The sequence below is a fragment of the Halobacillus sp. BAB-2008 genome, assembly GCF_000328325.1.
Classification (GTDB): domain Bacteria; phylum Bacillota; class Bacilli; order Bacillales; family Halobacillaceae; genus Halobacillus.
Genome location: NZ_ANPF01000069.1, coordinates 1 through 84,644 on the forward strand (window position 1 = coordinate 1; position 84,644 = coordinate 84,644).

Genomic DNA, 84,644 nt, shown 5'->3' on the forward strand with positions numbered 1-84,644 from the left:
GGTGCATCTGAGCACCAGGGGGTTTTTATTCAAAATTGATATATATGTTTATATTTGGTTTCGAGATAACGGAGCAGGTAGTCCGGATTAAGTCCTTCTCCTGTGACTTCCGTCAAAATTTCCAGCGGTTTTTTCATTTTTCCATGCCGGTGGATCTTTTCCTTCAGCCATTCCTTAATTATTCGAAAATCGCCTTCCCGAACAGCTTTGTCAACGTCGATTTCTTCTCTCATTTGCGCATCGAATTGAGCAGCGTACATATACCCAAGTGCATAGGATGGGAAATAACCAAAATCACCGCCGGACCAGTGAATATCCTGAAGGACTCCTTCCGCATCTGTATCCGGTCTTACACCGAGGTACTCTTCCATTTTGTCATTCCAACGCGAAGGGAGATCTTTCGCATCCATATCACCGGCGATAAGGGCTTTTTCCAGCTCATAACGAATCATAATATGAAGGCAGTAAGTCAGTTCATCCGCTTCAATTCGGATAAGCGATGGTTTCACTTCGTTGACGGCAGCAAAGAACGAGTTAAGGGAAAGTTCGCGGAAATTATCCGGGGCATACGTTTGAAATAGCGGATAGTGATTCTCCCAGAACTGTTCACTGCGGGCGATGAAATTCTCCCAAAACAATGATTGAGATTCATGGATCCCCATGGACGTGCCTGTAGCAAGGGGTGTGAAAGATAGATCCTCAGATATATTTTGCTCATAAAGGGCGTGTCCGCCTTCATGGATTGTTCCGAAAACAGCCGTTCGGAAGTCGCTCTCATCGTACTTGGTCGTTACCCGTACGTCGTTCACGTTCAATCCGATGGCGAAAGGGTGAACGGTCTCATCCAAGCGTCCTGCATCAAAATCATAACCCATCCGCTTCAAAATTTCTTTACTGAACGCCGTTTGTTGATCTTTAGGAAAATGCCCTTTCAATACAGAAGGATCAGGTTGGGCCGGAGCTTCTTTCACACGACCGAGCAATTCTGTCAACGCTTTTCTTACCTTTGGAAATACTTGATCCAGCAGTTCCACTGTCACTCCGGGTTCATAATTGTTCAACAGCGCGTTATAACGATGTCCATCATAACCCCAATAGTCAGCGAAGGTACGATTGAATTCTACGAGCTTCTCTAAGTACGGGAGAAAACCTGCAAAGTCATTTTGTTCTTTTGCTTCGGACCACTTTGATTCTGCCTTTGACTGCAGGGTGACGTAAGCCCGATACTCATCTGCTGGAATTTTAGCTGTTTTATTATACGTTTCCTCCGCCTCTTCCAGGCATTTGATCACAACAGGGTCTGAAACATTCCCTTTAAGCTTATCGATGCAGTTCCGCATTGCTTCGGAGGTTTGAATTTCATGGACTTTCTGCGCAAGAACACCGAGGACTTCCGAGCGGTTATCCATCGCTTTTTTCGGTGCTTTTGTCCGCATATCCCATGCAATTAAACCAATCGCTTCCCCGTAGGAAGTTTGTTCCCTTAATAAATCCATGAACTCATTCACTGTTTCCTTCATCCCGCGACCTCTCCTTTATCGATTTCTTTTACCGAAATACTGATAATAGTCCGTCTTGATGAATCCGTTAAAAAGCTTCCGTCTCTTTGTAGCCGGCTTTCCATAAAGCTTTTCAAAACCTTCATGGGAAGTAAGGATGTACACGCTCCATGATGGATGATCACGCATGATCGAACCGAGATCCCGGTACATCTGTTCTACCTGCTCCTTCTCTCCCATCCGTTCTCCATAAGGAGGGTTGGAGACAATATACCCATCTTCCTGCTTAGGAGAGAGATCACTCATCTGCATTTGTTTCCACGTGATTAGATCACCCAGTCCTGCCTCCATTGCATTCTCTTTGGCGATATCTATCATCTTCGGATCGATATCGGAGCCTGTAATGGAAAGGGGTTGATCGTAGTTCGCCGCTTCTTCAGCTTCCTGAAAAGCATCATCCCATGCTTTCTGCGGGATAAAGTCCCATCCTTCAGAAGCGAATTCCCTGTTGAAGCCAGGTGCGATATTCTGCCCGATCAGCGCCGCTTCAATGGCAATCGTACCTGAACCACAGAAAGGATCTACAAAGGGTTTATCCGGGTGCCAGTTAGTAATTTGAACGAGAGCAGCAGCAAGGGTCTCTTTAAGGGGAGCTTCCCCCTGACCTGCTCGATAACCGCGTTTATGCAGCCCACTCCCGGAGGTGTCCAATGTGAGAAGAACCTCATCTTTATGAATAGCGACCTCCGTCCGGTAAAAGGCACCCGTTTCCTTCATCCAAGAAGAAACTCCATGCCTTTGTTTTAAACGGTCGACCATTGCTTTCTTAACGATCGATTGACAGTCCGGAACACTGTAGAGCTTGGACTTGACGGATTTACCTATGACAGGAAATTCTCCGTCTTCCGGTATGAATTGTTCCCATGGCAATGCTTTCGTCTGTTCGAACAAATCATCGAATGTAGTTGCTTTGAATCTCCCAACAAGAAGCTTGACACGATCAGCTGTACGAAGCCATAGGTTCGCACGTGGGATTGCGCTTACATCCGCTTCGAAAATAACGCGTCCGTTCTCCACCGTTACTTCGTCATATCCGAGATCCTTTACTTCTTTTGCTACAATTGCTTCCAAACCCATGGCTGCAGTTGCAATCAGTGTGATTTTCTTTTGCAAGTGATTACCTCCTTTAGTTATGTATAAACAGTAAAAAACCCTCCTAAAAAGCAGCGGCTTTTCAGAAGGGTGTATTGTCATCATAAAGCGACCTTTGAATACTCTGTAAGCCATGTTCTGTTCCATAGTACTGCAGACGGTGGTCAACCTCGTACTCCGGTGGCAATCATCTATCTGCCGTCTTACAACGACCTCTCCTTCCGTTTGATTCCTTCCAGAGAGTGCCCCTACCTATATTTGGGTTGCTCGCTCGCGGGGTTTACCTCGTTCCACCCGGCGTATTTCTACGACGGCTCCGTCACTGTGGCACTTTCAAGGTATTCCTTCCTTATCCGAAGACTTAGGAAGTTTCCCTGCCGTTAGTTCAAAAAGAACTACCTTGACTTATGGTTTCGTCAAGCACGAACACTACAGACATTTCAGCCTGTGCGAGCATGGACTTTCCTCTGCATGTAGGACATGCAGCGATTACCCGAGTATTCAAATGTTTGGTTGTGACGTACATAAGTGACGCACTTGACAAAGTATAGCAGATATTACTCTGTTTGTCATTGGTAATCTTGCATCAATCTGCGTATTTGTTGCCAAAAACCGCTTTTTCCAAATTGGAAACTCGTTTCAAAATATCATAGTTGACTTGGTGATTACCTGTATTGCTTTGTCTTTGGCGGGGCGCCTGTTCTCTTGATGAGAGCTTCTTCAAGCGTTCGTTTTCCTGTTGTAGACGCTCAATTTCCTGTTGAAATCGATCGTAATCCTGAATGATAAGGTCCAAATACTCATCGACCTCTTCCTGGTTGTACCCCCGCATGGAGGTCTTGAAATCTTTCTCCAGTATGGCCTTGCCTGTCAAGTGATATTCTTCTGAATTCATTATCATTTCACCTCTGTTCAGCACATTATATATATTTTTTCAAAAGGTTGGCCAAATGTCAATTTGACTTTATGGAAAGTTTCATTGATTCCAGTAATCCGGATCGCTCATACGCCTTTCCTCCACCGTTTCTTCAAGGTCCAGGGGAGTAATGTAAAGAATTTGATAATCTTTTGTTTCTTTATACTTTTCCGCCGTTTTAAGGAAATAATCAGGACTCCCCTTCGTATCTTCATCGTAAAGAACGAGGCAGCCGTCCGAGTGCTCAACCAGAAACTGGTCTCTGGCACGGAACTGATATGGTCCGTCATATCCTTTCTGGTAGAGGGGGCGGAAGAAGTCTGCCAGCATCGTCACTTCTTCATACACTTGCTGAAGATCTTCCGGCCAGCGCTCCTGCTGATTTTCGAACGGCGGGAGGATTCCAAGCCTAATATCATAGCCCTCCTCCTTCAAATCCAGAACAACCTCTGCTGTCCACAGTTCCACACCCATTTGACCGGAGTGGATCACCCACTCCAGCCCCTCTTCCATATAGGCTAACAATCGTTTACGTATCGTTTCTTTCACAAATTCAATTTTATGGTCGTTGGCTTTAAATATACCAATTTCCATCGGTTTGTATCCTGTGACGACGACAGTCTTCATTATGTACCCTCCTGCATCCGTGTAACCTTTCTCTATTTTAATACGGATATTGGGAAAAATAAAACAAGCCCCGGGTCCCGAGGCTTATTTTATTCTGTTATTCCATTTCAGGACCCATCATCATCGGCATTTGGTTCATCATCGGCATTTGGCCCTGACCCATCATTTGCTGCGGCATTTGGCCCTGACCCATCATCGGCATTTGATTCATCATCGGCATTTGGCCTTCCTGACCCATCATCTGCTGAGGCATCATCGGCATCTGCCCTTGACCGCCCATAGGCATCTGCCCCATATCCTGGTTCATATACTCCATCCAGTTATAGTCTGGAGATGACCCTTGCGGATAAGCGAACTCTTGAGTTTGGAAACTGTTCTGTTCGGATACCATATAAGGGAAGTAATGGAAGTTATTTAACAAATGATGATTTTGGACAAGCACGTGAGTCGGATGAATATAATCCTGATTTTCTACGAAGTGGTTATCTACCACACACTGTTGAACGGGACATACGATAGGTCGACGGTTGCACGCAGGTTGAGCAGCAGGACCGCAACCGCAGGAACCTTGCATTGAATGATGCATACAGCTTTCACTCCTTGTTCTGTTATTCCTTATCAGCGTATGTCATCATTCCTGAGAACGTACTGGGCGATATCACCATCTATTCCTATTTTATGCTGTGTCCCTTCCTTTTTCCATACAAAAAAAGGGTGCTCACACACCCTTTTGCATCATCATTCTCCGGTTAGATCGGTGGACTGGAACGAAAACGGCAGAATCTCGTCCATTGTAAACGTCTTCGTTTCGCCTCCTAGATTCGTCGTATAAATCGTAGTATCGGTTGTAAAGAATTCGCTCATTACTTGACGACAGGAACCGCATGGCGGTACCGGACGCTTTGTATCAGCGGCGACAGCCAGTGCCTGAAACCTGCTGTGACCTTCCGACACAGCTTTGAAAATGGCAACCCTTTCTGCACAGCAGCTGACAGGATATGCCGCATTCTCAATATTACAACCTGTGTAGACACTGCCGTCTTCTGTAATTAAAGCAGCACCTACAGGAAATTTCGAATAAGGAACATAGGCATGTTCTCTGATTTTTTTCGCTTCTTCGATCAACTGTGTATGATCCACGTTATCCCCTCCCTTAATATGGGAACGTAATTATATATAAATTTTCTGAATTTGTAAAGCGATTACAAAATAAGGGCTCAGCACATCGGCAGGTTAAATAGTTGACACCTGTGTCAGAAAAAAGTTTATACTTAGAATGCATCATATAAAACATAGATTTGGGAGGGAAAAACAAGGTGAAATCTATCCTTACTTACAAAAAGATTGTATGGGTGTTCATAGCGCTTCTCGTTTTCACGGGAATTTTCACTTATCTACAGCTTCCGAAAAGGGAAATTCCGGAGATCAACGTTAATGTAGCATCCATATCGACTGTATATCCCGGGGCAACACCGGAAGAAGTGGAAAGGACCATCACGAATCCTGTGGAAGAAGAACTTCTTTCCATTGAAGGTGTCGATGAAGTAACTTCCGCCTCCACTGCCGGCTTCGGTTCTATAACCGTGACCCTGGCCGGGGATGCGGATCGAAACACGGTAAATTCGAAAATCAATCAAGCTGTATCAGACGTTTCCAGAAGTTTTCCTGACGAAGTTCAAGACCCTTCTATTAATACGGACGTATCCGGATCAGCAGTGGCTTCTTATCATCTGCTCGCGGAAAATACAGAAACTCTTTACGGTCTCCGCGATCAACTGAATGATTGGGAGGAAGAGTTAACATCGATTAACGGTGTGGAATCCATTATGATTAAGGGCCTTCCGGATCAGAAGGTTTCCGTTTCTCTCGATAATGAGCAGCTCGAAGAGAATCAAATTCAACCGTTCAACGTTATTAGTACTATTCAGGAAGAAATCGGTCCTGCAGCCATTGGAACGGAAGAACAGGACAATGAAATCAAACAGCTCATTTTCAACAAATTTAAGAGTGTGGATGAGCTGAATGATCTTGGGGTCGGAACGAACGACCAGGGAGATTCCGTCACATTGTCAGATATAGGCACCGTATCAGTGGCAAATGAGGATGCGGATGATTTAATTACTTATGATGGTCAATCGGCACTTTCGGTTACGGTAATGGCCGATGAAGGAGTAAACATCTCCTCCGTTCAAGATCAAATTACTGAAAAGTTGGATACCTTGAAAGAAGAGCTTCCAAGCGAGATAACCGTCGATCGTTTTTATACACAAAGTACGATTATCGATGAAGTTTTTAATAACTTAATAACATCCCTTGCTATTTCATTCTTTGCAGTTATCGTCATCATGGTCTTGGGACTTCCATTGTCATCCGCCCTTTTGGTTGCTTTGGCCATCCCCATTTCCATTATCATCGGACTGATTCCACTGCCTTATGCAGGGGTGGACCTCAATCAAATATCCATAATTGGAATGATTATAGCCATTGGTATCCTTGTTGATGACGCCATTGTCGTTAACGATAACATTCAACGAAGATTCCAGCTTGGAGACGGGCCTTTGGAAGGAACTGTTAAGGGTGTACAGGAAGTAGGTAAATCGATCATCACCTCTACGTTGATGATTATTTTCAGCTTCTTCCCGTTAACGTTCATCTCTGGTTCCAACGGCGATTTCATACGTGCCCTTCCTTCTGTACTCATCTTTACCGTCATTGCTTCAACCTTTATCGCATTGACATTCATCCCAACTGTTCAATACGCAAGAAAACGGAACAGTAAGAAGAAGACGAAAGCGAAGACGGGACTGCTTGGCGGCCTGTTCAATGGAATGGAGAAAGTTTATGCAGACAAAATCCTTCCGAAAACAACGAAGAAACCATGGTTAACGACCATATCCGGTCTTGTCCTTTGTCTGCTGCTTGCTTTATTGGCTATCAAAATTCCATTTGAGTTCTTCCCGGCAGCCGACCGCCAGGAAGTTACCATTTCCATCGAGAATCAGCAGGGTACACCTCTCGAGGATACAAAAAATCAGCTGCAATCTATGGAAGAATACTTGGAAAGCAAGGATGAAAATATTACCGAAACGGCTGTTTATGCCGGATCCGGCCTTCCTAATATCTTTAATTCGGGTCTTCAGCGTTCTGGAGAAAATACCGGACAGCTGCTCGTTCGTATTGACAGAGAAAAAACGAGCGCATCCGATTTTATTAAGGAATGGGAAGAACCTTTAAGAGAAGAATTTCCAGATTCTGAAATATTCCTGGAAACGATTGTATCCGGACCACCTCCTTCTCCACCAGTTCAAGTGAAGATTCAAGGGCCGGAGCTTTCCCCACTTGTCGAGGAAGCGAAAAAAGCACGGGACCTGCTTTCGGATGTTGAAGGTGCAGAAATCGCGACCGTCAATGCTGGTGAAGGACAGTCCTTTATTGAATATAATCCGGATCGTGAATTACTCAAAGATAATAACATCACGATCGATCAAGTCACATCGCTCATCCAACTGGCAAATACCGGCGTGCCGCTTGGTACTTTCGACAATGGCGTGGAGCGTCTTCCAATAGAAGTGAAAATTGATGACGGAGTGGCGAACGGCGTCGACTTAAGTGCACTTTCCATTGCCGGAAACACGGCAGGCCAATCCGGACCTCCGGAAACTATATCTCTTGAAGACGCGATTTCTACCGAAGAGGTTGAACAAATCGGAGTAATTCCCCACCTTGACGGTACGAGGACGATTACCATTGAGGCCTATCCGGAGGAAGGTAAGGATCAAACGTTCTCTGCTGGAGCAGAAGACGTGATCGCAAAAATCAAAAACGAACTTCCGGAGAACTATTCCCTCGTTGAAACAGGTGAATCAGATGCTACAACAGACTTCTTCGTGGAAGTCGCTAAATTGTTTGTTATCGTCTTGTTCCTTATTTACTTGACGATTGCTATCCAGTTCAATTCCCTGTTGATGCCGCTGCTTATTACAGGAACGGTATTCTTGGCGATTACAGGTGCCATCGTAGGACTGTTTGTATCCGGTGAACCATTGAGCTTCCTTGCAGTTCTCGGTATTGTTTCTTTATCTGGAATCGTAGTAAGGAACTCGGTCATTCTGGTCGAATTCATCGAGCAGAACATTGAAAGGTATGGTTCTATAAGGGAAGCCGCCATCGAGGCAGGAAGGGCAAGAATACGCCCGATTGTTCTGACGTCCCTCACATCGATTGCTGCTCTTGTGCCAATTATCATTACAGGAGACGTATTGTTTAAACCACTCGCGATATCGATTGTCTCGGGTCTGTTGTTCTCGACCATACTAACCTTGTTGCTTGTTCCATCTTTCTATTTGATTATTGCAAAGGTCACGAAAAGAAAGACAGCAGAATAAAATGAAAAGAAGCTCCCGGACGGGAGCTTCTTTTACATATCAATCCATATCTGAAAGGAGCATATCCAGTACATAATGAGAAGACTGGTACAATTCTTTATACCTTTTCCTCTCGACATCCAAATAATAGCTGTGCAAAATAATCATTTCGACATTCTCGTGGGTGGATTTCACCTGATTAGGATGAACTGAGGAATTTCGGTTTTTCACGAATGCTTCCGCGGCCGCCATCCAATTGCTGGTAAGATCAAACAGAGGTGCGGTTTCTTTCTTAACCATTTGAAAAAATTCGTGGCTCCTTCGATCGACAGGACCTTCTGTGTTGAGGAACTTTTGGTGAAGTTGGTCGATCATCTCTTTCATTTCTTCTGTATACGTTCTTATTGACATAGGACTCACCTTTTTACATCTACTTTAGCACGGAAGATAATATAGAAGCAAAAATTTAACCGACCGTCCTTTGTTTCGCTTCTTTAACAGCTGAAAGAAGGTGTGCCCTTTGTAAAGCAGCGCCTGCACGCTGTCTGTTAACTGTCAACTGCATAACATCTTCCCTGACTTTCTCTATGTCCTTCCGATGGGAGACCGTCATCGAAAAGACGATTTCATCCGTCTTCATAGACAGCCGGCGCTCCAGCAAGGCGAACTTATCACGGATGTTGGACAGCTGCTGTTCGAATTCGACCGGTGTGACGACCTGACTTTTTTTCAAAAGAATCTCCTCCTCATTTCTGGTAATAACATTTTCGCCAGGGAATGCATAAGTCCTTCCCCGTTGACAAGACTAGAACTAAAGCTACAAAACAAGCCACTATCACAAGACCCTTCGACACAAAGGAGGTCATGACCATGGCGAAGAAAAAAGATCAAAAAGCAAAGAAACCGACACCTGCCAAAACGGGAAACCCGAAGCTTGAGGGGGAGAATCGTCCGTCCACCTAAGACGTCAGAGCTGCTGCTATGCTATAGCAGCAGCTTTTTTTCAACGATTCCCCCTTAAAACCTCAACCCTTGACGAATAAATTAGATGGGTTTCACGTTTGATGATTCCGGGTATAACATGCCGGTGCTCCCCAAAAAAGCTTGTCGGTTTTGTGAAAAAATGAAACTTTTTTGTTGTTCACACGTCTAACATATTTGAACCATTTTGATATATCCTTCGACCCTTATTTTTGTTATGATACTCTCATGGCTATAAGGAGGGATGGCGTTTGAATTATCCCAACGGGAAGCGCGCTATAAAGCATTCGCTCGCCCCAAAAGGTAAGACGAAGACAGATTTCAGCAACCGTGGGATGTCTTTGGAAGAGGATATTAATGTGACCAACGAGCACTACCTTGCGTCTCAGAAAGCCGTGGTCCATAAAAAACCGACACCGGTACAAATTGTAAATGTGGATTACCCGAAACGAAGCGCTGCCGTTATCAAAGAAGCATACTTTAAACAAGCTTCGACGACAGACTTCAATGGAGTTTATCGCGGGAAATACATCGATTTTGAAGCGAAAGAGACGAAAAACAAAACGTCCTTTCCCTTAAGTAACGTACACCAGCATCAGATCGATCATATGAAGGCGGTTCAACTTCACGGCGGCATCAGTTTTCTGATCGTCAAATTCACCCCTTTGGATGAGGTCTACCTCCTCCCTGCTCAAGATTTATTCGTTTATTGGGACGAGCAGTGGCAAGGAGGTCGCAAATCGATTCCCTACTCCTATATTAAACAAAAAGGAAGCTTGATTCCTTTCCGTTATCAGGCACGGGTCGACTATGCTTCTGTACTCGATAAGCTCTATTTTTGAAATGGAGGAAAGATAAATGTCCAACGACAGCCAATCGCGTTCAGCACGAAGAAAGCAAGCTCAAAGCACGAAAAAAGGAAAAAACAAGAAAACTGGAAAAGTAAAACGTATATTTATGATCCTCTTTACCATCGGCTTACTTCTGGCCCTCGGTGTAGGACTATTATTCAGCTACTACATCGTCACAGCACCGGAACTCGATGCATCGAAATTATCCGTTCCTTTCTCTTCGAAAGTGTACGATCAAAATGATGAACTGGTTGCTGACCTTGCCAGCGATGAAAAAAGAACGAAAATTACTTATGACGATATTCCACAAGTCATGGAGGATGCGGTTCTTGCGACAGAAGACGTTCGCTTTTATGACCATATGGGAATCGATTTCCGACGAATCGGAGGTGCCGTCATTGCGAACATAACCGGCGGCTTCGGAGCACAAGGTGCCAGTACTATAACCCAGCAGGTTGTCAAAGAGTCGTTCCTTTCCCAGGAGAAGACGCTTAAACGTAAAGTCCAAGAGCAGTACCTGGCAATAAAACTCGACCAGGAATACACAAAAGAAGAAATTCTTGAAATGTACCTGAACAAGATCTATTACGGGGACGGAGCCTACGGTGTCGCGGTAGCGGCCGAAACTTACTTCGGCAAAAAAGACTTGAGCGAACTCACGCTCCCGGAAGCCGCTCTGCTTGCAGGACTGCCTCAGCGTCCAAGCGGATATATGCCATACGATCATCCTGATTTGGCACAAAAACGAAAAAACACCGTTCTCAGCCTGATGGTCCAGCACGGAAAGATCACCGAAGCGGAAGCCGAAGAAGCGCGTAACGTGAAGGTGGAAGATATGCTTGTCGAACGCCAGACGGAAAAAGCAACACCTTACCAGGCGTTCATCGACCGCGTGGAGGAAGAAGTACGAGAGAAAATGGATGGTGCGGAAATCTATGAGGATGGATTGAAAATCTATACCACTCTTGATACCGACGCACAGGATAATGTCCAACAAATGCTGAGCAACGAAGGTCCAATCGCGTGGCCGGATGATGAACTTCAAACAAGCCTGGCAGTTACGGATACTAAGACCGGTGCGATCCGCGCCATCGGCGGGGGACGCAACTATCAGAAAGGCGGTTATAACTATGCAACAGATATCAATCGCCAGCCTGGGTCGACGTTCAAACCGATAACGGCTTACGGCCCTGCCATCGAATATGACAAGATCTCTACGTATCACCAAATTAAAGATGAGAAAACCGATTTCGGTAACTGGAGCCCAAACAACTTCGATAATCAATTCCGCGGATGGGTTTCTGCTCGTTATGCTTTAAGCAGGTCCTTAAATATTCCGGCTATTAAAACCCTTCAGGAAGTAGGCGTCGGCAAAGGGCAGGACTTTGCGGAAGGATTAGGCATCGACTTCGGTGAAGATGGAATGGCCTTAAACGATGCAATCGGCGGCGGTAATACCGGCGTCAATCCGGTTCAACTTGCCGGTGCGTATGCCGCATTTGGTAACGAAGGTGTGTATAATGAGCCGTTCACGGTAAGAAAAGTAGAAGTTCCCGGAGAAGGGACTATTGACCTTACTCCAGAGCCGGAATCAGCGATGAGCAGCTACACTGCTTATATGATTTCAGACATGTTGAAAACGACCATGACAGAAGGTTCAGGGCGTGCCGCCAATATTTCCGGGCTCCCTGTAGCTGGTAAAACAGGAACCACCAACTTTGGTGATGTGGCACCTGACTCCTGGTTCAGCGGCTATACGACGAATTATACGATATCGATCTGGACCGGATACGGAGAGGATAATTCACGCGGATTGTCCGATGCTTCGAAAGATATTCCGAAGCAAATCTTTAAACCACTGATGACCGAGTTGTCGCAAGGGGTGGAAACGAAAGACTTTAGTAAACCGGACACCGTTGTTTCCGTCGATGTAGAAGAAGGATCCAATCCTGCACGTCTTCCAAGTGCCTATACTCCGGAAAGCAGAATCGTGACCGAATTGTTCCACGTTGACAATCAGCCATCTAAAGTTAGTAAGACGTTCCAGAAACTGGATTCCGTTAAAGGATTAGCTGGTAAATTCAATGAAGAAACAGGAAGCATCGATCTGAGTTGGAAATATGGAGATGCAGATGGAGTCACCTTCCGGGTCGCAGCATCCATTGACGGCGGAGAGAGCAGAGAACTTACGACTACCGGTGATACAAGTCTGGAGATCACCAATGTCAATCAAGGTTCAAGCTACGAATTCTCCGTTACCGCCATCAGCAGCGATGAGGATGCTCAAAACAGCGATCCTGCTACCGTCCGTGTCGATACCCCTGGTTCCAATGAAGAACCGGAAGAGGAAGCAGAAGAAGAACAGGACGAGTCGCAGGAAGAGAACACCGAAGAACAGCCGGAAGATGAACAACAGCAGGAGAACGAACAGGAAAATCAAGATCAAACGGACGACAGTGGAAACGATCAAGGAAATGAAAACGAAAATGATTCAGGTAACAACGGCCAAGGTAACAACGGTCAAGGAAACGGCGGGCAAGGCGGAAATAATAACGGCTCAGACGAGCAGCAAACGCCTGAACCTCCTCAAGAGGAACCACCAGCTCAAGACCAACCGGCCGATCAGCCCGATCAACAGCCGCAGGAAGAACCTGCTGCCTAACAAAAAAACACCCTCATTCGAGGGTGTTTTTTTCATGTTGTGCTTTTTTACGCATACGCTTTTGACCTTCTCTGCATAAATCCAGCAGAGGACAGGCTTCACAGTTCGGGCGTTGTGCTTTGCAGTGATAACGCCCGAAGAAAATCATCCGGTGATGGGTATCGCTCCATTCCTCTCTCGGAATTTTACGCATTAACGTCTTTTCCACTTCCAACACAGAATCCTTCCATCTGCAGATTCCAAGCCTTTTTGACACCCTTTCCACATGGGTATCGACAGCGATCGCAGGTTCCCCGAATGCGACGGATGCGACAACGTTCGCCGTTTTCCTTCCTACTCCCGCCAGACTTTCCAGCTCTTTTTGAGTAGGCGGTACTTGACCGTCAAACTGGAGGATGAGTGTTTCGGATAATTTCTTGATGTTTTTCGCTTTATTCCGGAACAGTCCAATCCTTTTTATATCGTCCTGCAGTTCTTCCAGGGAAACATCAATATAATCTTCCGGTGTCTTGTATTTGGCAAACAACCCGGGGGTTACCTTGTTCACAAGGGCATCTGTGGCCTGTGCAGACAAAACGACAGCGACGAGCAGTTCAAACGGATTACTGTGATTCAGCTCACATTCCGCCTCCGGAAACATTTCTTCAAAGGTATCTAAACAGTAACGAATTTGTGTTTTATTCAGCATAACGGTTCTTAAGAGTCCTCCTCCAACCAGTTATAATACAACGATATATCCTTTTTCTTACTTTCCTGCGGACGCGTCTGTCTTGGCTGCTGGCCCTGTCTGAACTGCTTTCCCTGCTCCCTCGCCTGTTCGACAGTCCGAATTCCTTTCCTGTTCCACTCTCTTAGAATACGGTCAATATATTTGAAGTTCAATTTACTCATCAAAACAGCTTCCCGAAGCGCGGCTTTAATCAGTGCAGGTGATTGTTTTTCTTCATCCAGCCATATATTAATGGTTTCAATTTCAAATGGAGACAACGGCCTTCCAAACTCCTGTTCAAACAGCGGGAATATATTTTCATTGTAAGAAGCGGAACTACTCGTTTGGACTTCTCTCGTTACGGTGAAAAGTTTTTCAAACAGCGGTTCCATCGAGTAACTTTCATTCAAAACGTGATCGCTATGATTCTGTTCGATCGTCAGCATCCGTTTCTGGATAAGACTCCGCAATACTTTGGAACAGTCCTGAGCAGAAAGCGTGGAATGATCAGCTATTTCCTCGGGTGTAGGAAATCCGTTACCATCTGCACGGAAACGATGTATCTGCAACAAAATAACAAGTTCCGTTTCGCTTATGTTCAGCTTCTTATAATGCATCAACAAATGCTTGGGAACGACCATTTGGTTGTCCATGATGTTTTGGAAGCTTTGGTATTTAGCCAAACAAATCCCTCCGTTTTTTCGTATATACCTAAATGGAATGAAAAACACCGATCCGCCAGAGGCGAGGCATCGGTGCTTCTTCCACATTTCATGCAGTTCTTAAGGGTAAAGTCTGTTGAGCAGACGCGGAAATGGAATCGTTTCACGAACATGCTCGACGCCGGCGATCCAAGCAACTGTTCTTTCCAGACCCAATCCGAATCCGGAGTGTGGAACGCTGCCGTACTCCCGTAATTGAAGGTACCATTTATAAGCATCATCCGTTAAACCGTGCTCTTCGTACCGTTGTTTCATCAATTCGAGATCATCGATCCGCTGGGAACCTCCAATGATTTCCCCGTACCCTTCAGGAGCAATCAAGTCCGCACAGAGGACAACTTCCGGGCGTTCCGGATCAGGCTTCATGTAGAACGCCTTAATTTCAGCAGGGTAGTTGGTTATGAATACAGGTTTATCATAGCTTTCGGCGATGGCTGTTTCATGCGGAGCCCCGAAGTCTTCTCCCCACTCAATGTCATCGAATCCTTTGTCCTTCAAGAGCTGAACCGCATCATCATAACTGATGCGCGGGAAAGGTGCCTGAATTTGTTTGAGCTTTTCTGTGTCACGCCCAAGTGCTTCCAATTCAATGGCACAGTTTTTCAGCACAGACTGAACAACGTGGGATACGTACTGCTCCTGAACTTCCAGGCTTTCCCCGTGTTCCATAAATGCCATTTCCGGTTCGATCATCCAAAACTCAATTAAATGACGGCGTGTTTTCGACTTTTCAGCACGGAAAGTCGGCCCGAAACTGAATACTCGACCGAATGCCATCGCAGCAGCTTCCATGTACAACTGACCACTTTGAGAAAGATAGGCATCCTCTTCAAAGTACTTGGTGTGAAACAGTTCTGTAGAACCCTCTGCTGATGAACCCGTCAGGATCGGCGGGTCGATTTTGACATAACCGTTATCGTTGAAGAATTCATACGTTGCACGAATAATTTCATTACGAACGCTCATGACGGCATGCTGACGTTTGGAACGCAGCCATAGGTGCCTGTGATCCATCAAAAATTCCGTTCCATGTTCTTTCGGTGTTATGGGATAATCGACCGCCTCGTGAATGATTTCGAAGTCCGTTACCTGCATTTCATATCCGAGCGGTGAGCGGGTATCTTCGGCAATCACACCTGTTACGTAAAGGGACGTCTCTTGTGTTAGCGCTTTGGCCTCTTGGAACTTGTCTTCTCCAATATCTGCTTTGACGACAATACCCTGCATGAAGCCCGTTCCGTCACGAAGCTGCAGGAAGGCAATTTTACCACTTGACCGCTTGTTGCTGAGCCAGGCTCCAATCGTTACTTTCTCTCCTATATATTTTGCTGCTTCTTTAATAGTTGTCTTCAAAATAATACCTCCAACATTGCTTTATGATTGATGATTTTCTACGAACCGTTTGATTCGTTCCGCAGCTTTTTCCAGCTGGTCTAATGAAGTTGCGTAGGATAGTCGGACATTATCCGGACTTCCAAAGCCGGAACCCGGAACGAGTGCTACTTTCTCTTCATCAAGAAGAGCCTTCACCCATTCATCCACATTTCCGAAACCGCCTTGCTCTGCTGCCTGTTTCACGTTCGGGAACAAATAGAAAGCCCCTTGCGGCTTCACGCATGTCACTCCCGGAATTTCCACAAGCCGTTGATAAAGAACATCCAAACGTCCTTTAAATGCTTCTTTCATTTCTTCCACCTTCTCTTCAGAGCCCGTATACGCTGCCAGTGCTGCGTATTGAGCGATAGAAGTCGGATTGGATGTCGAGTGGGAAGCCAGGTTGGACATCGCTTTAATTATGTCTTTGTTTCCGGCGGCAAATCCGATTCGCCACCCTGTCATCGAATGAGACTTTGACACACCGTTGATAATGACGGTCCGGTCGTATAATGCGTCAGAAATCTGAGCGATGGACACATGTTGCTCATCCGTATAAATCAGCTTCTCATAGATTTCGTCGGAAATGATAAGGATATCGTTTTCCTCGCATACGCTGCCGAGAGCTTCCAGCTCGTCCTTGGAATACATCATCCCCGTCGGATTGCTCGGTGAGTTGATGATGACCGCTTTTGTCCGTGACGTTATAGAATTCTTGAGCTGTTCCGGAGTTAATTTAAAGTGGTTCTCCTCTTCTGCTGCCACGATCACCGGATTACCTTGTGCAAGCTTGATCTGCTCCGGATAGCTGACCCAGTACGGTGCAGGGACGATTACTTCATCGCCCTCATTCAGAAGAACTTGGAACAGTGTAAATAAGGCATGCTTCGCTCCTGTAGTTACAATAATCTGTTCGTTTGTATAGTTCAACCCTTGATCGCGTTTCAACTTGCTCGTAATACTGTTCTTCAATTCCGGAATTCCGCCAGCTGGAGTATATTTCGTCATACCTTCGTCCATCGCCCGTTTGGCAGCATCCAATATGTAGGACGGAGTATTGAAATCAGGCTCGCCTGCACCCAAACCGATTACATCGTGCCCTTCTGCTTTTAATGCTTTGGCTTTCGCTGTGATGGCCAGGGTGGTGGATGGCGTTAATGATTGAACACGTTCAGCTAATTGCATATTTTTCACTCCTATTATTGGGTTCGTTTAAAGGCGAAACGTTGATCGAAATTATCGCCGGATAATGTAAAATAGTCGAATACATAGCGGTTCTGCTCATCTATATACGTGAGCTGAAACACTGGTTCTTGTTCTTCATATCCATATTGAATATCTTTGAATTGGCATGATGCACACGATTGCTGCCACTGTTGTCTCATCGCTTCAGGAGATATTTGACCACTCATATCTTCCACCTTCAGCACCTTCTTTTCAGAAAGGTCGAGAAAAGCAAGTTGCTCTGTGCCATTCTCTGTACTTCCCTTTACGATATGGATAGGAATGTTACCGTTGTAGGTTGACACATTCTCCACATTTGCAAGGTCCGTCTCTGCTAATGCGAGAGCTTCCGCCTCTGTCTGACCAGCTTCTCTATCGTGACTGATGCTCGTGTACATCCATACAAGGAAGGAAACACCAAGAAGCAGAACCACCGCCAGAGCTGTCAGAGAAAACCACACCCACTTAGGTACGGTAAATCGTGAAGACTGCTGTCTCAGCATCGTCATCATCTAAAGCCAGTCCAAACATGAGATTATTTTCTTTTAATGTCCGATTCAAGGTATCGACGACTTTATATAGGTCGTCTGATTTCTGAATCCTGACGGTCGATAATGTTTCAATTTTTTTGTCCATCGTCAAACCTCCATGGTACTTTGTATTACCAGTATTGAATTTCCCGTCTTACATTATAACAGTTTCTATTGATTTGTTCTGCGCTTATTACAACCAATTTTCAATTTTATCAATGAGCTGACGTGTGGATTGATAACTTACCGGCACCTCCGGGAGCGAGTCCAGGAAGTGTTTTCCATATTTGGCCTCCATAAGGCGCTGGTCACAGATGAAGATGATTCCTCTGTCGCTGTCACTTCGAATTAAACGACCGAATCCCTGCTTGAATCGAATAATGGCGTTTGGCAGAGATTTCTCCATGAAGGAGTTTCTCCCTTCTTTCTTGAAACGGTCTTTCCGAACCGCCTGCACAGGCTGATCAGGCGGTTGGAATGGCAGCTTGACCATCATGACGCAAGATAAATCATCACCGGGGATGTCCACCCCTTCCCAGAAAGAACTCGTACCGAGCAGAATCGATTGATCGAACGCCTGGAAGTTTTTCTTAAGCCTGTCACGACTCCCACTCGAAATACCCTGAGCAAAAATCATGAATTCTTCGGGATCAATAAATTCTTTAAGCAGCAGGTAGGTCTTCTTCAACATATCGTAGGAGGTGAAGAGGACAAGCATCCTGCCTTTGGTCACCTGTGCGATAGAATACACGGCTTCACTGATTGCTTCAATGAACGATTCAGGATCGTCTTTTACACTTGGGAAATCGTTCGGTACCATTACTTGAACTTGGTTGCGGTAATCGTAAGGAGAAGGAATCTGGACTTCCATGGTTTCCTCTAAATCCAATCCAAGGGAACGCCTCATATAGTCAAAGGAATGATCGGTGGCGAGCGTCGCACTCGTTAAAATGACACTCTCTTTTTTATGGAACAATTTCCTTTGGAGTAACCCGGCTACGTCAAATGGCTCACTGAAAAGATAGATGGAGTTTGCCGCACCTTCCCCTTCAATTTCAATCCATTTCACTTCGTCTTGGTCCAAGTCGAAATAATGAATCAGCTCTAAACGGACCGTCCTGCACAATTCCAGCTGGGTTTGTATCCGAGTAATGACCACGGGAATGCCATTATCTTCTTTCAAGGAAAGAAGAGTGGCAAGTTTCTCTTCCATAGCTGACATTTGAACGACCATTTTCTGAACGGCAGCAAGAAAACGATGGGACATTTCTTTCGCTGTTGTAATAAAAGACGGCAATGCCGAAGGCTGCAGCAGAAACTGCATTCTTCCTACATCGCTTCTTCCCTTATCGGAGCGCTTCTCTTTTTTTACATTCTGGTGTATATATTTGGACAGCTGACTCAATTCTTCTTTGGCCTCATCTACAGCGTACTGGCCTTTACGCAAGTGTTGAGAAAAGCCGGTCGGAAGCTTCCACGGTCGGTACATGCCCTTTTGGAATATCTCCCCGCATTGACTCAAATGACGCTGCAGTTCTTTGTAATCCATCCGAACTCCGAAATAGCGGTTTGCCACCGACTCCAAGTGGTGGGCTTCATCGACGACAGCGCACGAATATTCCGGTAACACAGGGTCTTCCCTGACCATATCCATACAAAACAAAGCATGGTTCGTAATGATCAAATCCGCTTCCAAAGCCCTTTTCTGCGCCCATTGAAAGAAGGAATCATCTATGTAGCCCAATTGCACATTCTTCGATGACTGCTCAGCGGAAACTTTATGCCAAAACTGTCTTCCATTGGAAGGGAGTTGAATTTCATCTACATCACCAGTGCGCGTCCGTGTCAGCCATACGAGAATCATCCCTTTAGTAAGAGCAATATCATAGTTGTCCTGACTCGAATGCTCCAGTTCATAACGAAAATGAACGAGACTGATATAATGCCCTTTCCCTTTATAGAGAACGGCTTTCAGAGGCCTTGGAAACATCCGTTCAATTTTAGGGATTTCATCTTCAAGCAGCTGCTTTTGAAGGGAGGTCGTGTACGTTGTGATGACAACTCGTTTCTCTTCTTTTAAGGCATGAAAGGCAGAAGCAAGCAGATAAGCAACGGATTTTCCCGTCCCAGTCCCGGCTTCTATAATCGCGTGCCTCTTATTCTCCAGCGCACGATAAACGCGGTCGGTCATCTCCTTTTGACCAGCACGGTTTTCATAACCCTGAACGATGCTCTTCAATCCTTCATTCCCTTCGTAGACCTGGTTCTTCCAATTACGGAAATCCAGAAGGCGCGTTCCAGAAACATCGGTGCTCCGCTGCAGCTGTTTCCGGATGGGAATCCCGTGATGGATGTCGAATTCCCGACTAACAGTTCGTCCGTACCGCTTACCTTCCATATATTTTATTAAAAACGGCCGAAAATCACTTTTAAGCTTTGGTTCCACCTTTAAAAGGTGGTCGAGCGTCTTTTCAGGTAAACCCTCCATTTGCCCCAATAAATAGAGCAGTAAATCAGATGTTACCTGAGCATCGGATAGTGCTCTGTGAGGGCGGTCATGCCCTAATCCAAGACGTTCAGCCAGCTGACCCAATTTGAATGTCGGGGATGTGGGAAGCATAAGTCTGGCGAACTCCACCGTGTCGATGATCGGGTTATGTAGTGGCGGAAGTCCGCATCGTTTAAATTCGTCGTTAAGGAAGCCTAAATCGAACTCAATATTGTGCGCTACTATGTAGGCATGGTCAAAAAGAGGATGAATATCCTCTGCAATTTCTGAAAACAGCGGGGCTTCCAGGACATCCTCTTCCTTAATTCCTGTCAGGGAAGATACAAAAGGAGGGATCTCTCTTTCTGGATAAACAAGGGAGGAGAATTCCTCCAACGTTCTTCCCTCTTCCGTGACGACCACGACCCCTATCTCGATAATCCGGTCCCCTTTAGAAGCTGCGTTTCCTGTTGTTTCTAAATCTACGATTGCAAATGTAGTCATGTCATCCCCTACTTTCGTTCACAAAAAGCAAGGACCCTCACCTATCTTAATCGGCAAAGATCCCATGTTCTTCCTGGTATCTGTTCATAAAGGTATTGCCTGTAACGGTGGCTCTTCATCCACTACTTGTTGAATCTGGTTATCCGCATCCATTAACGCGATTTTCGGACGGAAGCTGCTTAGCTCCTCTTCCGAAAGCATCGCATAAGCTACGATAATTACAATATCATCTTTTTGAACAAGCCTTGCCGCCGCCCCGTTCAAACAAACCACACCCGATCCACGCTCTCCAGCAATTACATAGGTTTCCAATCTGGCTCCATTGTTATTATTCACCACCTGGACCTTTTCATGTGGCAAGATCCCGACGGCATCCAACAAATCATGGTCAATCGTAATACTGCCGACGTAATTTAAGTTCGCTTCCGTTACGCGGGCCCGATGTATTTTGGCTTTCATCATCGTTCGAAGCATGCTCTGTTCCCCCTGGTTCCTGTCCTTATCCCCGGTCCGGTCGAAAAACAATATTATCGATCAAACGTGCCTGGTCATAAAAGACTGCCGCCGCAAGTATAACCTGTCTGTTAACAGCCTTAACCGGCTCCAGTTCCGGATAGGACAATAATTCAATATAATCTATCTTACCACGAGTTCGTTTCTCAAGAAACTCCTGGACTGCATTCAGCACAGGAGCACTTTCCACCTCGCCGTTCAATATCATTTCTTTGCCTTTCAGGAGGGCTTGATAGATAGCTGGGGCTTCCTGCCTTTCCACTTCCGAAAGATTAACATTTCTGCTGCTTTTCGCAAGCCCATCTTTCTCCCGCACCGTTGGAACTGGAACCAATTGTATCGGGAAGTTAAAATCATGGACGAGTGCATCCACCACTGCATACTGCTGGGCGTCCTTCATTCCAAAATATGCTTTTGTAGGCCTTGCAATATGAAACAGCTTTGTAAGGACGGTCACCACTCCGTCAAAGTGCCCGGGACGGGATTTTCCACATAAGACATCCGTCCGTTTTGTCACTTCCATTCGAATGGAAGGTGTTTCGGGATACATGGTTTCCGGGGTTGGCATAAATAACAGATCGACACCGGCTTCTGCAGCCAGAGCTGCATCGCGCTCTTCATTCCGAGGATAACCGGCAAGGTCTTCCGCTTCATTAAATTGAAGTGGGTTTACGAAAATGCTCAACAGGACGATATCGTTTTCTTCCCTTGCCTTCTGCAAAAGACGTAGGTGTCCTTCATGCAGATAACCCATCGTCGGAACGAACCCGATGGTCTTCCCTTTCTTAACAAAACCTTCCACCTTCGACTGCACGTCACTGATTCGATTCAAAACATCCATACTGCTTCTCCTTAATCTTCCGGTAAGTCCGAAACATCCATCGTATATGTATGTTTCTCTTCTGGGAACGTTTTTTCTTTCACTTCCGTCACATAGGAATGGAGCGCTTCTCCAAGAATCTGATTGCTGTCCATATAGGACTTCACAAATTTAGGAAGGCGTGTCACTCCGTACTGGAGCAGGTCATGATAGACAAGGACCTGACCGTCACAATCCACCCCCGCCCCGATACCGATTGTAGGTATGGAGAGTTTAGCCGTGATGAACGCTGCAAGCTGCCGCGGCACGCACTCCAGTACAAGAGCCATTGCACCCGCTGATTCAATCTCCAAAGCTTCCTCGAGTATACGGGAAGCATCCTGTGAATTTTTCCCTTGGACTTTGTAGCCGCCGAGAACGTTGACCGACTGAGGAGTAAGCCCAATGTGCCCGACTACGGGGATTCCTGCTCGGATGAGAAGTTTCATCGCTTCCGACACTTCCCCGCTGCCTTCAAGCTTCAGCGCCTGTGCGCCCGACTCTTGATATAACCGTTTGGCATTTCTCAACGTATCTTCCTTAGAAATGTGGTAAGACATAAACGGCATATCGATTACTTTGAATGTATCTTTTGCACCACGGGCTACGGCCCTTCCGTGGTGGATCATATCATCCATCGTTACTGGAATTGTAGAATCATAGCCAAGGACGGTCATCCCCAAGCTGTCTCCGATTAAGATCATATCGGAACCGGCATCTTCCGCCATCTTAGCGGAAGGGTAGTCATAGCTTGTAACCATGGCGATCTTCTCCTGACTTTTCTTCATCTGCAGAAAATGACTTTTGTTAAGCATGATAACCTCCCTTTCCCCAATGAATTTCAGCGGAATAAAGTTTTTCTTCTTTTCCTTCCTTGTCTCTGGCCAGCAGAGCTCCATCCGGTTCTATGCCGACAAGGACTGCCTCCCACGTCCGCTTCATCGTAGAAATGGTCACATCCTGCCCGATCCGGTATCCATAATGCTCCCACTCTTTTTTGACACTGTCGAACCCAAACTTCAGGAACTCTTCGTATGACTGTTCCAACAAGTGCAGAATATGCTGGATGGTGGTTTGAATGTCCCATTCCTCTCCTGCTTCCACTCGTAGTGATGTCGCTTTATGATGAAGTTCTTCCGGTATTTCTTCCCTACTTTGGTTGACGTTCATCCCCATCCCGAGAACGATATACTGGATTGTATCCTGTTCCGCCTGCATCTCGGTTAGTATACCGGACACCTTCTTATGATTAATCAGAAGATCGTTCGGCCATTTGATTTTCGGCTCAAGACCGGATCGTTCGGCGACCATCTTAGCCAACACGGTTGCTGCAAGCAAAGTCAGCTGTGGTGCCTGTACAGGTGGGAGATCGGGTCTTAGAAGGATACTCATCCATATCCCCTTCCCTTTCGGAGAATACCAATTTCTAGCCATCCGTCCTTTTCCTTTCACCTGCTCATCCGCGATCACAACCGTACCATGAGGTTTTCCTTGTTTAGCCATTTGATGTATGACGTCCTGCGTGGACTCCACTTGATCATAATGATGCAGTTCATGACCAAGCCATTTGGTATCAAGTCCCCATTGGAGGGTATTGCCGCTGATCTTATCCGGCGACGAAACAATTTTATATCCCTTTTTCTGCACCGCTTCAATTTCGTATCCGTCATTCTTCAATTCGTTCATATGCTTCCAAACAGCAGTCCTTGAAATGGCCAGCTGCTCGGAAAGCTCCTGACCGGAAATGTAGCCCTCTTTTTGATCCAGCAGACGGATCAGTCGTTTACGGGTGGATTCCATGACACAGCCCACTCCTTTATCGCGTCGTATTCATTTTTCAATTTACCTGTAACAATCTCGTACTCCATCGCTTTCATCTTATCTGCAATCCACGGCCCTCTTTTTTTGTCCGGGAACATTGCAATTAGATCTTCCGCTTGAAAAGCTGCTTCCTTCAGCGTTTTAATTGGGAGTTCTTCATAAAGAGCATGGAGATCGGATAATACCTTTTGCTCCTGTGCCGTCCCCTCTGCCACTGCCAGTCTACTGAAAGATGGAAACAACTCGAAAGGAAGACGGTACACGAGCCAGGGGCGGATGGCGTTCTGCTCCTGATAAGTGCAAAAAGCCTCCGTCAATTGGTCTGCTTCCCGGCGGATCCGGTTAGAGAGTTTCCACTGCTTGACGAATGTTGCCGGCGTGCATTCTGGAGACCTCAAACATAGAAATGCCGCCAATTCCCCCCAGCTGACAAGCCTGCCTGAAGGGATAATAGTAGAAAGTTCCATACCCTGAAGGATTGGAAGCTCCTGCTTAAGGCTGGTACGCTCCAACAGCTGCAACGATTCTTTATAACCTTCTCCGGCGTACAGCTTTCTCATTTCTTCCGCAATTCGCTCAATGGATATGTGACGGAGCATCGATGCTTCTTTCTTCAATGCATCCTCTGTTTTCTTATCGAGCGTATACAAAAGCTGACTGTGAAAACGGGCAGCCCTCATCATCCGTAAAGGGTCCTCCCGAAAACGCTGGACAGGATCTCCAACAGCCTCAATCCGTTTAGCGTCTACAGCTTCTCTCCCGTTGAATGGATCTATAATTGTTCCATGCCGATCCATTGCCATCGCATTAATTGTGAAATCCCTGCGGGCAAGATCGTCGGAAATGGAGCGCACGAACGTCACTTCATCCGGATGCCGAAAATCGGAATAGGTTGCTTCTTTACGGTACGTTGTCACCTCATAAGATTCAGATCGGTAGCGGACAATGACCGTTCCGTGTTCGACGCCGACCGGTATCACTTTGTCGAAAATCTCCTGAATCCGTTCCGGTGGTTCTGATGATGCTATATCGATGTCCCCTACAGGACGACCACTCAAATAGTCCCTGACTGCGCCTCCAACGATATAGGCTTCTCCTCCAGCCGCTTCTATTTCAGCCAAAACCTCGAATGCCTCACGGAAAATAGAATTCCTACTCATCCTTCAACACCTGTTCATAGAGGTTTTCGTACTGTCTAAGTATCGTTTTCGTTGCAAACTTCTCTTGAGCCAGCCGCTTTGCTTCCTTTGACATGGATCGATGAAGCTCGCGGTCTTCCAGAATTCTGTTGGCGAAGTGCGCGATCTGCTCGATATTTCCAAGTTCCGTCACATAGCCGGCTTCACCATGGGTGATCACTTCCGGTATCCCCCCGACGTTGGTACCGATGCAAGGTACCCCGCACGCCATCGCTTCCAAAAGAACAAGCCCGAAACTTTCTTTTTCTGACAGGAGCAATTTAAGGTCGGAAATGGAAAGCAGGTCACTGACGTTATCCTGTTTTCCAAGGAAAAGGACCTGTTCTTCCAATTCATACTCTCTGACGAGCTGGTGACAGTCGGAATACTCGGGACCGTCCCCTACAAGAAGCAGTTTAGCCGGACGCTCCGCTGCCACTTCAGCAAAGGTGTGTATGACATCCTGTACACGTTTGACTTTTCTAAAGTTTGAGATGTGAATGAGAACGGACTCATCTTCTTTAATCCCATACTGTTCTCTCAAGCCGAAATTGTCTTTTCTATGATATTCCCGTTCATCTACGAAGTTATAGATGACGTCGATATTACGGTCTGTCTGAATCATTTCTTTCGTTTGCTCCACAAGGCTGTGGGAGACGGCTGTTACTCGATCGGACGCTTCAATACCAAATTTAATCATCTGTTTTAAAGCGGAATCAATACCGAGTACCGTAATATCCGTTCCATGCAGCGTGGTAATAATCTTAACATCCCGTTGACACATTTGTTTGGCTAAAATAGCACAAATGGCATGCGGCATGGCATAATGAACGTGAAGGATATCCAATTCTTCCCTGTTTATAACATCGGCCATTTTGGCAGCCAGCGCTAAATCATAGGGTGGATGTTGAAAAACGGGATAATTACTGACCTCCACCTCGTGGTAGTAAATATTGGGATACACCCTGTTCAGCCGGAAGGGGACCTGAGATGCGACAAAATGGATTTCATGGCCTTCTTCTGCCAGAAGTTTACCTAACTCTGTCGCAATTACCCCCGAGCCACCAACCGTGGGATAACATGTGATTCCTATTTTAGCCATTACCTGCTCACTCCTGTTTTCTGTTGTGTTCTATGATGCTTTTCCACTCAAAGTCTTCATGGTCGAGCGCACGGATCATAATGTCTGCCCCTGCCCGGTTCGTTGCTACGGGAATTTGGTGAACATCACAAAGACGTAGAAGAGCGCTTATATCCGGTTCATGCGGCTGAGCTGTCAAAGGGTCGCGGAAAAACAAAACCATATGCATGTCTTCATCCGCAATTTTCGCACCGATCTGCTGGTCGCCACCAAGGGGTCCGGACTGGAAACGTGTAATTTCAAGTCCTGTTTCACTATGGATCTGCATCCCGGTCGTCCCTGTCGCATAAAGATCATGTTTCTTTAAAACCTCTTTGTATCGGTCCGCAAACTCTATAATATCTTTCTTTTTCTTGTCGTGAGCGATCAACGCGATTTTCATCTGTCCTTCTCCCTCTCTTCAGTCAAGTAAATGCTCTAAACCGTACACAAGCATATCCAGGTCCATTACCTTTTCGGAGGCAAGTTTAACACCACTCATGAAAGATTCCCGATGTATGGAATCATGCTTGACGGTAAGCGTCTCTCCAAGCCCTCCAAAAGTCACCTCCTGATGCGCCACAAGGCCCGGCAGGCGCATACTATGTATCCTCATACCTTCAACATCTGCTCCTCTGGCACCAGGCAGCGTTTCCTTTTCTTCCGGATGTCCCTGTTTGTGAGCCTCTCTCACTTCTTTAATGAGCTCCGCCGTTTTCAATGCCGTCCCTGAAGGTGCATCAAGTTTTTGATCATGGTGCTTTTCGATAATTTCCACATCAGGGAAATATTTGGCCGCCCATTTAGAGAACTGCATCATCAAAACTGCTCCAATGGCAAAGTTTGGAGCGATGACCGCACCAATTTTATTCTTTTCTGCAAGCGCCGTAAGTTCGCGGAGCTCCTCTTCCGTGAAGCCTGTTGTTCCTACAACCGGACGTACACCGTTCTCCAGCGCCAGCTTCGTGTGCTTATACCCGTTTTCAGGCGTTGTCAGATCCACAAGTACGTCCGCATCTGTTTCTGCGAGGCAGACGGCCGCATCGGTGTAAATAAGCGCTTCCGATTCAGTCAGTCCTTTAATCTCTTTTACCCGCATGCCGTCATTCTTACGATCGATACAGGCAGCAAGGATGAGCGATTCCTCTTTTTCAATCATTTGCAAAGCTTCTTTCCCCATCTTGCCACGCGGTCCTGCAACGATTACTTTGATTTCATTCATGTCCAGAACTCCCTTCTTTTCTTGTCCATCTATCTTTGTCTCTCGTCTCGATTTTACTCATGGATCGTTCAAACGCTTCTGACAAATCCATATCTAGAGAGTTGGCGAAGCAAGTCAATACGAAAAGTACATCTCCAAGCTCTTCTTCCAGTGCTTTATCCGCTTCCGTCTCTTTTTTCGGCTTTTCTCCGTACCTGTGGTTAATCTCCCTCGCCATCTCTCCGACCTCTTCCGTTAATCGTGCCTGAAGAGCAAGCGGCGAAAAATAGCCCTCTTTGAATTGCGATATGTAACGGTCCACACGTTCCTGAATATCATTCGTCGTGTAATTGCCCATGAAACCCCTCTTTTCTAGTATAAACCCTCTCTAAATGTTAGCCAATAGGACGGCTTTTGACAAATCATATAGCTTTTCTACAAGACCATACACTATTGCCGGCTGTCGACACTATAACTATAATGGAAAATGGACAGATTTTATGGAGGTGGTCGTTTGAAAGTTTTCGGTTTGCGCTTGAAGAACATCCTGTTTATTTTGATCGGTTCCGCTGTTTTCTCATTTGGGCTGGTCCACTTTAATATTCAGAATCAGCTTGGAGAAGGTGGTTTCACAGGTATTACTCTGCTCCTTCTTTATCTGTTTAATTGGGACCCGGCCGTCATGAATATTGTGCTCAACATTCCAGTCCTTATCATTGGTTGGAAGAGCTTGGGGAGAGTCACGTTTTACTACTCTTTAATCGGTATCGTCGCTGTATCCGTCTTCATTAAAATTTCCCAATTGTATATGATCGATATCCCTTTATCGTCTGATATGACACTTGCGGCTTTATTTGCAGGGGTTTTCATAGGAATCGGGCTCGGAATCATCTTTCGATACGGGGGAACGACCGGAGGGGTGGATATCATTGCCCGCCTGATTAATAAATATTTCGGCTGGAGTATGGGACGGGCAATGTTCGCCTTCGACGCGGTCGTCATCCTTGTCTCGATCCTTACTTACCTGGACCATATCCGCGGCATGTACACTCTACTGGCCGTGTTCATAGGTGCCAGGGTCATTGATTTCATCCAGGAAGGTGCCTATGCTGCAAGAGGGACGACCATTATTTCCGAGAAAAGCGAGGAAATATCGAAACGTGTCATGGAAGAAATGGACAGAGGTGTAACGGTACTGGAAGGCCGGGGTTCATTCTCGGGCGCCAAGCGCGATGTCCTGTACTGCGTCATTGCCAAAAACGAAATCGTACGGTTGAAATCGATCATAGACCACATTGATCCGCACGCCTTCGTCGCAGTCAATCATGTACATGATGTCATGGGAGAAGGATTCACCTTGGATGAGAATAAAAATCCTATTGAATAAAAACACAAAAAACCCCCTCGGGATCCGAGGGGATTCGTTTTATTCTTCGTTCATACCTACGAACATGAAGACGAATCGCAGCAATTCAGCGAGTGCGACCAGTGCAGCAGCGACGTAAGTCATCGCAGCAGCATTCAATACTTTCTTCGTCTTCCGTTCTTCATCATTACGGATAATGCCGGTGGAAACGAGTTGACTCATCGCTCTATTTGATGCGTCAAATTCGACCGGCAGCGTGACCAATTGGAACAACACGGCAGCTGCGAAGAAGATGATCCCCACAACAGCAAGCTGCATCATACCAAGAAGAAAACCACCGATAATTAAGAAGATGGAGATGTTGGAACCGAAACTCGCCACAGGTACAAGCGCGCTTCTGAAACGCAGGAACGCGTAATCCTGAGCGTCCTGGATGGCATGCCCTACTTCGTGAGCGGCAACAGCAGCGCCTGCAGCGGAACGTCCATGAAAATTATCTGTGGACAGACGGATAACTTTCGAACGTGGATCATAATGGTCTGTCAGCTGGCCACGTACTTCTTCGACAGCGACATTATACAAACCGTTATCATCTAATATCTTTCGTGCGACTTCTGCTCCGGACATAGCGGATGATGTCGGTACTTTTGAGTATTTTTTGTACGTACTTTTAACTTTAGACTGGGCCCAGATCGGAATGATCAGAATCAGGGCGAAATAAATGAGAAAACTCATGGTTCACTCCTCCATCTTGGATGTATTAGCTTAGGTCAATTTTAGTCAAAATGTCGGACAAAATCAACTGTTTTGCCTTCTAAGGTTGTGTCTATTTTTTGAACGTGAGGGGTGTTTCCGAATGGCGACATAGGTTAAGGTGACAAGGATCGATCCGCCGACAACGCCAATCGCAAGCATGAACCCGTCTTCTTTGGGAGACTCTGCTTTTATATAGTTAAGCTCAGCCAACAGCTTCTCCCTTGCCGACATACTCCCACCTGTCATACTGCTCAAGCTGTTGGTAATGATGGAGACGGACTCCTGCCCCAGGATCTCTTCGTAATAAGGACGGTGCATTTCCCATTCATACGTAAGGACGGCTGCCGGAATATTCAGGTCTGAAGCACGATCTGCAAACGAATGAAGTTCTTCCATCATATCCATATCAGATCCGGACTTTTGGGAAGAGAGGGTTTCAAAAGCTTTAACGATCGTTTTCAATTCCTCAGCGGACCACCTTTTGTTAACGCGATCCAGGACTGTGGACCAAACGAACTGTTCTTCCATAGATCTTGTCTCCATATAGTTTTCCATATCAGCGAAACGGTTATACAAGAGCTCTTCCGCAAGCTCCTCTTTCCCGTCGTAGACTAACCGTTCATACTGCTCCACAAAACCGTCTAAAGAAACAGTAAGATCCACCGTTTTCTCTCCATGAACAGCTACCGGAAATAAAAAGATAAGGGAAGCGATTAATATTATGCTCCATGCCCGTCCCATCCAGCTCTCCCCTCCCACTGAAGTCTTAATTAAAACGTATGTGAGAGAAGAGCTTTTTAGACCGTTGGTTTATGCCTTTGCGTCAGTATGTATGCGAGTGTTATGCACAAAATGCTCAGCCAAAACGTAAAATAGCCAATTTCATTCATATGTTCGACAATTGCCGGATAAATCGGCATTTGTTCAAAAACATAATCAATGACGTCATTATGGAGTGTCCACACAGCGGCGAAAGCCAGGTGTCTGAGCTGAATTGCGTAATACGGGGCATACAGAACTCCCTGAACAGCCATAGCGCTGTGAGAAATGATCAACATATATCCCGTCCACGGCAGGGAACCATATTCCATCATCGTCAGTATATTCATGATGACAGCCCAGACGCCGTACTTCATTAAGGTAATAAGCGCAAGGGCCTCTATATACGGGACGTTTCGCCCGAAAAGATAAAACCCAAGAAAAATGGTAAAGAACATACTTGCTGTAGGACTGTCAGGAACGAAAAGCAGGAACTTAGGTTCTGTGATGGACAACTGTGGTTCGTACCAAATAAATCCATAAATCGTTCCGAATAAATTAACTACAAATAAAAGGATAAGAAAAGAACGACTCGTTAATACATAGGAAATAAGACTTCTCATGTTCGTGGTGCCTCCTTACATAGATGAAGCCGCGCTTATATAAGCGCGGCGAAAAGATGGGTTCTTTAGTTATGATTCTTCCTCTGCAGCCTCTTCAGAATCAGCGGATCCTTCTTCTTCAGAAGCGTCATCCGCACCTTCCTCCGACTCCGCTGCATCTTCTTCAGCAGATCCTTCTTCCTCCGATCCGCCGCCTTCACCGGAACCGGCAGAAACGACAAACTCAGCGAGCTGCTGCAGTTCTTCATCCGTGCCGCCGAAAATACCAGCAGGCATTTCGCCTTTACCGTTAACGGCGATGTCTTTCACCTGATCCACCGTCAGCTCCGCATCAATGAGGGAAGGGTAGTTCCCCTGCCCTTGAAGCGCGTCTCCGTGACAGCTCAGGCAGTTCGCTTCGTACACGGCATAGCCCGGATCTGATTTGTCAATCGTTGACTCGACTGCTTCTATATTAACACCATATTTCTCCGCACGCATCTCGTAATCGGCATGCGTAACAGATTCATATGTCAGCCAGAACGTAGCAATGAATCCGATGAGCATCAGCCCGACAGCGATCGGGCGTTTATGTGGACGACGTTCAGGTCCGCGGTCAAGAAATGGCGCGAGGAGCAGTGCTCCGAAAGCAAGACCGGGTATGACGATTGCTCCGATCACAATATAATCTCCGCCTGCGTACTGATACTTCAAGAATTGGTATAAAAACAGGAAATACCAGTCAGGCAGAGGAATATAACCAGCGTTGTTCGGGTCTGCCTGCTGCTCGAGCGGTGACGGGTGAGCAGCCGTCAATATCAAAAAGCCGATAAGGAAGACGGATCCGACGAGCCATTCCTTTAAAAGGAAGTTCGGCCAGAAAGCTTCCGTACGACCGGGATACTCGGAATAATCTTTAGGCAGGTTGGCTTTCTTCTCGGCAGTGACACGTGAATCACCGACAAACTTCATCCCTTTTCCCCTATGCACAGCTATCCCTCCTTTTTAATAAAAAACGTTTATAGTGGCCCTGAAATACCTTGTTTCCGGATTAAAATGAAGTGGAAGGCCATTAATCCGAATAAAGCTGCAGGAAGGAAGAATACGTGAATCGCGAAGAATCGTGTAAGCGTTTGGGCACCGACGATGTCCGGATCTCCCGCTAGCAGTGTGCGGATTTGATCTCCGATGAATGGTGTTGCTGCAGCGATTTCCAATCCAACCTGTGTTGCGAAGTACGCTTTGTTATCCCATGGAAGCAGATATCCGGTAAAGCCGAGGCCAAGCATGACGAAGAACAAGAGTACACCAATTACCCAGTTCAACTCACGCGGTTTTTTGTATGCTCCTTGGAAGAAAACCCGCAGCGTATGTAAAAACAGCATGACGATGACAAGGCTCGCACCCCAGTGGTGCATACCGCGGACAATCTGCCCGTATGCGACTTCACGCTGAAGATAGTATACGGATTTCCAGGCATTCTCGATATCGGGAACATAATACATCGTCAGGAACATTCCAGATAAAATTTGAATGACGGTAATGAAGAATGTCAGACCGCCGAAACAATAAACAAAAGCTGAAAAGTGATGGGCCGGGTTAACGTGTTCGGGTACTTCATGGTCGGCAATGTCTCTCCACAACGGGGTTACATCAACACGCTCGTCCACCCAATCATAAATTTTCTGCAGCATGATTATGAACCCCCTCTGTCTTTTGCTTCGCCCAAGTAGAGCATGCCCTCTTCCACTTTGTGTTCAAACATTGGGAGTGGAGCAGTTGGTGGTGTGCCGGGCACATTGACGCCATCCTTTGTATATCGTCCACCGTGGCACGGACAATAAAATTCTTTCGGATATTGTTCGTTGGAAGCCCAATCCACCGTACAGCCAAGGTGCGTACAAATTGGAGAAAGCGCTATTATTTCATCGTTTCCGTCTCTGTACACCCATGCGGTTTTTTGTACTTCTGATTCATACCAGGCGTCCACTTGGTCAATAGACCATTCGAAACGCTGCGGTTCATTCGTGATATCATCGACGGAAGCAACGGAGATGAAGTCGCCGCTTTCTTTCGTCTTCAGCACAGGATCGATGGCGAACCGCACCATCGGTGCCAGCATTCCTGCCGCCATGAAACCGCCTACACCTGTCAATGTATAGTTGAGAAACTGACGACGGGATACCCGTTTCTTATCACTCATTCCTTTCCCCCCTCTTTTCATCCATGCAACATGGATTTTCCACACCGTTTTACTGACATTTCCAATGATAGCGCAATCTTATAGCCCGGTCAATAAAATATCCAGTCTAGTCAAACTTTTCATAATTGCCAGTCATATTGGATTAATTCATTGATCTGACGGGCTTGTTCCTTAACAAAGGACTGCGTTTCTTTCGATTGGATGTCGCCCTCTTTCATTCCAGGAATCCAGAGCAGCTTTCCATTAAGCTTCGCCTCATATTTTCTCCATTTACTATCAAATGTAAACAGGAAAACATGTTGGAATGGCTGTGTATTAAAATGACTTATCCATTGATTCAGGCGCTCCCACTCGGTTTCATGGGTATTGCTTAAGTAATGATAGTCGGGAGCAAGAAAGATCCGCCCGTGGTATTCTTTCTCTATGAAGTTTGTAAACAGTTGGGTAAGCTCCCTGCGAAAAGCCTGCTCCGTCATCGATCCGTCCGAAGACGGGTCAAATGGAATCAATGGAATAAGGACGGTGTCGATGTACTGCTTTTCCGGTAAGTACTGTGTAGTATCTGCTTTTGTCCAGCGCATCATTCATTCCCTTTCCTAATACTATGTATCTTTTCCTCTATTTTACTATACATCCTGGAAAGCGCAAGCGCATTCATTTTTCAGAATCATATGGAAGTTCCGATCCAAGCAAAAAAGAGGGGCAGCCGGTGCAGCTCCCCCTCTTTCCTTCATATAAATGTATTTAAATCCTGCTTCACCTGTTCCAGTTTTACACACAATTCCTGAAAGGTTTCTCTCTCCCCTGCGATCAACGCCTGGTCAATGCGATGCTCAATACTTTTTCTGCGGTAGTTGAGCAGGCTCAAGGACAGCAGCTGTTCCGCTTCGTTCTTATCACGGTCGTTTAAATAGTAATCTTTCGGAAGGTACGGATTCTCTTCTAGAACCAGCGCATACTTAGAGCATTGCTGAGCATTCTCGAAATTCATTTGAATGTAGACAGGCTCTCCCTGATTCATCCTGAGGTCATGAAAAGATTTCTCGGCATCGTTCGTCATCACCTGACCTTTATAAAAACGGAAAGGCGGGTCCGACACACCTTGAGCACTGATCTCCATCCCACGGGGGCAAAACTTCACTTCCTGGACGAAATGGACACTGGATAAAAGAGACTCATGGTTCATCAAATAATTCAGAATCCAGACGCTTTCTCTCTTTTTCAATTGAAAGTGGTTCAAAAACCAGCGGACAAAATCTTTTTTCTCATCCACAGAAATCGGTGTTTGCATAGGCGCCCCTCCTGCGCTTTATTAATCCATCTTGTTATCGTTCCTTTAACCGCTCCACGAAATCTTCCATCTCTGTATCAGCAGGATCGTGCTTGAGGTATTCTTCCAATACGTTCTTTCCTTCTTCCATTTTCCCGTCTTCCACAAGAAAGTATCCATAAGCCTTCAAAAAGTCCGTGTCTTCTTTAAGGGAAGGATAGGCTTGGTTGTATTGTTCATAGGCATCTTCAAACCGTTCTTCCTCTTCATATGCTTGTGCCAATTCCCATAGATAGTTCGGGTCTTCTTCTCCGAGCGCAATCAATTCATTGATTAAATCAATAATATTTTCATAATCACCGTCGGCTTTATAGTTCTCGATTAAGAATAAAACCGCTTCTTTATATCCTGGGTCGAGAGCGACGGCCTCTCTCATCCATTTATAGCCCTCTTCCTTATTTCCCTGACGATGGGACAATGTGCCTGCCAAGTGGTAGAGTTCCTTGTTGAATTCATCCTTAGCCAGACCTTTTTTAGCCATTTCCAGTGCCTCAGCAGGCATTCCTTCTGCTTCGTAGGCTTGGGCGAGCAGCGGATAGACCGACTGGAAATAAGCGTCTTTTTCAATCAATTCTTCCCAGACGTGGATCGCAATGTCGTTTCGGTTCGCCTGAAAGGCTACAAACCCGTAGCGGAACATTACATCAGGGTTGTCTTCTTCCACCTGTTGGAAAAATTCCAGAGACTGTTCAAATTCACCGTTCGCTGCATAGGCTTCTGCCAATCTTGTGGCGACTTCAATGTCCCCTATGACAGGCTGATGATGCATGGCATTTTCGTAATAGGGGATACACTTGGAGTATTCACCGTTTGAAAAGGCCAATTCACCAAGAGCAAAATCAATGATTGCCGAGTTGGGTTCCACTTGTTTGGCAGCCAGAAGCTTCTGCTCGGCTACTTCAAATAGTCCCTGCGCCTGATAAAGATCCGCCAGCTGTACTAACGCTTGTAAATAGTCTTCATCCTCCGGGCCGAATTGATTCAGAATTTCTATTGCCTCATCGTCTTCCTCGAGGTCGATATGGATCTCCGCCATCATCACTTTCAGTTCTAGTTCTTTCGGATAGCGCTGAATGAGTTCATGAAGGACCAGTTTGGCCTCTTCAAGCATTCCCCACTGCATGTAAAGCTCTGCAATGGTGAAGCGTTCCTCCTCATCCGCTTCCGGCAGGTAGTTGGTCAGTGTCTTTATCGCGTCTTCCGTCTTATGCGCTTCCATTTGACGGATTGCTTTTTGTATTTCCTCCATGATGACATCCTTTCCATCTCAAAAAAAATGCTTGTGAATCTTCACTTTTATATGGGTACCGGGCGTGTGGGGTACAATGTTCTGCTGCACCTGCACCACACTTCCGTTCATAACTGTAACATCCGGAACAGAATCATGATATCGGAAATCATCGTCATCATCAAACGTTTGGACTGATTTCCTATAATAAAGATTGTAATCTGCGCTTGCTCCGGACAATAGATCCCCCCTGAGCGGGTAAATACCGCTGTCTCTAAGGTTTTGTACGGAAACTGCTTCTCCATCCGGGATATCTGTTAATTTAATCATACCATATTGTCTTGTAAGTGAAGACCACAATTCCTCATAGAAATTCGACGCATCTCGGCCTTCTTCGACCATTAATGATAGCGGCATCCGTCTGTAACTCTGCGCTTGCACAATCCATTCCCAACACACGTCAAGCAACTCTTCTCTCGACTTGATTCTGATACATAAAAAGGGGCTGCCTTTTCTTGAGAAAAAGCGGATGACCTCTGGACGCAAAAGCTTTACCGGAACGACCGGGAGCACCATGAAATTTACAGGAAGCTTCCTTAGTTTCTTTAAAAACTGTTCATATTGTACTTTGTAGTGACGTAAGCTAGTCACTAGGTGCTGTGTGAGTAAAAGCGTGCAGCCTCTTTTTATGTAAGATTCTGCGGTGGCATAAGGACTGCTGGACGTCTCGATTCGTTCTTCCCTGTCGATCTGTACACGGCCGGGGGTGATAAGAAAGTCCTTTACATCCAATTGTCGATAAGATAGGGGACCTGTACGGTTCTTTGTGAACTTCGCTTGATTCACTGACCACTCCTCTTGTTCAGGCGGACCTTTCGCCCTTTTTACGTATCCGCTAAACCAATAAGCTCCCATACGATTCAAACCTCCAACTAGGCTTTTTATATCGTATGAGAGCTATATCAAAACTATGAAGTTAATTTACTTAAGCGACTGATTTAAATGCTCAAAGAAATTCGGGTACGAAATATTGATGCAGTCTTTATCCTGAATAGTGACCGCCTGTTCACTTACAAGAGATGCGACAGCCCCCATCATTCCAATTCTGTGGTCCCCGTAAGAATGAATCACTCCCCCGGATAATTTCCCTTTTCCATGGATGATCAATCCGTCTTCCGTCGTCTCAACATCAGCCCCCAGAGTATTCAACGTATCAGCAACGGCTGATATTCTGTCCGTCTCCTTAAAGCGAAGCTCTTCTGCATCCTTAATGATGGTTGTACCCTCCGCCTGTGTAGCCGCGAGTGCAATAATCGGAATCTCGTCAATAACATTAGGGATAAGCTGTCCACCGAGTTCTATACCCTTCAGCGAACCTCCTTTGATGTAGACATCACCAACAGGCTCTTTACCGATATGCGTGTGGACATCCGCCCGAATGTCCGCCCCCATTTGCTGCATGGTTTGAACAATGCCGTTTCTAGTATTGTTTAAGCCTACATTCTTTATGACAAGATCACTGCCGGGCAGAAGGGCAGCTGCTACAATGAAGAATGCAGCAGAAGAGATGTCCCCGGGCACCTTAACATCAGCAGCTGTTGGCTGCTGGTTTCCAGTAATGCTGATTGTACGGCCATCCACCTCTACATCGACACCAAACTCCGGAAGCAGCATTTCCGTATGATTCCTTGTTTCGCCAATTTCCGTCACCGTAGTCTTCCCATCTGCAAGCATGCCGGCAAGCAGGAGGGCGGATTTAACCTGTGCACTCTTAACGGTGAGCTTATGATCATATCCTTGCAGGGACGTTCCATCAAAAGCAAGTGGGAGAAGGCCTCCCTTATTTCTTCCGCTGATCCTGGCTCCCATTTTGCGCAGAGGAACAGCGACACGATCCATCGGACGTTTGGAAAGAGACTCATCTCCAAACGCCGTCGTGAAGAACGAAAGTCCTGCAAGAACGCCGCTCATCAATCTTGCAGTTGTGCCGGAATTGCCAAAGTTGATCGGAACGACCGGCTCCTGCAACGCTGCGATTCCTTTTCCATGGATCGTCAAAGAATCATCGTCCTGCTCAATCTCTACTCCCATATCACGAAATGCCTGCACCGTGCGCAGACAGTCCTCCCCTGTCAGGAAATTAGTGATTTTCGATGTGCCCTCGGCGAGCGAAGCAAATATAACAGAACGGTGGGAAATGGACTTATCGCCGGGGACATTTAATTCTCCGATAATTTTCTTATCCGTCGGTTGTAATTGGATGTCAGACATTGATTTCCTCCTTCACTGCTGAATCATGACTTCATACTGCTTATCTAATATTTCTTTACTTTCAAGCTGCTCCCGGCTTGTAGCGAAACTTATCCGCAAAACACCGGTGATACCTTCTCTAATTTCAAGAATTTGAATGTTCTTGATGCTGATCGCATGCTGGGCAAGCAGACCGATCACATGATAGATAGCTCCAGGACGGTCATGGATATCGACATAGATATCGTAAAAGGACGGAATTGCTCCTTTTTCACGCACAGGCAGACCATCCCGAAACTGCTTAGCATCAAATAGATAGCGGTATGTTTCTTCTTTCTCTTCGTCTGCTAAGTAGTTCCGAACCTTTTTCATCTCCTGAATCCAATCGTCAAGCATCGCGAGCAGCAGGGTTCGGTTTTGAAAGAAAATATCCTGCCAAAGCTTCGGGTTGCTGGAAGCGATCCGCGTAATGTCTTTGAAGCCCCCAGCAGCCAGCTGCTCAAGAAATGGGTGTTTCTCCTGCCAATTTCTCGCCTGATGTACGAGCGAAGAAGCGATCAGGTGGGGGAAATGAGAAATGACTGCGGTCATTTCATCATGTTCCTCTGTTGAAAATGTTAAAAAGCGCGCCTGCTGTCTCAGAGAATAAATCGATTAAACGCTCCGCTTCTTCCTCCGTAGCGTGAACGGAAGGCGTAAGGACGTATATCGCATTTTCAAATAAGTGCGGTTTAGCGGCTGTGTACCCCTGCTTGTGGGAGCCCGCCATCGGATGCCCTCCAACAAAAGAGAGGAGCGGATGGTTCAGCTCATTTGCCGCTGCCAGCACTTGATTCTTTACGGAAGAGACGTCTGTCACTAACAGCCTTTTTTTCAGTTGTATATCATTCAATTGTTGAAGGTAATTTATTGTCACGGAAATAGGGGTCGCGAGCACACATACATCCGCCTCTATGGCTGCTTTCTTAAAATCGGAAGAAGCTTGATGGATGACCCCTTGTTTCAGAGCCATATTTAAGGTGGCTTCATCCCCGTCCACTCCTATTAAGAAGACATCGTCTTTCTTCGAAATATTCATGGCGAGGGATCCACCGATCAGGCCCAGGCCGACAATCAGTACTTTCTGTTTCATATCAAACTTCCCCGGCGGTCAGTTTCTCTTTGATCGCTTTCTGAACTTCTTCCATATCTTCTTCTTTACCAATGGTCAGACGGATGGTATTAGGAAGACCAAGCGCTTCTCCGGACCGGACTATGAACCCTTTCGTCAGCAGATGTTCGAACATTTCATCACCACTGCAAGGAAGGTGGATCAACAGGAAGTTTGCCTGAGTATCATAATAGGACAGCCCGACTTCCTCACAGAATTCTTTTAGAATTTGTTTGTTCTTCCTGTTCTCCTCAACCGTTTCCTGAATGAACTTCTGATCATCCAGAGCGATGATCGCAGCCGCCTGGGCCACGGTGGAGGTATTAAACGGTTCCCTTGCCGGTTCCAGACTGCGGATAATGTCCGGGTGTGCCACACCGTACCCGATCCTTAAGCCGGCCAGGCCGTATGCTTTAGAGAAAGTACGTAATATTATAGTGTTGGGGAAACGATCGAGCGCGCTAATAGAGTCGAACGCATCTGCAGCATCCATATATTCAAAGTAGGCTTCATCAATGACGACCAAAACATGATCCGGACATTTTTCAAGAAGGGCTTCCATCTGATCTTTTACAATATGTACACCTGTAGGATTGTTCGGAGTACAGATCCATAATACTCTCGTTTGTTCATCCACCTCTTCAAGCATGCGATCCAGGTCATGATGACCGTCTACAAGAGGAACTTCTCTTACTTCGGCTCCTTCTATTAAAGCATTATGACGGTACTGAGGGAACGTAGGAGCCGCCATGACCGTATTCGCTCCGGATTCAAGGAATGTACGGCAGATGATTTGGACAATCTCATCCGAACCATTCCCGAAAATCAGTTGTTTCTCATTGACCGCGAGAAACGAAGCAAGTTTTCGACGGATTTCCGCCCCGTAACCATCCGGATAAATCTCCAAACCGGAGATAAGCTTCGGGAGCTCTTTTTCCACTTTTGGAGAAAATCCAAATGGATTCTCATTGGAAGCGAGCTTTACGATTCGTTCGAGTCCGTACTCTTTCTTTACTTCTTCAATCCCTTTTCCCGGTGTATATGGTTTCATGGTTTTCAATATTTCTTTTGCCTTCATACAATCACTCCTCCGTACTCTTCAAATCAGGTCTCAGCTGCTTTGCTTCATAGTGGTAGATATGCCGGATCTCCTGCTGGGTCCGCTCCGTCTCCACCGTCACCATCACACGAATGCACTTCTCAAGACTTCCCGGCACGGGAATCTCTCTCATGCACATGACAGGAACGTACGTCCATCCCTCCAAACGTCGAAGAGCCTTTGCCGGAAATACGGCGTCAATATCATCTGTTACGGTGAAATAGACGGAAGTGACATCCTCTGGTGCTATATCGTTTGAAGATACGATGTCTATCATTAATTCCGCTGCTCGCTCAATAATTTCTCCCGATTCGTTTTTCAACACGGTCGTCGCGCCGCGAACTCCTCTATTCATTTCCAATCACCTCATTCATCCAACATCTCAAAGCATCCATGATTACCTCGTCATCCACTTGTTGGACTACCGGTTGACCGATGGAATCAAGAAGCACAAAATTAATGTGCTGGTGTACTGTCTTTTTATCCCATTTCATGCGATGGACAAGCCTGTCACTATTCAGCGTTTTCAGGATAGAAAGGGGGTAACCATTTGCGTTGAGCCAGTTTACATATTCTTTTTCCGGTAAATCAGAACCAAGTACCTTGCTGCTTAATCGAAAAGCGAAGGATAATCCTATCGCTACCGCCTCACCGTGTGTCACTTCTCCATAACCAAGTTCCGATTCCACTGCATGAGCCAAGGTGTGACCCAAGTTGAGATATTTCCGAACGCCGGCTTCTTTTTCATCCTGCTCAACGATGGACGCTTTGACGCGTATGCCTTTTTTTAAATCTGTTTGAAGCTGAGCTGAAGAGAGGCGGGACACATTTGTTTCAAGCACTTCCTCCACCCATGCTGCATCGCTGAGAAAAGCGTGTTTAATTACTTCTCCATACCCGGAGCGGATCTCTTTCTCCGGCAGTGTTGTAAGAGTTTCCAGATCATAAATGACGTGTACGGGGCTGTAAAAGCTGCCGATCAAATTCTTTCCCTGAGGGTGATTGATCGCGACTTTACCACCGACGCTGCTGTCATGGGCGAGAATGGTTGTCGGCATCTGTACATAAGGAACTCCCCTTAGGTAGGTAGAGGCAACAAAGCCCGCCAGATCACCAATCATCCCCCCGCCGAGAGCAATGATAAGAGCACGGCGGTCCAGTTTCGCTTCCACGCATCTATCAAGGAGATAGCTGTACTGATCCATGCTTTTCGAGCCCTCACCTGCGGGTACAACAGCAGTGTGTACGGATCCGATCGAACCCACAGCTCTTTTAACCTCCTCTAGATACCTCCCGGCGACGGTTTCATCCGTGATGATTAAAACTTGGGAATAATCACCCTCCAGGAGAGTCGTCATCCGATGTCGTATGCCTTCTTCTATCGTTACATCATAGACATGTGTACTGGAATGGATGCGTATGGTGGCCATATCAGAAACTCCTTACTTCTTTACGATAGTCATCGACTGCCCGCTTCAATCGTGGGAAATAGTCGGACGGGAATTCCTCCGTAATTGCTTTTGCCAGTTCGAATGCAACCACATGCTCCATGACCACGGACGCAGCCGGTACCGCACAGGAGTCCGATCGTTCAATGCTCGCGCTGAACGGTTCTTTTGTTTCAATGTCCACACTTTGAAGCGGTTTATATAAAGTAGGGATCGGCTTCATGACACCTTTTACTACAATCGGCATTCCGGTCGTCATGCCGCCTTCAAAGCCTCCGAGGCGGTTGGTTCTACGTGTGTACCCTTCTTCCTTACTCCAGAGTATTTCATCGTGGACCTGGCTTCCAGGACGGCGTGCAGCCTCGAAACCGATTCCGAATTCCACCCCTTTATAGGCATTGATACTCATGACGCTTCCAGCAATCTTCGCATCAAGTTTACGGTCATATTGAACGTAAGAGCCGATTCCAGCAGGCATCCCTTCTACATACACTTCCGTCACTCCGCCGATGGAGTCCCCTTCCTTCTTCGCTTCATCGATCGCCTGCATCATCTTTTCAGCCGCTTCTTTATCAAAAGTTCTGACAGGGGACGCTTCGGATATATCGCGACGCTCAGCAAGGGTCATCGTTTCATCCACTTCACTTACGATTCCAGCGATTTCACGGACATAACCCGTCACCTCAATACCAAGTTCTTTCAGCAGCACCTTAGCTACAGCACCTGCAGCAACGCGCGCTGCTGTTTCACGGGCTGAAGATCTCTCCAGGACGTTTCGCATATCCCTGTGTCCATATTTCATGCCTCCGTTCAAATCGGCATGACCCGGACGGGGTTTAGTAACGGTGCGGCGGATGTTACCCGTGTCTTCAGGAAGAGGGTCCTCGCCCATGATATCCGTCCAATGCTTGAAGTCATCATTATGTACGACGAGCGTGATTGGTGAACCGAGCGTGTATCCATGACGCACACCGCTTGTTACTTCTACCAGATCTTTCTCAATCTGCATTCGTTTTCCGCGGCCGTACCCGCCCTGCCTGCGAATCAAGGATTCGTCTATTTGTTCTCTTAATAATGGTAAGTGGGATGGAACTCCTTCTATGATTGTCGTCAACTGTTTTCCGTGTGATTCACCTGCTGTTAAGTAGCGCATATATTTATGAACCTCCTGTTATTCACTTTCGCACGTTAAACCGTGTAAGTGTTATGAATTTTAGATACTACTATATCATATGGTCCTGCGTTTGTGGCGAATAAAATGCTTATTTTTTGAAAAAATTCGTAAAACAAGGAGGGAGAACGGTTATTCTGTCGGGATCACTGCTGTTTCTGATAGAAAAACGTATCGTACACCTGGAATCCGTACGATTGTGGAGAGAAGATCTGTTCTGTGCTGCCCACAAAAAAGATTCCATCTGAGTTTAGTGATCTGCTGAAACGATGATATACCTTTTCCTTCGCTTCCTCGGTAAAATATATAAGGACATTCCGGCACACAATCAAGTCAAACCCTTCCTCATACGAATCCGACAGCAAATTATGACTACGAAAAGTCACACATTTTTTTATCGCCTGATCAACAAGGTACTCCGAACCTACCTTCGTAAAGTACTTTTCTTTTATATCCGGCTCTACTTCTTTGAGGGATCGTTCATGATACTTTCCATCCCTCGCCTTAGCAAGAGCGTTGCGGTCCAGATCTGTCGCCAGAATCGAAACATTAGAAAGCGATGTATGCCTGTCTAAAATCATAGCAAGTGTGTAAGGTTCTTCCCCCGTGGAGCAGGCCGCACTCCATATTTTAAGCTTTTTTTTCTTTTTCAACAAAAACGGAATAACTTTTCTCTCCAATACTTCAAACCGTGTCCGGTTACGATAAAATTCAGACACGTTAATGGTCATTCGATCCAGGAATTCATCAAGGAGAGCCGCGTCCTTCTCGAGACTGGAAAAATACGCACGAAACGATGAATGGCCCCGTTTGTCCCTTAGTGAAGTAAGGCGCCTTTTCATCTGCGCTTCCTTATATAATGATAAATCAATGCCGGTCTTGTGATTGATCTGTTGAATAAACTGTTCGTAATCGGTCATTCTTCCAATCTCCTCGCCAATAGGTTCTTCCTAAGGGTACTCTACATAAAAGGGATTGTAAATGTTCAAGAATTCAGAACTTTCCACTTGTTTAATAACACTGGTATCGTTCTCAGATTAAATATAAAAAAGCCGACCTCTGTATAGGACGGCTTCTTTGTATTCATTCATATACCCAATTTGAGATGTCTTTGTCATAGGAGAGGATTTCCTCTTCCTTGAAGAACAAGCCGATTTCCCGCTGTGCGCTTTCCGGTGAATCAGAACCGTGGATAATATTTTTCCCTACTATCACACCGTAATCTCCTCTTATCGTTCCAGGAGCTGCTTCTGAAGGCTTCGTCGAACCCATCATCTGACGTGCCGTCAAGATAATGTCCTCCCCTTCCCATACCATTGCAAATACAGGACCTGAGGTGATGAAATCAACCAATTCGCCGAAGAATGGTTTTTCCTTATGTTCTCCGTAATGTTCTTCTGCCAATTCAGCGGGGATCTTCATCAGCTTTGCCCTGCCAATTTAAAGCCTTTTCTTTCGAACCTTGCCGTAATGTCACCGATCAAATTTCGTTGTACACCGTCTGGTTTTACCATCAAAAAAGTCTTCTGCATGACATACACCTCTTTATGTATTATGTGAAAGCGCTTTTAATAAGTGCCATAAAAAAGTCTAACAAACAATGAAGGGAAAGGCAATAGATCATGCCCTTCTTTTTCCAATATACTTGGCGATCCCCTTCAATGTTTGTTTCGCTCTTCCTGCAGGCAGTTTTGCCAAGGATTCATAGGCTTTCTTTAAATAGCGATCACTTATTTCCAATGACTGCTCAATGGAACCGTTTGTCTGGACTGTTTGAATGATTGGACGAAGTTCCTCTTCATTTACATCTTCTTTTTGAAGAAAGGCTTTAGTCAGCTGATCCTTGAAGGTTGGATCCTGCATGGAAAACAGTACGGGCAATGTGATATTTCCCTGAAGCAGATCACTGCCGGCAGGTTTTCCAAGTTCCTCTTCGGAAGCTGTAAAATCAAGAACATCATCTATAATCTGATAAGACATCCCAACATTATATCCATATTCATAAAGAGCTTTTTCCTGTTCGGGCTTTACATCCGAAGCAATGGCTCCAAGCCGACAGCTTGCTGCGATTAATAGGGCTGTCTTCCTTTTGATACGCCGCAGATAAACCCTTGTATTCTGCTCTACGTTATATTTATCCTTGATTTGTTCAATTTCACCAAGGCACAGCTCCACCATTGTCTTGGCGAGAATTTGATGTGCTCTAGGATTGTTCAATTTGGACAAATTCTCCAAAGACCGCGCAAAAATGTAATCACCGGTGTACATTGCGATGCGGTTATCCCATCGCGCTTTGATGGTTGGTTCCCCACGCCTCAACTCCGCTTCATCAATGACGTCATCATGGACGAGGGAGGCAGTATGTATGAGTTCCAAGGATACCGCAACTGCTTTCATCCGCTCGATATCATAGTGGCCGAACTTACCACCTAGAAGAACGAAAACAGGGCGGATCCTTTTGCCTCCCGCCTTCAGGAGTTGGCTTGAAGCCTGTCTTAACACGTCATTGTCTGACTGGATCGTATCATTGACGGCCTCTTCCATGATTGCTAGATCATTTTTTAGAAACGAGTAAATCATTGCTAGTTTCATTGCGCTTCATCCTTAAGTTTGCTTTTGACCCATATGCATGGCAGCGACGCCGCCGGTATAGGATTTTACGTTGACGTTATGAAATCCGACTTCTTTAAACATTGCCTTTAATTCTGCTTTACCAGGAAAATCTTTCGCCGATTCGTGAAGCCAGCTGTACTCCTGATAGCTTTTAGCAAACAGCTTACCGAAAATCGGCATGATGTTACCAAAGTAAAAATAATAAAGTCTTTTGAACACAGGATTGGTCGGCTGTGATGTCTCCAAGCAGACGACCTTTCCACCAGGCTTAACGACCCGGTACATTTCTTTTAACACCTGTCGGTAATCGGGAACGTTCCGAAGACCGAAGCCGATGGTCACGAAGTCAAAAGAATCGTTCTCATAAGGAAGTTCCATTGCATTACCATGCTGAAATTCCACCTGTTTGACCCGGCGCGCAAGCTTCTTCTTAATACCGACCGAAAGCATATTTTCGCTGAAGTCAAGACCGATCACTTTCCCGTCCTTACCAACCGCATCCGCGAGTGTCATTGTCCAATCGCCCGTGCCGCAGCACAGGTCCAACACACAGTCTCCCCGACGCACGTTCATTCTTCGCATGACATCTTTACGCCATAGCCGGTGCTGCTGGAAAGAAATGATGGAATTCATGCTGTCATATTGATTGTAAATTTTTTCAAAAACGTTGTGTACACGCTCTTCCTTCGTTTGTGGCTGCATGTTCTAACCCTCTTCCGCTGTCTTTCGATGATTAAATTGATGATGAATTGCTGTGTGTACATAATCCTTCAACCAGTTAAAATGAATCGGCAACTGGGAAACAGCCGATTCCAAGCGCAGGACATGACTTTGCAGCATTTGTTCTAAATTGAGGAGTACCTGGCTGTTGCTTCCGAACAACCCGGGCCGCTTCGTAAGTACGTCCATGAGCGGTGAAAAATTCCCTGCCTGGTAACTCCGCTTCTCTTCCATAAGCTTCTTGGCTAAGAGCCAGTCGCCGGCCATATCATTGATTGCCGTCTTCTGCACATACGAGGCAACCCTTTGAATAAGCAGGGACTCTATCTTCTTCACACTTTCAAGGAATTCTTGGAAAGAATCCACGTCCTTGTAATATAGCTCCATCTTCCACTCATTGATTTCCTTTATTGCTCCTGCAAGCGTGTGGATCATCGGGATATCATCGAGTTGGGACAACAAGTAGTAATACAGGCCGCTGTAATAATCTCCCGCAAGCACGGTGAGCTGCCTCGTCCTGACAGTTTCCCTGTCATCATCCTCTTCCGATAATGTGACGAGATCGTGCGTATCAAGGGCGATCTGCACGAGCATGGTCGTTATAATATACTGTTCTTTTTTTACTTCAGAAAGGTTTGTGTGATCCATGATGGACGAAAGAATGACAAGTTTGTCTTCATCGATGGTAGGTTCAGGTATAAAGCGGACCAAATAAGGATGCCGAACCTTTGATGCGATTTTCTGTTTGAGTTCCTTTATATTGTTATCTGCAGAATTCAACGTGATCACCTGATCCCTTCCTGAAACGATGTTGACCCGAATCTGATTATAGCACAAATTCGTCCGTCATCTGTATGTATAGTATGCCGCAAGTGGGTCAATCCGCTTCGTTTGTCATCTCTCCGTGACTTGTCTGAATGACAGCTTTCCCTCTCACTTTCACTGCTGATGTATGTTCTGTAAACTGGGCAATCATAACTTCGCCCTTATCCAGTTTTTCCGAGTGATGGAACCGTGTGTCCGTACCGCGTGTTAAACCGATGACGTTGACACCGTCCTCCAACGCTTTAATAACGAAAAAATCATTGTTTGGTGCTGACATGTTCACGCCTCCTTCTTTATCAATACTATCTCTTACAAGGGGGGCTTTGTCAAAACATCCACCTTGTGGGCGATGAGACCAGATGCCTTTCTTATCTCCATTATGGACAGCCTTTTCATTTTCTAACGGAATAAAAAGAAAAAAGGGTGCTTATGCACCCTTTCTTCAAGCCCTATGTAGCTGTTTATTTAACTGCATCTTTAAGGGCTTTACCAGGTTTGAAAGCTGGTACTTTGCTAGCAGAGATTTCGATCTCTTCTCCAGTTTGCGGGTTACGGCCTTTACGTGCCGCGCGCTCACGAACTTCAAAGTTACCAAATCCGATAAGCTGGACTTTGTCACCATCTTTAAGTGAATCCATGATAGATTCGAATACAGAATCTACAGCTTGTGTTGCGTCTTTCTTAGAAAGATCTGCTTTTTCAGATACTGCGTTGATAAGATCTGTTTTATTCATGATATTCACCTCCTCCCAAGAAGGTTAAACTCATTAAAGCGACGGAATGCCGCTTCAAATGTTTATTTTAGCGGTCATCTCTTTGATGACATGCCTTATAATAAACGAGTTTTCTCTGAAATTCAATAGACAAACCTTTTAAAATCGCGTAACAATGCGATTTCAGAGCTGAATCACCCCTCACTTAAAGGGCGGATTACCATAAATGGATTTTACTAGCAACAACCTCTAAACACTGTCACATCAAGGTTTTCAGCCATTTTTCTATTGTTACATTGCTAAATACGACGCCGATGGAAGAAACTCCTTCCTATCAAAGATTTTTTTCCGAAAAAAATTAAAAACGGCCCCATCGGAGCCGTTAAAGTATGATCGCTATCATGCCGCCGGAGCCTTCATTAATGATTCTTTCCAGCGTTTCCTGCAGTTTATATCTTGCATTTTCAGGCATCAATGCGAGCTTAGCCTGAATACCTTCCCTCACAATAGAGCTCAGGGAACGACCGAAAATATCTGAATTCCAAATCGAAAGCGGGTCCTCTTCGAAATCCTGCATTAAATACCTTACAAGTTCTTCGCTTTGTTTTTCGGTTCCGATAATCGGGGAAAATTCGGACTGGACATCAACTTTAACCATATGAATCGACGGAGCGACTGCTTTGAGACGAACGCCGAACCTTGATCCTTGACGGATGATTTCAGGCTCATCAAGCCTCATATCCTCCAAGGTTGGCGCAGCGATGCCATAGCCTGTCTGTTTGACCATCTGTAGAGCATCCGCGACCTGGTCATACTCTCTCTTCGCATGAGAAAAGTCCTGCATGATCTCAAGGAGATGATCTTTCCCGCGGATTTCCTCTCCGACTATTTCCTTCAGCACCTGATCGTATAACTGTTCCGGGGCCTGCAGGTCGATTTCTGCGACTCCTTCTCCAAGATCCATACCGGATATATGTGCTCCTGTAATATATTCATACTGATCGAAGTTACCTACGACGGTATCGACATCACGGAGTCGCTTAATATCTTTAACCGTCTCTTCAATCGCTTCCTGAAGGTTGTTTCTCAGCCAGTGCCTATTGTCCAGTACCATGACCCAGCTTGGAAGGTTTACATTTACTTCAAGCACAGGAAACTCAAATAACGCTTCACGAAGGACGCTTTGGACATCCTGTTCCCTCATACTCTCTACAGATAATGCAAGAACAGGAATATCATATTTCTCAGAAAGGTTTGCCCTCAGCTTCTCCGTGTTCGGATGATGAGGCTGCGCCGAGTTGACGACCATGATAAACGGTTTGCCTACTTCTCTTAGTTCATCGACAATTTTTTCTTCTGCTTCTACGTAATCCTGCCTGCTGATCTCACCGATGGTCCCATCCGTGGTCACAACAATTCCGATGGTTGAATGCTCCTGTATAACCTTCTGCGTCCCAATTTCCGCAGCTTCATGGAAAGGAATGGCTTCTTCATACCATGGCGTGTGGATCATACGTGGTCCATGTTCATCTTCATAACCGATTGCACCGTTCACAGCATAGCCGACACAGTCGACCATACGGACACGAATATCAAGGTGGTCATCGATATTAATCGTTGCCGCCTGATTTGGTACGAACTTCGGCTCTGTAGTCATAATCGTTTTCCCTGCAGCACTTTGCGGAAGCTCATCCAAAGCGCGTTCACGCTCCGCTTCATCTTCCATATTCGGAAGCACTACAAGCTCCATGAATTTCTTTATAAATGTTGATTTACCCGTACGCACTGCCCCAACGACCCCTAAATAAATGTCTCCATTCGTCCGTTTGGAAATATCACTGAAGATATCAACCTTTTCCAAAGGATCCCCTCCCAAATAAAATTTCACCATCATACAAGCCTAGACAATCTAATTCTATGACGTCGCCCTACCGTAATATGCACAAATTCGAGAAGTAAAATGAGAAGCGTTTGGTAAATCATAGATTGATAACTTCGTCGGACCGTTACATATCATTAAGGATGATTTCGTTTAATCATATGAAAAAACCGCTCCCTTATGCAGGAAGCGGTAAGAATTTATGACGGCTGTTCATTCATGAAGACAGGTTCACCGTCTTCAACGGTATATGGTTTGGAGTAGGCGGGCACGAAAGGAGCGTGGTCTGTAAGAAGGTAACGAATGTCATCGCCCGGCTTATAATCCGCTCCTTCGTCCCGCATGAAGCTGTATATGTCTTTACGATAGTCTATAAACACCTTCCCCTGCTCATCTATATAAAGAGGAAGTGTATGTTCCGAATAGGGGCTGTCCACACTCGGCGGCTCCTTTAAACCGAGTTTCTCATGATCGATCTCATATACTCCTTTGGCCACAAAATCACCAAAAGGAGGATACCGGTGACTTTCCTGATAGAACGTCACCTTCACCTGAACGGAACGTACGGTTTCCGTTGTCCTGAGGTCAAGCACCTTCACCGTAGGATCCGTCTCCGGATGAATCAGCACGTACTGATAATGCCCCCCATTCTCAAAAGACGTCCCCGGAAGTTCTCCGATCAGATTCTGTTCCTTCAGCTTCTGGAACTCAATCGGATATTTCTGAAAGACCGGTGTTTCCTGATCTTTTGTTTTAATCGGGAGAAGACCGCTGCTTTGCTCCTGAAAGCTGTCCACTGCCGTCTGGACCATTTGCAGCTGGGCATCGTTCGGAATTTTGTTCTTCTCTAAACGAGATTCCGGATAAAGACAACCGGAAAGGACAAGCAGAACCAAAACGGATAGTGCACCAATAGCTTTCTGTTTCATTACAGCCCCTCCTTCACGCCGTCGGCCCGCTCAGAACAATATAGAAGATGATCAGTCCGCCAAGGATCATAAAAAAGTATGCGAATATGGCAACGATGACGGATACTACACCCTTTAATTTATGTCGGCTCAAATAAATCAAACCTACGGCAAGGAATAGGGAAATAATCCCACCGAATGATATGTACATTTTTAACATGGATAAAGACATAGGCGCGCCTCCTAGCGACAATTGTAACTTTTGGTATTATACCATAATCAGGACACTTCTCCTACATCCTTACAGGTAGCGCTTCCAAACATCTTCATTCCTAAAAAAAAACCGGAGCGGTTTATCCGCTCCGGGTGACTAAATAATTCCCTAACCAGCTCATGTGTAATGATTGCTGCGTGTTATCTTATGCATACGATCGAAGGACCGCCTCCTCAGGCGCCCACGGGTTCGTAATTATTTCATAAATTTCCCTAACGTGTTCATATCGAGAGGCATATTCTGCTTCGTGATCGCTTCTACAATCTTATCTTCTTTCTGCTTGGAGATGTTCTTGTTCGCGACCTTCGCCAACTGTCGTACGAGGCGACGGACGGTCTTCTCATCACTGAAGTCCGCATTTTGCACAGAATTTGCAACTTTAAACACATCTTCCGGGTCGATGTTTGCCTTCTTCTTTAAATGGTCGAAAATATTCTTCTGAAAATCACTCATCTATCCTTGACCTCCTCGTGCATTAGGTTCTGTGTAGTATATGCACGGGGGCGGGGATGTGTCAGTGATTCATCTTATCATCAAGAATATTCGTTAAGTCTTCCATCTCGTGGCGGCGGATCCTCGTCATCAATTGGTCAACGACGTCTCCCGGAGCAGCATCTTCAAAGAGCACTTGATGAATTCCAGTCGTGATCGGCATGTCCACCTTTTGGTCAAGCGCCAGCTGATAGGCCGCTTTCGTTGTGCGGACTCCTTCTACGACCATGCCCATCTGCTCAAGCACTTCTTCAAGCGCATACCCTTTGCCGAGCTTATAACCTGCACGCCAGTTTCTGCTGTGAGAACTTGTACATGTGACGATCAAATCACCGACACCGGTCAATCCGGAAAAGGTCAGCGGGTTCGCTCCCATGGATGTACCAAGCCGGGCTATTTCGGCCAGGCCCCGGGTGATGAGAGCTGCTTTAGCATTATCCCCATAACCGAGTCCATCGGAAATACCTGCTCCAAGGGCTATGATGTTCTTCAAAGCACCTCCAAGCTCGACACCAACAAGGTCAGGTGATGTATAGACACGGAACTGCTTATTAATAAATAAATCCTGTACCTTTTCGGCAATTTCCAACTTCTCACCCGAAACGGTAACCGTTGTCGGTTGTCTCAAGCTTACTTCTTCGGCATGGCTTGGACCTGACAGGACTACGACATCTTCATATAAGTGTGCAGGAATCACTTCCTTGATCACTTCTGAAACACGCTTGTACGTATCCGGTTCTATCCCTTTGGAAGCATGCGTGAGTACGGCTCCCGGTTCCATCACATCTTTTAATTGACGGCACACGTCCCTCATCGCTTTTGTCGGCACGACTAACACAATGTGTCCGGCACCTTTCACGACATCCTGTAAACGGTCGCTGGCTGTGATTGTATCCGGAAGTTCTACTCCTTCCAGGTATCTGTTGTTCGTATGGGATTCGTTGATTTCATCAGCGAGCTCTTTCCTGTGGGCCCAGATATGAACATCCAGGTCGTTATCTGCCAGAACAAGAGCCAGGGCTGTCCCCCAGCTTCCTGCTCCCAATACTGCAACTTTTTCCATCATACCTGCCTCCTTATGGACGATTAGCTACGTTTCCTTGCATAAATTTTAATTGGAGTACCTTCGAATCCGAACGCATCACGAATTCTATTCTCGAGAAAGCGCTCGTATGTGAAGTGCATCAATTCCGGATCGTTCACGAAAACGACGAACGTCGGCGGCTTGACGGATACTTGAGCAGCATAAAAGATCTTAAGTTTCTGCCCTTTCACAGAAGGTGTAGGATTCATCGCCAGCGCATCCACGATGACTTCGTTCAGGATATTCGTCTGAACACGCTTCGAGTGATTTTCGCTCGCTTCCAGCACCTTCGGCAGAAGCGTATGAATCCGCTTTTTCGTTTTAGCGGATAAGAATACAATCGGCGCATAGTCGAGGAAACGGAATTGATCCCGCACTTTATCCTCGAATTCCTTCATCGTTTTCTCTTCTGTCTCTACAGTGTCCCACTTATTGACAACAATGACGACAGCTTTTCCGGCTTCGTGCGCATAACCGGCAATTTTCTTATCTTGTTCATGAATACCAGTATCCGCATCAATCAGTGTAAGGACGACATCGGATCGTTCGATTGCTTTCAAGGCGCGCATGATACTGTAGCGTTCTGTTGATTCGTAAACTTTTCCACGCTTTCTCATACCTGCTGTATCAATGATAACAAAATCCTGGTCATCTTTGGTAAAAGGCGTGTCAATAGCATCGCGGGTCGTTCCTGCTATATTACTGACGATAACCCGCTCCTGACCAAGAAGGCTGTTAACAAGTGAAGACTTCCCGACATTCGGACGGCCGATCAAGCTGAAGCGGATTGTTTCATCGTCCACCTCTTCCATCACTTTCTCTGGGAAATGGCTGACGACTTCATCGAGCATGTCTCCGAGTCCAAGGCCGTGTGTCCCTGAAATCGGGAATGGCTCTCCAAAACCGAGGGAATAGAATTCGTAGATGTTTTCACGCATCTCGGGGTTGTCTACTTTATTAACAGCCAGCACGACCGGTTTATTGGATTTAAAAAGGAGCTTCGCCACTTCTTCATCCGCACCTGTAATGCCGTCACGTCCGTTCACCATGAAGACGATCACGTCCGCTTCATCGATGGCCACCTGGGCCTGGGCACGCATTTGAACGAGGAGAGGCTCGTCCCCAAGTTCAATTCCTCCTGTATCAATGACGTTAAAGCGTGTAGTAAGCCACTCGGCTTCTGCATAGATACGGTCCCTCGTTACACCGGGCGTATCTTCTACAATAGAAATTCTTTCTCCTACCAATCGGTTGAAGATGGTCGACTTCCCGACATTCGGGCGGCCGACGATCGCAATTACTGATTTTCTCATGAAAGGATCATCCTTTCTCTATTTCTTTTTCAATTATTTCATGTGTACTCAGTAGTAAAAAGCAAAAAATGCCGTTCTTCAACGGGATGGTGTAACAGCCCATCTTCCGAAGAACAGCAGGATGCCATTAACTTTATTATCTTAGCAAACTTTGTGAAAAGAAACAATTCTTTATCCAACCCTTAATGTTTGACAATAATATAGAGATGATCACTCAGTGCATGAGCAATTCCGTCAAGAATTGCTTCCAGGTTGGCAGCGACCGCTTCCATCTCTTCTTTTGTCTCGCATTTGAATACGGCAGCACTTCCCTGCACTTTATCTTCGGATGTGGTAACAGCTGCCAATATCGCTTTCTCTATTTTCATGAGAAACACTCCCTATCTCCGCTTCGTCGGCATTTGTATCGCATTCTCAAGTACCGGTACGGCTGAAATAATTTCTTTCGCCCTTACCGGGTCCTGCTCCTGAGGAAGGATGAAGACACCGATCCTTCCATCATTTAAGTCTCTCTTAATCAACGGTACAAGCGCAGGCGTACCGGAATCGCGGAAAACCCCCAGCGACACGGAAACGTCATGTAAAATCGCCTGACGCTGGCCGAGGTTCGCAATCGTCGACCGGAAGTTAAATGATTTTGGAGTAAGAATAAAACCCATTCCGTATTTTAATATCTCTCTTTGACGCTCTTTGAGTCCGATGTTCATGATATAAATGTTGTCTACATATAAACCGGCACCGTCAAAGGACACCTCTGCCTGTTCAACAGTGACGATATCAGACAACTGGGATCCGCTCATCAACACACTCGACAGGATGAAAACCACCACCGCCGCACCTATCGCGACCCAAACATTAAAAGCGAGGTATCCTAGCGTAACGAGGAAAGACGAGAAGATAACCAGGTAGTTTCTGCTTTCAAACGCAACGGCTATCCCCTCAATATAAGTATTCCCTCTCGGTACAAGCTCATAGGAATCCATTTCAGATAGAGTATTTCTCTCCATATTACGCACTTCCCGAAACTGAGAGGCGGCAAGAGTGAGAAATGTCACAGCAGTAAATTCTTTCTCCATTATGGAAGGTACCGCTATCGTACCAAGAGAAGCGGCGATGAAGCCTAACGACAAATGAATGATTTTTCCATGAAGATAGGTTGGGTACTGTCTATAATCTGTTCGCAACATAAAAACACGAAGAGCGGTACCGACGATGATCCCAAAAAGGATGGGATATGTAAATTCGTTCATACAAATGCAGATCCTTTCTTTCGCAGGCTGCGTTTCTTTTTGTTAATCGATTGTTTCATACGCTCCACGCCGTAGATGATAAATAGGATGAATAACCCCTTCATCGTCAGCGTCATCATATTTCCGCTTTCCACCAATCCTTCTTCTGTGTAAAGAGAGAAGACATAGTAACTGAGGAGCGATCCTCCTGCATTCATAAAAATCCACAATCCTATGCGCCCTTCTAAATCCCGTATAACAAGACGCAGACTGAAGACCACTCCCGCCAAAAGCAGGGATATCCCCGGAAACACCGCCCAAACCGGGTGTATGATATGAATGATCCACACGGCCGAATAACCAATGCTTGATAGGAGCAGCCAAGCATGCTCCCACTTCTTACGTCTTGTCCGATTCCAAAAATATATTCCAAACAGCAAAAAAAAGCCGGTTTGGACAAAAATATAATCCGTTTCCTGTATAAAAGGAACATTGTAGAGACACATAGAAAGGCACAAAAAAATGTACAGCCTTGGTCTGATGTACGTATTCGCAAAAAAACATGCGATAATTACAACCATCCAGGTTATCCAATAAAACGTTGCCGGCATATGGATCCCCCCTTTATCCCCTTTATTATGGAACAAAATGTATCAGTTTAAACATCAGCCATAACAAAAAAACCCATGACATTGTCATGGGTTTCTTTGATCGTACCAATCTTTTGTTTGACCGTACAAAACGTATGGTTTTCCCTTCAGTTCCTGCGTTTTCGTGCAGTTTAAAAGCATCATTGCCATTTTCACTTCTTGATGAATATGGTCGACAGCTGATAGGAGGTTATCCGGCCCTTCTTCGACTAGAACTTTCAAGAGAGCTCCTGCCATACCGAAAGCTTGGGCGCCGAGAACCAAGGCCTTCGAACCGTCAAGTCCGTTTCTGATACCGCCTGATGCAAACAGATGAAGATCACTGTATCGGGCCGCATTTTCGAGGATGGAAGAAGGTGTGGGAATGCCCCAGTTATTGAAGGAAGCAAACGGCCGTTCTCTGCGCATGTTCTCTACTTTAGAGAAATTCGTTCCACCTCTTCCGCCGACATCGATGTACCGCACTCCCATGTCATAAAGTTTGTCCACCGTTTCTTTGGACATACCATACCCTACTTCTTTCACAATAACAGGAACAGGTGAACGCTCCAGGATTCGTTTAATGTTCACAGAACGCTTAGTGAAGTCGCGGTCTCCTTCGGGCATGATTAATTCCTGTAGGGTGTTAATATGAATTTGAAGTGCATTTGCTCCGAGCATACGGACGGCCTCCACTGCCTGATCGGGAGTCGCTTCACTTCCGACATTAGCAAAGAGAATTCCTTCCGGGTTTTCTTCTCGAACCACTTCATACGTCCGGCGTTCTTCGGGGTTTTTCAAGGCAGACATTTGCGAACCTACAGCCATGCTGATTCCGGCCTGCTTAGCTACGACAGCCAATTCCCTATTAATGCGTTCCGTTTCCCGACCACCGCCGCCTGTCATCGCATTGACAAAGAGGGAACGTTAAATTAAGTTCCCCCACTTGTGAATCTATGCTTATTTGATGAAAGTCCAGCTCAGCCAGACTTTGATGAACGATCTGTACATCATCGAAATGATTGTGAAATTCCCGTTCATGCCCCAAGGCGTGGCGGATATGTCGATTTTTCTTTCCGATCTACTCATATCCTCACCTGCTTCATTACTTCTTATATTTATCTAGTTTATCACCGATCATATCACTCAGAGAGAAGCCGGAGTTATCGTCCTCTTTCTCATACTGTTGAATATCGGCGCGTTCTTCATCACGCTCAAGCTCTTTCATGCTAAGGGAGAGACGTTTTGCATTTTCGTCAACGTCAAGAACTTTCACTTCGACCTGCTGTCCTTCATCAAGGACTTCATCAGGTGTCCCGATATGACGGTTGGAAATTTGAGAAATATGGACGAGACCTTCCACTCCAGGGAACACTTCCACAAACGCTCCGAAACTAACGAGACGTCGCACAGTGCCCTCCAATACATCCCCGGAACTAACTTTGGATTGGATATCGTGCCAAGGTCCCGGCTGTGTAGCTTTCAAAGATAGAGAAATCCTTTCGTTATCGCGGTCGACTGAGAGGACCTTCACTTTCACAGCTTGTCCTTCTTCCACAACATCAGAAGCCTTCTCTACATGTTGGTGGGAGAGCTGTGAAATATGTACAAGCCCGTCGATCCCTCCAAGATTAACAAAGGCACCAAAATCTGTAAGCCTTTGAACGGTACCCTCGATCACTTGACCTTCTTCGAGTGACTGAAGGACCTCTTGTTTCTTAACTGATTCTTCTTCTTCAACTACAGCACGGTGGGAGAGGATGACACGGTTTTGTTCACGATCCAATTCCACGACTTTCAAAGATAATGTTCTTCCTTTGTAGTCTTCAAAATCTTCAACGTAATACGTTTCAACCAATGAAGCCGGAATAAATCCACGGAGGCCGATATCCACGACAAGTCCGCCTTTAACGACGTCTTTGACTTCCGCTTCAAAAATCTCTCCGCTTTCGAATTTGGCTTCCAGATCCTGCCATGCTTTATCAGCATCCACAGCTCGCTTCGAAAGGACGATTTCATCATCTTCCACTTTCTTAACCTGCAAAGTCAGCTCGTCTCCTTCGCTGACAGCATCTGAAGCTTTTTCTACATGAAGGCTGGATAGTTCACTGATAGGTACAATACCCTCGACTTTATATCCAACATCTACGAGGACTTGCTTATCTTCAATTTTCACGACTTTACCAGTCACGATGTCCCCTGCAGAGAATTCTTTCATTCCTGATACTTCCTGATTCATTTCATCCATACCAAGCTACCTCCTTCAATTTCCGACACAACCTAAAATACAGAAATGCCCTTTTGTCTAACTTCTAATATTTAGAGCATTTTGTCAAGTGATTACGCCTCATCATTGATGAATTTTATGCAATTGTCTGATTTCTTCCATAATTCGATCCGTAACGACCTGGGCAGAAGCTTTCTTTTCCCGATATTCTGTCATATCGATCGGCTTACCATAAACAACTTTCAGAGGCTTAAATTTCCGGTAAGGACCGATGATGGCACAGGGCACAATGGCCGCCTCTGATCGAAGCGCGAAGAAGCCTGCCCCGGCAAGCCCCTGACCGATTTCACCGTTTTTCTGCCTTGTACCTTCAGGAAACAGACCGAGTGCATTGCCCTCTTTAAGAATATCAAGACCTTTTCTCAAAGCGTTCCGGTCCCGCATGCCGCGCTTAATAGGGAAAGCATGGACTCTTTTCAATATTCCCCCAATGAAACGTTTTTCAAACAATTCTTCTTTAGCCATAAAGTAAATGTTCCTGCTGCTTGTAATCCCAACTACGGGAGGGTCGTAATTGGAAATGTGATTGGCACTGATGATGACAGGACCGTCAGCAGGTATATTTTCCTTACCAATGACTTTAATCCGGAACATCGGATAAAAAATGGCACTGCAGACAGCCTTACCTACTTTATAAAGATCCATCACTGCCTCATTCCCCCTTAGCCGCTTTCTCTTTGACTATATCAAGGATACGGCTCACAACCTCTTCGATATCCATGGATGTCGTGTCCACCTCGACAGCGTCCGCTGCTTTCACCAGAGGGGCGATTTCCCGGTTGGAGTCGATCTCATCACGTTTTCTAATATCCTCTTTCAACTGCTGAAGATCGGATTGGAATCCTTTTTTCAGGTTTTCCTTATGACGGCGTTCTGCACGTTCTTCGACCGAAGCAATCATAAATACTTTTACCTCCGCTTGAGGAAGTACGTGGGTACCGATATCACGGCCATCCATGACGACCCCTCTATCTTTGACAAGCTCCTGCTGTCTTCTTACCATCTCTTCTCGAACAAGGCGATGTTTTGCAGCGATAGACACCTGATTGGTGACTTCGTCGGTACGAATATCATCGGAAACATCTTTGCCATCAAGGATGACCCTTTGTCCATCCGGGCTCTGAATAAGATTCAGTTCCGTTTCTTTCAGAAGCGCGGTCAAAGCTTCCTCATCCTCAAGGGATACCTTGTGCTTTAACGCTTTCCATGTAAGGGCGCGGTACATGGCACCCGTGTCCACATAAATAAAGGACAGCTCTTCCGCCACCTTTTTCGCTACTGTGCTTTTGCCGGCTGCGGCCGGTCCGTCAATCGCAATTGTCATAGTGTTCATACATCCATATCCTCCATCTACCATACTACAATAAAAAACGCACAAGGACCGTGCGTCTTTCTCCAGTTGAGTAAGCGTTCATTCGATTTATATACAATTAAAAGAATAACATAACGGTTGTAAAAAAATCCATGAATTCTCCATCAAACTCTCTTATCTGTACGAAGTTTCATCTGTTGTTCAAAACAATAACGGATGATCGTCTGACGATCCTGTTCTTCTATATCCGAAAATTCCAATGAAGCCCTTTCCGGGCGTTGATCCGTACCCTCTATTTCCCTTACCAATTCACCCACAGCACGGACGTAATGATAGGATCCCGACTTCATCGGCAGCACGATAGTCATCTCTACAGGACTGTCACTAGGAAATATTTTAGTGGAGGGTTTCACTATAAGAACGCCTCCCCCGCTGATATCATGCGTAACCGTCGTAAACGGGACACCATCCACCTCCACCGCTATATCAACGTTCGCAGGGACGCGGACATACTGTCTACGTTGTACTCTTTTCCACTCCTGTTTATCCGGCAGTTCCAGTAGAATGACCGGGATCGTTCTTTTTTCCCTCCCGACTACTGTTGCTTCGAATGAATACACGGCTTGTTGGTTGTCGACAAAGCTTACCTTAAACACAGCTCCCTCCAGGAAAAAACCAGGTCTTCCAGTTACAGAGTGGATGGGGTAGTCAATACAGACGAAGGCTTCTTCTACGTCCACTATTTTGCATTTGAATGTTTCTCCACCGTTGTTTTCCGTTTCAAGGGAAAGCGGAATACCAATGTGTAAAGGATTCATGGATTGCCCTCCGTTTCATGGGTCTTAAGCATTAACTAATTATCCCACGACCATTATAAAAAGGAAAGCATTTAGGTATAAAGATTCATTGAAACCTATTCGAATAACGGGTTTCACTACTATTATTCTGCGATGTAAAAAAGGACTGCATCTCTGCAGTCCTTTTTTATATGGAACTTATACATCCTGGTTGAATTTCATCTCGGCTTTCTTCAACGTCTCCACTTTTTCTTCCTCTCCGTTGGAAGCGTTAATGAAAATTCGGTACGTCGTCTGGTCCATAGTGGTTAGAAATTCGTAAGTCAGCACTTGTTCTTTTACATCATTTTCAATAACCGCCATATGCTCTTCTTGAATTTCAAGGTTTGGATTTATCTTATCCCTGGCTTCCTCCACCGTAATTTCCGGTTTGTTTACCTCCATATCGGTGTGGTAGTTGAAGTAATCCCTTGCTGACATACCAAGAACTTCTCCATTATCAAGGGCAACTTTGACAACAATAGCATCGGAATGGTACCGGATGTCGTCTTGCGTATAAACAAAGCGGAAGACACCCATTTTGTCGTATTGGCTGCTCTCAATAAGAGTCAGTTCATCAATATCTAATCCTTGCACGTACTTTTTAGCTTTTTCGGAAGCATCATACAAGCTGATTTCTGCTTCTCCTACGGGACGGTTGATCATGATCGTCAGCGGATGTCCGCCTTTCTCTGTTAAATCGATATACCCGTTTTTATCCCCTTTTTGGAAGGAAGCGGTGTAGGTAGGTACTTCTGCCCCCTCTCCGGATTTAGTTACCGTCAGCGCTTGAGGGTCTACCTTCTCCAACCATTTACTTGCCGTCTCTCTCGCTTCTTTTTCGGACATTTCTTTCCCTGAAAGATCAGCAAACGGCTTGTCCCTTGTCGCTTCCCCGAAGCCGACCTGCGTGGTGTCTCCTTCGTAGCTCTCTACCGATTTCTCCACCGTCTTGAACCCGTTCACAATGGTATTGTCACCAACTTCATCATTGGTTGCTAACGCAAGTTGAACGTCCATCCACCTTAAATTATCATTTAAAACAACATTCTGGACTTTTCTCAACTCTTTTTCAATTTCACCTGATTGTTCATGAAGCTGCTCCAACTTGCCGATTTCCTCTTCGCTGAGCGGTTTTTTCTCCAAGTCCCGAACAGCTGTCCGATAGGCAAAATCACCGATATTGTATAAAAATTCTTCGGTTTTATTAAATGGGAGCAGGGTCAAAGGAAGCTGACCTACGTCTGTATTAGCCTCCGACGAAATCTTCCATATTTCTGCTAATTGCGGAGAAAGCTGTTCCCTGGAATTCATTGCTAAACTGGAGCCGATTTTATCATGTAGTAGGTCTATATTATAGGTCAGATCATGAAAGGCTCTCTGATAACTGTTTTCCGCCTGTAGAAGGACTGCGTTTTTATCCTGGTTTTCTTTATATCCCCATACCCCTACTCCGACTAAGACAATACTCAAAACAATAATAGTTATCCAACGTACCATACTTCCACCTCCTATTTACAGAATATGTGTTTACCAATTTGTTTAATTTGCGGTCTGGACCATATCCAGCTCGAAGTCGCTGTATTAGGGTTGAAATAATACATCGCTTCTCCAGAAGGGTCCCAGCCATTAATGGCATCAAGCACCGCTTCTTTAGCTGTGTCATTAGGTTCCAGCCATATTTGACCATCACTGACCGCAGTAAAAGCGCGGGGTTCGAAAATAACACCGGACACAGAGTTAGGAAACGAAGCACTCTCGACTCGGTTCAATATAACGGAAGCTACGGCAACCTGACCGACATAAGGCTCTCCACGCGCCTCTCCGTACACTGCATTTGCCATCAGTTGAATATCATTCTGTGAATATCCGCTTGGAACGTTGACGGCTGTCTGCTCTGTTTTTTTAGGTTTCGATTGTTCCGGAGCCTGATTACCGTTTGAATCATTTCCGGCTGGTTTCTTTGTCTGTTGAGACTTAGGCGTTCCGCCGTAATGAGTGAATTTATTTCCCTGGCGGATCTGTTCTTTAACAAAACCCTCATCAAAATTACTCGCCTTCACTAATTTATTTTTTACTTCAGGTCCCGCCAACCCGTCGATTTCCATACCGAATTCATACTGAAAATTACGGAGAGCCCAATACGTACCCCAACCGAACACTCCGTCAATTTCTCCATTATAAAAGCCGAGATACTGGAGACGGGACTGCAGTTCAATTACGTCATCCCCTGTCGCTCCCTGCTGTATCACTTGATTGGAGAATGCTTCCACTTGATTTCCTGAGTACACAGGTATCATCAAAAGCGTCATTCCAATCATGATGACCGCTGCTTTCTTCCATACCATTTCATACACACCCCTGTCCCAATAATTTATAGGGGTAGTTTTTGACAGATGTTGAACTTTATACACAGCCTGTGAGATAAAAAAAGAGCTGCCAGGGGCAGCTCAATGATCGATTTCCGGGTACGAAGTATGATGTTGGTTGGCAACTCGGATATGGCGGAAACTGATTATCCATAAGATCACGATGAACGGGGTGATCCAATACATCCATGAATCTCCCTTGATTGTGATGATATAATCATATATGGTATGAAGCATAACTGGAATAAAGAGAGCGATGTACATATATCTGTTTGAATACTCTCCTGCAAATTTGGCTTTTCCCATATAAAAGCCCATCATGATTCCGAAAAGACCATGGGAGGATACCGGAAAGACCGCACGGAGCACCGCAATTTCTATTCCGTTTGCAAACAAATAAATGACGTTTTCGATTGTTGCAAACCCCAGACTGATTGCTACTCCATAGATGATTCCATCATAATGATGATCGAAGTCGGAATGCCTGTATGCCACGAACAGAAGGAAGAACCATTTGAAGAATTCCTCAAGCAGACCCGCAAGGAAGAAGGACTTTAGAAAAGGCTCTTGAAACACCCCTTCTGCTTGAAAGGCATACTGGATGAACATCAAAGGGAACACCATAATGACACCGATAACGAACATGCGAAAAATCAGCGGTAACGGTTCCAACTCGATCCGTTTGCTTAAGTATATGAATGTCATGATGGCCACAGCAGGAGATATGGCAGCAGTGAGTATGGCCATTTTATCAACCTCTCTCTTTCTTTCACCTACATTTCATCGTATCATGAAGAAGATGGAAAAGGAATAATTGAATGGAAGTTGGTGTGCTATGAAAAGAATTTTGATCATTCATACAGGTGGGACAATCTCGATGAAAGAGGATAAAGAAACAGGAGAAGTGAATACAGCTTCCAACCACCCTTTACAGGAGATTTCCGAGCTGCTTAAAGATCACGTAGAAATTGAGGATGACATCCTATTTTACCTTCCCTCCCCCCACATTCGACCGGACCACATGTTGAAACTCGGCCGGTCCATCCATGAAAAGATGGCCCGTAAGAATTATGACGGCATCGTGATTACGCACGGCACGGATACACTGGAAGAAACAGCGTTTTTCCTGGACCTTTTCCTGCAGACGAGAAAGCCTGTCGTTGTGACCGGCGCAATGCGATCAAGCAATGAAATTGGCTCCGATGGTTTATACAACCTTTTAAGTGCGATAAGAGTAGCAAGCTGTGACGAAGCACAGGACAAAGGTGTCCTTGTCGTGATGAATGATGAAATACACACGGCGAGAAACGTTACAAAGACATCGACCAGTAATGTGGCGACATTCCAAAGCCCCCAATATGGACCAATTGGAATCACCACCAAACAAGCTGTCTTCTTCCACCATAAAATGACCAAACATGAATCCTATCCGATCCAGAAAATTGATAAGAAAGTCTCCTTGATCAAAGCATTTGCTGGTATGGACGGTTCTCTAATTGATGCCGTTAAGGAAAGCGGAGCTGATGGTCTCGTCATCGAAGCGCTCGGCCAAGGAAACCTTCCGCCCGAAACGGTAGATGCCATTGCCAGGACACTGGATGCAGATATTCCGATTGTCCTCGTTTCCCGGTGTTACCAAGGTATCGTCCAGGATACATACGGATATGCAGGCGGTGGAAGGGAACTGCGTCAGCTCGGTACCATATTTGCGAACGGTTTGACCGGACCGAAAGCCCGCATTAAACTGATGGTTGCATTGGAATTGACTAATAACCGGACAGAGCTTGAGCACATGTTCAGCTGAAATCGAAAAAGGAGCCCTGAGGCTCCTTTTTTATTTCTTATTAATGATGGATGAAGCGATGCGACCGCCATGGTGGCGACCGTTCTCAATAAAAATCTCGTTGTTGTTATAACCGGCAGCAATAACACCTGCAATGTATATTCCAGACACATTTGTCTCCATTGTGTCTTCTTGGAAGGCAGGACGCCCTGTTTCTTCATCCATCTCCACGCCAATTCTTTGAAGGAATCCGTGATCAGGACGGTACCCGGTCATAGCAAAGACGAAATCGTTGGCTATGCGTTTCTCTTCCCCGCGGCACTCATAGACGACTTGATCCTCCGTGATTTCTTTTACGTCGGCACAGAATTCCATATCGACGATCCCTTTCCTTACAAGGGCTTCAAATTGTGGTAAAATCCAAGGTTTAATACTTTTTGAATATTCTTCTCCTCTATAAAGGACTGTTACCTCCGCACCGCATTTCTCCAGTTCAAGCGCTGCATCTGCAGCTGAGTTCTTTCCACCGATGACAACGACCTTTTTCTTGAAATAAGGATGTCCTTCCTTGAAATAATGCATGACTTTAGGTAGCTCTTCCCCTTTGACACCCATGAAATTCGGCTGATCATAATATCCGGTAGCAACGATGATGTTATTCGTTTGGTAGACGTTGTTTTCCCCTGTGTTTGTTTCCGCGTTTACAACGAAGCCCGTGCCTGACTGTTCAACCGTCAACACTTTTTCGAAGGTGTTTACGCGCAGATCCTCTCTGTCTGCAACGGCGCGGTAATAAGCAAGCGCTTCGTTACGTACAGGTTTCTGCCTTTCGCTGATGAACGGAATATTTCCTATCTCCAGTTTCTCGCTGGAGCTGAAAAACGTCTGATGCGTCGGATAATGATAAATGGAATTAACGACATTTCCTTTTTCAATAATTAGTGGATCGATTCCATGTTTTTTTAATTCGATGGCTGCGCTCATTCCGCACGGCCCACCGCCTATTATAATTACATCTTCATTCGGTTGTTGCACAATGAAACACTCCTCTTCCAATAACCTGGACCTGATGACACTTAACATAATAAAAAATCTCCTACCATATTATGATAGGAGATTGTTCGATTAGAATCAACCTATATCCATCCTCTGAACCTTGATGCTTCGGCCATTTTACGCACGCCGACCATATAAGCAGCCAGTCTCATATCCACACGTCTCGTCTCGGCTGTACCGTAAACATTGTCAAAGGCCTTCACGATAACCTTATGGAGTTTCTCTTCCACTTCCTCTTCCGTCCAATAATACCCCTGGTTATTCTGTACCCATTCAAAGTAGGATACGGTTACACCACCTGAGGATGCAAGGACATCGGGAACGAGAAGGATGCCGCGTTCAGATAAAATTCTCGTAGCATCGAGCGTCGTAGGGCCATTGGCAGCTTCTACTACGATAGAAGCCTTAACATTATGTGCATTATCTTCTGTAATCTGATTCTCAATCGCTGCAGGAACCAGAATGTCGCAGTCAAGCTCCAGGAGCTGTTCATTGGTAATGGTATTCTTAAACAGGTTCGTTACCGTACCGAAGCTGTCCCGGCGGTCAAGCAGATAATCAATATCCAGCCCATCCGGATCGTGCAATCCGCCATAAGCATCAGAAATACCAATCACTTTTGCGCCACGATCGTGCATGAATTTGGCAAGGAAACTTCCCGCATTACCAAAGCCCTGAACGACTACGCGTGCGCCTTCTACACTGATACCCTTTTTCTTGGCTGCCTCTTCTATACAGATGGTTACTCCCTTGGCCGTTGCGGTTTCTCTGCCGTGTGAGCCGCCTAGCACCAACGGCTTTCCTGTGATGAACCCTGGATTATTGAATTCGTCAATACGACTGTATTCATCCATCATCCATGCCATGATTTGAGAGTTAGTAAATACATCCGGTGCAGGAATATCTTTTGTCGGACCTACAATTTGACTGATGGCACGTACATAACCGCGACTGACTCCCTCGAGCTCCCGGAAGGACATTTCACGTGGATCGCAGATGATGCCGCCTTTACCTCCACCATATGGCAAGTCGACGATGCCTGCCTTAAGACTCATCCATATAGATAAGGCTTTCACTTCTTTTTCGGTGACATTCGGGTGAAAACGGACTCCGCCTTTCGTTGGTCCGACAGCATCATTGTGCTGCGCTCGATAGCCTGTGAAAATTTTGATCTGATCATTATCCATACGAACGGGGATACGGACCGTCATCATTCGTACAGGTTCTTTCATCAATTCGTAAACTTCATTTGGATATCCTAATTTATCAAGTGCTTTCTTGACCACCTTCTGTGTGGACTTCAACACGTCTAGTTTATCATTAGTTTCATTTGCAGAATCTGCTGGCTTATCGGCTACCATCCATTTACCTCCTATATCCATCCATTCGATTAGGGCTCATCTTTCAGTGATTAGTATACACCTTCCACCTGGTTAAGAAAAGATGGAAATACAGCTTTTCTCCTAATTAACCAAATAAAAAGAAAGCGATTACACCTTTTTCTTCTCCGTGGCTCCGGAAAGGTCTACGAACTTCTGAATCAGATCATCATAACTCCAGCCCACCGCCTGGGCAGAATCAGGGAAAAGGCTCGTCGGTGTCATTCCAGGAAGTGTATTAACTTCGAGTATTACCGGCTCATTCCTTTCATTAATAATGAAATCGACCCGGGAGTAGACATCGCACCCCAACAGCTGATGTGCAAGAACCGCATGCTGCTGAAGCTTTTCTGTCAAAGCATCTTCCACTTTGGCAGGAACAATATGCTCACTTCCACCTGGCTTATATTTTGAATCAAAATCATAATAATCATTCTTAGGTATAATCTCAATGACAGGGAGCGCCTGTTCCTTCCCTTTCTTTCCGATAACCGGAACCGTAACTTCCCTTCCACTGATGAAATCTTCCACCAATATATCAGTATCTGACTTTGCAGCCGTTTCAATAGCACCTTTTATCTGTTTTTCTTCTTTTACAATCGTCAACCCAAGGGTAGAACCTTCCTGATTCGGCTTAATGACGAAAGGAAGTTGGAATTCCTTCTTAATCTCCTCTTCAATCTTATGGAAAAGGGTTGAATCCCTCACGTCATACGCCACACTCTTCGCTGTGTGAAGTCCGTTCAACGAAAACAACTGCTTTGATTTTGCTTTATCCATGGCAAGAGCGGAGGCTAGGACTCCTGAACCTACATAAGGAAGTTCCATCATGTCGAGCACGCCCTGAATTTTCCCATCCTCTCCGAAACGTCCGTGAAGCCCTATGAACACAAGATCTACATCCAGATCAAGGACCTCGTTTATTCTATCAGGAGAAAAATCCACGGAAACCACTTCGTGCCCTTTGTTCTTCAGGGCGTTAATGATTCCTTTACCTGTCGATAAGGACACTTCCCGTTCTCCGGAAGTTCCACCATATAAAACCGCTATCTTCATGCTTTACACTCCATTTCCAACTACAATAATAATAGTTTGATACCGTTTTAATCTTAACACGTCCAACGTGTCTGCTTCTATTAAAAATAAAAAGAACGAAGCTTTTAATAAGCATCGTTCCGACAAATCAGGAAAAGTGTATGAATAATGTTTCACACGCCTGACCGTCCATAACCAGCTTCCCGTATTCCATCAGCCGATGGGAAGTAGCTGCAGAAGCAGACGCAAACTCTGACAGCAGTGCAATTACCTGGTCCTGATCCAGATGTAAAATATCTTCATCCTGAAGCAGCATATAGTAATTTTCATTATAATAATAAACGCTACCGCCTGTCACGCCCAGCTGATAGAGTTGTATACCGGCCTGGATCACATCCTCGAAATCATCGAAAGAAAACATCATTTCTTTACTTTCGTCCAATGTAACTTTCATTTCAAAGTAATCTTCGTCCTCTTCCAAGTCCAGGGATTCTGTTCTGGTCACGACCACAAGCATTCCCTGCGCCTGTAATAGGTACACCTGAACAAGCAGCACTCCGGTAAGTTCCAAACCGAGCTCGATCCCCGCATCATACATCATGTCACTAAATATTCTGTGTACCTCGGGAGGTCGTTCCACAGCTCTTCACGTGACAAACCTCTATCCATTAAATCATCAAACGTCAAAAATATCTTAAACTTCTCATTCGTCATTCTTTCCACTCGCACATGATCGCCCCCCTGCCACAATGTGTGTTATCTATATATTATGATGTACGTTCCGATTATGGCACCTTTTTTCAAATTATATCCGGCACAGCAGGAAGGGCCGGCCGCTTTCTCCAGAGAATTCATATCTCTGTTCAATTATCTTTCAGCCAAACCTCCCATGCTTTCTTTGAATTCCCCACAATGAACGGCTCTATCCGCTTCTTATCCAATTCAGAAAGGCGATCATAAGCATACCCGCCGAGGCCGATGACAAGATCAGGGTACTGTTTCTGAAGAGATTCCGCCAAGCGGACGGTTATTGGTATGTTCTTCTTAAGCGTACAGGACATGAACATATATTTAGGCTTAATTTCATCAATCACGATATCAATATCTCCGCCGGCTATACTTTGTCCAAGGAATACAACATCATAGCCTTTACGCTTCAGAAATAAAGCAAAGATAAGCAGCCCTAATTCGTGACGCTCATTTGGTCCGCACACAAGCAGCGCCTTAGGCAGCATGCTGTCCGTCGGTATAGATAAAAGCATCATGCCGATTCTGGACCGGATAAACTGACTCGCAAAGTGTTCGTGTGCACTTGTTATTTTGTTGGCTTCCCACAAATCCCCAATGTTAATGAGGATCGGGCCGATAATATCAATAGCGACTGTTTCCGGAGTAAAAAGACTAAAAGCATGATCGAGATGTTTTTGTGCATCATTCTCACTAAAGGAAAGCAGGGCGTCAAGCAGATCATCTCCGAGCTTTACCAACTGTTTGCTATGATCTCTGTTATCTGTATCCACCACTACTTCCTGATTGCTCTCAAGAAGCGAGACAGCCTGGGAAATGGTAAAACCTCTATCCACTTTCTCCATCAGCCATTTTAATATCCTGATATGCTCTTCTGTGTACAGCCTGTGTCCTGCTTCATTCCGTGAGGGGCGGATCATTTGATAACGACGCTCCCATGCACGCAGCGTACCCGGTTGAATGCCGAGCCGCTGGGAAACTGCTTTTATATTATATTTAGGTCTCGCCGTATCCATCTCGCCCCACCTGTCCTTTTTCTCTATTATATAAGAAGGAAGAATAACGTGTAAAATTTGTCTATTCTCTATATCTTTTCCCTGTAACCCTTCGCAGCAGGAAGAATTTGAATGGAATGCAGCTCCGCTCTCGTTCCGAGTCTCAACGGTAAAGCGGAGGTCCCGTATCCTTCACTGACCAGGTTCATCTGTTCTGCCGAACCTGCCCATCCACCTCTCTTGTATGGACCAAGTCCGAATAGACGAACCTGCCCGCCATGGGTATGTCCGCTGAGGACGAGGGAAAAGCGTGCTTTATTTTCTTCGTGCATCCGATGATACACATATGGATCGTGGATGCAGAGGATAGAGAACACGTCTCCTGGATCCTGTCGAAACGAGCGTAGCCCTGTACCAAGGTAATAAGGATCAAGTCCTCTCAGCAAAATACGTCTCTCATCATTTATTTTTATGACTGCATCCTCATTCGACAATGTTTGGACGCCGAGGGCAGCCAGTTCTGCAATGATTTTTTGACCATGATATTCATGATCGTTGTTACCAGGAATGAAATAAACAGGAGCCCCTGCCTTTTGCAGAGTCTGTACATTCCGGACTAATTTCTCCCTTGATGTTCTCTCATCGACGAAGTCCCCTCCTATAATAATCAGCTCCGGCTGAGGATACTTTAGAAGAGATCGTTCAAGGATTCGTCGATTATGTACATCGGAAAGAAATAAGAGTTCCAAAGGCTTCTCGTATGGATAAGCAGCTAACTTCACTTCTTTTCTCTCCAACCGGTCGTTAAAGGCACTGTGAACCATGAAGAGGAGAATGACGACCATTCCTAATACTGCTATAGATAATATCCACCACATCTTGGGTCCCCTCCTCGAATTATGGAAGTTAATCGTATCACAAATCGCTCAAGGATAACATGAAATGGTTTATAAACTTCTCCATGAATCTTCATAGGACAAGTATCCCTGGACATATCTATGAGAGGTAAAGGATGTGATGAGTGGAATGTACACCCCGATTAAATGTTACCAACCGTACCACAGTCCGAATGACCCCTGCCCCCCGAGAGGGTATGCATGTTATCAAACCCCTCCTAATTTGTATTTAGGTTTTCAGCCGCCCAACCTACCGCAGTTCTCTCTGCAGGAGGCACTGTACAAAGGGACCTTATGGCCTGTTCTCTTCGATCCTTACCCTACGCCTCTGCCGCAAGGAGGGAAACAATGAATCAGGCACCTCAAACGGATCTACGTGCCCAAATGATGGAACAGATTCAAATGGTCGATTTCGCCCTCGTCGAACTGACGCTTTACCTGGATACGCATCCGAACGATACCCAGGCGATCCAACAATTCAATCAGCTTGCTGTCCAAAGCAGAGATTTAAAAGCCGCTTATGAACAACACTTCGGACCACTGCGTCAATTCGGCGGCAGCTTCTCCGGATACCCTTGGAATTGGAAAGACAGCCCCTGGCCGTGGCAGGTATGAAGAATAACCACAGTTGGAAGGGTGGGTGGGTCATCCCTCTCCTTTCCAGCGACTTAACCTAAAAGGAGTGGTGGTATGTGGTATTACGAAAAAAAACTCCAATATCCAGTGAAAGTTTCCGAATGTAATCCGAGACTTGCCAAGTATTTGATCGAGCAGTATGGAGGCGCCGACGGGGAATTGTCTGCTGCTCTTCGTTACTTAAATCAGCGGTACACCATCCCGGATAAAGTTATCGGTCTGCTGACGGATATCGGAACGGAGGAATTTGCACACTTGGAAATGATTGCAACTATGGTCTATAAATTGACAAAGGATGCGACTCCCGAGCAGATGAAGGAAGCCGGTCTCGGTGCCCACTACGCCAATCATGACCATGCGCTTTATTATAATGATGCGTCCGGCAACCCATGGACTGCTACATATATAGCAGCAAAGGGGGACCCGATTGCTGACTTATACGAGGACATCGCTGCAGAAGAAAAAGCACGGGCGACTTATCAGTGGATCATTAATATGTCTGATGATCCTTGCCTTAATGACAGCTTGAAGTTTTTGAGGGAAAGGGAAATCATTCACTCTCAACGGTTCCGGGAAGCAGTTGAAATACTGAAGGATGAACGCGACCGTAAGAAGATTTTTTGAGGAGCGACTTAGTCACACAGCAAAAAATCCGGATCACCTCCAAGTCTTCGAGCGAAGACTATCATAAGGTGGTCCGGATTAAATTATTGCAATCCTCTTACTTAAGGTGTTCTGTCCACAGTGACTTTTTGATGCTGGTACTCCGGTTGAGAGGGGTCCAGGATGGAGTGTTCAAACCACTGGTCCCAATACGGATAAGACAGCCATACACAGATGAGTATTATAAATACGAGCAGAAGGAAGCGGATCCATAGGGTACCCACTTTCCACTTTGTTTTGGACTGTTTGGAATCATGGGTATCTCTTCTCGGTGGGAGGTTCAGTACGTCAGGTTCTGTCTCCTGGAACTGTTCCTTTTCCGCATAACCTCTCAATTGCTCCGCTTGATCCTTTTCTTTCAATTTATCACTCACTTCCTCCACCCCATTTGCCGAAACGGATCGATAATGCCAATATTAGATCAATAATAAAATGGGCGGTAATCGTAACCGTGATGCTCCCTGTCCATTCGAACATATAGCCAAGCAGAAAGCTTACGAATAACACAGACAGGAGCAGCACTATTTTATTCCAATAACGAATATGCATCAGAGCAAAGAGAACGCTCGCAATAATATAACCGAACTGGGTATGCAGTACGCCGCGAAACAAAAGCTCTTCACTAATGGCTATAAGCAGGGTCAAAGCCACAATACCTGCTACGGACCTTGTTTGGAATACCTTTACATTAATACCGCCATCATCGTACATCTTTTCAGGTAAACTATACATGAGAATAAAATCGATGAGAAGTATCAGAAGTCCCGGGATGATCCCGAAATAGACCCATGTATGTAATTCTACATAAAACAGCTTCCTCCACTCCGCTTGAAAGGAATCGAAAAGAAAGAAGCTTCCTGCCAACGCGAGAAGGAGAAGGACGAGCTGAGTAAATACTAATTGAACCGTAACTTCCCGATCACTCATTTCATGAATGATTTCCGCCTGGCTTTTACGATTCATGAGACGCCTCTATTTGAAACACGCTTTTCAAACGATCCAACCAGCTGCCGGCACCCAACACACGACTATTCACATTAAATCTAACACTATCTATGTGAAACCCACAGTTATCACAACAGGGCACATTTGGTTCCCGGTACCCTGATTGGAACGGACGGTAAAGACTTTCACGCCGGCAGCCAGTGACGTGCAGCCAGCTCAACATTTCCTTAAGTTTATAGTGCTTATACTCCAGGCGTTGACGTAATATCCGCTTCAACTCGAGGTGAAAGGAAGACGGTACATCGCTGATTCTTTGATTGTTCATCCACCCGTTTTCCTCTAAGTGATACTTTATGAAATTCCATTGTGATTCCGAGAGCTGATAGGCTTCCATCATCAAAGTATCCTCCACAGAAACAGGACGATTCGATGAATGGAGGACACGCTCAATATCCGCTTCTGTCGGGAGCTCACCTTGTATAAGCAGCTGTGGAAGGTGGTGATCACGAGGAGTATGCAGGACAAGACTTACAGAAGCTTCCCCGTCACGGCCGGCCCGACCGATTTCCTGTATGAACGATTCCAGTTGGGAAGGGAGGTGAAAGTGAATGACAAGGCGGATGTTTCCTTTATCCACCCCCATGCCGAATGCACTTGTACAGCATATTACATCCAGCTGATCATTCATGAACTGCTGCTGAACAAGCATCCGGTCCGTTTGATCCATACCACCGTGATAGAAAGCCACCCGCTTGTCAACCCTCTGCCTAAGCTCAACGGAAACTCTTTCCGCCCATTGCCGGCTCGAAAAATAGATCATGGTTGGAGCATGATTACTATTTAATAGACCTACGATCCTGTCCACCTTATCATCCGGTTTCTCATAGGACTCCACTGCCAGACTTATATTCTGTTTATCCATAGGAAAGATTCGTTTTTTCATGTTTGGAAGATTCAGCTTATCCATAATATCCTGCTGTACCTCCGGGGTTGCCGTTGCACTGAGGGCGAGAACGGGTGGATTTCCGATCTCCTCGATCGTCCGGTGCAGTTTCATATAATCGGTCCGAAACTCATGGCCCCATTGAGAAATACAATGAGCTTCGTCAATGACGAACAACGTCACATTCGTGCTGTCCAACCGCTCTTTAAGCCGTTCATTCTGCAACATTTCCGGCGAGATATATACGAGTGAAAAGTCAGAAAGGCGTTCCAATGTTCTTATTTTTTCCTGACGATCCATGAAACTGTTCAGGGCTGTCACATCTTTATAACCGGCTGCCTTCAACTGTTTAACCTGGTCAATCATAAGGGAAATAAGCGGAGAAACAACGATCGCTGTTCCACCTAGCAGCTTGGCAGGGAGTTGATAGCACAAAGACTTACCTGTACCCGTCGGGAGAATCCCAAGAACATTTTCGCCGGCAAGAATATCCCTGATCACTTCTTCCTGCCCCTCCCGGAACTGCCGGAAACCGAAGTAATGTTCCAAAGCTTTAGTCAAATCCAGTGTCGTCATAAAAGCTTCCTTTCTTTATAAAAATGCTGGGCCACTGCCAGAGCAAGCCGCAATTGAAAGTAGTCGTACCTTCCGTCTAACGCTTCCTTTATGCGCTTAAGCCGTTTTGTATCCAAACGTTGTGCGACCATGATAATCTCCTCTACCTCTGCTTTTCTCATGAATGGCTCAAAACGGAAGGAAGAATCCACCAATGCCGCTTCCACGACATGATCCTGGATGGTGCTCTTCTTCAAACGCCGCAAAGAGACGATGTCGTCCAAACTGTATCCCTGCTCTAAATAATGGTACGTCCGTTTTGCTGATTCTGTCACCAAACTTGTGCCGCCGAGCCCTGTTTTACAGGAGGAAAGGATGGGAAAGCTTTCTTCGCTCACCTGATAGAGACGATAGTACATATGCTCAAGACAAATCCTTACGTCCATTTCCGTAATCTTGAACTCCCTGGCAAGCTGTTCCACTGTCAGTCCAATCACTCCACCGCCTGTCATGCGGTATGTGAATATACCAGCTTCCAGACTATGGCAGGTATTCAGTATCACCTGCAGTTCATCGAAGAGGTCATGAGTTGTCCTGGTGAGCTTCCCCTTTTGACCTGCATACATACGCTTCACCCACTGTTGTACCTCAGGATCGTCCACCATCGGCACAAAGGATGAAATAGAAGCGTTTATATTCGTCCACGTCTGTATCAATAAATTCAGTCGCTGACGGAATACATGGATAATGGTGTGTTTTGCCATCCCATCAAATGCAGTAAGAGCAGGGCCGGCATACTCTTCCAACGCTTTCTTCCCATGCACTGTCAAAGCGGGATAAGCATCGTTTTCCATCCGGATACAGCCGCGACGCTCCAGATTCCCTATTTCATTATCCAGCGACTCTCTTTCTAAATCTGTATATACGGCAAAATAATTGTCCAGACGATACCCTTTCGCATCCTGCATCGTTTGGGAAGATCGCTTCCCGGTCAGCAGGTGAAAAATCCCGGAAACCGTCCGCTCGCCTCTAAGTTTCTCTATACATGTCAACAGTAAGTATTGAAACACGACTTCCCCTCCTTCCTGTATCCGGTCAGGTGCTTCCTATTGAAAAGTATATAAGCTGGATTTACAATGAATGGTGTACTTATGTAAATCTGTCTATTTAATAATCGTTTGGACAAAGGAGGATTTCACGGTGGCTAAGTTCACTATTGTGGACCAGGATACGTGCATCGCATGCGGGGCATGCGGCGCAGCTGCACCTGACATATATGATTATGATGATGAGGGAATTGCTTATGCAGTACTCGATGATAACAAAGGATCGTTCGAGGTCCCGGAACTGTATGAAGAAGATATGGAAGACGCTTTCGAAGGGTGTCCGACAGATTCAATAAAAATTGCCGACACACCCTTTGACGGAGACCCTTTGAAACACGAATAGTTTGCAGCCCCTCCCGATATCGGCAGGGGCTTTTTTTTACAGTTAAGTCCAACGGTCGAGAGTCATTTCTGCTTCTGTACGATCCACACTGGTGAAACGTCTTCCTGTATTATAGTCACTAATCCGGTAATGGCCGCTTACAGCGTGCTGCTCCATGACAACACTGCCTTTCTCCTCCAAAGGCTTCCAGTACCATTCCTCTTGGCGAGAAGCTTCCCACTCGTACCGTTGATGGGCAATAGTCAATGCCGTTTCCAGCGGGGAATCACCGCAGGCTGCTTTTAACACACTACTTCCCGGAAACAGTGCGATGACGGCCACTACGGTCGTCCATCCCGCTAAAATACGCCCTTTTTCAATCTGCACGAGCGTTTTTTTCGAGACACCGATGATCACCGCCATTTGATCTTGTGTGTAGCCCTGTTCCACACGTATCAGTTTTATCTTATCGGAGATGATTGCTATCAACTGTTCTTTGTCCATTCCCATCTTCCCCTTTTTGATATTTCCATTTTAACATGATTCATCGCTGTCCACTATCTGCAGGGCTTTGACTATTGACCATCAATTCGGAGCGAGAAGATTAATAACCTCAGGAGTAGGTATAGGGTGACGAAAATCGTAGGCACCTTTCTCTCGTTCCAGGCCGCTGAACTTCACTTCCCGATAACCGGCCGAAAATGCCGTTGCAAGCAAAGCATCCACCATTTCCCTTCTTTCCCTTTCATCCTTGAAGGCATGGTGATCTACATCAAGATACAAACGCTCTTTATCTTCCTTAACGACGGACAAACGAACATGATCTGGAATTGGAGACTCAAGCTGTGGAAAAGGAGCATTCTTTCCCATCTCTGTAAGGAGATCCGAAAAGTCTGCATCATCATCTGCTTGTACGGGAGTGAGCAGCGATTTTGTGGAAGCATCATAGTGATAAATAAGAAAATAATACGTTTCTTCTGAAACTACAGGCAGTTTATCGGTCATACCATAATTACCGATGGCAACCTGTTTCCCGTCAGAAGTCTTCACGTCAACGGAATCTGAGGCATATCCGGATAATTCCCACCTCACACTTTCCACGACAGACCTAGCCCATGAACTCCCACTGACTTGATAGTTCTCAGGAAATACCGCTCTCGCTTTCCCAATCTCTTCATCTATCTCGTAATCCACTTCAGGAACGGTACGCGGAGAAAGTCCGAAAGTGTCTGGGTCCACTCTCGTTTCTTCGGAAGCGAGTGTGATTGGAATGACGAACTCTCCATTCCTGTCCGGGAAGGCCTGCACCCTCATCCCGGATTTGCGGGTATCTGCAACCAGTGACAGTGTATGTGTCGGCATATCCAATCCAGCTCCTTCCAAAACGGGTGGTAATGGGACAAATTCCCCTTCCCTCGTGTCTGTTTGCTGCGCCCCTTGTTCAGGAAGGGGCTGCAGGATTTCCTGAACAAACGGGAGAGAGACTGCAAGGAGAGAGAGAACGGTAAGAATAGATAATAGAGGAACAATCCGGTGCCGCTTCTTCCTCACACCACGATTTATCCTTCTTTCAACAGCGCGGTACACCTCCCCCTGCTCCCTTTTGTCTTCCAAAGAAGGTAACTGAGAAAGCCACTGCTTCACATCCTGGTCTGATATTTTTTTCTTACTCAATGTCTCCTCCTCCTTCCCTCGCTTTTTCTATATGGGTTCTCAAGGCTTTCATACCACGATGCTGCGTCGTTTTCACTTTGCTTTCACTGAAAGAAAGAGCCTCTGCTGTTTCCTGAATGGACATTCCCTGCAAATAGCGGAGTATGAGCACACTCCTCTGATTAAAAGAACACTTATCCAAAGCTCTGTACATTTCCTTCACCTCTTCGTTCATTACAGCCACTTCCTCAGGCAGAGGGAGACCATCGCGTAAGCTCTCCTTATTCTTCGTCCAATCAAATGTTTCTATAATACGATCCCTTTTTCTCTTCTGCTTCCGAAAATAGTCGATGGCCACGTGACGGGCAATGGAAAGCAGCCACGTCTTTTCTGAGCTTTGCTTTCGAAAGGAATGATAGGATTTTATGACACGTATGTACACTTCCTGCACGAGATCTTCTGCAACAGCACGGTCCTTGACCATATAGATAAGAAATTGAAATAAATCCCGGTGATGTTGCTTATACAGTTCATCAAAGAACGATTTCAAAACAGTACCCCCTGAATCACCTATGTATATAGTCGTAACAAATAGGAGATCGTTACACTACCTATACTAATACGAAAAAAAAAGAAAAAGCTACCCTGTTCTAGGGCAGCTTTCCTGCTGGGTCCAATCTATGGTTTGTTAATGGGTAACGTCTGAACAACCGTCCTAATACAGGAGCCATAACAATCAGAAAAACAGTGTTTGAAACCGCATGATTGATGTCCATAGGAATCCCTGCCAGATAATAGGCCCAGAAGGGCTGTCCTGCGACATGCATCGTGAGAGACAGGACAAAGCCATAGAAGATACCACTCAAAAAACCATATACAGATAACAACCATACCGGAAGCTTAGGAAGAATCTTACCTAAGATACCTGCTCCGACACCGATTAAACCCCAGGCTGTTATCTGCCATACGGTCCACATACCCATGCCGAGGAGGAGGTTGGAAGTCAGTGTCGTTACGAAAGCAACCAGTACACCTCCAACTGGACCCAGCCAAAATCCGGCGATGATAATAATCGCCGTTACAGGCTGGACATTAGGAATATTGGCAAGAGCCATTCGGCCCGCAACAGCTAATGCTGACAGCATGGCAATCAACGTCAGTTTATATGTGTTCATAGTTGGTCATTCCCACGCATGATAATCGAAGGTAACCTGATCTCCATCTTTCAATTCATAATCTTCTGCGCCGACTTGACCTTCTTCTCCATTGACGGTGTACATCCATGCTTTCTTTTCATCGCCTCCAACACCTTCAATGGAGTTGATGAATCCTCCGGACTGTTCCACTTTGAAATTGTCCTCCATCACCTCCATCAGATTCGCACCTTCTTCGGCAGTAATTGATTCAGAAGCAATTTCTTCGGCACCATTATCTTGTGAAAGCTCCACCTCTACGGTAATTTCCTGTTCCTGCTGTTCGGTCGTTTCTGCACTCTTTTCTTCATCTTCCTGCGCGCCGCATCCTGCCAAAACACCGACGGCAAGGAAGGCCGCCATCATCAGGCGATACCATTTCTGTAACATTTTTTTCTCCCCTTCTGTCTTTTTGAGGGTTTTGAGTAGCCACAAATAAGAGCCTGCCCCTGTTGGGACAAGCTCTAAGACGAACCAATAGAAGCGGGACTGGCCGCCATTCACCGATCGGTTGCCTCAAATACTCAATCCTCGAAGTATTGAAACGCGAGATCAGGCAGGTCTACTGACTCGTGCGTCATCCTTCCAAGGCTCCTTCCCGTTATCCACAGTGGATCCACCTTTTCGTCGGCACTCACAGTTGCGAGGACAGTTCCGGTTTCCTTACCGGATTCCCATTTTAAGTCTTTCAGACACCTGAATTCTCATTTTATACAGTTCCTTTTTAAGCGTACACGAAACCGTCACAATTGGCAATAAGGGGATTACCCATGAATGAAAGGGATGCGGAAGGTAAAGGTCGTCCCTTCCCCAAGCCTGCTGTGGACGCTGATCTCCCCGTCGTGCCCCTCGACGATGTTCTTTGCAATGGCGAGACCGAGACCGGTTCCTTTCTTATAATCCTTCGTTTTTCGCTTCCTGGATTTGTCCGCCTTATAGAAGCGTTCAAATACAAATGGCAGGTCTTCTTCAGCAATGCCCATACCGCTGTCGTTTACCGAAGCGACCCAGTCATTCCCGTCTGGAACGACCGTCACATTTACTTCTCCGCCTTCTTCTGTGTGGCGGATGGCATTATCAATCAAGTTCGTGAACACTTGTTCAATACGATCCGGATCAAAGGTAAGCCTGCCGAGTTCAGGAGCAAGATCAAGCGTAAGGTTCACCTGTTTATCACCTGCCAGACCACTGAACTTCCGGATAATCTTCTGCATATACGGTCCCATTTCGATCGTATCATGAGCGAGCTGAATATGCCCCGCTTCCATACGGGCCAAATCCAGCAGCTCGTTGACCAATCTGCCGATCCTGAGGGATTCATCATGAATGATCTGAGCCAGCTCGTTTTTGTCTTCTTTAGTTTCTGCAATATCATCCACAATTGCCTCGCTGTATCCCTGAAGCATAGAAATTGGAGTGCGTAGTTCGTGCGAAACATTGGCTATAAAATCTTTACGAAGCTTATTTAGTCTCCGTTCTTCCGTCATATCACGCAGAACCGCGACGGCGCCACGAACCTTTTCCCTGTCATAGAGAGGGGTCATAATGATCACCCATGAGCGACCTTGTACGGATACTTCCACCATGGATTCATGTTCCTCTGTTATAACACTTTGAAAGAGCTCTTTTAAAGGCTCCGGCAGACGAAGCTCCTCTTCCTTATCCCGGGACGGATCCCGTTCGAAATCAGCGGCTTTCAAATACTGCTGGGCTGGAGGGTTCGTTATGAGCACATCTCCTTGACGATTGATGGTTATGACACCGTCCGCCATGGAACGCAGGATCCCTGAGAGTTGTTCTTTCTCTTGATTCAAAGCATTAATATGAAATTTCAACTCTCTTCCCATCCGATTAAAAGCCATGGCAAGCTCGCCGATTTCATCATGCGTTCGGATTGGGATTTTCGTATGAAACTCTCCCTTAGCGAGTTCCATAGCTCCCTTTCTCATTTTAATAAGTGGAGCTGTTATTCTCGTAGACAGGAAAAAGGCAAAAATTGTAGTTAAAATAATCGCGATCCCTGCTCCAAGAAATATGATTTTCGTCGTTTGCTCCGAGGTCTCTTCTACGGTGTCGAGCGATTGATAGACAAAGACCGCTCCAGAGCTATTCTCAAGAGGTGTTCCAACTACCATCACACCGGAGGCATGCTCCTGCATATCTGCAATCTTTTTGACGTCTTTACCGTTTTCCATAACGGCCCGAAGTTCAGGGTCCTTCCGAAACCACGCATCATCAAGCTGCGGCATCGCTTCGGATTCACTTTCAGCGAAAAGACTGTCGCCGGGTCCCCAGACAATGACTGCGCTGCTCGCTGGATCTTTAACTAAAATAGTCGATGAAAGCAGAAGGTCTTCATCAGATTCATAGCGGTCGACAACTTGAGAGATCTTGTCGGCTGTCTGAAGCAGATCGCTTTCCGCTTCGAGTATGTGATAGTTTTGGAAGAACTCAAGCAGCAGAATGGTAAGGATAAAAAGGACGAAGCATACAAGCAGGAGGATGGTGAACCAGAGTTTCCCGACAACACTCCGCCAGAACATCAGTCTCCGCTGACCTCGAACTTATATCCGATTCCCCAAACAGTCACAATCATCCCTGCAGCTTCCTGAGAGACTTTACTCAGCTTCTCCCTCAGGCGTTTGACATGGGTATCCACCGTTCTTAAGTCACCAAAAAATTCATATTGCCATACTTCCTTCAACAACTGCTCGCGGTCGAAAACCTTGTCTGGTGACTGCGCCATAAAATGCAACAGCTCGTACTCTTTCGGAGTCAGGGAAACTTCCTCCCCTTCCGCAGTCACCCGGTGGGCATCATTGTCGATAGTCATATGCGGAAACACCAATACATTTCTCGCCTGCGTATCTGTTTCCAGGAATTTGGTCGAGGATGCTCTCCGCAACAATGCCTTCACACGCAAAACTACTTCCCTCGGACTGAACGGCTTGACTATATAATCGTCTGTACCGACCTCGAATCCTTGAACCCGGTTGGCTTCTTCACCTTTTGCGGTAAGCATGATTACTGGAGTAGCTTTTTTCTCTCTTAATTCCCGACATACATCTATCCCGTCTTTTCCGGGCAGCATTAAATCGAGTAAAATGACGTCATAATCATTGTTCAGCGCTTTTTGCAGAGCTTCTTCTCCATCCTCTGCTTCATCGATCTCGTAGTGCTCTCTTTCCAAATACATGCGGATCAACCGACGGATACGCTCTTCATCATCAACGACCAGTATTCTTGCTTCTTGTTCCATGTTACCTACCTCCGACTGTATATTCTAAGTTAGACAAAGGGCAGGCGGGACATTTCGTCCCCCTGCCGGGCTTCTCGTTTACGCATACGAATGTAAACCGGATATAATTAAATTCACAGCAATGAGATTAAACATAATAATACCAAATCCTCCGACAGCAAGCCAAGCGGATTTCATTCCCTGCCATCCCCGTGACAAGCGAAGATGCAGATAGGCTGCATAAAAGAAGAAGGTGATCAAGGCCCACACTTCTTTTGGATCCCAGCCCCAAAAGCGATCCCACGCCTGCTGTGCCCAAATCATGGCGAAAATAAGCGCCCCGAGTGTGAAAACCGGAAATCCAATCGCTACGGCCCGGTAGGAAACTTCGTCCACGACCTCAGGATTCACCTTGTTTAACAAAGGCTGAATACTTGCTGCAATCCGTTTTCTCAGAATGATCCGTGCCGCCCAATACACAACAAGACCTCCGAGAACTGCCCAGATAAACGTATTTAATTTCTTCGCAGCGTCTTCTCCTCGCATCCACTCCGGTACTTCAAAGAGCGGCCCGAAATTGTCACCGGATACTTTTTCTCCACCGGAAGGACCAGCGATCGCCGGCATGTAGTAGACAATTTCCTTCACCTGACCCTCAACCGGGGCTTCAAACGTCGTTTCGTGCCCTATAGCATTGAAGGTAGAGGAAAGGACAATAAAAGCGATGGTGGTTGCGATAATATAAATAACAAATTCCAGCCATGTGGTATGTTTCGACCGCCTTGATTGATCGACCTGCCTTATAAGAAATATTAAACCGGCAACAAAGCTGACGGATAAAATCCCCTGTCCAAGCGAAGCCGTCGTCACATGGATGTATAACCAATGTGACTGAAGGGAAGGAACCAGCGGTGATATCTCCGTAGGAAACATACTGGCGAACGCAATCAGAAGCAGCGCGATCGGCAGTGCGAACAATCCCAGCAGATCCAACCGATAGATGAAATATAAAACAATAAACGCAAAGACGAAGCATCATCCCGAAGAAGGTGGTGTACTCGAACAAGTTACTTACCGGTGCATGTCCGCTTACCATCCATCGTGTAATGAAATACCCGACCTGAGTCAGAAAACCGATTACTGCGAGGGTGATACCAATATTCCCCGCTAGTTTACTCCGCCCTTTCTTCTTGTCTCTTATCGTTCCTGCAAAGAAAAAAGTTGCGATCAAATAGATAAAAAAAGCTGCATACAGCAAATTGCCGCTAATCGTCGTCAAGTCCCCCATATCCATCCTCCTGACTATCTATGATTTCATTTCATATTGGTCTTTCGGTGATTCTATGTTGGTCCCTTCGATGGCTTTATCGATCTCCATTCTCAAAGCGTACCAGTTTTTGTTTGTATGTCCGGAAACCCATACCCCGTCTTCACGCGGTTGCAGCCAAATGCGGCGGTGGTTCCAATACATACCCTGGATGACACCAATCATGAAGATGGCACCTCCGAGGGCAATGAGCCAAAGCGTGTGGTCTTTCTTTACCGTTAATCCGGTGACGTCCCGAACATCGAAAGCTGTAAGACCAAGTTTATACTGATTGTCCCCTCCGGCGTCAATGTTTGCACCGATCCCGAGGAAACTCGTCTCCGGTTCCGTCTCGCCGGGAGGATAAACATGAAAGACAAAAGCAGGGTTTCGTGGATATTTAGAGGCGGATACCGGCTCCCCGTTCTCCATCTCATAATCCGGGAAGTAGTTGGCAATCTCCACACGATAATCTCCAACTTTGTATTCCGAAGCAGGTGCTGTCAAATCCACAGTGAACTCCCCGTAATTGGTTTCGTCATCGTCTTTATCATGAATCTTAAAGCTCATCTCTTTAAACTCATCCAGTTGATAACTTGCCTGATAAAGTGCATAATCATCGAATTTCAGCGGATTGTTCATCGTAGCGGCGCCTTCTTTCAACTCTTTCAGCTCCGGTTCCGCACCGGTAACACCCTGATTCGTCCGCTCATAGATGACAGCATCTGTCCGGAAGGTCTTTGGAATGGCACCTTCCTGATTCTCCAGCGCTTCTTTAAACCTGGCATCTTCCGGATTATCTTTATCATAAGTTTCCAAGGTAAACGCTTCATTTTTAATGTAAAACTGACCATCCGTCCCGTTGATCAGTGCCGTTTCCCCTTCCCGTACCCATATGAAATCATCGACATACAAAGCAGGTACGAAGCGTAAAAGCGCTCCCAGCAAGAAAACGATTAAGCCGATGTGGTTGACATAAGGCCCCCATCTGGCAAAGCGGTTCTTTTCAGCGAGCAGATGACCATTTTCCTCCGTAACCTTATACCGGCGTTTCTTCAAATTCTGCTTGAATAATTCCGTGTCGATATCATCCCGAACCGTCTCTCCGAAAATACGCTGTTTCTTCATGAATAGTTCATGACGTTTCGGTTTCTGTCTCTTCAAGGTTTTATACAATGGGAAGAAGCGGTCGATACTCGCGACAATGATCGATATGCCGATCATGGCAATCAGAAGCATGTACCACCAGGACGAAAATAAATCGTGGAATCCCAGCTGGTAATAAATCTGACCGAACATTCCATATTGGTCACGGTAGTGTGTACTTGGATCTACGTTTTGCGGTATGTACATTTCTTGAGGGAGTATCGTGCCAACGGCAGATGCAATAACAGTAAGGAAGATCAGCCAGACTCCGACTTTTACAGAAGAAAAGAAATTCCAAACCTTATCAATGATCGTCCTGTTGTAGGTCTTCGAACGACGGGCGCTCCCGTCATACCTCATGTTGAGCAGCTCTTTCTGATCATTGCCATCAATATGTTGATTCTTCTCGACAGGTTTTCCGCAGGACTCACATAACACAGTCCCTTCCGGATTCACATGCCCACACTCACAGGTAATTTCGTTCATTAACAAAACCTCACAATATCGTGTAAAATCTACTCCTCCGGCGTAATCCTCTTCAGGTAACCCTCCAATTTATCCAACGTCAATGGACCAATTACCTGTTCTTCAATATCCCCGTCTGGTGTGATGAATAAAGTGGAAGGAAGGGGGTTTATATTATACAATTCCATAACCTGCCCATCCTTATCTCTAAGAATCGGGAAAGTAAGATTATATTGGTTGATAAACTTATCTACTACGAGATCGGTGGAATCGAGATTGATCGCCAATATCTCCACACCTTTTTCCTTATATTCCGGATACAGTTCCTGCATATAAGGCATTTCCTCTTTACAAGGACCACAAAAGGTAGCCCAGAAGTTTATCATAACGCCTTTACCTTCCAGTTCACTTAACCGGACGGTTTCCTCTGTTCCAAATTTTC

General features: G+C 45.8%; 91 protein-coding genes, 1 other RNA gene, 4 pseudogenes and 1 riboswitch. Of the genes and pseudogenes, 9 read left to right on the plus strand and 87 right to left on the minus strand.

Annotation, left to right across the window (positions count from 1 at the left end; all coding sequences use genetic code 11):
* Window positions 1-29 precede the first annotated feature (29 nt).
* From D479_RS14735 to D479_RS14760, 7 genes are all read right to left on the minus strand, one after another.
* Window positions 30-1,520, minus strand: a complete 1,491-nt coding sequence (locus tag D479_RS14735; protein WP_008638481.1) for a carboxypeptidase M32 — start codon at window positions 1,518-1,520, stop codon at window positions 30-32.
* 15 nt (window positions 1,521-1,535) lie between these two features.
* Window positions 1,536-2,672, minus strand: coding sequence for a class I SAM-dependent RNA methyltransferase (locus D479_RS14740; protein WP_008638482.1), 1,137 nt, complete (start codon window positions 2,670-2,672; stop codon window positions 1,536-1,538).
* A gap of 101 nt (window positions 2,673-2,773) precedes the next feature.
* Window positions 2,774-3,152, minus strand: an RNA gene (rnpB, locus tag D479_RS20280) — RNase P RNA component class B.
* 85 nt (window positions 3,153-3,237) lie between these two features.
* A complete protein-coding gene (gene gpsB, locus D479_RS14745; RefSeq protein WP_008638483.1) occupies window positions 3,238-3,546 on the minus strand; it encodes a cell division regulator GpsB in 309 nt (102 codons plus the stop codon).
* A gap of 81 nt (window positions 3,547-3,627) precedes the next feature.
* Entirely contained in the window at window positions 3,628-4,194 is a 567-nt protein-coding gene (locus D479_RS14750) for a DUF1273 domain-containing protein (RefSeq protein ID WP_008638484.1), read from the minus strand.
* Between the two features lie 97 nt (window positions 4,195-4,291).
* Window positions 4,292-4,780 (minus strand): CotD family spore coat protein, encoded by a 489-nt coding sequence (locus tag D479_RS14755; RefSeq protein ID WP_008638485.1) that lies wholly within the window; start codon window positions 4,778-4,780, stop codon window positions 4,292-4,294.
* Between the two features lie 152 nt (window positions 4,781-4,932).
* Window positions 4,933-5,334: a cytidine deaminase gene (locus D479_RS14760; protein WP_008638486.1), complete on the minus strand. Its 402-nt coding sequence runs from the start codon at window positions 5,332-5,334 to the stop codon at window positions 4,933-4,935.
* Window positions 5,335-5,510: 176 nt separating this feature from the next.
* Between D479_RS14760 and D479_RS14765 the strand changes: the two genes are divergently transcribed.
* Window positions 5,511-8,579 carry an efflux RND transporter permease subunit gene (locus D479_RS14765; protein WP_008638487.1) on the plus strand — a complete coding sequence of 1,023 codons (3,069 nt, stop codon included), beginning with the start codon at window positions 5,511-5,513 and terminating at the stop codon, window positions 8,577-8,579.
* 39 nt (window positions 8,580-8,618) lie between these two features.
* Here D479_RS14765 and D479_RS14770 read toward each other — a convergent pair whose 3' ends face one another.
* Together D479_RS14770 and D479_RS14775 are read right to left on the minus strand one after the other, a co-directional pair.
* On the minus strand, window positions 8,619-8,969 hold the full coding sequence (locus D479_RS14770) for a YppE family protein (RefSeq protein WP_008638489.1): 351 nt from the start codon (window positions 8,967-8,969) through the stop codon (window positions 8,619-8,621).
* A 55-nt stretch (window positions 8,970-9,024) separates the two neighbouring features.
* Entirely contained in the window at window positions 9,025-9,291 is a 267-nt protein-coding gene (locus tag D479_RS14775; RefSeq protein ID WP_008638492.1) for a hypothetical protein, read from the minus strand.
* Window positions 9,292-9,790: 499 nt separating this feature from the next.
* Between D479_RS14775 and recU the strand changes: the two genes are divergently transcribed.
* Both recU and D479_RS14785 read left to right on the plus strand, forming a co-directional pair.
* The gene (gene recU / locus D479_RS14780; protein WP_008638494.1) at window positions 9,791-10,381 is read left to right on the plus strand and encodes a Holliday junction resolvase RecU; all 591 of its coding nucleotides are present in this window, start codon (window positions 9,791-9,793) and stop codon (window positions 10,379-10,381) included.
* Window positions 10,382-10,397: 16 nt separating this feature from the next.
* A complete protein-coding gene (locus D479_RS14785; RefSeq protein WP_008638496.1) occupies window positions 10,398-13,052 on the plus strand; it encodes a PBP1A family penicillin-binding protein in 2,655 nt (884 codons plus the stop codon).
* Window positions 13,053-13,065: 13 nt separating this feature from the next.
* Here the strand turns inward: D479_RS14785 and nth are convergent, their stop codons facing one another.
* The 16 genes from nth to D479_RS14860 all read right to left on the minus strand — a co-directional run bounded on the left by nth (window position 13,066) and on the right by D479_RS14860 (window position 27,653).
* Window positions 13,066-13,740 (minus strand): endonuclease III, encoded by a 675-nt coding sequence (gene nth / locus D479_RS14790; RefSeq protein ID WP_008638498.1) that lies wholly within the window; start codon window positions 13,738-13,740, stop codon window positions 13,066-13,068.
* A gap of 8 nt (window positions 13,741-13,748) precedes the next feature.
* The gene (locus D479_RS14795; protein WP_008638500.1) at window positions 13,749-14,444 is read right to left on the minus strand and encodes a DnaD domain-containing protein; all 696 of its coding nucleotides are present in this window, start codon (window positions 14,442-14,444) and stop codon (window positions 13,749-13,751) included.
* A gap of 99 nt (window positions 14,445-14,543) precedes the next feature.
* A complete protein-coding gene (gene asnS / locus D479_RS14800) occupies window positions 14,544-15,836 on the minus strand; it encodes an asparagine--tRNA ligase (RefSeq protein ID WP_008638503.1) in 1,293 nt (430 codons plus the stop codon).
* 21 nt (window positions 15,837-15,857) lie between these two features.
* The gene (locus D479_RS14805; protein ID WP_008638505.1) at window positions 15,858-17,042 is read right to left on the minus strand and encodes a pyridoxal phosphate-dependent aminotransferase; all 1,185 of its coding nucleotides are present in this window, start codon (window positions 17,040-17,042) and stop codon (window positions 15,858-15,860) included.
* A 14-nt stretch (window positions 17,043-17,056) separates the two neighbouring features.
* Entirely contained in the window at window positions 17,057-17,593 is a 537-nt protein-coding gene (locus D479_RS14810; protein ID WP_152413403.1) for a DUF5590 domain-containing protein, read from the minus strand.
* The gene (locus D479_RS20285; protein ID WP_008638509.1) at window positions 17,547-17,717 is read right to left on the minus strand and encodes a YpmA family protein; all 171 of its coding nucleotides are present in this window, start codon (window positions 17,715-17,717) and stop codon (window positions 17,547-17,549) included. Before D479_RS20285 ends, D479_RS14810 begins: the two co-directional genes overlap by 47 nt.
* An 87-nt stretch (window positions 17,718-17,804) precedes the next feature.
* A complete protein-coding gene (gene dinG, locus D479_RS14815) occupies window positions 17,805-20,603 on the minus strand; it encodes an ATP-dependent DNA helicase DinG (RefSeq protein ID WP_008638511.1) in 2,799 nt (932 codons plus the stop codon).
* Window positions 20,604-20,687: 84 nt separating this feature from the next.
* Window positions 20,688-21,077 (minus strand): aspartate 1-decarboxylase, encoded by a 390-nt coding sequence (gene panD, locus D479_RS14820; protein WP_008638514.1) that lies wholly within the window; start codon window positions 21,075-21,077, stop codon window positions 20,688-20,690.
* 25 nt (window positions 21,078-21,102) lie between these two features.
* Window positions 21,103-21,957, minus strand: coding sequence for a pantoate--beta-alanine ligase (panC, locus tag D479_RS14825; protein ID WP_008638516.1), 855 nt, complete (start codon window positions 21,955-21,957; stop codon window positions 21,103-21,105).
* An 11-nt stretch (window positions 21,958-21,968) separates the two neighbouring features.
* Entirely contained in the window at window positions 21,969-22,790 is an 822-nt protein-coding gene (gene panB / locus D479_RS14830) for a 3-methyl-2-oxobutanoate hydroxymethyltransferase (protein WP_008638518.1), read from the minus strand.
* Complete coding sequence (locus tag D479_RS14835) at window positions 22,783-23,775, minus strand: biotin--[acetyl-CoA-carboxylase] ligase (RefSeq protein WP_008638520.1); 993 nt, start codon at window positions 23,773-23,775, stop codon at window positions 22,783-22,785. The genes panB and D479_RS14835 overlap by 8 nt, the downstream gene beginning before the upstream one ends.
* The gene (locus D479_RS14840; protein WP_008638522.1) at window positions 23,751-24,956 is read right to left on the minus strand and encodes a CCA tRNA nucleotidyltransferase; all 1,206 of its coding nucleotides are present in this window, start codon (window positions 24,954-24,956) and stop codon (window positions 23,751-23,753) included. The genes D479_RS14835 and D479_RS14840 overlap by 25 nt, the downstream gene beginning before the upstream one ends.
* Window positions 24,949-26,076, minus strand: coding sequence for an N-acetyl-alpha-D-glucosaminyl L-malate synthase BshA (bshA, locus tag D479_RS14845; protein WP_008638524.1), 1,128 nt, complete (start codon window positions 26,074-26,076; stop codon window positions 24,949-24,951). The genes D479_RS14840 and bshA overlap by 8 nt, the downstream gene beginning before the upstream one ends.
* Window positions 26,077-26,083: 7 nt before the next feature.
* Entirely contained in the window at window positions 26,084-26,497 is a 414-nt protein-coding gene (gene mgsA, locus D479_RS14850; protein WP_008638525.1) for a methylglyoxal synthase, read from the minus strand.
* Window positions 26,498-26,515: 18 nt separating this feature from the next.
* Window positions 26,516-27,316, minus strand: coding sequence for a 4-hydroxy-tetrahydrodipicolinate reductase (gene dapB / locus D479_RS14855; RefSeq protein ID WP_008638526.1), 801 nt, complete (start codon window positions 27,314-27,316; stop codon window positions 26,516-26,518).
* A complete protein-coding gene (locus D479_RS14860; protein WP_008638527.1) occupies window positions 27,309-27,653 on the minus strand; it encodes a nucleotide pyrophosphohydrolase in 345 nt (114 codons plus the stop codon). The genes dapB and D479_RS14860 overlap by 8 nt, the downstream gene beginning before the upstream one ends.
* A gap of 156 nt (window positions 27,654-27,809) precedes the next feature.
* On the opposite strand from D479_RS14860, the gene D479_RS14865 reads away from it, so the two are divergent.
* Complete coding sequence (locus D479_RS14865) at window positions 27,810-28,682, plus strand: YitT family protein (protein ID WP_008638528.1); 873 nt, start codon at window positions 27,810-27,812, stop codon at window positions 28,680-28,682.
* A gap of 39 nt (window positions 28,683-28,721) precedes the next feature.
* Here D479_RS14865 and D479_RS14870 read toward each other — a convergent pair whose 3' ends face one another.
* The 42 genes and pseudogenes from D479_RS14870 to prsW form a co-directional block, all read right to left on the minus strand.
* Window positions 28,722-29,396: a zinc metallopeptidase gene (locus D479_RS14870; RefSeq protein WP_008638529.1), complete on the minus strand. Its 675-nt coding sequence runs from the start codon at window positions 29,394-29,396 to the stop codon at window positions 28,722-28,724.
* 63 nt (window positions 29,397-29,459) lie between these two features.
* Entirely contained in the window at window positions 29,460-30,158 is a 699-nt protein-coding gene (locus D479_RS14875) for a hypothetical protein (RefSeq protein WP_008638530.1), read from the minus strand.
* A 56-nt stretch (window positions 30,159-30,214) separates the two neighbouring features.
* Complete coding sequence (locus D479_RS14880; RefSeq protein WP_008638531.1) at window positions 30,215-30,799, minus strand: DUF1405 domain-containing protein; 585 nt, start codon at window positions 30,797-30,799, stop codon at window positions 30,215-30,217.
* Between the two features lie 69 nt (window positions 30,800-30,868).
* Window positions 30,869-31,768, minus strand: a complete 900-nt coding sequence (locus D479_RS14885) for a menaquinol-cytochrome c reductase cytochrome b/c subunit (protein WP_008638533.1) — start codon at window positions 31,766-31,768, stop codon at window positions 30,869-30,871.
* 29 nt (window positions 31,769-31,797) lie between these two features.
* The gene (gene qcrB, locus D479_RS14890) at window positions 31,798-32,472 is read right to left on the minus strand and encodes a menaquinol-cytochrome c reductase cytochrome b subunit (protein ID WP_008638535.1); all 675 of its coding nucleotides are present in this window, start codon (window positions 32,470-32,472) and stop codon (window positions 31,798-31,800) included.
* Window positions 32,473-32,474: 2 nt separating this feature from the next.
* Window positions 32,475-32,981 (minus strand): ubiquinol-cytochrome c reductase iron-sulfur subunit, encoded by a 507-nt coding sequence (locus D479_RS14895; RefSeq protein WP_008638537.1) that lies wholly within the window; start codon window positions 32,979-32,981, stop codon window positions 32,475-32,477.
* Window positions 32,982-33,100: 119 nt separating this feature from the next.
* A complete protein-coding gene (locus D479_RS14900) occupies window positions 33,101-33,565 on the minus strand; it encodes a DUF2487 family protein (RefSeq protein ID WP_008638539.1) in 465 nt (154 codons plus the stop codon).
* A 146-nt stretch (window positions 33,566-33,711) separates the two neighbouring features.
* Window positions 33,712-34,272, minus strand: coding sequence for a ReoY family proteolytic degradation factor (locus D479_RS14905; RefSeq protein WP_008638541.1), 561 nt, complete (start codon window positions 34,270-34,272; stop codon window positions 33,712-33,714).
* Between the two features lie 34 nt (window positions 34,273-34,306).
* Window positions 34,307-35,560, minus strand: coding sequence for a tetratricopeptide repeat protein (locus D479_RS14910; protein ID WP_008638543.1), 1,254 nt, complete (start codon window positions 35,558-35,560; stop codon window positions 34,307-34,309).
* Window positions 35,561-35,578: 18 nt separating this feature from the next.
* The gene (locus tag D479_RS14915) at window positions 35,579-36,385 is read right to left on the minus strand and encodes a hypothetical protein (protein ID WP_241210938.1); all 807 of its coding nucleotides are present in this window, start codon (window positions 36,383-36,385) and stop codon (window positions 35,579-35,581) included.
* 135 nt (window positions 36,386-36,520) lie between these two features.
* A complete protein-coding gene (gene aroA, locus D479_RS14920; RefSeq protein WP_008638549.1) occupies window positions 36,521-37,810 on the minus strand; it encodes a 3-phosphoshikimate 1-carboxyvinyltransferase in 1,290 nt (429 codons plus the stop codon).
* 12 nt (window positions 37,811-37,822) lie between these two features.
* Window positions 37,823-38,380, minus strand: a complete 558-nt coding sequence (locus D479_RS21325; RefSeq protein WP_346773260.1) for a prephenate dehydrogenase dimerization domain-containing protein — start codon at window positions 38,378-38,380, stop codon at window positions 37,823-37,825.
* Window positions 38,381-38,384: 4 nt separating this feature from the next.
* A complete protein-coding gene (locus tag D479_RS21330; protein WP_346773261.1) occupies window positions 38,385-38,921 on the minus strand; it encodes a prephenate dehydrogenase/arogenate dehydrogenase family protein in 537 nt (178 codons plus the stop codon).
* A 1-nt stretch (window position 38,922) separates the two neighbouring features.
* On the minus strand, window positions 38,923-40,017 hold the full coding sequence (gene hisC, locus D479_RS14930; protein WP_008638552.1) for a histidinol-phosphate transaminase: 1,095 nt from the start codon (window positions 40,015-40,017) through the stop codon (window positions 38,923-38,925).
* A 4-nt stretch (window positions 40,018-40,021) separates the two neighbouring features.
* Window positions 40,022-40,393, minus strand: coding sequence for a chorismate mutase (gene aroH, locus D479_RS14935; RefSeq protein WP_008638553.1), 372 nt, complete (start codon window positions 40,391-40,393; stop codon window positions 40,022-40,024).
* Window positions 40,386-41,468 carry a 3-dehydroquinate synthase gene (gene aroB, locus D479_RS14940; RefSeq protein WP_008638554.1) on the minus strand — a complete coding sequence of 361 codons (1,083 nt, stop codon included), beginning with the start codon at window positions 41,466-41,468 and terminating at the stop codon, window positions 40,386-40,388. Before aroB ends, aroH begins: the two co-directional genes overlap by 8 nt.
* Window position 41,469: 1 nt before the next feature.
* Window positions 41,470-42,639, minus strand: coding sequence for a chorismate synthase (aroC, locus tag D479_RS14945; protein ID WP_008638557.1), 1,170 nt, complete (start codon window positions 42,637-42,639; stop codon window positions 41,470-41,472).
* Window positions 42,640-42,803: 164 nt separating this feature from the next.
* Window positions 42,804-43,577 (minus strand): protein-glutamate O-methyltransferase CheR, encoded by a 774-nt coding sequence (locus D479_RS14950; RefSeq protein WP_008638559.1) that lies wholly within the window; start codon window positions 43,575-43,577, stop codon window positions 42,804-42,806.
* A gap of 163 nt (window positions 43,578-43,740) precedes the next feature.
* Window positions 43,741-44,189, minus strand: a pseudogene (gene ndk, locus D479_RS14955) (nucleoside-diphosphate kinase).
* Window positions 44,190-44,277: 88 nt separating this feature from the next.
* Window positions 44,278-45,249 (minus strand): heptaprenyl diphosphate synthase component II, encoded by a 972-nt coding sequence (gene hepT / locus D479_RS14960; protein ID WP_008638565.1) that lies wholly within the window; start codon window positions 45,247-45,249, stop codon window positions 44,278-44,280.
* A 12-nt stretch (window positions 45,250-45,261) separates the two neighbouring features.
* Entirely contained in the window at window positions 45,262-45,972 is a 711-nt protein-coding gene (gene menG, locus D479_RS14965; protein WP_008638568.1) for a demethylmenaquinone methyltransferase, read from the minus strand.
* 3 nt (window positions 45,973-45,975) lie between these two features.
* The gene (locus D479_RS14970; protein WP_008638570.1) at window positions 45,976-46,779 is read right to left on the minus strand and encodes a heptaprenyl diphosphate synthase component 1; all 804 of its coding nucleotides are present in this window, start codon (window positions 46,777-46,779) and stop codon (window positions 45,976-45,978) included.
* An 88-nt stretch (window positions 46,780-46,867) separates the two neighbouring features.
* Window positions 46,868-47,092, minus strand: a complete 225-nt coding sequence (gene mtrB / locus D479_RS14975) for a trp RNA-binding attenuation protein MtrB (RefSeq protein ID WP_008638573.1) — start codon at window positions 47,090-47,092, stop codon at window positions 46,868-46,870.
* A 184-nt stretch (window positions 47,093-47,276) separates the two neighbouring features.
* The gene (locus D479_RS14980) at window positions 47,277-47,549 is read right to left on the minus strand and encodes an HU family DNA-binding protein (RefSeq protein ID WP_008638574.1); all 273 of its coding nucleotides are present in this window, start codon (window positions 47,547-47,549) and stop codon (window positions 47,277-47,279) included.
* A gap of 361 nt (window positions 47,550-47,910) precedes the next feature.
* On the minus strand, window positions 47,911-49,389 hold the full coding sequence (gene spoIVA / locus D479_RS14985) for a stage IV sporulation protein A (protein ID WP_008638576.1): 1,479 nt from the start codon (window positions 49,387-49,389) through the stop codon (window positions 47,911-47,913).
* 218 nt (window positions 49,390-49,607) lie between these two features.
* Window positions 49,608-50,336 (minus strand): hypothetical protein, encoded by a 729-nt coding sequence (locus D479_RS14990; RefSeq protein ID WP_008638578.1) that lies wholly within the window; start codon window positions 50,334-50,336, stop codon window positions 49,608-49,610.
* 13 nt (window positions 50,337-50,349) lie between these two features.
* On the minus strand, window positions 50,350-50,547 hold the full coding sequence (locus D479_RS14995; protein ID WP_008638581.1) for a DUF2768 domain-containing protein: 198 nt from the start codon (window positions 50,545-50,547) through the stop codon (window positions 50,350-50,352).
* 237 nt (window positions 50,548-50,784) lie between these two features.
* Window positions 50,785-51,042, minus strand: a complete 258-nt coding sequence (locus D479_RS15000; RefSeq protein ID WP_008638582.1) for a stage VI sporulation protein F — start codon at window positions 51,040-51,042, stop codon at window positions 50,785-50,787.
* Window positions 51,043-51,103: 61 nt separating this feature from the next.
* On the minus strand, window positions 51,104-52,144 hold the full coding sequence (locus D479_RS15005; protein WP_008638585.1) for an NAD(P)H-dependent glycerol-3-phosphate dehydrogenase: 1,041 nt from the start codon (window positions 52,142-52,144) through the stop codon (window positions 51,104-51,106).
* A gap of 23 nt (window positions 52,145-52,167) precedes the next feature.
* Window positions 52,168-53,478 carry a ribosome biogenesis GTPase Der gene (der, locus tag D479_RS15010; RefSeq protein ID WP_008638588.1) on the minus strand — a complete coding sequence of 437 codons (1,311 nt, stop codon included), beginning with the start codon at window positions 53,476-53,478 and terminating at the stop codon, window positions 52,168-52,170.
* Between the two features lie 182 nt (window positions 53,479-53,660).
* Window positions 53,661-53,846 carry a hypothetical protein gene (locus D479_RS15015; protein ID WP_008638590.1) on the minus strand — a complete coding sequence of 62 codons (186 nt, stop codon included), beginning with the start codon at window positions 53,844-53,846 and terminating at the stop codon, window positions 53,661-53,663.
* Window positions 53,847-53,858: 12 nt separating this feature from the next.
* Window positions 53,859-54,728: a YIEGIA family protein gene (locus D479_RS15020; protein ID WP_008638591.1), complete on the minus strand. Its 870-nt coding sequence runs from the start codon at window positions 54,726-54,728 to the stop codon at window positions 53,859-53,861.
* Window positions 54,725-55,057, minus strand: coding sequence for a hypothetical protein (locus tag D479_RS20480; RefSeq protein WP_152413404.1), 333 nt, complete (start codon window positions 55,055-55,057; stop codon window positions 54,725-54,727). The genes D479_RS15020 and D479_RS20480 overlap by 4 nt, the downstream gene beginning before the upstream one ends.
* A 345-nt stretch (window positions 55,058-55,402) precedes the next feature.
* Window positions 55,403-56,245, minus strand: a pseudogene (fni, locus tag D479_RS15030) (type 2 isopentenyl-diphosphate Delta-isomerase); the annotation flags it as partial.
* Window positions 56,246-56,296: 51 nt separating this feature from the next.
* Window positions 56,297-56,425 (minus strand): hypothetical protein, encoded by a 129-nt coding sequence (locus D479_RS21230; protein WP_277422411.1) that lies wholly within the window; start codon window positions 56,423-56,425, stop codon window positions 56,297-56,299.
* Window positions 56,426-56,441: 16 nt separating this feature from the next.
* The gene (gene rpsA, locus D479_RS15035; RefSeq protein WP_008638596.1) at window positions 56,442-57,584 is read right to left on the minus strand and encodes a 30S ribosomal protein S1; all 1,143 of its coding nucleotides are present in this window, start codon (window positions 57,582-57,584) and stop codon (window positions 56,442-56,444) included.
* Between the two features lie 102 nt (window positions 57,585-57,686).
* Window positions 57,687-58,268: a lysophospholipid acyltransferase family protein gene (locus tag D479_RS15040; RefSeq protein WP_026577346.1), complete on the minus strand. Its 582-nt coding sequence runs from the start codon at window positions 58,266-58,268 to the stop codon at window positions 57,687-57,689.
* A gap of 7 nt (window positions 58,269-58,275) precedes the next feature.
* Window positions 58,276-58,956 (minus strand): (d)CMP kinase, encoded by a 681-nt coding sequence (gene cmk / locus D479_RS15045; RefSeq protein WP_008638600.1) that lies wholly within the window; start codon window positions 58,954-58,956, stop codon window positions 58,276-58,278.
* A gap of 143 nt (window positions 58,957-59,099) precedes the next feature.
* Window positions 59,100-59,753 carry a PilZ domain-containing protein gene (locus tag D479_RS15050; protein WP_008638603.1) on the minus strand — a complete coding sequence of 218 codons (654 nt, stop codon included), beginning with the start codon at window positions 59,751-59,753 and terminating at the stop codon, window positions 59,100-59,102.
* Between the two features lie 177 nt (window positions 59,754-59,930).
* Window positions 59,931-61,271: a germination protein YpeB gene (gene ypeB, locus D479_RS15055; RefSeq protein ID WP_008638605.1), complete on the minus strand. Its 1,341-nt coding sequence runs from the start codon at window positions 61,269-61,271 to the stop codon at window positions 59,931-59,933.
* A gap of 11 nt (window positions 61,272-61,282) precedes the next feature.
* On the minus strand, window positions 61,283-62,119 hold the full coding sequence (sleB, locus tag D479_RS15060) for a spore cortex-lytic enzyme (protein WP_008638607.1): 837 nt from the start codon (window positions 62,117-62,119) through the stop codon (window positions 61,283-61,285).
* A gap of 102 nt (window positions 62,120-62,221) precedes the next feature.
* On the minus strand, window positions 62,222-62,887 hold the full coding sequence (gene prsW, locus D479_RS15065; protein ID WP_008638609.1) for a glutamic-type intramembrane protease PrsW: 666 nt from the start codon (window positions 62,885-62,887) through the stop codon (window positions 62,222-62,224).
* A gap of 88 nt (window positions 62,888-62,975) precedes the next feature.
* Between prsW and D479_RS15070 the strand changes: the two genes are divergently transcribed.
* Window positions 62,976-63,944 carry an asparaginase gene (locus D479_RS15070; protein WP_008638611.1) on the plus strand — a complete coding sequence of 323 codons (969 nt, stop codon included), beginning with the start codon at window positions 62,976-62,978 and terminating at the stop codon, window positions 63,942-63,944.
* Window positions 63,945-63,974: 30 nt separating this feature from the next.
* Here the strand turns inward: D479_RS15070 and D479_RS15075 are convergent, their stop codons facing one another.
* From D479_RS15075 to D479_RS19975, 6 genes and pseudogenes are all read right to left on the minus strand, one after another.
* Window positions 63,975-64,907 (minus strand): YpdA family putative bacillithiol disulfide reductase, encoded by a 933-nt coding sequence (locus D479_RS15075; protein WP_051989400.1) that lies wholly within the window; start codon window positions 64,905-64,907, stop codon window positions 63,975-63,977.
* 152 nt (window positions 64,908-65,059) lie between these two features.
* Window positions 65,060-66,340: a Glu/Leu/Phe/Val dehydrogenase gene (locus D479_RS15080; protein ID WP_008638617.1), complete on the minus strand. Its 1,281-nt coding sequence runs from the start codon at window positions 66,338-66,340 to the stop codon at window positions 65,060-65,062.
* Between the two features lie 129 nt (window positions 66,341-66,469).
* Window positions 66,470-67,414, minus strand: a complete 945-nt coding sequence (locus D479_RS15085) for a D-alanine--D-alanine ligase (protein WP_008638618.1) — start codon at window positions 67,412-67,414, stop codon at window positions 66,470-66,472.
* Window positions 67,415-67,541: 127 nt separating this feature from the next.
* A pseudogene (locus D479_RS15090) lies at window positions 67,542-68,122 on the minus strand (genetic competence negative regulator).
* A gap of 134 nt (window positions 68,123-68,256) precedes the next feature.
* Window positions 68,257-69,156 carry a MerR family transcriptional regulator gene (locus tag D479_RS15095; RefSeq protein WP_008638621.1) on the minus strand — a complete coding sequence of 300 codons (900 nt, stop codon included), beginning with the start codon at window positions 69,154-69,156 and terminating at the stop codon, window positions 68,257-68,259.
* A gap of 68 nt (window positions 69,157-69,224) precedes the next feature.
* Window positions 69,225-70,013 (minus strand): metallophosphoesterase, encoded by a 789-nt coding sequence (locus tag D479_RS19975; protein ID WP_008638622.1) that lies wholly within the window; start codon window positions 70,011-70,013, stop codon window positions 69,225-69,227.
* Between the two features lie 148 nt (window positions 70,014-70,161).
* Between D479_RS19975 and D479_RS20290 the strand changes: the two genes are divergently transcribed.
* From D479_RS20290 to D479_RS15110, 3 genes are all read left to right on the plus strand, one after another.
* Complete coding sequence (locus D479_RS20290) at window positions 70,162-70,383, plus strand: spore coat associated protein CotJA (protein WP_008638623.1); 222 nt, start codon at window positions 70,162-70,164, stop codon at window positions 70,381-70,383.
* On the plus strand, window positions 70,380-70,646 hold the full coding sequence (locus D479_RS15105; RefSeq protein WP_008638624.1) for a spore coat protein CotJB: 267 nt from the start codon (window positions 70,380-70,382) through the stop codon (window positions 70,644-70,646). The genes D479_RS20290 and D479_RS15105 overlap by 4 nt, the downstream gene beginning before the upstream one ends.
* A 75-nt stretch (window positions 70,647-70,721) precedes the next feature.
* A complete protein-coding gene (locus D479_RS15110) occupies window positions 70,722-71,291 on the plus strand; it encodes a manganese catalase family protein (RefSeq protein WP_008638626.1) in 570 nt (189 codons plus the stop codon).
* 101 nt (window positions 71,292-71,392) lie between these two features.
* Here D479_RS15110 and D479_RS15115 read toward each other — a convergent pair whose 3' ends face one another.
* The 4 genes from D479_RS15115 to D479_RS15130 are packed head-to-tail and all read right to left on the minus strand — an operon-like array spanning window position 71,393 to window position 74,843.
* A complete protein-coding gene (locus D479_RS15115) occupies window positions 71,393-71,704 on the minus strand; it encodes a hypothetical protein (RefSeq protein ID WP_008638628.1) in 312 nt (103 codons plus the stop codon).
* Window positions 71,697-72,293 (minus strand): CPBP family intramembrane glutamic endopeptidase, encoded by a 597-nt coding sequence (locus D479_RS15120; protein ID WP_008638629.1) that lies wholly within the window; start codon window positions 72,291-72,293, stop codon window positions 71,697-71,699. Before D479_RS15120 ends, D479_RS15115 begins: the two co-directional genes overlap by 8 nt.
* A complete protein-coding gene (locus D479_RS15125) occupies window positions 72,283-73,794 on the minus strand; it encodes a RecQ family ATP-dependent DNA helicase (protein WP_008638630.1) in 1,512 nt (503 codons plus the stop codon). Before D479_RS15125 ends, D479_RS15120 begins: the two co-directional genes overlap by 11 nt.
* Entirely contained in the window at window positions 73,791-74,843 is a 1,053-nt protein-coding gene (locus tag D479_RS15130) for a helix-turn-helix domain-containing protein (RefSeq protein ID WP_008638631.1), read from the minus strand. The genes D479_RS15125 and D479_RS15130 overlap by 4 nt, the downstream gene beginning before the upstream one ends.
* A 130-nt stretch (window positions 74,844-74,973) precedes the next feature.
* Between D479_RS15130 and D479_RS15135 the strand changes: the two genes are divergently transcribed.
* A complete protein-coding gene (locus tag D479_RS15135; protein ID WP_008638633.1) occupies window positions 74,974-75,222 on the plus strand; it encodes a ferredoxin in 249 nt (82 codons plus the stop codon).
* Window positions 75,223-75,264: 42 nt separating this feature from the next.
* Here D479_RS15135 and D479_RS15140 read toward each other — a convergent pair whose 3' ends face one another.
* From D479_RS15140 to resA, 10 genes and pseudogenes are all read right to left on the minus strand, one after another.
* On the minus strand, window positions 75,265-75,705 hold the full coding sequence (locus D479_RS15140) for a helix-turn-helix domain-containing protein (protein ID WP_008638636.1): 441 nt from the start codon (window positions 75,703-75,705) through the stop codon (window positions 75,265-75,267).
* 81 nt (window positions 75,706-75,786) lie between these two features.
* Window positions 75,787-76,875, minus strand: coding sequence for a hypothetical protein (locus D479_RS15145; RefSeq protein ID WP_008638638.1), 1,089 nt, complete (start codon window positions 76,873-76,875; stop codon window positions 75,787-75,789).
* Entirely contained in the window at window positions 76,868-77,404 is a 537-nt protein-coding gene (gene sigX, locus D479_RS15150; protein ID WP_008638640.1) for an RNA polymerase sigma factor SigX, read from the minus strand. The genes D479_RS15145 and sigX overlap by 8 nt, the downstream gene beginning before the upstream one ends.
* A 100-nt stretch (window positions 77,405-77,504) precedes the next feature.
* A complete protein-coding gene (locus tag D479_RS15155; RefSeq protein WP_008638642.1) occupies window positions 77,505-78,029 on the minus strand; it encodes an ECF transporter S component in 525 nt (174 codons plus the stop codon).
* A 6-nt stretch (window positions 78,030-78,035) separates the two neighbouring features.
* The gene (locus D479_RS15160; RefSeq protein WP_039871590.1) at window positions 78,036-78,437 is read right to left on the minus strand and encodes a DUF4430 domain-containing protein; all 402 of its coding nucleotides are present in this window, start codon (window positions 78,435-78,437) and stop codon (window positions 78,036-78,038) included.
* A 147-nt stretch (window positions 78,438-78,584) separates the two neighbouring features.
* Window positions 78,585-78,762, minus strand: a riboswitch (cobalamin riboswitch).
* 49 nt (window positions 78,763-78,811) lie between these two features.
* Window positions 78,812-80,590, minus strand: coding sequence for an ATP-binding protein (locus D479_RS15165; RefSeq protein ID WP_008638644.1), 1,779 nt, complete (start codon window positions 80,588-80,590; stop codon window positions 78,812-78,814).
* The gene (locus D479_RS15170) at window positions 80,590-81,306 is read right to left on the minus strand and encodes a response regulator transcription factor (protein WP_008638645.1); all 717 of its coding nucleotides are present in this window, start codon (window positions 81,304-81,306) and stop codon (window positions 80,590-80,592) included. The genes D479_RS15165 and D479_RS15170 overlap by 1 nt, the downstream gene beginning before the upstream one ends.
* A gap of 78 nt (window positions 81,307-81,384) precedes the next feature.
* A pseudogene (gene ccsB / locus D479_RS15175) lies at window positions 81,385-82,579 on the minus strand (c-type cytochrome biogenesis protein CcsB).
* A gap of 12 nt (window positions 82,580-82,591) precedes the next feature.
* Complete coding sequence (locus D479_RS15180) at window positions 82,592-84,223, minus strand: cytochrome c biogenesis protein ResB (RefSeq protein ID WP_008638647.1); 1,632 nt, start codon at window positions 84,221-84,223, stop codon at window positions 82,592-82,594.
* Window positions 84,224-84,252: 29 nt separating this feature from the next.
* Window positions 84,253-84,644 (minus strand): thiol-disulfide oxidoreductase ResA (resA, locus tag D479_RS15185; RefSeq protein WP_008638650.1); only part of this gene is annotated, 392 nt, incomplete at its 5' end.

Coding starts and splice junctions, on each gene's coding strand:
- D479_RS14735 (WP_008638481.1), bottom strand. CDS start 1,520: ATGAAGGAAACAGTGAATGAGTTCATGGATTTATTAAGGGAACAAACT.
- dapB (WP_008638526.1), bottom strand. CDS start 27,316: ATGAATGAAATCAAAGTAATCGTTGCAGGACCGCGTGGCAAGATGGGG.
- cmk (WP_008638600.1), bottom strand. CDS start 58,956: ATGAACACTATGACAATTGCGATTGACGGACCGGCCGCAGCCGGCAAA.
- D479_RS15005 (WP_008638585.1), bottom strand. CDS start 52,144: ATGGAAAAAGTTGCAGTATTGGGAGCAGGAAGCTGGGGGACAGCCCTG.
- hepT (WP_008638565.1), bottom strand. CDS start 45,249: ATGAAACTAGCAATGATTTACTCGTTTCTAAAAAATGATCTAGCAATC.
- D479_RS15165 (WP_008638644.1), bottom strand. CDS start 80,590: ATGTTCTGGCGGAGTGTTGTCGGGAAACTCTGGTTCACCATCCTCCTG.
- D479_RS15110 (WP_008638626.1), top strand. CDS start 70,722: ATGTGGTATTACGAAAAAAAACTCCAATATCCAGTGAAAGTTTCCGAA.
- D479_RS21330 (WP_346773261.1), bottom strand. CDS start 38,921: ATGAAACAGAAAGTACTGATTGTCGGCCTGGGCCTGATCGGTGGATCC.
- mgsA (WP_008638525.1), bottom strand. CDS start 26,497: ATGAAAATCGCGTTGATCGCTCACGACAAGAAAAAGAAAGATATTATA.
- D479_RS15155 (WP_008638642.1), bottom strand. CDS start 78,029: ATGAACACATATAAACTGACGTTGATTGCCATGCTGTCAGCATTAGCT.
- D479_RS14770 (WP_008638489.1), bottom strand. CDS start 8,969: ATGTCAATAAGAACGTATACAGAAGAAATGAAAGAGATGATCGACCAA.
- D479_RS15020 (WP_008638591.1), bottom strand. CDS start 54,728: ATGAACGAATTTACATATCCCATCCTTTTTGGGATCATCGTCGGTACC.
- D479_RS15000 (WP_008638582.1), bottom strand. CDS start 51,042: ATGAGTGATTTTCAGAAGAATATTTTCGACCATTTAAAGAAGAAGGCA.
- D479_RS14900 (WP_008638539.1), bottom strand. CDS start 33,565: ATGATGCGCTGGACAAAAGCAGATACTACACAGTACTTACCGGAAAAG.
- D479_RS14980 (WP_008638574.1), bottom strand. CDS start 47,549: ATGAATAAAACAGATCTTATCAACGCAGTATCTGAAAAAGCAGATCTT.
- ypeB (WP_008638605.1), bottom strand. CDS start 61,271: ATGGTACGTTGGATAACTATTATTGTTTTGAGTATTGTCTTAGTCGGA.
- D479_RS15170 (WP_008638645.1), bottom strand. CDS start 81,306: ATGGAACAAGAAGCAAGAATACTGGTCGTTGATGATGAAGAGCGTATC.
- D479_RS14905 (WP_008638541.1), bottom strand. CDS start 34,272: ATGCAAACACCGATTTCTGTGGATGAGAAAAAAGATTTTGTCCGCTGG.
- rpsA (WP_008638596.1), bottom strand. CDS start 57,584: ATGGATGAAATGAATCAGGAAGTATCAGGAATGAAAGAATTCTCTGCA.
- D479_RS15125 (WP_008638630.1), bottom strand. CDS start 73,794: ATGACGACACTGGATTTGACTAAAGCTTTGGAACATTACTTCGGTTTC.
- D479_RS14750 (WP_008638484.1), bottom strand. CDS start 4,194: ATGAAGACTGTCGTCGTCACAGGATACAAACCGATGGAAATTGGTATA.
- dinG (WP_008638511.1), bottom strand. CDS start 20,603: ATGACTACATTTGCAATCGTAGATTTAGAAACAACAGGAAACGCAGCT.
- D479_RS15180 (WP_008638647.1), bottom strand. CDS start 84,223: ATGAACGAAATTACCTGTGAGTGTGGGCATGTGAATCCGGAAGGGACT.
- D479_RS15120 (WP_008638629.1), bottom strand. CDS start 72,293: ATGAATCGTAAAAGCCAGGCGGAAATCATTCATGAAATGAGTGATCGG.
- hisC (WP_008638552.1), bottom strand. CDS start 40,017: ATGAAGGCAAAAGAAATATTGAAAACCATGAAACCATATACACCGGGA.
- panD (WP_008638514.1), bottom strand. CDS start 21,077: ATGCTTCGAACGATGATGAAAGCCAAAATACATCGGGCCCGCGTAACG.
- D479_RS15075 (WP_051989400.1), bottom strand. CDS start 64,907: ATGAGCGCAGCCATCGAATTAAAAAAACATGGAATCGATCCACTAATT.
- D479_RS14895 (WP_008638537.1), bottom strand. CDS start 32,981: ATGAGTGATAAGAAACGGGTATCCCGTCGTCAGTTTCTCAACTATACA.
- D479_RS21325 (WP_346773260.1), bottom strand. CDS start 38,380: ATGACCGCAGTCATTTCTCATTTCCCCCACCTGATCGCTTCTTCGCTC.
- D479_RS15160 (WP_039871590.1), bottom strand. CDS start 78,437: ATGTTACAGAAATGGTATCGCCTGATGATGGCGGCCTTCCTTGCCGTC.
- bshA (WP_008638524.1), bottom strand. CDS start 26,076: ATGGCTAAAATAGGAATCACATGTTATCCCACGGTTGGTGGCTCGGGG.
- D479_RS14840 (WP_008638522.1), bottom strand. CDS start 24,956: ATGAGTAGGAATTCTATTTTCCGTGAGGCATTCGAGGTTTTGGCTGAA.
- sleB (WP_008638607.1), bottom strand. CDS start 62,119: ATGGTATGGAAGAAAGCAGCGGTCATCATGATTGGAATGACGCTTTTG.
- D479_RS15085 (WP_008638618.1), bottom strand. CDS start 67,414: ATGAAGATAGCGGTTTTATATGGTGGAACTTCCGGAGAACGGGAAGTG.
- D479_RS14950 (WP_008638559.1), bottom strand. CDS start 43,577: ATGACCGATTACGAACAGTTTATTCAACAGATCAATCACAAGACCGGC.
- D479_RS14860 (WP_008638527.1), bottom strand. CDS start 27,653: ATGGGCAATTACACGACGAATGATATTCAGGAACGTGTGGACCGTTAC.
- nth (WP_008638498.1), bottom strand. CDS start 13,740: ATGCTGAATAAAACACAAATTCGTTACTGTTTAGATACCTTTGAAGAA.
- D479_RS15015 (WP_008638590.1), bottom strand. CDS start 53,846: ATGAAAATAGAGAAAGCGATATTGGCAGCTGTTACCACATCCGAAGAT.
- D479_RS21230 (WP_277422411.1), bottom strand. CDS start 56,425: ATGAGTAGATCGGAAAGAAAAATCGACATATCCGCCACGCCTTGGGGC.
- panC (WP_008638516.1), bottom strand. CDS start 21,957: ATGGATGTTTTGAATCGAATCAGTGACGTGCAGTCGAAGGTGGAAGGT.
- aroC (WP_008638557.1), bottom strand. CDS start 42,639: ATGCGCTACTTAACAGCAGGTGAATCACACGGAAAACAGTTGACGACA.
- D479_RS14805 (WP_008638505.1), bottom strand. CDS start 17,042: ATGCAATTAGCTGAACGTGTTCAATCATTAACGCCATCCACCACCCTG.
- mtrB (WP_008638573.1), bottom strand. CDS start 47,092: ATGTCAGCACCAAACAATGATTTTTTCGTTATTAAAGCGTTGGAGGAC.
- D479_RS20290 (WP_008638623.1), top strand. CDS start 70,162: ATGTACACCCCGATTAAATGTTACCAACCGTACCACAGTCCGAATGAC.
- D479_RS14880 (WP_008638531.1), bottom strand. CDS start 30,799: ATGAGAAGTCTTATTTCCTATGTATTAACGAGTCGTTCTTTTCTTATC.
- panB (WP_008638518.1), bottom strand. CDS start 22,790: ATGCTTAACAAAAGTCATTTTCTGCAGATGAAGAAAAGTCAGGAGAAG.
- aroA (WP_008638549.1), bottom strand. CDS start 37,810: ATGTCTGACATCCAATTACAACCGACGGATAAGAAAATTATCGGAGAA.
- menG (WP_008638568.1), bottom strand. CDS start 45,972: ATGCAGCCACAAACGAAGGAAGAGCGTGTACACAACGTTTTTGAAAAA.
- D479_RS14755 (WP_008638485.1), bottom strand. CDS start 4,780: ATGCATCATTCAATGCAAGGTTCCTGCGGTTGCGGTCCTGCTGCTCAA.
- D479_RS15140 (WP_008638636.1), bottom strand. CDS start 75,705: ATGGACAAAGAACAGTTGATAGCAATCATCTCCGATAAGATAAAACTG.
- der (WP_008638588.1), bottom strand. CDS start 53,478: ATGAGAAAATCAGTAATTGCGATCGTCGGCCGCCCGAATGTCGGGAAG.
- aroH (WP_008638553.1), bottom strand. CDS start 40,393: ATGAATAGAGGAGTTCGCGGCGCGACGACCGTGTTGAAAAACGAATCG.
- D479_RS14995 (WP_008638581.1), bottom strand. CDS start 50,547: ATGTCTTTATCCATGTTAAAAATGTACATATCATTCGGTGGGATTATT.
- D479_RS14990 (WP_008638578.1), bottom strand. CDS start 50,336: ATGAAACAGAAAGCTATTGGTGCACTATCCGTTTTGGTTCTGCTTGTC.
- prsW (WP_008638609.1), bottom strand. CDS start 62,887: ATGGCCATACTCACTGCTGCCATATCTCCTGCTGTGGCCATCATGACA.
- D479_RS15040 (WP_026577346.1), bottom strand. CDS start 58,268: ATGGATCTTTATAAAGTAGGTAAGGCTGTCTGCAGTGCCATTTTTTAT.
- D479_RS14875 (WP_008638530.1), bottom strand. CDS start 30,158: ATGGGACGGGCATGGAGCATAATATTAATCGCTTCCCTTATCTTTTTA.
- gpsB (WP_008638483.1), bottom strand. CDS start 3,546: ATGAATTCAGAAGAATATCACTTGACAGGCAAGGCCATACTGGAGAAA.
- D479_RS14835 (WP_008638520.1), bottom strand. CDS start 23,775: ATGGAATCCACCCGTAAACGACTGATCCGTCTGCTGGATCAAAAAGAG.
- D479_RS14810 (WP_152413403.1), bottom strand. CDS start 17,593: ATGATGACGATGCTGAGACAGCAGTCTTCACGATTTACCGTACCTAAG.
- D479_RS15050 (WP_008638603.1), bottom strand. CDS start 59,753: ATGAATCCTTTACACATTGGTATTCCGCTTTCCCTTGAAACGGAAAAC.
- D479_RS19975 (WP_008638622.1), bottom strand. CDS start 70,013: ATGTGGTGGATATTATCTATAGCAGTATTAGGAATGGTCGTCATTCTC.
- D479_RS14870 (WP_008638529.1), bottom strand. CDS start 29,396: ATGAGTTTTCTCATTTATTTCGCCCTGATTCTGATCATTCCGATCTGG.
- D479_RS14785 (WP_008638496.1), top strand. CDS start 10,398: ATGTCCAACGACAGCCAATCGCGTTCAGCACGAAGAAAGCAAGCTCAA.
- D479_RS15105 (WP_008638624.1), top strand. CDS start 70,380: ATGAATCAGGCACCTCAAACGGATCTACGTGCCCAAATGATGGAACAG.
- qcrB (WP_008638535.1), bottom strand. CDS start 32,472: ATGCTGCAGAAAATTTATGATTGGGTGGACGAGCGTGTTGATGTAACC.
- D479_RS15095 (WP_008638621.1), bottom strand. CDS start 69,156: ATGGATACGGCGAGACCTAAATATAATATAAAAGCAGTTTCCCAGCGG.
- D479_RS14910 (WP_008638543.1), bottom strand. CDS start 35,560: ATGGAGGAAATACAAAAAGCAATCCGTCAAATGGAAGCGCATAAGACG.
- aroB (WP_008638554.1), bottom strand. CDS start 41,468: ATGGCCACCATACGCATCCATTCCAGTACACATGTCTATGATGTAACG.
- D479_RS15070 (WP_008638611.1), top strand. CDS start 62,976: ATGAAAAGAATTTTGATCATTCATACAGGTGGGACAATCTCGATGAAA.
- D479_RS20285 (WP_008638509.1), bottom strand. CDS start 17,717: ATGGACAAAAAAATTGAAACATTATCGACCGTCAGGATTCAGAAATCA.
- D479_RS15080 (WP_008638617.1), bottom strand. CDS start 66,340: ATGGTAGCCGATAAGCCAGCAGATTCTGCAAATGAAACTAATGATAAA.